At 66.4% G+C, this 109,477-nt stretch carries 112 protein-coding genes, 4 tRNA genes and 1 other RNA gene (2 of these 117 running past the window's edge); 70 read left to right on the plus strand and 47 right to left on the minus strand.

From position 1 onward, the window contains the following. The 4 genes from AC4BCK_RS02930 to AC4BCK_RS02945 form a co-directional block, all read left to right on the plus strand. Positions 1-596, plus strand: the 3' portion of a protein-coding gene (locus AC4BCK_RS02930) for an IclR family transcriptional regulator (protein ID WP_400593855.1). 241 nt of this gene lie to the left of the window's left edge; 596 of the gene's 837 nt are visible here — the last part of the coding sequence; the start codon falls outside the window, past its left edge; the stop codon is at positions 594-596. A 198-nt stretch (positions 597-794) separates the two neighbouring features. After that, on the plus strand, positions 795-2,504 hold the full coding sequence (gene hutU / locus AC4BCK_RS02935) for a urocanate hydratase (RefSeq protein ID WP_174179385.1): 1,710 nt from the start codon (positions 795-797) through the stop codon (positions 2,502-2,504). 95 nt (positions 2,505-2,599) lie between these two features. Beyond that, complete coding sequence (hutH, locus tag AC4BCK_RS02940) at positions 2,600-4,192, plus strand: histidine ammonia-lyase (RefSeq protein WP_174179387.1); 1,593 nt, start codon at positions 2,600-2,602, stop codon at positions 4,190-4,192. 162 nt (positions 4,193-4,354) lie between these two features. Then, on the plus strand, positions 4,355-4,591 hold the full coding sequence (locus AC4BCK_RS02945) for a hypothetical protein (RefSeq protein ID WP_104188045.1): 237 nt from the start codon (positions 4,355-4,357) through the stop codon (positions 4,589-4,591). A gap of 97 nt (positions 4,592-4,688) precedes the next feature. Here AC4BCK_RS02945 and AC4BCK_RS02950 read toward each other — a convergent pair whose 3' ends face one another. Beyond that, the gene (locus AC4BCK_RS02950; protein ID WP_364320041.1) at positions 4,689-4,949 is read right to left on the minus strand and encodes a hypothetical protein; all 261 of its coding nucleotides are present in this window, start codon (positions 4,947-4,949) and stop codon (positions 4,689-4,691) included. A 206-nt stretch (positions 4,950-5,155) separates the two neighbouring features. On the opposite strand from AC4BCK_RS02950, the gene AC4BCK_RS02955 reads away from it, so the two are divergent. Next, complete coding sequence (locus tag AC4BCK_RS02955) at positions 5,156-6,019, plus strand: fumarylacetoacetate hydrolase family protein (protein ID WP_364320043.1); 864 nt, start codon at positions 5,156-5,158, stop codon at positions 6,017-6,019. Here AC4BCK_RS02955 and AC4BCK_RS02960 read toward each other — a convergent pair. Genes AC4BCK_RS02960 through AC4BCK_RS02975 form a run of 4 tightly spaced genes read right to left on the minus strand, consistent with a single transcriptional unit; the run spans position 6,016 to position 9,633 of the window. Beyond that, entirely contained in the window at positions 6,016-6,408 is a 393-nt protein-coding gene (locus AC4BCK_RS02960; protein ID WP_066273479.1) for a universal stress protein, read from the minus strand. The two genes, AC4BCK_RS02955 and AC4BCK_RS02960, sit on opposite strands and share 4 nt — an antisense overlap. Next, positions 6,405-8,123, minus strand: coding sequence for a tripartite tricarboxylate transporter permease (locus AC4BCK_RS02965; RefSeq protein ID WP_310111860.1), 1,719 nt, complete (start codon positions 8,121-8,123; stop codon positions 6,405-6,407). Before AC4BCK_RS02965 ends, AC4BCK_RS02960 begins: the two co-directional genes overlap by 4 nt. Further along, positions 8,123-8,626 (minus strand): tripartite tricarboxylate transporter TctB family protein, encoded by a 504-nt coding sequence (locus AC4BCK_RS02970; RefSeq protein WP_066273481.1) that lies wholly within the window; start codon positions 8,624-8,626, stop codon positions 8,123-8,125. Before AC4BCK_RS02970 ends, AC4BCK_RS02965 begins: the two co-directional genes overlap by 1 nt. Next, entirely contained in the window at positions 8,623-9,633 is a 1,011-nt protein-coding gene (locus AC4BCK_RS02975; protein WP_174179398.1) for a Bug family tripartite tricarboxylate transporter substrate binding protein, read from the minus strand. The genes AC4BCK_RS02970 and AC4BCK_RS02975 overlap by 4 nt, the downstream gene beginning before the upstream one ends. 228 nt (positions 9,634-9,861) lie before the next feature. On the opposite strand from AC4BCK_RS02975, the gene AC4BCK_RS02980 reads away from it, so the two are divergent. The 3 genes from AC4BCK_RS02980 (at position 9,862) to AC4BCK_RS02990 (ending at position 12,513) form a co-directional block, all read left to right on the plus strand. Continuing rightward, positions 9,862-10,131: a hypothetical protein gene (locus AC4BCK_RS02980; protein WP_363939079.1), complete on the plus strand. Its 270-nt coding sequence runs from the start codon at positions 9,862-9,864 to the stop codon at positions 10,129-10,131. Between the two features lie 139 nt (positions 10,132-10,270). Then, entirely contained in the window at positions 10,271-11,848 is a 1,578-nt protein-coding gene (locus AC4BCK_RS02985; protein WP_400576488.1) for a sensor histidine kinase, read from the plus strand. Then, the gene (locus tag AC4BCK_RS02990; RefSeq protein ID WP_174179401.1) at positions 11,845-12,513 is read left to right on the plus strand and encodes a response regulator; all 669 of its coding nucleotides are present in this window, start codon (positions 11,845-11,847) and stop codon (positions 12,511-12,513) included. Before AC4BCK_RS02985 ends, AC4BCK_RS02990 begins: the two co-directional genes overlap by 4 nt. 69 nt (positions 12,514-12,582) lie before the next feature. On the opposite strand, the gene hutG is transcribed toward AC4BCK_RS02990, so the two are convergent. Further along, the gene (gene hutG, locus AC4BCK_RS02995) at positions 12,583-13,605 is read right to left on the minus strand and encodes a formimidoylglutamase (protein ID WP_310111855.1); all 1,023 of its coding nucleotides are present in this window, start codon (positions 13,603-13,605) and stop codon (positions 12,583-12,585) included. Positions 13,606-13,786: 181 nt separating this feature from the next. Between hutG and AC4BCK_RS03000 the strand changes: the two genes are divergently transcribed. Next, positions 13,787-15,091, plus strand: coding sequence for a cation:proton antiporter (locus AC4BCK_RS03000; RefSeq protein WP_363956357.1), 1,305 nt, complete (start codon positions 13,787-13,789; stop codon positions 15,089-15,091). Between the two features lie 68 nt (positions 15,092-15,159). Here the strand turns inward: AC4BCK_RS03000 and AC4BCK_RS03005 are convergent, their stop codons facing one another. Then, entirely contained in the window at positions 15,160-16,599 is a 1,440-nt protein-coding gene (locus tag AC4BCK_RS03005; RefSeq protein ID WP_174179407.1) for an NCS2 family permease, read from the minus strand. 111 nt (positions 16,600-16,710) lie between these two features. Here AC4BCK_RS03005 and AC4BCK_RS03010 point away from each other — a divergent pair, with 111 nt between their 5' ends. Beyond that, positions 16,711-17,358 carry a copper resistance CopC family protein gene (locus AC4BCK_RS03010; protein WP_400619449.1) on the plus strand — a complete coding sequence of 216 codons (648 nt, stop codon included), beginning with the start codon at positions 16,711-16,713 and terminating at the stop codon, positions 17,356-17,358. 58 nt (positions 17,359-17,416) lie between these two features. Here the strand turns inward: AC4BCK_RS03010 and AC4BCK_RS03015 are convergent, their stop codons facing one another. Beyond that, positions 17,417-18,043 carry an FAD-dependent monooxygenase gene (locus AC4BCK_RS03015; RefSeq protein WP_490566891.1) on the minus strand — a complete coding sequence of 209 codons (627 nt, stop codon included), beginning with the start codon at positions 18,041-18,043 and terminating at the stop codon, positions 17,417-17,419. 423 nt (positions 18,044-18,466) lie between these two features. Here AC4BCK_RS03015 and AC4BCK_RS03020 point away from each other — a divergent pair, with 423 nt between their 5' ends. From AC4BCK_RS03020 to AC4BCK_RS03040, 5 genes are all read left to right on the plus strand, one after another. Beyond that, positions 18,467-19,498, plus strand: a complete 1,032-nt coding sequence (locus AC4BCK_RS03020) for a universal stress protein (protein WP_490566567.1) — start codon at positions 18,467-18,469, stop codon at positions 19,496-19,498. A 28-nt stretch (positions 19,499-19,526) separates the two neighbouring features. Continuing rightward, positions 19,527-22,295 (plus strand): PEP/pyruvate-binding domain-containing protein, encoded by a 2,769-nt coding sequence (locus AC4BCK_RS03025; RefSeq protein WP_490566568.1) that lies wholly within the window; start codon positions 19,527-19,529, stop codon positions 22,293-22,295. Between the two features lie 97 nt (positions 22,296-22,392). Continuing rightward, positions 22,393-23,646 (plus strand): LolA-like protein, encoded by a 1,254-nt coding sequence (locus tag AC4BCK_RS03030; protein ID WP_246256320.1) that lies wholly within the window; start codon positions 22,393-22,395, stop codon positions 23,644-23,646. Continuing rightward, a complete protein-coding gene (locus tag AC4BCK_RS03035) occupies positions 23,643-24,653 on the plus strand; it encodes an ABC transporter ATP-binding protein (RefSeq protein ID WP_251424613.1) in 1,011 nt (336 codons plus the stop codon). Before AC4BCK_RS03030 ends, AC4BCK_RS03035 begins: the two co-directional genes overlap by 4 nt. Beyond that, positions 24,643-25,515: an ABC transporter permease gene (locus AC4BCK_RS03040; protein ID WP_246256322.1), complete on the plus strand. Its 873-nt coding sequence runs from the start codon at positions 24,643-24,645 to the stop codon at positions 25,513-25,515. Before AC4BCK_RS03035 ends, AC4BCK_RS03040 begins: the two co-directional genes overlap by 11 nt. A 27-nt stretch (positions 25,516-25,542) precedes the next feature. Here AC4BCK_RS03040 and AC4BCK_RS03045 read toward each other — a convergent pair whose 3' ends face one another. From AC4BCK_RS03045 to AC4BCK_RS03060, 4 genes are all read right to left on the minus strand, one after another. Next, positions 25,543-26,463 carry a cation diffusion facilitator family transporter gene (locus tag AC4BCK_RS03045; protein ID WP_174179417.1) on the minus strand — a complete coding sequence of 307 codons (921 nt, stop codon included), beginning with the start codon at positions 26,461-26,463 and terminating at the stop codon, positions 25,543-25,545. A 10-nt stretch (positions 26,464-26,473) separates the two neighbouring features. Then, complete coding sequence (locus tag AC4BCK_RS03050; protein ID WP_400598554.1) at positions 26,474-26,902, minus strand: metallopeptidase family protein; 429 nt, start codon at positions 26,900-26,902, stop codon at positions 26,474-26,476. Between the two features lie 9 nt (positions 26,903-26,911). Then, positions 26,912-27,892: a DMT family transporter gene (locus tag AC4BCK_RS03055; protein WP_174179421.1), complete on the minus strand. Its 981-nt coding sequence runs from the start codon at positions 27,890-27,892 to the stop codon at positions 26,912-26,914. 89 nt (positions 27,893-27,981) lie between these two features. Then, a complete protein-coding gene (locus AC4BCK_RS03060) occupies positions 27,982-29,025 on the minus strand; it encodes a PHP domain-containing protein (RefSeq protein ID WP_310111823.1) in 1,044 nt (347 codons plus the stop codon). 165 nt (positions 29,026-29,190) lie between these two features. Between AC4BCK_RS03060 and AC4BCK_RS03065 the strand changes: the two genes are divergently transcribed. From AC4BCK_RS03065 to AC4BCK_RS03130, 14 genes are all read left to right on the plus strand, one after another. Beyond that, positions 29,191-29,263: transfer RNA gene (locus tag AC4BCK_RS03065), tRNA-Glu, on the plus strand. Between the two features lie 91 nt (positions 29,264-29,354). After that, positions 29,355-29,428 (plus strand) — tRNA-Asp (locus tag AC4BCK_RS03070). Between the two features lie 48 nt (positions 29,429-29,476). After that, positions 29,477-29,552 (plus strand) — tRNA-Phe (locus tag AC4BCK_RS03075). Between the two features lie 272 nt (positions 29,553-29,824). Continuing rightward, positions 29,825-31,687 (plus strand): BCCT family transporter, encoded by a 1,863-nt coding sequence (locus AC4BCK_RS03080; RefSeq protein WP_251424619.1) that lies wholly within the window; start codon positions 29,825-29,827, stop codon positions 31,685-31,687. A gap of 465 nt (positions 31,688-32,152) precedes the next feature. Further along, on the plus strand, positions 32,153-33,748 hold the full coding sequence (locus AC4BCK_RS03085) for a glycoside hydrolase family 68 protein (RefSeq protein WP_363956377.1): 1,596 nt from the start codon (positions 32,153-32,155) through the stop codon (positions 33,746-33,748). A gap of 124 nt (positions 33,749-33,872) precedes the next feature. After that, complete coding sequence (locus AC4BCK_RS03090) at positions 33,873-34,346, plus strand: Asp23/Gls24 family envelope stress response protein (protein ID WP_310111817.1); 474 nt, start codon at positions 33,873-33,875, stop codon at positions 34,344-34,346. Further along, positions 34,343-34,534 (plus strand): hypothetical protein, encoded by a 192-nt coding sequence (locus AC4BCK_RS03095; RefSeq protein WP_066273523.1) that lies wholly within the window; start codon positions 34,343-34,345, stop codon positions 34,532-34,534. The genes AC4BCK_RS03090 and AC4BCK_RS03095 overlap by 4 nt, the downstream gene beginning before the upstream one ends. Then, positions 34,531-34,911, plus strand: a complete 381-nt coding sequence (locus AC4BCK_RS03100) for a hypothetical protein (RefSeq protein ID WP_400593873.1) — start codon at positions 34,531-34,533, stop codon at positions 34,909-34,911. The genes AC4BCK_RS03095 and AC4BCK_RS03100 overlap by 4 nt, the downstream gene beginning before the upstream one ends. Beyond that, positions 34,908-35,516: a hypothetical protein gene (locus AC4BCK_RS03105; protein WP_400593876.1), complete on the plus strand. Its 609-nt coding sequence runs from the start codon at positions 34,908-34,910 to the stop codon at positions 35,514-35,516. Before AC4BCK_RS03100 ends, AC4BCK_RS03105 begins: the two co-directional genes overlap by 4 nt. Then, positions 35,513-36,124, plus strand: coding sequence for a hypothetical protein (locus tag AC4BCK_RS03110; protein WP_364320067.1), 612 nt, complete (start codon positions 35,513-35,515; stop codon positions 36,122-36,124). The genes AC4BCK_RS03105 and AC4BCK_RS03110 overlap by 4 nt, the downstream gene beginning before the upstream one ends. Before the next feature lie 135 nt (positions 36,125-36,259). Further along, entirely contained in the window at positions 36,260-37,600 is a 1,341-nt protein-coding gene (locus tag AC4BCK_RS03115) for an ABC transporter substrate-binding protein (RefSeq protein WP_363956492.1), read from the plus strand. An 89-nt stretch (positions 37,601-37,689) separates the two neighbouring features. Further along, positions 37,690-38,655, plus strand: coding sequence for a carbohydrate ABC transporter permease (locus AC4BCK_RS03120; RefSeq protein ID WP_363956386.1), 966 nt, complete (start codon positions 37,690-37,692; stop codon positions 38,653-38,655). Next, on the plus strand, positions 38,652-39,626 hold the full coding sequence (locus tag AC4BCK_RS03125; RefSeq protein ID WP_364320069.1) for a carbohydrate ABC transporter permease: 975 nt from the start codon (positions 38,652-38,654) through the stop codon (positions 39,624-39,626). The genes AC4BCK_RS03120 and AC4BCK_RS03125 overlap by 4 nt, the downstream gene beginning before the upstream one ends. Positions 39,627-39,742: 116 nt before the next feature. Further along, positions 39,743-40,795: a LacI family DNA-binding transcriptional regulator gene (locus tag AC4BCK_RS03130; protein ID WP_363956392.1), complete on the plus strand. Its 1,053-nt coding sequence runs from the start codon at positions 39,743-39,745 to the stop codon at positions 40,793-40,795. Between the two features lie 24 nt (positions 40,796-40,819). On the opposite strand, the gene AC4BCK_RS03135 is transcribed toward AC4BCK_RS03130, so the two are convergent. Continuing rightward, positions 40,820-41,716, minus strand: a complete 897-nt coding sequence (locus AC4BCK_RS03135; RefSeq protein ID WP_363956395.1) for a DUF8083 family protein — start codon at positions 41,714-41,716, stop codon at positions 40,820-40,822. A gap of 34 nt (positions 41,717-41,750) precedes the next feature. Next, positions 41,751-42,557 carry an exodeoxyribonuclease III gene (locus tag AC4BCK_RS03140; RefSeq protein WP_174179448.1) on the minus strand — a complete coding sequence of 269 codons (807 nt, stop codon included), beginning with the start codon at positions 42,555-42,557 and terminating at the stop codon, positions 41,751-41,753. Positions 42,558-42,814: 257 nt separating this feature from the next. Here AC4BCK_RS03140 and AC4BCK_RS03145 point away from each other — a divergent pair, with 257 nt between their 5' ends. From AC4BCK_RS03145 to AC4BCK_RS03160, 4 genes are read left to right on the plus strand one after another with little or no spacing between them, the layout of a single operon-like run. Beyond that, positions 42,815-44,314 (plus strand): CoA-acylating methylmalonate-semialdehyde dehydrogenase, encoded by a 1,500-nt coding sequence (locus AC4BCK_RS03145; RefSeq protein ID WP_363956398.1) that lies wholly within the window; start codon positions 42,815-42,817, stop codon positions 44,312-44,314. Beyond that, positions 44,314-45,438 carry an enoyl-CoA hydratase/isomerase family protein gene (locus tag AC4BCK_RS03150; RefSeq protein WP_363956401.1) on the plus strand — a complete coding sequence of 375 codons (1,125 nt, stop codon included), beginning with the start codon at positions 44,314-44,316 and terminating at the stop codon, positions 45,436-45,438. The genes AC4BCK_RS03145 and AC4BCK_RS03150 overlap by 1 nt, the downstream gene beginning before the upstream one ends. Then, on the plus strand, positions 45,431-46,420 hold the full coding sequence (gene mmsB / locus AC4BCK_RS03155) for a 3-hydroxyisobutyrate dehydrogenase (protein ID WP_363956404.1): 990 nt from the start codon (positions 45,431-45,433) through the stop codon (positions 46,418-46,420). The genes AC4BCK_RS03150 and mmsB overlap by 8 nt, the downstream gene beginning before the upstream one ends. Then, the gene (locus AC4BCK_RS03160; protein WP_363956407.1) at positions 46,417-47,193 is read left to right on the plus strand and encodes an enoyl-CoA hydratase; all 777 of its coding nucleotides are present in this window, start codon (positions 46,417-46,419) and stop codon (positions 47,191-47,193) included. Before mmsB ends, AC4BCK_RS03160 begins: the two co-directional genes overlap by 4 nt. Here AC4BCK_RS03160 and AC4BCK_RS03165 read toward each other — a convergent pair. Further along, positions 47,180-48,157 carry an NAD(P)/FAD-dependent oxidoreductase gene (locus AC4BCK_RS03165; RefSeq protein WP_363956410.1) on the minus strand — a complete coding sequence of 326 codons (978 nt, stop codon included), beginning with the start codon at positions 48,155-48,157 and terminating at the stop codon, positions 47,180-47,182. The two genes, AC4BCK_RS03160 and AC4BCK_RS03165, sit on opposite strands and share 14 nt — an antisense overlap. Positions 48,158-48,224: 67 nt before the next feature. On the opposite strand from AC4BCK_RS03165, the gene AC4BCK_RS03170 reads away from it, so the two are divergent. Next, positions 48,225-48,824: a helix-turn-helix domain-containing protein gene (locus tag AC4BCK_RS03170; RefSeq protein ID WP_364274070.1), complete on the plus strand. Its 600-nt coding sequence runs from the start codon at positions 48,225-48,227 to the stop codon at positions 48,822-48,824. A gap of 71 nt (positions 48,825-48,895) precedes the next feature. After that, positions 48,896-49,549, plus strand: coding sequence for a DedA family protein (locus AC4BCK_RS03175; protein WP_174179461.1), 654 nt, complete (start codon positions 48,896-48,898; stop codon positions 49,547-49,549). 43 nt (positions 49,550-49,592) lie between these two features. On the opposite strand, the gene AC4BCK_RS03180 is transcribed toward AC4BCK_RS03175, so the two are convergent. Then, positions 49,593-50,099: a MarR family winged helix-turn-helix transcriptional regulator gene (locus AC4BCK_RS03180; RefSeq protein ID WP_174179463.1), complete on the minus strand. Its 507-nt coding sequence runs from the start codon at positions 50,097-50,099 to the stop codon at positions 49,593-49,595. Between the two features lie 148 nt (positions 50,100-50,247). Here AC4BCK_RS03180 and AC4BCK_RS03185 point away from each other — a divergent pair, with 148 nt between their 5' ends. Next, positions 50,248-51,381: an acyl-CoA dehydrogenase family protein gene (locus AC4BCK_RS03185; RefSeq protein ID WP_472531745.1), complete on the plus strand. Its 1,134-nt coding sequence runs from the start codon at positions 50,248-50,250 to the stop codon at positions 51,379-51,381. On the opposite strand, the gene AC4BCK_RS03190 is transcribed toward AC4BCK_RS03185, so the two are convergent. The 5 genes from AC4BCK_RS03190 to AC4BCK_RS03210 all read right to left on the minus strand — a co-directional run bounded on the left by AC4BCK_RS03190 (position 51,378) and on the right by AC4BCK_RS03210 (position 54,896). Next, entirely contained in the window at positions 51,378-52,163 is a 786-nt protein-coding gene (locus AC4BCK_RS03190; protein ID WP_490566569.1) for a MerR family transcriptional regulator, read from the minus strand. The genes AC4BCK_RS03185 and AC4BCK_RS03190 overlap by 4 nt on opposite strands. A 33-nt stretch (positions 52,164-52,196) precedes the next feature. Beyond that, positions 52,197-52,550 (minus strand): hypothetical protein, encoded by a 354-nt coding sequence (locus AC4BCK_RS03195; protein ID WP_363956419.1) that lies wholly within the window; start codon positions 52,548-52,550, stop codon positions 52,197-52,199. A 150-nt stretch (positions 52,551-52,700) separates the two neighbouring features. Continuing rightward, a complete protein-coding gene (locus tag AC4BCK_RS03200; RefSeq protein ID WP_013599688.1) occupies positions 52,701-52,904 on the minus strand; it encodes a cold-shock protein in 204 nt (67 codons plus the stop codon). Between the two features lie 133 nt (positions 52,905-53,037). Next, the gene (locus AC4BCK_RS03205; protein ID WP_174179469.1) at positions 53,038-53,664 is read right to left on the minus strand and encodes a response regulator; all 627 of its coding nucleotides are present in this window, start codon (positions 53,662-53,664) and stop codon (positions 53,038-53,040) included. After that, the gene (locus tag AC4BCK_RS03210) at positions 53,661-54,896 is read right to left on the minus strand and encodes a sensor histidine kinase (RefSeq protein WP_490566570.1); all 1,236 of its coding nucleotides are present in this window, start codon (positions 54,894-54,896) and stop codon (positions 53,661-53,663) included. The genes AC4BCK_RS03205 and AC4BCK_RS03210 overlap by 4 nt, the downstream gene beginning before the upstream one ends. 191 nt (positions 54,897-55,087) lie before the next feature. Here AC4BCK_RS03210 and AC4BCK_RS03215 point away from each other — a divergent pair, with 191 nt between their 5' ends. Beyond that, a complete protein-coding gene (locus tag AC4BCK_RS03215) occupies positions 55,088-55,651 on the plus strand; it encodes a GlcG/HbpS family heme-binding protein (RefSeq protein WP_310111779.1) in 564 nt (187 codons plus the stop codon). 9 nt (positions 55,652-55,660) lie between these two features. After that, a complete protein-coding gene (locus AC4BCK_RS03220) occupies positions 55,661-56,350 on the plus strand; it encodes an ankyrin repeat domain-containing protein (RefSeq protein ID WP_310111777.1) in 690 nt (229 codons plus the stop codon). 11 nt (positions 56,351-56,361) lie between these two features. Here the strand turns inward: AC4BCK_RS03220 and AC4BCK_RS03225 are convergent, their stop codons facing one another. From AC4BCK_RS03225 to AC4BCK_RS03235, 3 genes are read right to left on the minus strand one after another with little or no spacing between them, the layout of a single operon-like run. After that, a complete protein-coding gene (locus AC4BCK_RS03225) occupies positions 56,362-57,552 on the minus strand; it encodes an acetyl-CoA acetyltransferase (protein WP_174180910.1) in 1,191 nt (396 codons plus the stop codon). Then, the gene (locus AC4BCK_RS03230) at positions 57,549-58,220 is read right to left on the minus strand and encodes a CoA transferase subunit B (RefSeq protein ID WP_174180912.1); all 672 of its coding nucleotides are present in this window, start codon (positions 58,218-58,220) and stop codon (positions 57,549-57,551) included. The genes AC4BCK_RS03225 and AC4BCK_RS03230 overlap by 4 nt, the downstream gene beginning before the upstream one ends. A gap of 33 nt (positions 58,221-58,253) precedes the next feature. Then, positions 58,254-58,985 (minus strand): CoA transferase subunit A, encoded by a 732-nt coding sequence (locus tag AC4BCK_RS03235; protein ID WP_174180914.1) that lies wholly within the window; start codon positions 58,983-58,985, stop codon positions 58,254-58,256. Positions 58,986-59,161: 176 nt separating this feature from the next. Here AC4BCK_RS03235 and AC4BCK_RS03240 point away from each other — a divergent pair, with 176 nt between their 5' ends. Continuing rightward, positions 59,162-59,959 carry an IclR family transcriptional regulator gene (locus AC4BCK_RS03240; protein ID WP_364320089.1) on the plus strand — a complete coding sequence of 266 codons (798 nt, stop codon included), beginning with the start codon at positions 59,162-59,164 and terminating at the stop codon, positions 59,957-59,959. 3 nt (positions 59,960-59,962) lie between these two features. On the opposite strand, the gene nadE is transcribed toward AC4BCK_RS03240, so the two are convergent. After that, positions 59,963-60,817 carry an NAD(+) synthase gene (gene nadE, locus AC4BCK_RS03245; RefSeq protein WP_174180925.1) on the minus strand — a complete coding sequence of 285 codons (855 nt, stop codon included), beginning with the start codon at positions 60,815-60,817 and terminating at the stop codon, positions 59,963-59,965. A gap of 74 nt (positions 60,818-60,891) precedes the next feature. Between nadE and pyrE the strand changes: the two genes are divergently transcribed. The 4 genes from pyrE (at position 60,892) to AC4BCK_RS03265 (ending at position 64,228) form a co-directional block, all read left to right on the plus strand. Further along, the gene (gene pyrE / locus AC4BCK_RS03250) at positions 60,892-61,476 is read left to right on the plus strand and encodes an orotate phosphoribosyltransferase (RefSeq protein ID WP_174180927.1); all 585 of its coding nucleotides are present in this window, start codon (positions 60,892-60,894) and stop codon (positions 61,474-61,476) included. A gap of 128 nt (positions 61,477-61,604) precedes the next feature. Further along, complete coding sequence (locus AC4BCK_RS03255) at positions 61,605-62,372, plus strand: GAF and ANTAR domain-containing protein (RefSeq protein WP_174180929.1); 768 nt, start codon at positions 61,605-61,607, stop codon at positions 62,370-62,372. 111 nt (positions 62,373-62,483) lie between these two features. Further along, positions 62,484-63,104, plus strand: coding sequence for a hypothetical protein (locus AC4BCK_RS03260; RefSeq protein WP_174180931.1), 621 nt, complete (start codon positions 62,484-62,486; stop codon positions 63,102-63,104). Between the two features lie 83 nt (positions 63,105-63,187). Beyond that, positions 63,188-64,228, plus strand: a complete 1,041-nt coding sequence (locus AC4BCK_RS03265; protein WP_174180933.1) for an alpha/beta fold hydrolase — start codon at positions 63,188-63,190, stop codon at positions 64,226-64,228. A gap of 8 nt (positions 64,229-64,236) precedes the next feature. On the opposite strand, the gene AC4BCK_RS03270 is transcribed toward AC4BCK_RS03265, so the two are convergent. After that, entirely contained in the window at positions 64,237-65,067 is an 831-nt protein-coding gene (locus AC4BCK_RS03270; protein ID WP_229666440.1) for an HAD-IIA family hydrolase, read from the minus strand. A gap of 70 nt (positions 65,068-65,137) precedes the next feature. Here AC4BCK_RS03270 and AC4BCK_RS03275 point away from each other — a divergent pair, with 70 nt between their 5' ends. From AC4BCK_RS03275 to AC4BCK_RS03285, 3 genes are all read left to right on the plus strand, one after another. After that, the gene (locus AC4BCK_RS03275; RefSeq protein WP_490566571.1) at positions 65,138-65,857 is read left to right on the plus strand and encodes a TrmH family RNA methyltransferase; all 720 of its coding nucleotides are present in this window, start codon (positions 65,138-65,140) and stop codon (positions 65,855-65,857) included. 69 nt (positions 65,858-65,926) lie between these two features. Continuing rightward, positions 65,927-66,946 carry a class II fructose-bisphosphate aldolase gene (fbaA, locus tag AC4BCK_RS03280; protein ID WP_028272257.1) on the plus strand — a complete coding sequence of 340 codons (1,020 nt, stop codon included), beginning with the start codon at positions 65,927-65,929 and terminating at the stop codon, positions 66,944-66,946. Continuing rightward, positions 66,947-67,369 carry a DUF3151 domain-containing protein gene (locus AC4BCK_RS03285; RefSeq protein WP_104188186.1) on the plus strand — a complete coding sequence of 141 codons (423 nt, stop codon included), beginning with the start codon at positions 66,947-66,949 and terminating at the stop codon, positions 67,367-67,369. A gap of 185 nt (positions 67,370-67,554) precedes the next feature. Here AC4BCK_RS03285 and AC4BCK_RS03290 read toward each other — a convergent pair whose 3' ends face one another. Next, a complete protein-coding gene (locus AC4BCK_RS03290) occupies positions 67,555-68,196 on the minus strand; it encodes a uracil-DNA glycosylase family protein (RefSeq protein ID WP_490566572.1) in 642 nt (213 codons plus the stop codon). 327 nt (positions 68,197-68,523) lie between these two features. Between AC4BCK_RS03290 and AC4BCK_RS03295 the strand changes: the two genes are divergently transcribed. From AC4BCK_RS03295 to AC4BCK_RS03320, 6 genes are all read left to right on the plus strand, one after another. Beyond that, a complete protein-coding gene (locus tag AC4BCK_RS03295) occupies positions 68,524-69,585 on the plus strand; it encodes a M14 family zinc carboxypeptidase (protein WP_400592480.1) in 1,062 nt (353 codons plus the stop codon). A gap of 257 nt (positions 69,586-69,842) precedes the next feature. Next, the gene (locus AC4BCK_RS03300) at positions 69,843-71,132 is read left to right on the plus strand and encodes an adenylosuccinate synthase (protein ID WP_174180943.1); all 1,290 of its coding nucleotides are present in this window, start codon (positions 69,843-69,845) and stop codon (positions 71,130-71,132) included. A gap of 197 nt (positions 71,133-71,329) precedes the next feature. Beyond that, the gene (locus AC4BCK_RS03305; RefSeq protein ID WP_174180945.1) at positions 71,330-71,695 is read left to right on the plus strand and encodes a YegP family protein; all 366 of its coding nucleotides are present in this window, start codon (positions 71,330-71,332) and stop codon (positions 71,693-71,695) included. Positions 71,696-71,981: 286 nt separating this feature from the next. Next, entirely contained in the window at positions 71,982-72,530 is a 549-nt protein-coding gene (locus tag AC4BCK_RS03310; protein ID WP_174180947.1) for an RNA polymerase sigma factor, read from the plus strand. After that, a complete protein-coding gene (locus AC4BCK_RS03315) occupies positions 72,527-73,384 on the plus strand; it encodes a hypothetical protein (RefSeq protein ID WP_251421938.1) in 858 nt (285 codons plus the stop codon). The genes AC4BCK_RS03310 and AC4BCK_RS03315 overlap by 4 nt, the downstream gene beginning before the upstream one ends. Positions 73,385-73,463: 79 nt before the next feature. After that, entirely contained in the window at positions 73,464-73,889 is a 426-nt protein-coding gene (locus AC4BCK_RS03320) for a CoA-binding protein (RefSeq protein ID WP_174180950.1), read from the plus strand. A gap of 13 nt (positions 73,890-73,902) precedes the next feature. Here AC4BCK_RS03320 and AC4BCK_RS03325 read toward each other — a convergent pair whose 3' ends face one another. After that, positions 73,903-74,931 (minus strand): isopenicillin N synthase family dioxygenase, encoded by a 1,029-nt coding sequence (locus AC4BCK_RS03325; protein WP_490566573.1) that lies wholly within the window; start codon positions 74,929-74,931, stop codon positions 73,903-73,905. Between the two features lie 45 nt (positions 74,932-74,976). Here AC4BCK_RS03325 and AC4BCK_RS03330 point away from each other — a divergent pair, with 45 nt between their 5' ends. The 6 genes from AC4BCK_RS03330 (at position 74,977) to AC4BCK_RS03355 (ending at position 77,618) form a co-directional block, all read left to right on the plus strand. After that, positions 74,977-75,393: an MmcQ/YjbR family DNA-binding protein gene (locus tag AC4BCK_RS03330; protein WP_174180954.1), complete on the plus strand. Its 417-nt coding sequence runs from the start codon at positions 74,977-74,979 to the stop codon at positions 75,391-75,393. Continuing rightward, a complete protein-coding gene (locus AC4BCK_RS03335; protein ID WP_400600759.1) occupies positions 75,386-75,940 on the plus strand; it encodes a DUF1990 domain-containing protein in 555 nt (184 codons plus the stop codon). The genes AC4BCK_RS03330 and AC4BCK_RS03335 overlap by 8 nt, the downstream gene beginning before the upstream one ends. After that, positions 75,937-76,254: a putative quinol monooxygenase gene (locus tag AC4BCK_RS03340; RefSeq protein ID WP_472530997.1), complete on the plus strand. Its 318-nt coding sequence runs from the start codon at positions 75,937-75,939 to the stop codon at positions 76,252-76,254. Before AC4BCK_RS03335 ends, AC4BCK_RS03340 begins: the two co-directional genes overlap by 4 nt. Positions 76,255-76,386: 132 nt before the next feature. Further along, on the plus strand, positions 76,387-76,680 hold the full coding sequence (locus AC4BCK_RS03345) for a DUF503 domain-containing protein (RefSeq protein WP_400585615.1): 294 nt from the start codon (positions 76,387-76,389) through the stop codon (positions 76,678-76,680). A 129-nt stretch (positions 76,681-76,809) separates the two neighbouring features. Further along, positions 76,810-77,322 (plus strand): type IV toxin-antitoxin system AbiEi family antitoxin, encoded by a 513-nt coding sequence (locus tag AC4BCK_RS03350; protein ID WP_363939134.1) that lies wholly within the window; start codon positions 76,810-76,812, stop codon positions 77,320-77,322. An 11-nt stretch (positions 77,323-77,333) separates the two neighbouring features. Further along, the gene (locus tag AC4BCK_RS03355; RefSeq protein ID WP_246256456.1) at positions 77,334-77,618 is read left to right on the plus strand and encodes a hypothetical protein; all 285 of its coding nucleotides are present in this window, start codon (positions 77,334-77,336) and stop codon (positions 77,616-77,618) included. Positions 77,619-77,748: 130 nt separating this feature from the next. Here the strand turns inward: AC4BCK_RS03355 and purL are convergent, their stop codons facing one another. The 3 genes from purL to purS are packed head-to-tail and all read right to left on the minus strand — an operon-like array spanning position 77,749 to position 81,096. Beyond that, a complete protein-coding gene (gene purL, locus AC4BCK_RS03360; protein WP_363939137.1) occupies positions 77,749-80,058 on the minus strand; it encodes a phosphoribosylformylglycinamidine synthase subunit PurL in 2,310 nt (769 codons plus the stop codon). Then, positions 80,055-80,843, minus strand: a complete 789-nt coding sequence (gene purQ / locus AC4BCK_RS03365) for a phosphoribosylformylglycinamidine synthase subunit PurQ (protein ID WP_400592459.1) — start codon at positions 80,841-80,843, stop codon at positions 80,055-80,057. The genes purL and purQ overlap by 4 nt, the downstream gene beginning before the upstream one ends. Before the next feature lies 1 nt (position 80,844). Further along, a complete protein-coding gene (gene purS / locus AC4BCK_RS03370; RefSeq protein WP_015935902.1) occupies positions 80,845-81,096 on the minus strand; it encodes a phosphoribosylformylglycinamidine synthase subunit PurS in 252 nt (83 codons plus the stop codon). Between the two features lie 295 nt (positions 81,097-81,391). On the opposite strand from purS, the gene AC4BCK_RS03375 reads away from it, so the two are divergent. Together AC4BCK_RS03375 and AC4BCK_RS03380 are read left to right on the plus strand one after the other, a co-directional pair. Continuing rightward, positions 81,392-81,577 (plus strand): hypothetical protein, encoded by a 186-nt coding sequence (locus AC4BCK_RS03375; RefSeq protein WP_174180966.1) that lies wholly within the window; start codon positions 81,392-81,394, stop codon positions 81,575-81,577. 289 nt (positions 81,578-81,866) lie between these two features. Further along, on the plus strand, positions 81,867-84,971 hold the full coding sequence (locus tag AC4BCK_RS03380; protein WP_490566892.1) for a S8 family serine peptidase: 3,105 nt from the start codon (positions 81,867-81,869) through the stop codon (positions 84,969-84,971). An 87-nt stretch (positions 84,972-85,058) separates the two neighbouring features. Here AC4BCK_RS03380 and AC4BCK_RS03385 read toward each other — a convergent pair whose 3' ends face one another. Genes AC4BCK_RS03385 through AC4BCK_RS03400 form a run of 4 tightly spaced genes read right to left on the minus strand, consistent with a single transcriptional unit; the run spans position 85,059 to position 87,372 of the window. Then, the gene (locus AC4BCK_RS03385; protein WP_490566574.1) at positions 85,059-85,394 is read right to left on the minus strand and encodes a serine protease inhibitor; all 336 of its coding nucleotides are present in this window, start codon (positions 85,392-85,394) and stop codon (positions 85,059-85,061) included. After that, complete coding sequence (locus AC4BCK_RS03390) at positions 85,391-86,329, minus strand: 3-methyladenine DNA glycosylase (RefSeq protein ID WP_310111712.1); 939 nt, start codon at positions 86,327-86,329, stop codon at positions 85,391-85,393. The genes AC4BCK_RS03385 and AC4BCK_RS03390 overlap by 4 nt, the downstream gene beginning before the upstream one ends. Continuing rightward, entirely contained in the window at positions 86,301-86,879 is a 579-nt protein-coding gene (locus tag AC4BCK_RS03395) for an SSI family serine proteinase inhibitor (RefSeq protein ID WP_310111708.1), read from the minus strand. The genes AC4BCK_RS03390 and AC4BCK_RS03395 overlap by 29 nt, the downstream gene beginning before the upstream one ends. Positions 86,880-86,883: 4 nt before the next feature. Beyond that, positions 86,884-87,372, minus strand: coding sequence for a MarR family winged helix-turn-helix transcriptional regulator (locus tag AC4BCK_RS03400; RefSeq protein ID WP_363956469.1), 489 nt, complete (start codon positions 87,370-87,372; stop codon positions 86,884-86,886). Positions 87,373-87,449: 77 nt separating this feature from the next. Between AC4BCK_RS03400 and AC4BCK_RS03405 the strand changes: the two genes are divergently transcribed. Then, positions 87,450-87,692 carry a hypothetical protein gene (locus AC4BCK_RS03405; protein WP_066273642.1) on the plus strand — a complete coding sequence of 81 codons (243 nt, stop codon included), beginning with the start codon at positions 87,450-87,452 and terminating at the stop codon, positions 87,690-87,692. A 122-nt stretch (positions 87,693-87,814) separates the two neighbouring features. Continuing rightward, positions 87,815-88,030, plus strand: a complete 216-nt coding sequence (locus AC4BCK_RS03410; protein ID WP_174180972.1) for a hypothetical protein — start codon at positions 87,815-87,817, stop codon at positions 88,028-88,030. A gap of 100 nt (positions 88,031-88,130) precedes the next feature. On the opposite strand, the gene AC4BCK_RS03415 is transcribed toward AC4BCK_RS03410, so the two are convergent. The 5 genes from AC4BCK_RS03415 to AC4BCK_RS03435 all read right to left on the minus strand — a co-directional run bounded on the left by AC4BCK_RS03415 (position 88,131) and on the right by AC4BCK_RS03435 (position 94,633). Beyond that, positions 88,131-89,489, minus strand: a complete 1,359-nt coding sequence (locus AC4BCK_RS03415) for an aspartate kinase (RefSeq protein WP_066273644.1) — start codon at positions 89,487-89,489, stop codon at positions 88,131-88,133. A 279-nt stretch (positions 89,490-89,768) separates the two neighbouring features. Further along, complete coding sequence (recR, locus tag AC4BCK_RS03420; RefSeq protein ID WP_066273645.1) at positions 89,769-90,368, minus strand: recombination mediator RecR; 600 nt, start codon at positions 90,366-90,368, stop codon at positions 89,769-89,771. Positions 90,369-90,446: 78 nt separating this feature from the next. Then, positions 90,447-94,145, minus strand: coding sequence for a DNA polymerase III subunit gamma and tau (locus tag AC4BCK_RS03425; RefSeq protein ID WP_400592454.1), 3,699 nt, complete (start codon positions 94,143-94,145; stop codon positions 90,447-90,449). A gap of 21 nt (positions 94,146-94,166) precedes the next feature. Continuing rightward, positions 94,167-94,263, minus strand: an RNA gene (ffs, locus tag AC4BCK_RS03430) — signal recognition particle sRNA small type. A gap of 7 nt (positions 94,264-94,270) precedes the next feature. Further along, positions 94,271-94,633 carry a YqfO family protein gene (locus tag AC4BCK_RS03435; RefSeq protein ID WP_400634842.1) on the minus strand — a complete coding sequence of 121 codons (363 nt, stop codon included), beginning with the start codon at positions 94,631-94,633 and terminating at the stop codon, positions 94,271-94,273. Between the two features lie 336 nt (positions 94,634-94,969). On the opposite strand from AC4BCK_RS03435, the gene AC4BCK_RS03440 reads away from it, so the two are divergent. Beyond that, positions 94,970-95,054: transfer RNA gene (locus AC4BCK_RS03440), tRNA-Ser, on the plus strand. Positions 95,055-95,124: 70 nt separating this feature from the next. Here the strand turns inward: AC4BCK_RS03440 and AC4BCK_RS03445 are convergent. Then, positions 95,125-96,045: an oxygenase MpaB family protein gene (locus AC4BCK_RS03445; RefSeq protein WP_366285494.1), complete on the minus strand. Its 921-nt coding sequence runs from the start codon at positions 96,043-96,045 to the stop codon at positions 95,125-95,127. Between the two features lie 223 nt (positions 96,046-96,268). Here AC4BCK_RS03445 and AC4BCK_RS03450 point away from each other — a divergent pair, with 223 nt between their 5' ends. The 3 genes from AC4BCK_RS03450 (at position 96,269) to AC4BCK_RS03460 (ending at position 99,609) form a co-directional block, all read left to right on the plus strand. Then, the gene (locus AC4BCK_RS03450; protein ID WP_490566575.1) at positions 96,269-97,927 is read left to right on the plus strand and encodes a M23 family metallopeptidase; all 1,659 of its coding nucleotides are present in this window, start codon (positions 96,269-96,271) and stop codon (positions 97,925-97,927) included. 102 nt (positions 97,928-98,029) lie between these two features. Then, positions 98,030-98,515: a glutathione peroxidase gene (locus AC4BCK_RS03455; RefSeq protein ID WP_490566576.1), complete on the plus strand. Its 486-nt coding sequence runs from the start codon at positions 98,030-98,032 to the stop codon at positions 98,513-98,515. Positions 98,516-98,679: 164 nt separating this feature from the next. Next, the gene (locus AC4BCK_RS03460; RefSeq protein WP_251421898.1) at positions 98,680-99,609 is read left to right on the plus strand and encodes a phosphodiesterase; all 930 of its coding nucleotides are present in this window, start codon (positions 98,680-98,682) and stop codon (positions 99,607-99,609) included. A 51-nt stretch (positions 99,610-99,660) separates the two neighbouring features. Here AC4BCK_RS03460 and AC4BCK_RS03465 read toward each other — a convergent pair whose 3' ends face one another. Continuing rightward, positions 99,661-101,298 (minus strand): stealth family protein, encoded by a 1,638-nt coding sequence (locus AC4BCK_RS03465; protein ID WP_174180989.1) that lies wholly within the window; start codon positions 101,296-101,298, stop codon positions 99,661-99,663. A 60-nt stretch (positions 101,299-101,358) separates the two neighbouring features. Beyond that, complete coding sequence (locus AC4BCK_RS03470) at positions 101,359-102,288, minus strand: Cof-type HAD-IIB family hydrolase (protein WP_174182274.1); 930 nt, start codon at positions 102,286-102,288, stop codon at positions 101,359-101,361. A 155-nt stretch (positions 102,289-102,443) separates the two neighbouring features. Here AC4BCK_RS03470 and AC4BCK_RS03475 point away from each other — a divergent pair, with 155 nt between their 5' ends. Both AC4BCK_RS03475 and AC4BCK_RS03480 read left to right on the plus strand, forming a co-directional pair. Then, the gene (locus tag AC4BCK_RS03475; RefSeq protein ID WP_102976783.1) at positions 102,444-102,743 is read left to right on the plus strand and encodes a type II toxin-antitoxin system VapB family antitoxin; all 300 of its coding nucleotides are present in this window, start codon (positions 102,444-102,446) and stop codon (positions 102,741-102,743) included. Then, the gene (locus AC4BCK_RS03480; RefSeq protein ID WP_310111676.1) at positions 102,736-103,407 is read left to right on the plus strand and encodes a LytR C-terminal domain-containing protein; all 672 of its coding nucleotides are present in this window, start codon (positions 102,736-102,738) and stop codon (positions 103,405-103,407) included. Before AC4BCK_RS03475 ends, AC4BCK_RS03480 begins: the two co-directional genes overlap by 8 nt. A 15-nt stretch (positions 103,408-103,422) precedes the next feature. Here the strand turns inward: AC4BCK_RS03480 and AC4BCK_RS03485 are convergent, their stop codons facing one another. Together AC4BCK_RS03485 and AC4BCK_RS03490 are read right to left on the minus strand one after the other, a co-directional pair. Continuing rightward, entirely contained in the window at positions 103,423-104,073 is a 651-nt protein-coding gene (locus tag AC4BCK_RS03485) for a TetR/AcrR family transcriptional regulator (protein ID WP_174182278.1), read from the minus strand. A gap of 56 nt (positions 104,074-104,129) precedes the next feature. Next, positions 104,130-104,828: a DsbA family oxidoreductase gene (locus AC4BCK_RS03490; protein ID WP_364408203.1), complete on the minus strand. Its 699-nt coding sequence runs from the start codon at positions 104,826-104,828 to the stop codon at positions 104,130-104,132. Positions 104,829-105,051: 223 nt separating this feature from the next. Here AC4BCK_RS03490 and AC4BCK_RS03495 point away from each other — a divergent pair, with 223 nt between their 5' ends. Beyond that, entirely contained in the window at positions 105,052-106,116 is a 1,065-nt protein-coding gene (locus AC4BCK_RS03495; RefSeq protein WP_490566577.1) for a glycosyltransferase family 4 protein, read from the plus strand. A 59-nt stretch (positions 106,117-106,175) separates the two neighbouring features. Next, positions 106,176-108,314 (plus strand): amylo-alpha-1,6-glucosidase, encoded by a 2,139-nt coding sequence (locus AC4BCK_RS03500; RefSeq protein WP_490566578.1) that lies wholly within the window; start codon positions 106,176-106,178, stop codon positions 108,312-108,314. Between the two features lie 39 nt (positions 108,315-108,353). Here the strand turns inward: AC4BCK_RS03500 and AC4BCK_RS03505 are convergent, their stop codons facing one another. Together AC4BCK_RS03505 and AC4BCK_RS03510 are read right to left on the minus strand one after the other, a co-directional pair. Continuing rightward, positions 108,354-108,884 (minus strand): GNAT family N-acetyltransferase, encoded by a 531-nt coding sequence (locus tag AC4BCK_RS03505; RefSeq protein ID WP_251421886.1) that lies wholly within the window; start codon positions 108,882-108,884, stop codon positions 108,354-108,356. A 34-nt stretch (positions 108,885-108,918) separates the two neighbouring features. Continuing rightward, positions 108,919-109,477, minus strand: the 3' portion of a protein-coding gene (locus AC4BCK_RS03510; RefSeq protein WP_174179977.1) for a sugar phosphate isomerase/epimerase family protein. It continues 437 nt past the right edge of the window; only the last 559 of its 996 coding nucleotides appear in the window; its start codon lies beyond the right edge, outside the window; its stop codon occupies positions 108,919-108,921.

Genomic DNA, 109,477 nt, shown 5'->3' on the forward strand with positions numbered 1-109,477 from the left:
AGCGCTACGGGCTCGGCATCAGCGCGTTCGAGCTCAGCTCCGCCTACTCCAGGCAGGAGCCGCTCTCCCGGCTCGGCCGCCCGTTGCTCGCCTCCCTGGTGGATGCGCTGGGTGAGAGTGCACACCTGGCGGTACTGCACGGGCGAGACGTGCTGTACATCGTTGAGGAGCGCGCCAAGAACCGCCCGTCCCTGGTGACCGACGTCGGAGTCCGGCTCCCCAGCCACCTCACCGCCAGCGGGCGTGCCATTCTTGCGGCCCTGCCCAAGTCCCAGGTCCGTGCGCTCTATCCGAACGCTGCTGCTTTCACCGCCCGGCACGAGGTGGAAGGCGCCATCATGAAGTACTCGGCGCTGTCCTCGCACCTGGACCGGGTAAGGCAGCGCGGTTACGCCACCGAACATGGCGAAGTCACGCCAGGCTTTGGCTCCATCGCCGCCGCCGTGACGGACCACCTGGGATGGCCGACGGCGGCCGTCGCCGTCACCTTCCTCGAGGACAAGCTGCCGGCTGAGCAATGGCCGGCGCTCGCCGCCCGCGTCCAGAAAGTGGCCGATGAGCTCTCGGTGCGGCTCCATGGCCGCCCCGCCAAGTAGGCCCCAGCCCCACCCGAGCCGCTCCGCACTCCCAGCCACCGACCCGTCCAGTTTGGTGCCTTAACTAAAAGGGCAGCGGGGTTCTAGGAGGGTCCGGTATCCCGGACAGCACCACTCAGCAGGCCCTGTTTCTGCCACCTCGGACGGGCTTTAGTAGATACAGAACTTCCAGCAAAACCACTACACGAAGGAGCCACCATGGCACCCGCCGATTTCACCACCGGTGCCCGCCCGGTCAAAGCAGCCCGCGGCACCGGGCTCACCGCCAAGTCCTGGCAGACCGAAGCGCCGCTGCGCATGCTCATGAACAACCTGGACCCCGAGGTCGCCGAGCGCCCGGATGACCTGGTGGTTTACGGCGGCACCGGCCGCGCTGTCCGGTCCTGGGCCGCTTTCGACGCGATCACCCGCACGCTGGAAACCATGGAGAAGGACGAAACCCTCCTGGTGCAGTCCGGCAAGCCCGTCGGCGTCTTCCGCACCAACGAATGGGCGCCCCGCGTGCTTCTGGCCAACTCAAACCTCGTCGGCGACTGGGCCACCTGGCCCGAATTCCGCCGGCTGGAGGCCGAGGGCCTGATGATGTACGGCCAGATGACCGCCGGGTCCTGGATTTACATCGGCACCCAGGGCATCCTCCAGGGCACCTTCGAGACCTTCGCCGCGATCGCCCGCAAGCTCACCGGCGATGAAAACGGCACCCTCGCCGGAACCCTGACGCTCACCGGCGGGTGCGGCGGCATGGGCGGTGCCCAGCCGCTTGCCGTCACCCTGAATGACGGAGCGTGCCTGATTGTCGACGTCGACGAAACGCGCCTGCGGCGCCGCGCCGGCAAGCGCTACCTCGATGAGGTGGAGACCGACCTCGACGCCGCGATCGCCAAGGTGCTCAAGGCCAAGGAAGAGCGCCGCGGCTGGTCCGTGGGCTATGTCGGCAACGCCGCCGAGGTCTTCCCGGAGATCCTGCGCCGCCATAAGGCCGGTGAGCTCACCGTGGACATCGTCACCGACCAGACGAGCGCGCACGATCCGCTGTCCTACCTGCCCGAGGGCATCTCGGTGGCGGAATGGCACCGTGAAGCAGAAGCTGACCCGGAAGGCTTCACCAAGAAGGCGCAGGCGTCGATGGCCAGGCACGTCCAGGCCATGGTGGAATTCCAGGACGCCGGCGCCGAGGTCTTCGACTACGGCAACTCCATCCGCGACGAAGCCCGCAAGGGCGGCTACGAACGTGCCTTCGAGTTCCCCGGCTTCGTCCCCGCTTACATCCGCCCGCTCTTCTGCGAGGGACTCGGCCCCTTCCGCTGGGTTGCCCTGTCGGGTGACCCGGAAGATATCCGCGTCACCGATGAGGCCATCAAGGAGCTGTTCCCGGAGAACAAGCACCTGCACCGCTGGATCGACGCCGCCCAGGAACGCGTCGAGTTCGAAGGCCTGCCGGCCCGCATCTGCTGGCTCGGCTACGGCGAACGCGCCAAGGCCGGCCTGCTGTTCAATCAGCTCGTGAAGGACGGCAAGGTCAAGGCGCCCATCGTGATCGGCCGCGACCACCTGGATTCAGGGTCTGTCGCCTCCCCGTACCGCGAAACCGAGGCGATGCAGGACGGTTCTGACGCGATCGCTGACTGGCCCATGCTCAACGCCCTGCTGAACACCGCCTCAGGCGCCACCTGGGTGTCCCTGCACCACGGTGGCGGGGTCGGCATCGGCCGCTCCATCCACGCCGGCCAGGTCTCCGTCGCGGACGGCACCGACCTCGCCGCCCAGAAACTCGAGCGCCTTCTCACCAACGACCCCGGCATGGGCGTCATTCGCCACGCCGACGCCGGGTACGACCGCGCCCTCGAGGTCGCCAGGGAACGCGGCGTCCGCATTCCCATGCAAGAGACAGCGTCCGAAGCCCGCTGACCAGCCCCACATCCACATCGGTTGCTTCGTAACTGTCGTTTTGAGCCCCGAAAACGACAGTTACGGAGCAATCGATCCACAGAAGCAGGAACACCATGAGCACCATCACCCACGAACCGCTGACCGTCACCCTCGGCACCAGCGGTATCACCCCGGAGGACGTCGTCGCCGTCGCGCGCCACAACGCCAGAGTGACCATTTCCCCGGAAGCCCTCGAAACCGTTGCAAAAGTGCGCGCGCACATCGACGACCTCGCGGCGAGCGACACCCCGGCGTACGGAATTTCCACCGGTTTCGGCGCCCTTGCCAACCGGCACATACCCAACGAATTGCGCACCCAGCTGCAAAAGAGCCTGATCCGCAGCCACGCCGCCGGCATGGGTCCGGCTGTGGAACGTGAAGTGGTCCGCGGCATCATGTTCCTCCGCGCCAAGACACTGGCCTCCGGCCGCACCGGCGTCCGTCCGGTGGTCCTGCAGACCATGGTGGACGTCCTCAACGCCGGCATCACCCCGGTGGTCCGCGAGTTCGGGTCGCTGGGCTGCTCCGGCGACCTGGCACCCTTGTCGCACTGCGCCCTGGTCCTGATGGGCGAGGGCGAAGCCGCCGGGCCGGACGGCCAGCTGTACGGCACCGCCGGCCGTCCCGCCGTCGCCGAACTCCTTGCCTTGCACGGCATCGAGCCGGTCACCCTCGCCGAAAAGGAAGGCCTTGCCCTGGTCAACGGTACCGAGGGCATGCTGGGCATGCTGTTGATGGCCATTGCGGACCTTCGGCAGCTGCTGACGACGGCGGACATCACCGCAGCGATGAGCGTCGAGGCGCTGCTGGGCACCGACCAGGTGTTCCTTCCGGAGCTGCACGCCGCGCTGCGACCCCATCCGGGGCAGGCCGCCAGCGCTGACAACATGCTGCGCGTGCTTTCCGGTTCGCCGATCGTCGCCTCCCACAAAGTCGGTGATTCCCGCGTGCAGGACGCCTATTCGCTCCGCTGCGCCCCGCAAGTCACCGGTGCGGTGAGGGATACGCTGGACCACGCGGACCTGGTGGCGTCCCGCGAACTCGCCGCGGCCATCGACAACCCGGTGGTGCTCCCTGACGGGCGGGTCAGCTCCAACGGCAACTTCCACGGCGCTCCTGTGGCCTACGTGCTGGACTTCCTGGCCATCGCCGTGGCGGACCTCAGTTCCATCGCGGAGCGCCGGACGGACAGGATGCTTGACCCCGCGCGGTCCCACGGCCTTCCTGCGTTCCTCGCAGCCGACCCCGGTGTCGATTCCGGGCTCATGATCGCCCAGTACACCCAGGCCGGGCTGGTCTCGGACAACAAGCGTCTCGCTGTACCCGCATCGGTGGACTCCATCCCGAGTTCGGCCATGCAGGAAGACCACGTCTCCATGGGGTGGCACGCGGCCCGTAAACTCCGGAAGGCAGTGGAGAACCTGCGGCGCGTCCTGGCGATCGAGCTGGTGACCTCAGCCCGGGCATTGGATATCCGCACCCAGCTTTCCGGTGGCGGGCTGACGCCGGGACCGGCGGGCGCCGCCGTCGTCACTGCACTTCGGAGCGTGGTGGACGGGCCGGGGACGGACCGCTTCCTTTCCCCGGAGCTGGAGGCTGCGGACAGGCTGGTCGCCGCAGGGGAGGTGCGCCGGGCCGTCGAATCGGCCGTGGGTCCACTGGCATAAAAGCGAACAATCTTCAGCCAATAGGCACAAAGCGTCCGCCTGATGAAATTTCCAGCGACACGGACATCGGGCGGACGCGGAGTGTAGTAGAACTGAAGGTGTAGTGAAAGTCACATCAAAGAGGCTGTGGCGCGGAACATATACAAAGGGGTAGAAGTTCAAATGAAAGCACGTGGGGCAGTCCTGTCGAGGCGCAATGCCCATTCCGCCGTTATTTCCGACTGGAGGGGACTCCAGGCCGGGGAACGCGTCGAGATCATCAAGCAGGCGCATGTGGTGGCCACCGGTGAGGTGGAAGAAGTGTCCCAGAGTGGAAACGTTCTGTGGCTTGTGCCGGCTGGTCCGTCCGAAAAGCAGCTCTTTTTGAAGTCCGACGGCGTACAGGTCCGCCGGGCCTGACAACCCGGCCAACTGCCGATAGAAAAAGTCCCCGCCGCTGCGTATGCAGCGGCGGGGACTTTTGTCTGTGCGCGAAAGGGGCGTCCCTCGCAATCTGTCAGGCTGCGATGGCCTCGTAGGTCTCGCCGAAGGGGACCGATTCGTCCAACGCCACGGTGTAGCGGCCGGGGTGCAGCCTGGTCACCAGGATGCCGCAGGCCGCGTCCTGGGCTGCAACCTCGATGAGTTCGGCAACTGCTTCTTCCAGGCCCATGTGGACATCGCCCGCGGTGGAGAACTCCAGGTCGATCGACCGGACTGCCGGTGCGTCAGTGGCTGAGGAAACGGCGGGGACGCGTTCCATTGTTGCTGTAGTCATGTGTGAACTTTCTGTGTTTCATGCCTGAGGGCCTTTCCACCGTACCCGCTGGTCCCCGCAAATGTAAGATGACTACTGTTTGGAGTGTCGAACTCCCGGCCCGAAAACCGTCAGGACCTCCAGTCACAATAGGGCGCGTTGGCGGCGCGTCAGCGCGTCGGCAACGATGGGTACAAACGTGCAACGTCAGCTCGAAGGGGATCTGGATGAAAATCATGCGCCTGGGTGATAAGGGCAAGGAGCAGCCGGCAGTCATGGTGCCGTCCGGCCGGTACTACAGCCTCCTGCCGCTGACGCCGGACGTGGACGGTGAGTTCCTGGCATCCGGGGGAGTGGACAAGGTCCGGCACGCGCTGGAAGCCGGATCCCTGCCGGAACTGGAAGGTGCGGAGGCGCTCAGGGTTGGCCCCCCGATTGCCAGGCCCGGCTCGGTGGTGGGAATCGGGATGAATTACGCCGCGCACGCCGCCGAGTCAGGTTCCGCGCCCCCGGAAATTCCGGTGGTGTTCCTCAAACCGGGCAATACTGTTGCGGGACCGTTCGATGCCGCTCCCATTCCGCCGAACTCCAGCAGGTACGACTGGGAAGTGGAGCTGGGAATCGTCATCGGCAGGGAGGCCTCCTACCTGAAGTCCCCCAGCCAGGCGAAGGACTGCATCGCGGGATACGTCACCGCCAACGACCTCTCCGAGCGTGAGTACCAGCTCCCCGGGGCGGCCGGCCAGTGGACCAAAGGGAAGTCCCTCCCCGGCTCCACGCCGCTGGGCCCCTGGCTGGTTCCGGCAGGCGAGATCGACGGCGGGAACCTGCCGTTGCGGAGCTGGGTCAACGGGGAGCCGCGGCAGGACTCCTGCACCTCGGAGCTCATCTTCGATGCCGCCACCCTTGTCCACCACTGCAGCCAGTACATGCGCCTGGAGCCCGGGGACGTCATCCTGACCGGAACGCCGGAAGGCGTGGCGCTCAGCGGCCGCTTCCCCTACCTCCAGCCGGGTGACGTGGTGGAGGTAGAGGTTGTGGGGCTGGGGCGCCAACGCCTTGGGCTGTTCCGTGCTGGAGAGTCCGGCTAGCCTGCCTTTACTGCCAGGACCGGGCAGTCGGCTTCCAGCAGGATCCGTTGGGAAACGCTGCCCATGATGAGCTTGCCCACCGGTGTCCGACGGCGCAGGCCGATCACAATCAGTTCAGCGTTGTGCTCCTCCGCGGCATCGAGCACCTCTGCGGCGGCATCGTGGCCACGGACCGGCTGCTTGATCACGTGGTCGATGCCCTGGGTGGCCAGGCGGTCCTCAATGCTCTGGATCTCCGGCTCCTGGGCGTAGCGGTTGTCCACCAGCGCGTCCCCCTTGGACGAGTTGATGACCAACAGTTTGGTGTTGCTCTTCCGGGCTTCGTGGATGGCCTGGGTCAGGGCTGCTTCGCCCTCGGGGGTCGGGACGTATCCCACCACGATGGTCATGGTGTCTCCTTCTTGTCTGCGTGGGCCGGGCTGTCTGGGCGGGCAGTGCTGTCCGGGTGGCTATGGCTGCCTGGGCGGGCTGTGCTGTCTGCGTGGACACCGCTGCCTGAATGAACTGTGCTGCCCGGGTGGGCGGCACTCTCCGGGTGGACGGGCAGGTCTGCATGCGCGGAGCTGCCGGACGGAGCCGCCGGCCCCGTTTCCGTGGCCGGCACGGGTCCGGCCGCAGCCGGGCGGTTGCGCCGGACCAGCTTGAAGATCAGCGGCCACAGTAGGATGAGTCCCACGATGATGTAGATGACGACGGCGATCGGCTCGCTCCAGAGCCCTGCCGGGTCACCGGCGCTGAGCTGCAGGCTCTTCCGCAACTGGCCCTCGATGCGTGGCCCAAGGATGACGCCAAGGATCAGGGGCAGCACAGGCAGCCCGAACCGGCGCATCATGAATCCCAAAGCCCCCAGCGCAAGCAGGAGGACCAGGTCGAAGGCCTGCAGGTTCACCGAGTAGGCGCCCAGCGTGGCGAAGAACAGGATGCCCGCGTACAGGTACGGCCGGGGGAGCTGCAGGAGCTTGGCCCACAGGGGAGCCAGCGGCAGGTTGATCAGCAGGAGCAGCAGGTTGCCGATGAAAAGGCTTGCAATCAGCGCCCACACCAGGGGGCCCTGGCTGGAGAACAGCTGCGGACCCGGCTGGATGCCGTAGGAGGTGAACGCAGCCAGCATGACGGCGGCAGTGGCGTTGGTGGGCAGGCCCAGCGCAAGCATGGGGGTCAGGGTCCCGGCGGCGGCTGCGTTGTTGGCAGCTTCCGGACCGGCCACGCCCTCGATGGCACCCTTGCCGAACTCCTCGGGGTGCTTGCTGAGGCGCTTCTCCGTCACATAGGAGAGGAACGTGGGGATTTCCGCGCCGCCGGCGGGAAGGGCGCCGAAGGGGAATCCGAAGGCGGTCCCCCGGAGCCAGGGCTTCCAGGAACGGCTCCAGTCCTTCTTGCCCATCCAGGGACGTCCAACCGGAATGACGTGCAACGGGGTGCGGCGCAGGTGGGCGGCAACCCACAAGGCTTCACCCACTGCGAAGATGGCCACGGCCACCACAACGATGTCCAGGCCGTCCGCGAGCAGCGGCTGGCCGAAGGTCAGGCGGCGCTGGCCGGTCACGGAGTCGATGCCCACCAGGCCGATGGCCAGGCCCAGGGCCAGCGAGGAGAAGCCGCGGAGCCGGGATGAGCCGAGCACGGCCGTGACGGCCAGCAGGGCCAGGACCATGATGGCAAAGTAGCTGGGCGCACCCAGGCTGACGGCGAACTTAACAACAATGGGGGCGCAGACGGCCAGGAGCGCGGTGCCGATGGTGCCGGCGATGAACGAGCCGATGGCCGCCGTCGCAAGCGCCTGCGAAGCCCGCCCCGCTTTGGCCATTTTGTTGCCTTCGATCGCCGTCACCACCGAGGACGATTCACCGGGTGTGTTCAGCAGGATCGAGGTGGTGGAACCGCCGTACATGCCGCCGTAGTAGATGCCGGCGAACATGATAAAGGCGCTGGTGGGTTCCAGGGCGTAGGTGACGGGCAGCAGCAGGGCCACGGTCATGGCCGGGCCGAGGCCGGGCAGGACGCCGACGGCGGTGCCCAGGATGACGCCGATGACGGCGTAGAGGAAATTCATGGGGGTGAGGGCGGTGGCGAAACCGTCCATCAGTGAGGACCAGACGTCCATCAGAGGATTCCTTCCAGGAGTCCGGCGGGCAGTGCGATGCCCAGGCCGAGGTAGAAGCCGTAGAAGGTCAGCAGGGACAGGGCCACGGAGATGAGCCCGTCACGGATGTAGCGGCGGCTGCCCAGTGCCAGGACGCTGCCCCAGAACAGGACGGTGCCGGAGATGACCCAGCCGGCCCAGTCGATGAGCAGGATGTTCAGGATGAAAGCGCCCGCCAGGGGCAGGATGGTCTTCCAGTCGGCAGGGTGGGTGAGGTCGATGTCCTCGCCGCCCTCCGCTTCGCCCTGGCCGCCCCGGATGACGTTGACGGCCAGCAGGACTGCGCAGGCCACCAGCAAACCGGCCACGATGAACGGAACCGTTTTGGGACCAACCGGGTCCGACTGGGAATACGGGGTTACCAGGCCGTTGGCGTCCAGGAAGACAAGGACGCCAACCGCGCCGAGCAGGAGTGCAACTCCCAGCTCGGCGCGGCCTTTAAGGCCTGTGGTCAGCGAGCTCACGCCAACCCAAGCTTGGTGAGGACGTCCGCCACCCGCTTGTCCTGCTCGGTGAGGAAGGTCTCGAACTCGTCGCCGGTGATGAAGGCGTCAGTCCAGCTGTGGGTCTTCAGCGCTTCCTTCCAGCCTTCGGTTGCGTGCATCTTCTCAAGGGCGGCGATCAGGGAAGCCTTGTCCTCGTCGCTGATGCCCGGAGGGGCCACGATGCCGCGCCAGTTGGTGAACACCAGGTCGATGTTGGATTCCTTCAGTGTGGGGGCGTCCACGCCTTCCAGGCGCTCCTCGCCGCTGGTTGCCAGCACGCGGACTTCGCCGGATTCGATCTGCTGCAGGTACTCACCGGCGCCGGAAGCGGCAAAGCCAAGCTTGTTGCCGAGGATCGCGGGCAGGAGGTCTCCGCCGCCGTCGTAGGACACGAAGTTCACCTTGGTGGCGTCGATGCCCACCGCGCCGGCCAGCTGCATGGGCAGCAGGTGGTCGGGGCCGCCGGGGGAGGAGCCGCCGCCTACGGAAATAGACGCCGGGTCAGCCTTCCAGGCCGCCACCAGGTCGTCGATGGTCTTGTAGGGGGAGTCCTTGCTGACCATGATCGCGCCGGGTTCCTCGATGAGCCGGGCCAGGGGGGTGGTCTCGGTCAGCTTGGATTCGGACTTGTTGGTGTAGCTGGCGCCCACGACGCCCAGCCCCATGAGCATGGTGAGGTCGCCGTTGCCCTTTTCGTTGACCACGCGGGCCAGGCCCACGGTGCCCCCGGCGCCGGCGAGGTTGAAGACCTCGGTGTTGTTGGAGATCTTCTCGTCGTCGAGGACCTTCGCTGCGGCGCGTGCGGTGGTGTCGTAGCCGCCGCCCGGGGTGTTGGGGACCATGATCTGCAGGCCGGTGATGGGTCCGGCGGCGGCGCCGGAGCTTTCCGGGCCGGTGGAGCTCTTGCCGGTGGCACCGCAGCCGGTGGCCATCAGGGCGATGCCGGCGGCGACGGCGGCGACTCGCAATGCGCGGATCTGGCGCATGGTGTTCCTCTTCTCAGTAATGCAATTCTCTACAGGATGATCAGCGGACCTGATCTGTGCTTTCGATGCTAGGCCCGGCAGTGACGGCGATCACTCTTGTGTACGCAGAGAAAGTTAAGTTCATTGCGTTCACGTTTCCGGCACCCCACCACGCCCGGGTCCGCACCGCCCTTCGCCTCGTCGTGCATCGCCCTTTAGGCTGGAAGTTGGCCAGGGAACGGGGCGGACATGGCGGAGCGAAGCGGGCGTTACGGAACCAGGCCGGCAGCATGGATCGGCATCGCGGTGGTCCTGCTCGCGCTGGTCCCGGCAGTCATGCGGGTTGTTGATGGACGGGCGGGCTGGTGGGAGGCGCTGTACATCCTGGCCGGGGCCGGGTTGATCGCGTTCCACGCAACCCGGCTGGTGCTGCTGCACCGCGCAGGCCGGATCCCGGGTGCCGGCGCCGGCACCGCCCGGAGTGCCGGCGGGGAAGGGCACGACGGCGGTCCCCGCTGACTGTGCCGCAGGCTGCGGTATAGTTCCGGTACGCCGGGAGGGGGCGGGCGGCGCGCCCCTGTGCCTGCGCGACGTGTGCCTGCGCCCAGGCACCTGAACCACCATTAAAGGAATCCACGCAGTGACGCGACGAAGAGGAATGTCCCTCGCCGGGCAGTACCTTGTGCTCCAGTTGCTGATTGTCCTGGCAGTGCTCGTGGCCGTGGTGGCCATTTCCCTGGCCCAGTCCGCTGCCGCCTTTGAGCGCACCGAGGGCAGGAGGGCGCTCTCCGCCGCGGAGGCGCTCGGCAACAACCCCGCGGTCCGGGCTTTGCTGCCGGAGGCTGAGCCGCGTGTTGGTTCAGCGCTCCCTGCGGTGGCCGAGTCCGTCCGGACCGTCTCCGGATCGTCCCACGTCACGCTCGCAAAACTGGACCGGACGGTGGTTGCCGCCTCCGATCCGGGCCTGCTGGGCAAGCCCATGGAACTCGGAGCCAGCAGGGTCATGGAAGGCCGGGCGTGGACCGGCGTCCTGAACCAGGGCGGAACCGCCGTCCTCTCCGCCCACGTCCCGGTGCTCAACGATTCGGGAAAGATGATCGGCATCGCAGCCATCAGCCGCAACTACCCGTCCACCCTTGAACGGCTCGGCGATGCCGTCCCCAACCTCCTGACCTACCTCGGCGTGGCCAGCGTCCTGGGCGTGGCGGGATCCCTGCTGTTGTCCCGCCGGGTCAAACGCCAGACCCTCGGGATGGAGCCCAGCGAGATCACCGGGCTGGTGGAAAACCGCGAGGCGATGCTGCACGGGCTGAAGGAAGGCGTGGTGGCGCTGGACCCCCATGAGCGCGTCACCGTAGCGAACGACAGTGCCAGGGAGCTGTTGGGGCTGCCGCCGGACTGCGTGGGCAGGAAACTCGCGTCCCTTCCCGTGGACCCGGCGCTCAAGGTGGTCCTGACCCGCGACCAGCCGGACCCGGACCAGCTGGTGCTTGTGGGGGAGCGGCTGGTGGTACTGAACCGCGTGCCCATCCGCTCCCGCGGCCGCAACATCGGCTCGGTCACAACCCTGAGGGACCGGACAGAGCTGTCATCCCTGGAGCGTGAGCTGGGGGCCACCCGGACCGCCACGGACACGCTGCGCGCGCAGGCCCACGAGTTCGCCAACCAGTTGCACGTCATTTCCGGCCTGATCCAGATCGGCGAGTACGATTCCGTGGTCCAGTTCGTTAACGGCGCTACGGTGGACCGGACCAGGCTCAATGATGAAGTGACCAGCCGGATCCAGGATCCCGCGCTCGCCGCATTGCTGATTGCCAAGTCCAGCCTCGCAACCGAGCGCGGCGTGGCACTGCAGCTTGACCCGGAGTCCGCCCTGGGCCCGGTCAGCGACGATTTGTCCCGGGACCTCACCACCGTTGTGGGGAACCTGGTGGACAACGCGTTCGACGCCGTCACCGGGCTTCCGGGGGCAGCCGTCCGGGTGCTTGTGGAGGACACTGAGGACCATGTCACCGTCACGGTCCGGGACACCGGCCCGGGCGTCCCGGACGAGGCCGTGGAGGACATCTTCCGCCAGGGGTTCTCCACCAAGGAAGCCGGCCCGGCGGACGGACGCGGCTTCGGCCTGGCGCTTTCACGGGTGGTCTGCCGGCGGTCCGGCGGGGACCTCACGGTGGCCAATGACAACGGAGCAGTCTTCACCGCACGATTCAAAAGGGGTGCAACGCAGCCATGATCAAGGTGCTGATCGTCGACGACGACTTCATGGTGGCCAAGGTCCACGCCGGGTTCATCCAGCGGACGCCCGGCTTCGCCGTGGTGGGCGTGGCCCACACCGGCGCCCAGGCCGTGATCGAGACGGAACGGCTGCGGCCCGACCTGGTGCTGCTGGACATCCACCTTCCGGACATCAACGGGCTGGACCTCATGCACCGGCTGCGGGACGTCGCCCCGGAGCTGGACGTGCTGGTGATCAGTGCCGCCCGGGAAGTGGAGACCGTGCGCAAGGCCCTCCGCGGCGGAATCGTGCACTACCTGATCAAGCCGTTTTCCCAATCGGACCTGCAGGAGCGCCTGGAGCATTACCGGAGTGCGTACCAAGGGCTGGATTCAGCCAAGGACGTGGCCGAGCAGTCGGACGTCAACCGGGTGTTCGGCCTGGACCGGACCGAGCGGCCGCTTCCCAAAGGCTGCAGCATCGAGACCCTGAAGCTCGTGGAGGCCACCCTGAATGCCGCCGACGGCGATCTTTCCGCGGCTGAGGTGGCCGAGCAGCTGGGAACGTCCCGGGTCAGCGCGCGGCGTTACCTGGAGTACCTGCACGACGAAGGGACCCTCGACGTGAGGCTCAAGTACGGCGTGGGGCGTCCGGAGCGGCGCTACGTCCTCAAGGGCCAGTAGCGCGCTTACCTGCAGGCAGCGCCTTACGGGCGGGCAGCGCCGCCCGATGCGCGCCCGCAGCCTGCCGGATCAGCGCAGCAGCGTGTCCAGCAGCCGCGCGGCAACGCGTGCAGTCCGGCTGTCCACGTCCAGCGCCGGGTTCAGCTCGGCGATGTCCAGGTGCAGGAGCTTCCCGCTCCAGGCCACCTGCCGGCACACCGCGGCGATCACGGGGAGGGGCACGCCATACGCCGCCGGGGCACTCACCCCCGGCGCCACCGCAGCCGGCAGCACGTCAAGGTCGATGGTCAGGTACAGCACGTCGATCCCGGCAAGGAATTCTGCCACGAAGGTGCGGACACGTTCGGCCTCGCAGTCCTCGTCCAGCAGGTAGCGCACCCCCAGCGTCCGCGCCGTGTCGAAGAGTGCATGCGTGTTGTTGGGTTCGGATATCCCGACGACGGCGTAGCGGAAGTCGCGACCCGCGGCCGCTTCCGCGCGGGCCATCTGCAGGAACGGCGTCCCGGACGTTGCCAGCGGCTCGTCCCGCAGGTCGAAATGGGCGTCAAGGTTCAGGATGCCCAGCCGCTTCCCGCCCCGGACCGCCGCAGAGGCGGCCACCCCCAGGTAGCTCGCGAAGGCGGTTTCATGTCCTCCGCCCAGCACTGCCGTCACCTGCCCGGCGTCGAGCAGTGCCGTGACGGCCCGGCCGGCGCGTTCCTGTCCGGCCTCAAGGTCACCGCCTGACACCACAACGTCCCCGGCGTCGTAGACGGCCCGGTCAAGATGGAACGCCAGCGGCGCCAGGACCTTGCGGATGGCCGCCGGAGCGGCTGCCGCGCCGGTGCGGCCCTTGTTCCGGCGCACGCCCTCGTCGCTGGCGAAGCCCAGCAATGTTGCGGGCCTGGCATCCTCCCCGCCTGGCGCACCTGTCACGCCTGCAGCACCCGCAGGGCCCGCCGTCCCCGCGGCGCCCTCCGTGCGGGTAGCTGCTGCCCCGCCGTCGTACGCCGTAACTGCCTGCCACCAGCGCCGGTGGGCGGCATCATCGCCGTCGAACCTCCCTTCCCAGGGCCGGGGCGGGAGGTCAATGTCAGGTATCAGGGGGGCCATGCTCCAAGCTCACCGCATGAGGACGGCGAAAACCAGCAGCGCCGCCGTCGCCATGTCCGGTATCCAAGATCGTCAGCGTCCGCCGGCAGCAGGGGCTATTGTGGAGCAATCCCTTCCCCCGGGGACCCCATCACCTTGTGTGCCGCACCGGCGCATCATATCCAGGCCGGAGAACAGCCCCGTGTTTGAAGCCCCCAGCATCCTCTTTGCTGCCGCAGGCGCGGCCGTTTTTACCGCAGCTGTCCTCCCCAAACTCCTGCGGAACATGCCGTTCTCCATGCCCATGGTCTTCCTGGGCGCCGGCATGGCGGCTTTCGCCCTGATTCCCACGCTTCCGGACCCGGACCCCATGGCGCACAGCGACTTCGTTGTGCACCTGACGGAGATCTGCGTCATCATCTCGCTGATGGGCGCCGGGCTTGCTTTGGACCGCCCCGTGGGCCGCAAGCGCTGGGCCACCACCTGGCGGCTGCTGGGAATCGCCATGCCGTTGTGCATCATCGCGCTGACCCTGCTGGGCCTGTGGTTCCTGGGCCTCGGCCTCGGCGCTGCCCTGCTGGTGGCCTCCAGCCTGGCGCCTACGGACCCGGTCCTGGCCTCCGAAGTGCAGGTGGGTGAACCCGCGGACCACGACGAGGAGGCCAACAAGGAGGACGAGGTCCGCTTCGGCCTCACCTCCGAAGCCGGCCTCAACGACGGGCTTGCGTTCCCCTTTGTGTACCTCGCCATCGCCATCAGCATCGTGGGCTCATCCCCGCTGGCCTGGTTCCCCGAATGGTTTGCGGTGGATGTCCTGTGGCGGCTGGCCATCGGCGTGCTGCTGGGATTCCTCACCGGCAAGCTCCTGGCATGGCTGTTTTTCTCGGCCGGCGCTGAAAGCCTCCGGCTGTCCAACCACTCGGAGGGCTTCGTAGCCCTGGCCGCAACCTTCCTCGCCTACGGTGTCACCGAGATGATCGAGGGCTACGGCTTCATTGCCGTGTTTGTCTGCGCGGTGACCATCCGCTCCGCCGAGCACACGCACGGTTACCACCGGGTGCTGCACTCCTACGTGGAGCAGCTGGAGCGGCTCCTGACCGTGGTGATCCTGGTCCTGCTGGGCGGTGCGATTGCCCGCGGGCTGCTTGCCGGGATCGGTTGGGCCGAGGTGCTGGTGGCGCTGGCATTCCTGCTCCTGGTCAGGCCACTGGCAGGCTGGATCGGCCTGCTCGGCGGCAAGACCGGACCGCGCGAGCGGATCGCCCTCTCGTTCTTCGGGATCCGGGGGATCGGCTCGCTCTACTACCTCTCCTATGCGCTGGGCAAGGGCGAGTTCGCCGGCCAGGCCGAATGGCTGTGGGCCTTCGTGGGGCTGGTGGTGGCACTGTCCATCGTGATCCATGGCGCCACCACCTCGCCGCTCATGAACCGGCTGGACAAGCTTCGGGAAAAGAAGGCCCGGGCGTTGACAGGCGACGAAGGCCTGGTGCCCAACACTCCCGTGTAGGGCACCAGGCCTTGGTTCGGCGCTGGCCGCGCCGGAGCCCTGCCGCCGCGCAGGTCGTCGGGCCGGGGCTACATGCCCAGTGCGGCCTCGATGGGACCCACCGCGAAGAACAGCAGGAACGCGCCGGCCACGGCCCACATGAGCGGGTGGATCTCCTTGACCCTGCCCTGGACGGTGCGGATCAGGACAAAGGCGATGAAGCCGGCGCCCAGTCCGTTGGCGATGGAGTACGTGAACGGCATCAGGGTGAAGGTCAGGAATGCGGGGATGGCAATGCCCCAGTCCTGCCAGTCGATCCGGCCCACCTGGGACACCATCATGAAGCCCACCACCACCAGGGCGGGGGCAACCGCTTCGAAGGGCACCAGGTTGATGAGCGGGGTGAAGAACATGGCCACCAGGAACAGCAGCCCGGTGACGATTGAGGCCACGCCCGTGCGCGCGCCTTCGCCGATTCCGGCCCCGGCTTCCACATAGATCTGGTTGGAGGATACCGAGGCCCCGCCGCCCACGATCGCGCCGAGGGCGTCCACCTGGAGCACACGGTCGACGTCCGGGATGTTGCCGTGTTCGTCAACTGTCCCGGCCTCGTTGGCCAGGCCCACCATGGTCCCCATGGCATCGAAGAAGATGCTGAGGAGGATGACGAACGCGAGCAGGGTTGCGGCGACGAAGCCCAGGTGCTCGAAAGCGCCGAACGGGTTTGCCTTGCCGATCAGGGACAGATCCGGGGCGGCCCAGCCGGTGAAAGTGGGCGCCACCAGGGACCAGCCCTGCGGGTTGGAGGTCTCGCCGTCGAAGCTCGGCCCGATGTGCAGGGTCATCTCCAGAAGCACCGAAATGATGGTGGAGGTGATGATGCCGATCAGGATGGCGCCCTTGACCTTGCGCACCACCAGCGCGATGGTCAGGACCAGGCCGAAGATGAACACGGCGGTGGGCCAGCCGAGGAGCTTGCCGTCGTAGCCAAGGCCAACGGGCACGGTGGTGCCGGCGACATCGGGGATGCGGCGGACGAAGCCAGCGTTGACCAGGCCGATCAGCGCGATGAACAGGCCGATGCCCACCACGATGGCCGTCTTGAGCCCGTCCGGGACGGCTTTGAAGACGGCGGTGCGGAAGCCGGTCAGGACAAGGATCAGCATGGTAACGCCGGAGAGCACCACCAGGCCCATCATGTCCGGCCACGTCAGCCCCGGGTTGGTGGCCACAGTGACGGCCACGAAGGCGTTGACGCCCAGGCCGGTGGCAAGCGCGAAGGGGTGCTTTGCCCAGGCGCCCATAAGGATGGTCAGGATGCCCGCCACGAAAGCCGTTACGGCGGCTACGGCGGTGAACCCCAGCGTGGTGCCGCTGGAGTCGGGGCCCGAGAGGATCAGGGGGTTCAGCACCACGATGTAGCTCATGGCAAAGAACGTGGCGAAGCCGCCTCGGATCTCGCGGGAAAGGTTAGAACCGCGCTCGGTGATCTTGAAGTACCGGTCCAGGGCAGAGCCTTGCTTAAGCATTAGTCCTCCGGGGAAGTCTGTGGGGATACCTGCATCCTATGGTGGCGGCGGCAGGGCGGCAGGCATTTTCGCCTAGTCTGTAAGGAAGCCAACACAAGGAGCCGCCGCCGCATGCGTCCCATCCGCCAGATCCTGACCCTGGGGCTCGTGCTCCTTGTTTTCGCCGCCGGTGTGCTGGGCCTCGCCGGGCCCGCCTCCGCGCATGATGCCGCCGAGTCCAGCACCCCGTCGGACGGCGCGTCGCTGCCGGCGCCGCCCGAACAGGTCTCGGTGGCCTTCAACAACAAGCCGCTGGGCATTGGCGCGGCGTTCTCCGTCAAAGACGCCTCCGGTACCGAGTGGGCGGAGGGGCCGGTGGACATCGTGGACAACGTGGCATCCCAGAAGCTGAGGGCCGGAGGCCCGGCGGGGGAGTACACCGTGGCCTGGCGGGTGGTCAGCTCGGATTCGCATCCCATCGAGGGGACGTTCTCCTTTACGGCCGCCTCTGCCGGGCAGGGCGCCGCACCGGCAGCAAGTCCAACTGAGGGAGGAAGTCCGACGGCGGCGGCTACAGTCCCAGCCACCGGCGCCGGGGCAAGTACTGCCCCCGCCATGGGGACGGCCCGGCCGGGGACGACGGGCGAGCCTGAACAGGTGGGCTCAGGGGAGCCGTTCCAGTGGAGCATCGTCATCTTTGCCCTCGTCGCAGTGGGGCTGCTGGCCACGCTTGCCATCCTGGCCCGGCGCCGGCTCACAGCAGGCACGGACGACGAATGATGGCGGGTTGGGGGCCCGCCGCGGGCAGGGGCGCCGGGCGGCCTTAGCAGGTCAGGGCCTAGCCGGTTAGGGCCGCAAAGTTCCCGGTGGCCGGGTAGGCCATAGTGTCCGGGTGCACTCTGGCGGAGATTGCCTGGCCCACCGTCTTGGCCTGGCGCAGGACTTCCTTGGGGGAGGGCGTGATGAGCTCGCCAACTCCCACCAGGTAGATGCCAATGGCCCGCATGGCTGCGGTAAGGTTCCGGCCCACCGCCATGCCGAAATCATTGATCATGCGCCGGAGCTGGCTGTGGGCGCAACGGGTCAGGACAATGTGGTCCGCCACCAGGATTCCTGTAGGCGTATGCACCTCCCACTGCGGGGCTGAAGCAAGCGGCGACCCGCCGTCCACCATGGTCAGCTGGATGGCGCGGGTGGTGTTGCGCACGTCGACGTCGTGGCTGGCGGCGTAGTTCCGCAGGTGCCGCAGGATCTCGTTGCGTTCGCGAAGGCTCACGGAGTCCGCCGCGTCGCACCGCTGGAGGGAAGCTGTGTTGGCCGGTTGCGCGGCGCCTAGGAGGTCCAGTCCGTCCACCACGATCGAGTCCACGCCGCGGCGGCACAACTCGGCAGCCACGGCCAGGCCTGAAAGCCCCGTGCCAATGATCACAGTGGTGGTCTGTTCGGTCCCGGCACTCCCAGGCATGCTTGACACTACAGTTTCCCTCCTTCGAAAGTTTCGGCAGGTGCGGGCGTCCTCGCCCGCTCGCGTCCCGTTACCCCCAAAGCCCGGCCGCAGTGCGTTGCCGGGCAGCTCTGACGGAATGAGGCAGTAGGCGTCCCGGACCAACAATGTCCTGAAGACTACAGAAGATTCGCGGCCAGGGATAGCCCAATCCCGAAACAATTTCGTCCAGGTGAAGGCGCTTTCCCGAAGACTGCCCGCTACCTGTGGATAACCGCTGTTTCCAGCCCCGAAGAGGCTTGCTAAGGCAGGGCCTACGGAGAATAGTGAGAAGCGGAAGCGAGCCTTTCTTCCCAGCTCAGGCGGGGGTAGGGGTGCACGTGGAATGGCCTGCTTCTGGCAGAATAGCCGCAACATCAGGCAGTATCGCGAGGAGGCGGCCCCATGGGCGCACAAGAGTTGCATCCGGACCCGCAGGACGGCGGCAGTCCTGCCGCTCCCGAGGGGATCGTAGTCGGCGTCGACGGATCGGACCACGGCCAGTGCGCACTGGTGTGGGCAGCACGCGAGGCCCAGCGCCGGCGTCGTCCGCTGCACATCGTCACCGCCTATTCCGTCCCGATCTTCGCGGCTTCCGGCTTGGACGGCGGATACGCCACCGTAGACGACTCCGTCATTCGTGAAGGCGCGGAGTCGATCGTCAAGCAGGCCCTTGAGAAGGTGTCCACCTACGACATCGATGCCACCGCGTCCGTGGAGAACGGCGATGCCTCCGGCGTCCTGCTGGAGATGTCCGAAACTGCTGAGCTCCTGGTGTTCGGCACCCGCGGCCGCGGCGGCTTTGTGGGCAGGCTCCTCGGTTCGGTGAGCAGTGCACTCCCGGCCCACGCGAAATGCCCCACGGTGACGGTGCCCCTCATCTGTTCAGACCGGCTTGGCGAAACAACTGAGGACTGGCACATCAAGGCAGAGCAGGCCAAGGCCGGCCACCAGCGCGTGGAGAACGTGGTGGTGGTGGGCGTGGACGGTTCGGAGCAGGCACGGGTAGCCGTGTTGGAGGCAGCAGCCCAGGCTGAACGGCTCGGGGCCACCCTGCGCGTGGTCTGCGCGGTGCCGCAGTACAGCGGCTCCCTCGCGTGGGTTCCCGCCCCCATGGACCGCAAGGCGCTGTTCGCCGACATCCAGGTGACCCTGGACGCCGGAATGGCCTGGCTGCGGAGCCACTTCCCGAATCTGCCCACCGAGTCCGAGCTGAGGGACGGCTCTCCTGTGGACGTCCTGGTGGACGCCAGCCGCCACGTGGAGCTGGTGGTGGTGGGTACCCGTGGCCGTGGCGGGTTCACCGGGATGCTCCTCGGCTCAACCTCGGACGGGGTGCTCCACCACGCCAAGGGCCCCGTCATGGTGGTCCCGGACCGGGACGACCCGCGCCTGGCGGACCGTGCCCGGTTTGGGCCGGTACTCGGGGCAGCCTGACCGGATCCCGCCGCAGGGGAGCGCCACGATGGCAACTGACCGTCCAGGAAACGGTGGACGGGACTCCCGCCCTCGGGACGGAAACTCCGCCCCCGTCCTGGTCCTGCGCCTCAGCCAGGTGGACGGCAGCATGCTCCCGCTCGTGGGAGGCAAGGCCGCCAACCTCGGGGAGCTGATCGCAGCGGGACTGCCCGTGCCTGACGGGTTCTGCCTGACCACGGCGGCCTACCGGGAGGCTGCCAGTACTGTCCTGGACGGTGTGCTTGCGGAGCTCGGCCGCCTCCAGGCCGCACTGCAGCCTTCCGATCCGGGCAGGTCCGCCCAGCTCACCATGCTGGCCGGGAGGGCACGGGAGGCCATCCGCGCCCTCCCAGTTCCACCGCGGGCCGCAGCCGCCGTGGAGCAGGCGTATGCGGCCCTGGGCGGGAACACCCCCGTGGCCGTAAGATCCTCCGCCACGGCCGAAGACCTTCCTTCTGCGAGCTTCGCGGGCCAGCAGGACACGTACCTGAACGTGGTGGGCAGCACCGCCGTGCTGGACGCCGTGCGCAACTGCTGGGCCTCCCTCTGGACAGACCGTGCAGTGGCCTACCGGGCAGCGCTGGGCATCGCGCCGGACCAGGTTGCCCTCGCCGTCGTGGTCCAGCGGCTGGTGGACGCCGAGGCGGCCGGGGTGATGTTCACGGCGAATCCCCTGACCGGAAGGCGCAGCGAGGCGGTCATCGATGCAGCACCCGGGCTCGGCGAAGCTGTGGTTTCCGGCGCCGTCAACCCGGACCACTTCGTGGTGGATACGGAAAAGGCACGGGTTATTGAGCGCAAGACCGGTGACAAGCGCGTTATGGTCCGGCCCCTCCCGGGTGGTGGAACGGAGGTCCTGGAGATGCCTGGCCGGGCAGACTCCTCAAGCCTCACAGACGAACAGGCCGTAGGGCTTGCTGCCCTGGGCCTGCAGGCCGAGCGGCACTTCGGCTCGCCGCAGGATACCGAATGGGCCATCGACACGGGCGGTGCACTCTGGCTGACGCAGTCCAGGCCCATCACCACGCTGTACCCCGTACCGCAGAGCCGGTCTGCAGGTGCCGGAACCCGGCTGTACATGTGCTTCAGCCTGGCCCAGGGCCTCACCCGCCCGCTCACCCCCATGGGGCTGGCGTCACTGCGGCTCATTGCCTCTTCGGTGGCGAAGGCGGCCGGGTTTCCCGTTCCCGATCCCCGGCACGGCCCGCCGCCCTACGCAGAGGCAGCCCAGCGCATCTACGTCGACCTCACCACGCCGGTCCGGAGCAGCGTCGGCCGCCGCATCCTCCCCCGGGTCTTCGACATCATGGAGGCCAGGTCCGCCATGGTGGTCCGGGAGGTTTTCGACGACCCGGAGTTTTCGGTGATCCGCAGGACGCCATTTGGATTCCTCCGCCATGTCCTGCCGGCAGCGGCTCGTGGCCGCGTGCCGGAGACGGCGCTCCGTGCGCTGTTCCGGCCCAGGGCGGCGCTCCGCCGCCTGGACTCCTTCACCCGGCACTATGCCGAGGACCTGGAGCTTGGCGCAGGAGCAGGTCCCCTTGATCGGCTTGACCACGCGGAGCGGCTCCTGGAGGGCAGGCTCTTTGCCATCGTGCCCGCGGTCCTGCCCCTGCCCGCGGTGGGATTCGCCATGCTGTGGCTGGCGGGAAGGCTGATCGGAGGACAGGACCGCCGGAAGGACCTCGAAATGGTGCTCCGCGGCCTGCCTCGGAACGTGACAACCGAGATGGACCTCGAGCTGTGGCGCCTTGCCGCGGCTGCAAAGGACGACAGGGACTCACGGGCGGCCCTGGAGTCGCGGGAACCGTCCGCGCTCGCAGCGGACTTCAAGGCCGGCACCCTGCCCCCTGCCCTGCACGCAGGCCTGGTGCGGTTCCTCGACCGCTACGGGCACCGGGCCGTGGCCGAAATCGATGTTGGCATGCCCCGGTGGTCGGACGATCCCACGCACATCCTGGGCGTCCTGGCCAACTACCTGCGCCTCACGGATCCCGCCATGGCACCGGACGTCCAGTTCAGCAGGGCCCAGGCTGAGGCGGAGGCGGCCGTGCAGCAGCTTGTTGGGGAGGCACGCCGCCGAGGGCGGGCCCGTGCGCTGGTGGTGGGCGAGGCCCTTTCCCGGGCCAGGCTGTTCGCCGGGCTGCGGGAAATGCCCAAATACCAGCTTGTCCTGGGTTTGGCGGAGGTGCGGAAACAGGTGGCCCTGGTGGGAGCCGCGCTTGCATCCGAGGGCAGGCTGGAGAGCCCGGAAGACATCTTCTTCCTCGATTTCGGTGAGGCCAGGCAGGCCCTCCAGGGCCCGGACCCGCAAGGTTCCCGGACACTGCGCGGACTCGTGGTGGACCGGCGGGCCGCTTACGCCACCGAGCTTGGCAGGCGCCATATCCCCAGGGCCCTGCTCTCGGACGGCACCGAACCCGAGGTGCTGTACGCCGCCGCACGTGTCGCGGCGGGCAGCGCCACATTGTCCGGCAGTCCGGCATCGGCGGGATCGGTCACCGCCCGGGCCCGCGTCATCCTGGACCCTGTGGGCGCCCACCTGGAACCCGGGGAGATCCTGGTGGCTCCGTCCACCGATCCGGGGTGGACCCCCTTGTTCCTGACCGCCGGCGGCCTGGTGATGGAGATGGGCGGGCCCAACTCGCACGGCGCCGTGGTTGCCCGGGAGTACGGCATACCGGCGGTGGTGGGGGTGCCGGAGGCCACCGTCCGGCTTGCCACGGGACAGAGAATAACGGTCGACGGCGGCGCTGGAACCATCGTGCCCGGATAGGCCCCGCGTGCCCCGCACCTGCCTGCAGGCAGGTGTGGGGAGCCGTGCCGAGGCGTACCCTTGAGCTATGGACTCCCATCAAGGAGACGGCCGGACAATGAACCACCGGAATGTGGGCGCCCCGATCATAACCGGGGCCGCAAAACAGCGCCGGAACCGTGCATGGCTGCGCTGGGTTCCTGCCGTGGCCGCACCGGCAGTGATCGCGGCCGGAGTGCTGGTGGGATCCATCCCGGCACGCGCCGGCGACGCCCTGGCGGACAAGACCCCGGCTGAGGTGATTGCCCTGCTCGCCGGCAACAGGACACACACCTTCTCCGGCACGATTGAACAGGTTTCCGAACTCGGATTGCCGGAACTGCCTGCAACGGGTCCGGGTTCCGGTCCTGCATCGGATGACCCCGCCGCGTCCGCGATCGAGATGCTCACCGGTGAGCATACGGCCAGGGTCTTCATGGACGGCAAGGCCAAAGTCCGTCTCCAGGTGGTGGACCGGTTCGCCGAGCGGAACGTCATCCGGCGCGACGACGATGTGTGGTTCTACTCCTCCAGGGACAACTCAACAACGCACCTGACGCTGCCCGCCCATGCCCGCGACCTCCCGCTGGAAGACCAGGCCCTGCCCGGAACCAGCCCGGACAGCACCAGCCCGGACAGCACCGGCCCTGAAAACACCGTGGTCCCGCCGACGCCCCAGGAGCTCGCGGCGAAGTTCCTCGCCGCAGCCGACACCACGACTGCCGTGTCCGTGGGCCCGGAGGTCCAGGTTGCCGGGCGCGCTGCCTATATCCTGCTCCTCGAGCCACGCACCAGCGGCACCCTGGTGGGCATGATCGCCATCGCCGTCGATGGAGAAACCGGTATGCCGCTCTCCGTGGAGGTAACGGCCCGCGGGGGTGGGGAGCCTGCTTTCAGGACAGGTTTCACCAGCCTGTCGCTTGATGCACCGGATCCCGCCCTGTTCAACTTCGTGCCACCGCCGGGCAGTACCGTTGAAGAGCTTCAGATCCGGCATCCTGCACACCCGCCCGTTGGCCCAGGGTCCCCCGGCTACCCGGGCACCCACACCGAACCGGACCAGCTGGAGGCCGGCATCAAGGACAAGGCCGGCTCCTACCTGACCGGGACCGGCTGGGAAACGGTTGTGGAACTACCGGCGGACACCGGTGCCGGTGCAAAGCTCAGCACCGCGCTGGCGCAGAATCCGCTGCTCGCCCAGGCAGCCGCCGTCGTTCCCGGCGGGCGGCTCCTCTCCAGCGCACTCTTCAACGTCCTGCTGACCGATGACGGCCGCGTCTTTGCGGGCATGGTCCCGGCTGACAGGCTGCACGCCGCATCCTCCGCCCCGTGACGGGACCCGCAGGGGTTCCGGGACGGCGGACGTGCGGCCTGACCATCGAGACGCAGGGCCTGACCAAGCGCTTTGGGCAGCAGGTGGCCGTGGACAGCCTGGATCTCGCGGTGCCGTCAGGCGCGGTCTTCGGGTTCCTGGGCCCCAACGGCTCGGGAAAGACCACCACCATCCGGATGCTGCTGGGCCTCGCGGCGGCGTCCGCCGGGACCGTCAGGCTGCTGGGCAAGGAGATGCCCGGCAGCTTCCAGGATGTCCTGCCACGGGTGGGGGCCCTGGTGGAGGGGCCCGCCTTTTATCCGTTCCTTTCGGGGACCGCGAACCTCCACCGGCTGGACGCCGCCGGCCGGCACGCGGATCCCGCCACCCGCCGGGAACGGGTGGGTTTGGCCCTGGAACGGGTAGGGCTTGGCCACGCCGCCGGCAAGCGGGTCCACGCGTATTCGCTGGGCATGAAGCAACGGCTGGGCATCGCCAACGCCCTCCTGTCTCCCCGCGAGCTTCTGGTGCTGGATGAACCAACGAACGGACTGGACCCGCAGGGCACCCGTGAAGTGCGGAACCTGGTCCGGTCCCTGGCAGCCGACGGGACCACCGTTTTCGTCTCCAGCCACCTGCTCGCCGAAGTTGAACAGATCTGCACGCACGCGGCCGTCATGAGCGCGGGCCGCCTGGTGGCGCAGGGCCCGCTGGCCGAACTGCGCCGGTCCGGCAGTTCGCGCCTGCGCCTGGTGACCCCGGACGCGGGTCCGGCGTCGTCGGTCCTGGCCGCGCTGGGACTGTCACCGGAAACAGGGGCGGCCCAGCCGGACGGGGACGTGCTCCTGGCTGCCTTGGCAACGCCGGGATTCCAGTCGGAGGCCGGGGCGGGGCAACCCGCCGCGGAGGACATTGTTGCGGCACTCGTCAAGGCAGGCGTCCGCGTCCGCGGTTTCGCGGTGGAACGGGAGAGCCTTGAGGACCGGTTTGTTGAACTGACGGGGGAGGGGTTCGACGTTGCCCAGTAGTGTGCCGGCGGAGGCGGAGGTTGTGACGGCCGTGGCGGGGCCGCGGGGAGCCGGCCTGTCCCTCCTGTTGTCCGAAATCGCGGTCCTGTTCCGGCGGCGCCGAACCTGGGCCCTGCTGCTCGCGCTGGCCGCCATTCCGGTGCTGATTGCCGTGGCCGTGAGGGTCTCATCGGCGGTTCCTCCCGGGCGCGGCCCGGCCTTCCTGGACCGGATCACGCAGAACGGCCTGTTCGTTGCGTTCACCGCCATGCTGGTGTCCGTCCCGCTGTTCCTGCCGCTCACGGTGGGCGTGGTGGCGGGGGATACCATCGCGGGCGAGGCCAACCTGGGAACGCTGCGGTACCTGCTCGTGGCGCCGGCGGGCCGGGTCCGGCTGCTGCTGGTGAAATATGCCGGCGCCCTGGCGTTCTGCCTCGCAGCGCCCCTCACCGTTGCCCTCGCCGGCGCTGCCATCGGGGCCGCCCTTTTCCCCGTGGGCCCCGTGACCCTGCTGTCAGGTGATGTCATCGAACCGCCTGAGGCCGTGCTCCGGCTCCTCCTGATCTCGGCGTACCTGGCCGTTTCCCTGGCCGGGCTGTCCGCCATAGGACTGTTCCTGTCCACGCTGACGGTGGTTCCGGTGGGTGCCATGGCCGCCACTGTGGTGCTCTCGGTGGTGTCCCAGGTCCTTGACCAGCTGCCGCAGCTCGAGTGGCTCCATCCGTGGCTGTTCAGCCACTACTGGCTGGGCTTTGGGGACCTGCTCCGCCAGCCGGTGCTGTGGGACTCGTTCGCCAGCAATGCGCTGCTGCAGGCGGGATACGTGGCCGTGTTCGGCGCACTCGCCTACGGACGGTTCGTCACCAAGGACGTCCTGAGCTGAACGGAGCCGGGAAACCCGGCCGAATCCTCAGGCGTGCTGGTGCGCCTCGTGTTCTGAATGGCTGGCGGGCTCCAGCTGGAAGGTGCAGTGGTCGGTATCGAAGTGCGAGCCCAGGCAGGTGATCAGCTTGTCCAGCAACTGGTCGGCGCCGCGGGCGTTGAGCACACCGTCCTCCACCACCACGTGCGCCGAGAAGACCGGGACGCCGGACGTGATGGTCCAGATGTGGATGTCGTGCACGTCAGTAACGCCCTCCACGGAAAGGATATGCTCGCGGATCATCTGCACTTCCACGCCCTTGGGACTGGCCTCCAGCAGCACATCCACCACGTCGCGGAGCAGGCTCCAGGCCCTGGGCAGGATCATCAGGGCGATCACGACGGACGCGATGGTGTCCGCCGCCTGGAATCCGGTCACCATGATCACCACAGCCGCAGCGATGACGGCGAAGGAACCCAGCAGGTCACCCAGGACCTCCAGGTAGGCGCCCCGCACGTTGAGGCTCTCCCGGTGCGCTCCGCGCAGGATCATCAGGGACGCCACGTTTGCGGCAGCGCCCAGGATGGCGGCGAACAGCATGATGTCCGTCTGCACTTCCGGCGCAGCGCCGATCCTGCGGATCGCCTCGCTGAAGATGACCACCGAGATCACGATCAGGATCAGGGCATTTGCCAGCGCAGCCAGCACCTCGGCCCGCTGGTAGCCGTAGGTCCGCTGATCGCTGGCGGGCCGCCCCGCAATCCAGGCAGCCAGCAGGGCAATGGTCACCCCCGCCGCGTCGGAGAGCATGTGGCCGGCGTCGGCAAGCAGGGACAGCGAACCCGAGAGGACCGCGCCGATAACCTGGACCAGGACCACGGCGAGCGTGATGGCAAGGACGGCAATGAGCCGCTTCCGGTGCCGGCCTGTTGCGGTGATGCCGTGGGTGTGGCTGTGGTCGTGTCCCATGCCTACAAGGCTAGCCCCAGCCGAGCTCGTGCAGCCGGTCGTCGTCAATCCCAAAGTGGTGGGCAATTTCGTGCACCACCGTCACGGCCACCTCGTGGATGACGTCCTCCCGCGACACGCAAAGGTCCAGGATGGGCCCCCGGAAAATGGTGATCCTGTCCGGCAGGGACCCGGCGTCCCACCAGGAATCCCGCTCGGTCAAGGGGACGCCCTCATAGAGTCCCAGCAGGACGGTGTCCGGGTCCTCCCCGGGCTTCGGGACGTAGTCGTCCTCGATGAACACCGCAACGTTGTCCATGGCGCGGGCCAGCTTGTCCGGGATGCTGTCCAGGGCATCCTGGACAGCGGCCTCGAACTCGTCCTCGGACATGGTGAAGCGGAGGGGTTCGCTGGGGCCCTCATGGGCTGCGGGCAGGCCCGGCGGCAGGCTGGCTGGCATATTCCGACTCTAGCGGGAACCGGCCGCCCCGGTCCTCTGGTCCCGGCTCCTGCGCCGGGTCAGCGCCACGCCCACCAGGCAGACCAGGCCGCCCACCAGGCCCAGGAAGGCAGGAACCTCGCCCAGCAGGAGCCAGGAAATCAGGATGGTGGTGCCGGGCACCAGGTAGGTGGTGGCCGCCAGCTTGCCGGCGTCCACCAGCGAGAGCGCGTACGCCCATGTGGTGAAGGCAATCGCCGTGGGAAAGATTCCGAGGTAGGCCAGCCCCCACGTTGCCGCCGGCGGCGCCGCCTGCAGTTCGCTGACCAGCTGGCCCGCGAAGGGCAGGCAGCAGAGCGCACCCACCAGGATCCCGAACCACGTGGCCTGGGCGGCAGGAAACTTGCGCAGCACCGGCTTCTGGATGATGACGCTGACGGCGGCGAGCACGGCGGCAAGGAGGCACAGCAGCACACCTGCCACGTCCGTCGTCGCGCCTTCCCCGGGCGCGGAGGACTTGGCTGATCCGAAGGCGATCAAGGCCACGCCGGCGAACGCCACCAGGCTTCCGATGATGAGCCACCGCGGGAAGCCCTCCTTGAGGAAGATGCCGGCCATGATGGCCACCAGGATGGGGTTCACGTTGATCAGCAGGGCGCTGGTGCCCGCGTCAAGCACATGCTCGGCGGCGTTCAGCGCCACGTTGTACCCGCCGAACCACATCACCCCGTAGGCCAGGATCGGCCACCACTCCCGGCCCTTGGGAAGGAGCCGGGTCTTCACCAGTTGGGGCAGCACCAGCAGGGAGAGGACGACGGCGGCAATCGCCAGCCTGCCAAGCGTCAGGGAGCCGGGGGAGAAGTGGGGGCCGATCGCCCGGATGCCCACGAAGGCGGACGCCCAGAGGACCACGGTGACCACCATGGCAGCCACCCCAAGTGCCTTGACCGGGGTTGCTGCGGTGTGGGGCGGTGCGGTGGCAGTCCGGTTGGCGGGGCTGGTTGAAGGCATGCAGCAAATCTATCCGGCTGCAAGGGCAGCTGGCTGGCGGAAATCGGCCACGTCTGGGCAACTTCCTGCCAAAAGACTCCGCCCAGGGGCTATTGCGGCGCCGCCCATTCCAGCAGGCGTTCCACGGGCCACGTGGTGATGATCCGGTCCGCGGGGACGCCGTTCTTTTCCGCGCGCTCGGCACCGTACTGCAGGAAGTCGAGCTGGCCGGGTGCATGGGCATCGCTGTCGATCGAGAACAGGCAGCCGGCGTCCAGGGCGAGCTGGATCAGGGGATCCGGCGGGTCCTGGCGTTCCGGCCGAGAGTTGATCTCCACGGCGACGTTGTGTTCCGCGCACGCCGCGAACACTGCTTCTGCATCGAAGTCGGACGGCGGCCGCGTACCGCGCTGCCCCTCCACGAGGCGCCCGGTGCAGTGGCCCAGGACGTTGGTGTGCGGGTCCTGGATGCCGCCGAGCATGCGGCGGGTCATGGTCCTGCTGTCCGCGCGCAGCTTTGAATGGACGCTGGCAACCACAATGTCCAGGCGGTCAAGCAGTTCCGGGTCCTGGTCCAGTTCGCCCGATTCCAGGATGTCCACCTCGATTCCGGCGAGCAGCCGGACCGGCCTGCCCGGCTGGCCGCCGTCGCCTGGAACGGGGCCTGCATTGATTGCCTCCACCACGTCCAGCTGCCGGAGCAGGCGTTCGGCGGAAAGCCCGTTCGCAATGGTGAGGTTGGGGGAGTGGTCTGTGAGGGCGAGGTATTCCCTTCCCAGCACCCCGGCGGCAGCCACCATCAGCTCGATGGGGGAGCCGCCGTCGGACCATTCACTGTGGCTGTGCAGGTCTCCCCGCAGCATCCCGCGGAGTTCCGCCCCTCCGGACGCCAGCGGCGCGGCACCCTTCTCCCGGAGATCCGCCAGGTACTCCGGAACCTGGCCCTCCACCGCCTGGCGGATCACCTGGTAGGTCCGGTCGCCGATGCCCTTCATCGATTTCAGCCGGCCGTTTCCGGCGCGCGCGGCCACTTCCTCCGGCGGCAGCGCGCTGATGGCCGCCGCTGCCTTGCGGAATGCCTGGACCTTGAAGGTGGCAGCGCGTCCGCGCTCCAGCCAGAAGGCGATCTCATTGAGTGCTGCTACGGCATCCATTCGTCCATCTTCACCCGTCCCGCCCGCTCCGTGGCGGTGTTTTTCGCCGATTTTGGATAATTCCTGCCTAGGCCCTATAGTTTTAGAGTCCAGTTCGGAGAAACGCAAAGGACAAAGACGGAAAGCCCAGCTTGACGCCTTTTATTTTGTTCCGAACGGGTTCTGGCCCCCATCGTCTAGCGGCCTAGGACACCGCCCTTTCACGGCGGCGGCACGGGTTCGAATCCCGTTGGGGGTACGCAAGGAACTGGTCAAACAGGCAGAAAATGTCTGGTAGGCTGGAAGCCTTGAAAAAAGCGGTAGAGATACCGCGGAAGCAAGAAACGCAAGGCCCTGTAGCGCAGTTGGTTAGCGCGCCGCCCTGTCACGGCGGAGGTCGCGGGTTCAAGTCCCGTCAGGGTCGCTCTGATTGTTGGAAGAGATTCCGGCTGTCATGGTGACTAGTCACCTAGGCTCTGTAGCTCAGTTGGTAGAGCGTTCGACTGAAAATCGAAAGGTCACCGGATCGACGCCGGTCGGAGCCACCACTGGGAAGCATCAGTTCTTCGGAACTGGTGCTTTTCTTATTTTCCGGGCCTACAGTTATAGGGCCGCACGGAGCTACGTCTCGATCCGGCATCAAAACCCCACGGGCCCGGCCATCCTCCCGCCGATGGCTTTTCAGGTTCCGTAAACTTGCAGGCTGCACCGCCGCGGACACGCGGCACCAGCACAACAAAACACCCGAACAGACGAACGTACACGAGACGAATCTGCACAAGCAGTCTGAGCGCCTACAGCGCATAAGGAGAAACTGGGAATGTCCGCCTCATCCGGCACCAGGACCATCAGCCAACCACCCGGGGAAACACCTCCCGCCGTCAAGAAGGAGGAGGAACAGCCCCCCCAAACCGACGGCCCGCAGCTCGCGCGGTGGGTCTTCTGGCCGGCAGCCGCAGTCATCATCGTTTTTGTCCTCTTTGCCACGATCTTCCCGGCGGCTGCCACCGATCTGTTCACCGCCATCCAGGGCAACGTCATTCGGTGGTTCGGCTGGTACTACGTTGCAGCCGTTGCGCTCTTCGTGGTGTTTTCACTGTGGATCGGACTCAGCCGCTACGGCGATATCAAGCTGGGCCAGGACGATGACGAGCCCGAGTTCTCGGTGGTGTCCTGGTTTGCCCTGCTCTTCGCGGCGGGCATGGGCATCGGCCTTGTCTTCTTCGGTGTGGCCGAGCCCCTGAACCACTTTGCCGCGCCCCGGCCCGGCGTCGAAGGTTCCCCGTTGGAGCTTGCCCAGCAGGCGATGACGCAGACCTATCTCCACTGGGGCCTCCACGCCTGGGCCATCTACGTCGTGGTGGGTGTATCAATCGCCTACGCCGTGCACCGCAGGAACCGCCCCATCTCCATCCGCTGGACGCTGGAGCCGCTCCTGGGCCGCAAGCGCGTTTCCGGCGGCTGGGGCAACCTGATCGACATCGTGGCCCTGGTAGGCACCCTGTTCGGCGTTGCCACCTCACTGGGCCTCGGCGTCCTGCAGATCTCCGCAGGACTTGAGCAGGCCAACATCGTCCAGGCCACCACCATGACGCAGATCGGTCTGATCCTCTGCATCATCACGCTGACCATCATTTCGGTGGTATCGGGCGTGGGCAAGGGCATGAAGTGGCTCTCCAACACCAACCTGGTCCTGGCCGCGCTGCTCATGCTGGTGGTGCTGTTCACCGGCCCCACGCTGTTCCTGCTGCGCGAGTTCGTGCAGTCGATAGGCCACTACTTCCAGAACGTCGTAGGCCTGACGTTCAACACTCTCGCCTTCTCCGGCGCTGAGGGCGAGGCGTGGCAGGCCGCCTGGACCACCTTCTACTGGGGCTGGTGGATCTCCTGGGCGCCGTTCGTGGGCATCTTCATCGCCCGCATTTCCAAGGGCCGCACCGTCCGCCAGTTCGTGGCCGGCGTCCTCCTGGTACCCACCGCCATGGGCTTCCTGTGGTTCTCCGTCCTGGGCGGCGCCGCCATCCACCGCGAACTGTTCGGCAGCGGCGGGCTCATTGGCGACGACGGCACCGTGGACACCGAGGGCGCACTGTTCAACCTGCTGGGCAGCCTGCCCGGCGGGGTTGTCCTTACCGTGGGTGCAATCCTCCTGATCGCCATCTTCTTCATCACGTCGGCGGACTCCGGTGCGCTGGTGATGGGCATGATCTCCACCGGCGGCGACGTGGAACCCAGGAACTGGCTGCGCATCTTCTGGGCGCTGGCCGCCGCGGCCGTTGCCATCGCCCTGCTCCTGGCCAATGGACTGCAGGCGATCCAGACCGCCGCCATCCTCACCGCCGTGCCCTTCAGCGTGGTGATCATCCTGATGTGCATCTCCACGGCCAAGGCCTTCCACCGGGAACACGAGACCCTGATGCGCGCACAGCGCAAGCTGGCCCGCGACCAGATGGCGGCCCATGTCACGGAGCAGGTCCAGGACTCCATGCATGACTCCGTCCAGGAGCATTACCAGGAGCACGTGGCCGAACAGATCCACGACTCTGTCCAGGAGCACTACCAGGAGCACCTGGCGGACCAGGTGCAGGACCAGGTCAGCGAAGCCGTGGAGGCGCAGCTGAGCGAACGCCTGGCCGCAGGCGAGGCCGCGGACCCGGCGCCGGGAGGACAATCCAGGACGTAGTCAAAGCACCGGACGTAGCCGGTTCCGGCCCCTCAGGGAGGCACCAGTCCAGCCGGACGGGTGCCTCCCTTTTTGTGCCCGGGCACCGGACCGGAGCCCGGGCAAGAGGTGGCATTTCTCACCTTTGCACCCCCTCGAAGGCAACATTTGATCTCGGCGGAAGGTTGTGGCACGCGCGCGTCAGGGGTTAGGTGTAAGCGCTTGCGCAAATTCGGCTCCACCCGGAAAAAGGACGAAGAAACCTGGTTTGATCTCTTCCGTGGAGGCTGCCTACGGTGGAGGCGCGGCCAGGAAAGCACCACAGTTCCGGGCCACTTCTACGGGGACCACCCAACCCCGTTCCCCCCTTGATACAACGGCGTCCCCGATGACGCCTGCCGTGTCGCCGGAGGCCGCCGGAGTTCGAAGGGCATGGGCATCCGCCCGTCTTCCACGAATAGTTTCAACTCCGCGAGAAGAGCAACAATGCATAAGCACCCCCAATCACCCCGGATGCTGCGGTGGCGCCCCGCCGCCGCAGCACTGGCCACAGCCGTTGCTGCCTCGGCCTTCCTGGCCGTTCCCTCAGCCCAGGCCAACGAGCCGGCCGATCCGCCGGCCGCCGAGCAGATGCCGGCGCCCACCCCCGGTTTCCCCCTCCCCACGGAACACACGCAGGAAGCCTTCGACCCGGCGTCGGACTTCACCTCCAAGTGGACCCGCGCCGACGCCAAGCAGATCATGGCGCAGAGCGACCCCACTGTTGCCCCTGGCGAGAACTCCATGAGCCCGGACGTCACCATGCCGGAGATCCCCGAGGATTTCCCCACCATGAACGAGGACGTGTGGGTCTGGGACACTTGGTCCCTCACCGACGAAAACGCGAACCAGATCAGCTACAAGGGCTGGGACGTCATCTTCTCGCTCGTTGCTGACCGCCACGCCGGCTATGGCTTCGACCAGCGCCACTGGAACGCCCGCATCGGCTACTTCTTCCGCAAGACCAACGCCGACCCGGCCAAGGACAAATGGAACTACGGCGGCCACGTCTTCGCCGATGGTGCGTCCATCGGCAACACCGAATGGTCCGGCTCCACCCGCCTGATGCAGGGCAACCACGTGAACGTGTTCTACACGGCCACCACGTTCTACGACATTGCCGAACGGAACGCAGGCGGCGGCGGCATCGCCCCGGATGCGTCCATCGCCAAGGCCCTGGGCAAGATCCATGCAGACGAGAATGGCGTCACGTTCGACGGCTTCGAGCACACCAACCTGCTTGAGCCTGACGGAAAGATGTACCAGACCAAGGAACAGAACCCGGGCTTCGCCTTCCGCGACCCCTACACCTTTGCCGACCCTGCCCACCCCGGCAAGACCTTCATGGTCTTCGAAGGCAACACCGGCGGCACGCGCGGCGAGTACGAGTGCAAGCCCGAAGACCTCGGTTACCGCCCCGGCGATGCCAATGCCGAGTCCGTTGACGAGGTCAACAGCAGCGGAGCCTACTACCAGACAGCGAACGTGGGCCTGGCAGTTGCAGACAACAAGGACCTGACCAAGTGGTCCTTCCTGCCGCCGATCCTCTCAGCCAACTGCGTGAACGACCAGACCGAGCGTCCGCAGATCTTCATCCAGAATGAGGGCGGCAAGAACAAGTACTACCTGTTCACCATCAGCCACCAGTTCACGTACGCCGCCGGCATGCGCGGCCCGGACGGCGTCTACGGCTTCGTCGGCGACGGCGTCCGCTCGGACTACCAGCCGATGAACAACAGCGGCCTGGCCCTGGGCTCGCCCACGGACCTGAACCTGCCGTCGGAGTCCCCTGAGGCACCCACCCCGAACCAGAACGGCCGCCAGTTCCAGGCGTACTCCCACTACGTGCAGCCCGGCGGGCTGGTCCAGTCGTTCATCGACAACGTGAACGGCGTACGCGGCGGCTCGCTGTCACCCACCGTGAAGATCAACTTCCGGGACGGCATCTCGCAGGTGGACCGCAGCTTCGGCCAGGACGGCCTTGGCCCGTTCGGCTACCTGCCCACCAACCTCCGCGTTGGCGGCGAGGGCCACTACAAGTAAATCCGACTGCCCTTGAGTGCAGTCCAGCTACAGGCAGGGACGTCCGGATCACGGGCGCCCCTGCCTGCTGCCGTTAAGGCACCGCCGGGGATAGGGTGGGGATCAACAGAAGGGGGAGTGCCTGATGGAATACCAGAACCCACAACCCAGCCAGGGGCTACAGCAGCGTGCCGCGCCGGTTCCCGTACCCGGCCCCGGCCGGACCGTTATATCCGAGACAGCCGTCGCCAAGGTGGCGGGCATAGCAGCCCGTTCCGTCCCCGGTGTCTACTCCCTGGGCTCTGTCCCGTCACGCGCGCTCGGCGCCATCCGTGACGCCGTCGGCAGTTCCGACCATGCCGCCGGGGTACGGGCCGAAGTCGGCGAAACGCAGGTTGCCGTGGACATCAGCCTCGTGGCCAGCTACGGGACACCGCTCCACTCGCTCGCCAACCAGGTCCGCGCCGCTGTCTACCGGGCGGTGGAGGAACTCGTGGGGCTGCAGGTGATCGAGGTTAACGTTGAAATCACTGACGTCTACATTCCGCCTCCGGTCAAACCCGCCGTTTCCGGACCGGCTGACGTTTCCGGCAGTGCCGGAAGGGAGGCGCTGCTGTGAACCTCACCGTGGCCGGCGCAGCAATGGGCGCGTTCGTCGCCTTCATGTCCCTCCAGTTCGGGCTATGGGGCTTCCTGGTTTCCCTCCTCTTCATGGCCATCGGGGCACTGCTGGGCCGGGCCGCCGAAGGGAAGCTGGACCTTCGCGGGGTCCTGGACGCCATCATCGGCCGGCGCTCGTCCTCATGAGCTCCACAGCCCCGGCCGTCCGGGGCCAAGAGCTGAGCGGCCACAACCGCATCAGTACCCAGGCCCTGACAAGCCTCGCCAAAGCCGCAGCAGCCCAATTCCTCGGCGTGGAAGCCGAAGACGTCCGCGCTGACTGGTCGGACGACGACGGCATGCTGGCGCTGTCCCTCGTCGCGCCCATCAGCATGCCCCCGCTGAGCGCGGTGGTCCTGGATCCCTCGCGCGTCGCGGGAACAGGAGGTTCCATTTGGGACCGGACCGTCAGGGCAAAGGCGGGAATCCTGGCCACGGTGGCGGAGCTTAGCGGTTCCGGATTGAGCCGCGTGGACATCAGGATCACCGGGGCAAAGATCAGTGAAGGGGGGCGCGTGCGATGAGCCGCCGCGTTGAGGGCCAAGGCCCGGACATGGACCGGATACTGCGCCGTGAAACCCGGTCATCGCGTGCTGTGGTGGCTACCGCAGCCGCCGTCCTGGTCATCGTGCTTGCGGCCTACGGGCTCCTCGAAGCAGCAGTCCATGCCATAGGGCAACCGGCCTGGCTGATCGAGCCGCAGGTGGCAGCAGAGCGCCTGGTTGCGCTGCCGGCGGGAATCCCTCCCTTGCTGCTGGGCGCCATTGGAGCGGTACTGGCAATGGCCGGCCTGGTCTTCCTCCTTAATGGGATTCTGCCCGGACGCCGCGCCCGCCACCTTATGGGTGGCGGCAGGGACGCCGCAGGCCCGGCCGTTGTGGTGGACGATGAAGTCATTGCGTCCTCGCTGGCACGGCGTGCCCGGCTTGCTGCAAACGTCACGCCGGAACAGGTCATGGTGGTGGTCTCGAGGCGGCAGGTAGTGGTGAACGTCCGGCCCACCTCCGGCGTGCCCGTGAACCAGGACGCGGTCCTCGCGGCAGTCCGGAGCGAAGTGGATGCCATGGCGCTGGATCCCTTGCCCGAGGTGCGGGTGAACGTGGCAACCTCCGGAGTGATCGGCGCATGAACAGTACCCCCACTCTTCTCAACCGGATCCTGGTCGCGGCCCTGGGACTGCTGCTGCTTGGAACGGGCGGCCTGCTGATGTTGCTGGCCGCGGTGCCCGCGGTGGGCTCCTGGTGGCGGTCCTGGTCCGCGGACGCGTGGAGCGGAATCAACGCGGCATTTAACGCCACCCGGTTTCCGGGACGGCCCGAAAGCTGGCTGTGGATCCTGGTGGCGCTGGGCCTGCTGGTGGTGATCGGCCTCATGGTGGCCTGGGTTGCCCAGCAGGGCAAAGGGCGGGACGATGTGCTGGCCGTCGAGTACGATCCCGGTGAGGTCCCGGGAGACGTGCGGATCGGCGGGGGAGTGGCTGAGCAGGCGCTGAAACATGCCCTCGCGCACCGTCCGGACCTTGCCGGCGCCACAGTGACCACCTACGACGTCAAAGGCGCACCCGCGTTGAAGGTCCGGCTCCTTCCGCGGCAGGGCGTGGCCCCGCACCTGCTCGCAGACGAGGTGTCGGTGCTGGTATCAGCCCTGGAACAGGCCGTGGGAAAGGACATTCCCGTGCTGATCCATATCGGAGCCGGAGCGCGGACGCGCTTCCGCAGGGCAGAGCGCGTCCGCTGAGGCAATTTTTAGGTTACCGTTCAGAAACAAATCGGTGTAAACGCTTGCATGAGCGCCCCCGGCCAAATTACCGTGATGGTCACCACAAAGTTTCTGGCGGATGTCATTTCTGCAACTCATAGAGGAGTTCTTTGCATGAAAAATCGCAAGTACCTGCTACCGGTAGCGGTGACCGGAATTGTGGCGCTGTCCCTCAGCGCATGCAGTTCGGAAGAAGGGGCGTCTGATCCGGCCGCCACCGCAGACTGTTCCAAGTACGAAAGCTACGGCAAGCACGACGGGAAGACGGTCTCCGTGTACTCGACCATCGTGGATACGGAGGCCACCAACCTTGAGAAGACGTGGGCTGCTTTCGAAAAGTGCACCGGAGCCACGGTCAAGTACGAGGGCAGCAAGGAGTTCGAGACCCAGATTGGTGTTCGCGCGAAGGCCGGCAACGCACCCGACATCGCAATTTTCCCGCAGCCCGGTCTGATGGCAGACCAGGCCCGAGCCGGAAACCTGAAGCCCGCGCCGCCGGCCGTATCGGACGCAGTTGATAAGAACTGGTCGGCGGACTGGAAAAAGTACGGCACTGTAGATGGCGTGTTCTACACCGCCCCGATGCTGGCCAACGTTAAGGGATACGTCTGGTATGCGCCCAAGACTTTCGAAGACAAGGGCTGGGAAGTTCCCAAGACCTGGGACGAAATGCTGGAGCTTTCCAAGAAGATCGCGGATGAGGGAAGCATGAAGCCCTGGTGTGCCGGTTTCGAATCCGGTGAAGCAACGGGTTGGCCGGGAACGGACTGGGTGGAAGACGTGGTGCTCCGCTCGCAGGGCCCTGAGGTTTACGATCAGTGGGTCAATCACGAGATTCCCTTCAACGACCCCCGCATCGTGGAGGCGATGGATAAGACCGGGGAGATCCTGCTTGACGACAAGATGGTGAACGGCGGATTCGGTGACGTACGCTCCATTCTCACCACGGGCTTCGCACAAGCGGGTCAGCCGGTGCTTGATGGACAGTGCGCCATGCACCACCAGGCGAACTTCCAGGCTTCCAACTGGCCCGAAGGCACCATCGTTGCCGAGGACGGCGACGTCTGGGCCTTCATGACCCCGCCGATCGACGAGTCCAAGGGCCTCACCATCACAGGCGGTGGCGAAATGGTTGGCGCCTACAAGGACACCCCCGAGGCTCAGGCGTTCCAGGCTTACCTCGCCAGTGCTGAATTTGCCAACGACCGCGTCAAGCTGGGAGGCGTCGTCAGCGCAAACAAGGGCCTCGACCCGGCCAATGCGCAGACCGAGCTGGACAAGCTGAGCATTGAGTTGCTCCAGGACGAAGAAACAGTGTTCCGTTTTGACGGTTCCGACCTGATGCCCGGCGCTGTTGGTTCCAACTCCTTCTGGAAGGGCATCGTTGCATGGATCAACGGAACGCCGTCCAAGGATGTCGCGGACAGCATCGAAAGCAGCTGGCCTAAGGGCTAACCCTCCCTGGTTCTGTGCCTCCGGCTTCAAAGCCGGGGGCACAGTTTCATCCTGCATATTCGATCAACGGACAACCACGGAGACAGGCAATGGAATTCATCGGAGGAAAGTTCCTTCAAGTCGTGATCGCGCTGGCGGTCTTCGCTGCGCTTATTGGACTCATCATGCTGTTGGTGGACAGGGCACCAAAATCCGCCAAAGACAAACTCACGGTTGCAGGCTTCCTCGCCCCTGCAGCAATCCTCCTGCTCGTTGGGTTGGTATACCCCGCCGCGCAGACCTCGTTCCTGGCGTTCACCGATGCCAATGGCAAATTGAACGGGGTTGATAACTTCGTCTGGATGTTCACGCAGCCGGAAGCCTTGGTAACGCTCCGGAACACCATCATCTGGACCGTTCTTGTACCGTTGCTTTCTACCGTTTTTGGCTTGGCTTATGCAGTCTTTATCGATAAAGCGCACGGTGAGCGGATTCTGAAAGCCCTCGTGTTCATGCCCATGGCCATTTCGTTTGTCGGCGCAGGCATCATCTGGAAACTCGTTTACGACTATCGCGGTCCCGAGATTGAGCAAACCGGCGTACTGAACGCACTGCGGGTCACTTTTGGAATGGAGCCCAAGCAGTTCCTGCTGGACGCCCCTGAGAACACCATCTTCCTGATCATTGTGATGGTCTGGATCCAGACGGGCTTCGCCATGGTAATACTTTCGGCCGCGATCAAAGGCGTGCCTGCAGAACTGGTGGAGGCTGCCAGGCTGGACGGTGCCAACCCTTGGCAGCAGTTCCGCAACGTCACCATCCCGGGCATACGCGGGTCCCTCGTCGTTGTGCTCACCACAATTACCATCGCTACGCTGAAAGTGTTCGACATCGTCCGCACCATGACCGCCGGCAATTATGAAACCTCGGTGGTTGCCAACGAGATGTACACCCAGGCGTTCCGTGCCGGCGAGCCGGGCAGGGGTGCCGCGCTGGCATTGATCCTCTTCCTGCTGGTCCTGCCAATCGTCGTTTACAACGCCCGCGTTCTTCGTCAGCAAAAGGAAATCCGATGACCGTCATGCCAGCGCCGGATGAGGCGGCAAAAACACGAACTGCGGCCAAGCATGGCAACGGCGCCACTCCAGTGGGTGAAAGTTCCGCTCCGATCATGCGCCGGGTCAAGAGCAGACTCACGTCCCGCTGGGCGACAGCCGCTGCCCTGATCATTGCTGTGGTTTGGACCATTCCCACATTTGGCCTGCTGGTGTCTTCATTCCGGCCAGCCACAAAACAGGTGGGACCCCGTTCGGACGGCTGGTGGAATTTCTTTGGCGACTGGCAGTTCACGTTCAAGAACTATGTGGACGTTACTGCTCCTGGCGGTTCCCAAGCGGCTAACCTGACGCAGTACTTTGCCAACTCACTGGCCATTGTCATTCCGGTTACCGTCTTTGTCCTGGTTCTGGCGTCCATGGCCGCCTACATTTTTGCATGGGGTAACTTCAAGGGCCGGGAAGCCGCTTTTATTTTCGTCTTCGCGCTGCAGATCATCCCCTTGCAAATGGCCCTGATTCCACTCCTCCAGCTCTTCACCCAGGTCCTGCAGATTCCGCCGGGGTCATATACCCAACTATGGATCGCCCACACCATCTTCGGCTTGCCGCTCGGCATCTTCCTGTTGCACAACTTCATTTCTGAAATTCCAGGTGAGGTTATTGAAGCTGCCAAGATGGATGGCGCCGGTCACACGACCATCTTCTGGCGGGTCATCCTGCCTTTGTCGGTCCCAGCTCTTGCATCGCTGGCGATCTTCCAGTTCCTTTGGGTATGGAATGACCTGCTCGTGGCTCTGGTATTCTCCGGCGGAACCGCGGACGTGGCCCCCATCACCCAACGCTTGGCGGAGATCTCTGGAACCCGCGGTGCACGGGACTACCTGAATCCAGCGGCAGCCTTTGTTTCCATCATCGTTCCGCTTGCCGTCTTCTTCAGTCTGCAGCGGTACTTCGTCCGCGGGCTCCTTGCAGGAGGCCTCAAGGGCTGACAGACCGCGGCGGCCCGCAGACTTACCGGCTGGCCGCAGCCCTGCCGGCACTGGATGGCCCCTTATCAAGTGATGAGGGGCCGGAAAGGCTCAAGATGAGTACCAGAGGGGACATCGTGGCACGCACAACTGAAAGGTCTCAACGGGGCGGCCACAGCGGCGTCAGCATTGAAGACGTGGCGGCCGCCGCTGGTGTATCCACGGCCACAGTCTCGCGGGCGGTCCGGGGACTGCCCAGGGTCTCACCGGCAACGCGGAAAAAAATCCTCCAGGTAGCGGAGAACCTGGGCTATGTGGCCTCAAGCTCGGCCTCGGGCCTTGCCACCGGCCGGACCAAGACCATCGGGGTGTTGGCGCCTTTTGTGAGCCGGTGGTTCTTTTCCAAGGCCATCGAGGGTGCGGACAGGGAACTGCATGCCCGCAACTACAACCTTTCCCTGTTCAACCTGGGCGGGCACGGCAGCAACCGGGAAAGGCTCTTCAGCAAGACCATGGTCTACAAGCAGATCGATGCGCTGCTGGTCCTGTGTATGGCGCTGACCCATGAGGAACTCGAGCACCTGCAGAAAATCGACATTCCCCTGGTGGTGGTCGGCGGCCATGTCGAGGAATGCGCCTACATCGGGATAGACGACTACGCGGCAGCCTCCACGGCCGTCCGCCACCTGATCGACCTGGGCCACCGGGACATTGCGCTGCTGCACGGCGACGACGAGACGGACCTGAACTTCGACGTTCCCCGCGTCCGCATCCTGGCGTTCAAGGACGTGATGACGGCGGCCGGGCTTCCCACCCGGTCCGAGTGGGACGAATGGGGCGACTTCACGGTCCGCAGCGGACAGGCGGCCTTCCGCAGGCTCTGGTCCAAGCCCGGGGCCAAGCCCACCGCCATCTTCTGTGCCTCGGACGAGATGGCGATGGGCGTGATCTTCGAAGCCTCCCGCCTCGGCGTCAGGGTCCCGGAAGATTTGTCCGTCGTGGGAATCGACAACCATGACTTTGCTGAGGCCGTGGGCCTGACAACGGTGGGCCAGCGGCCCGACGAACAGGCCGAGCTGGCCACCAAGATGCTCCTTGATGAACTGGACGGGCAGGTTGGGGCGGTCCAGTCCGCCGTCGCGCCCCATGAACTGATTGTCAGAAGGACGACGGCGCCGCCACAGTCCTAGGGGCATCCATCCGCGGTTGCAGCTTCAGGAGGCGCGCGCCAGCTGCCGGATGGGAATCCAGCGGGACGCCAGGCGGCGGTAGGCTGCAGCAGCGCCGGTCATGTCGCCCTCCGCGAGGCACTCGATGCCCAGCCTGATGTCCATGGGGGATTCGTCCGGGTACACCTTGTCCGCCACAGCACCGTAATCGAGCTCCACCATCGAGTCCACGTGGAACATCTCAAGCCACTCGGTGAGCTGGGCAAGATCGTCCAGCATGTCCAGGTCCGGCGCCGCCAGGGCCAGGTTGGCCACCGCGTAGCGGGCACGCTCCAGGGCCTCGGTGATGGTCGCCCACACCCGTACTGTGACGATCCGCCCCCCGGACTCCACAACGTCCTTGTGGTCCGACTCCATGAACAGCGAGAACCAGCTGAACGGGATTCCCCACGTGGATGCCCGGGTGTGCACGCGGGTTGAGCCGTCGCGGGCCTTTACCTGGTCAATCCGTTCCTGGTGCTTGTCCCGCTGTTCCTCGGGGATCAGCAGTTCCGCCAGCGGGCCGTGGATGCCCTCCATCAGTGCGTTGGCGGCCAGGCCGGCGCGCAGCACCAGCTGGCTGGGGCAGTACAGCAGCACAGGCTCGGCACCGGCTCCGTCAGCGGATGGTTCGCTGTCACTCCCTGCGACAGGTGCCGGGGCGGTGGTGACGCGCACCAGGTCTGTGCGTCCGGTGGGGAAGGGGTCGCCTCCGGAGCGCGTGATGCGCCCCAGGGAGGCAAGCAGTTCGGCGTTTTCGACGGCGGCGCGGGAGGCGGCACGTGCCCCTGCCTCCCGGATCGCCTGGCGTTGCTCTTCGGGGAAGGCCTCCAGCGGTTCGTAGACGCGCAGGGTTGACGAGAACGGCAAGCCGGCCTGGCCCCGGTAGAGGTTTCCGGTCACGACGGCCTCCTTGCGTGGGTCCAGGTCGCAGTCATCAGTCCGCCAGTTCCACCAGCACGGGCGCGTGGTCCGAAGCGCCCTTGCCTTTACGCTCCTCGCGGTCGATCGAAGCGCCGGTGACGCGCGCTGCCAATGCCTGTGAGGCCAGCACGAAGTCGATCCGCATGCCTTCCTTCTTGGGGAAGCGCAGCTGGGTGTAGTCCCAGTAGGTGTAGACGCCCGGTCCCGGTGTGTAGGGACGCACCACGTCGGTGAAGCCTGCCGACTCGAAGGCGTGGAAGGCGGCGCGCTCCGGCGGGCTGACGTGCGTGTACCGGTTGTTGACGAAGAGGTCGATGTCCCACACGTCCTCGTCGAAGGGCGCTATGTTCCAGTCACCCATTAGGGCCACCTGGGCACCCGGGTCCTGCGTGACGAGCTCCTGGGCGTGGGTCTTCAGGCTCTCCAGCCACTTGAGTTTGTAGGGCATGTGTTCGTCGTCCAGGGAACGGCCGTTGGGGACGTAGAGGCTCCAGATGCGGATTCCGGCGCAGGTTGCTGCCATGGCGCGGGCTTCCTGGACCGGGTCCTTGCCCGCCTTGCCGAAGGAGGGCTGGTCCAGGAACGTCCGCTCAACGTCCTCCAGCCCCACGCGGGAGGCGATGGCAACCCCGTTCCACTGGTTTACCCCGAAGTGGGCCACCTCGTAGCCCATGCGCTCAAAGAGTTCCCACGGGAAGTTGTCGTCCTTGCATTTGGTCTCCTGGATGGCCAGGACGTCGCAGTCGCTGCGCTGAAGCCAGGCTTCAACGCGGTCGGCGCGGGCACGGAGCGAGTTCACATTCCAGGTAGCTATCTTCACAGTTCCTAACCTACCTTGAGCGCCGGAAATGCGGACCCGGAAGTGCCGCCGAAACGGGGCACAACGGCGCGGACACACCGCCGCACGCAGCTCCCTTCGGCCGGGCCAGGCCCCAATGTGCCCCGGCACGGCGGAGCCTGCCATGTGGCTGGGACTGCGGAACAGGGACGGAGCGGGGCCTGGTGGAAGTTAGTAGGAAGTCCGAGTATATTCGCAACCAGAAATGACCTGGATCACATGCGAAGGAGCGTGCAGTCATGGTCCGTGAACTCTCCCACTACATCAACGGCCAGCATGCGGCAGGCCTGTCGGGCCGCTTTGGCGACGTCTTCGACCCGTGCGCCGGCCAGGTCCAGGCGCGCGTGCCGCTTGCCGGCCGGGATGAGGTGCAGAACGCTGTTGCCGTCGCGGAGAAGGCGCAGGTGGAGTGGGCGGCCATGAACCCCCAGCGCCGGGGGAGGATCCTGCTTAGGTTTGTAGACCTGGTCAACCGGGACTTGGACGCGCTCGCCCGGCTGCTGTCCTCCGAACACGGGAAGACACTCGCCGACTCGAAAGGCGACATCCAGCGGGGCCTGGAGGTGGTGGAGTTCGCCGCCGGGGCGCCGCACCTGCTTAAGGGAGAGTTCTCCAGCGACGCCGGACCGGGGATAGACATCCACTCGCTGCGCCAGCCGCTGGGTGTCGTCGCCGGCATCACCCCGTTCAACTTTCCGGCCATGATCCCGTTGTGGAAGTCCGGCCCTGCCCTGGCCGCAGGCAACGCCTTCATCCTGAAACCCTCCGAACGGGACCCCTCGGTACCGCTGCGCCTGGCCGGGCTGTATACCGAAGCGGGCGTTCCGGACGGGGTGTTCAACGTGGTCAATGGCGACAAGGAGGCCGTGGACGCGTTGCTGGAGGATCCTCGCGTCAAAGCGGTGGGCTTTGTGGGTTCCACCCCGATTGCCCAGTACATCTATGCCACGGCCGCCGCCCACGGAAAGCGGGCCCAGTGCTTCGGCGGGGCCAAGAACCACATGGTGATTATGCCCGACGCCGACCTGGACCAGGCGGCGGACGCCCTCATCGGCGCCGGCTACGGCTCCGCCGGGGAGCGCTGCATGGCCATCTCCGTTGCCGTGCCCGTGGGGCAGGAAACGGCGGACCGGCTGGTGGCCAAACTCCTGGACCGCGTCGCAGCCCTCAAGGTGGGCCACAGCCTTGACCAGGCGTCCGACTTTGGCCCGGTGGTGTCGGCCGATGCCAGGGAACGCATCGAGGGCTACATCCAGGCGGGGGCTGACTCCGGGGCCACGCTCCTGGCGGACGGCCGGGGACTCAGTGTGCCGGGACATGAGGACGGCTTCTGGGTAGGGCCCACCCTTTTCGACCACGTCACCACGGACATGGCGATCTACCGCAACGAGATCTTCGGTCCTGTCCTGTGCGTGGTCCGGGCGGCAGACTACGACGAAGCGCTCGAGCTCTGCACCAGGAACGAGTTCGGCAACGGCGTGGCCATCTTCACCCGGGACGGTGACGCCGCCCGCGATTTCGCCACCCGCGTGGACGTGGGCATGGTGGGGATCAACGTCCCCATCCCCGTGCCCATCGCCTACTACACGTTCGGCGGCTGGAAGGCGTCGGGATTCGGCGATTTGAACCAGCACGGTGCGGACGCTTTCCGCTTCTATACCAAGACCAAAACGGTGACCACGCGGTGGCCCTCGGGAATAAGGCACGGAGCCAGCTTCGTGATGCCGGAAGGAAGTTGATGACGCACAGCGCACCGCAGGGCACGGCTGATACAGGGGTTTCAGTGGACAGCCGGGAGGTGCTGTTCGAGCGCCGCGGCCGGCTGGGCGTCATTACCCTCAACAGGCCCAGGGCGGTTAACGCGCTCACGGCCGGCATGGTGGGGCAACTTTTGGAGCAGCTCACCGCCTGGGCGGACGACGACGGCGTTGCCACGGTGCTGGTGCAGGGCGCCGGAGACCGGGGCCTTTGCGCCGGCGGCGACATTGTGGCCATCTACCGGGACATGCTGGAGGGCGGGGAACGGACCGCGCGTTTCTGGGCAACCGAGTACCGGGTCAACTCCCTGATCGCCCGTTATCCCAAACCTTACGTGGCACTGATGGACGGGCTGGTGCTGGGCGGCGGCGTCGGAATATCCGCCCACGGGTCCGTGCGGGTGGTTACCGAACGCACCCGCACGGGGATGCCGGAAACCACTATCGGCTTCGCGCCCGACGTCGGCGGGACGTTCCTGCTGTCCCGCGCCCCCGGTGAGACCGGAACCCACGCAGGCCTGACCGGCGCACACCTGGACGGAGCGGATGCGCTGTACCTCGGCCTGGCCAGCCACTTCGTCCCGTCGGAAAAGCTGCCCGCCCTGGTGGCGGCGCTGGAACACGAACCAGCGGAAGCCGCCGTCGGGCGTTACAGCACGGAAGCTCCGCCCTCGGCGCTGCAGGAACAGCGGGACTGGATTGACGCCTGCTACTCCGCTGATGACGCCGGTGACATCGTCCGGCGCCTGCGGGGCTACGAGGGCGGGGGCAGGGACAAGGCCTCGCAGGCGGCAGACGCCATCGAGGCGAAATCGCCCACGTCGGTGAAGGTCACGCTGGCCGCCCTGCGCCGCGTGAAGGGCCGGACCCTGGATGAGGCGCTGGCGCAGGAGTACAGAACGGGCCTGCGGTTCCTGGAAGCGCCGGATTTCCGGGAGGGCATCCGGGCGCAAGTGGTGGACAAGGACCGGAACCCCCGCTGGAACCCGGCCACCCTGGCGGACGTGGCGCCGGAGCAGGTGGAGCGCTTTTTTGAGCCCCTGGGGAGCCGGGAACTGGACCTTCGGGGCGTGGACCCGCAGCTAAAGGAGCCTGACCATGACTGAGAAATACACTGTCGCCTTCCTGGGCCTCGGCCACATGGGTGGTCCGATGGCCGTGAACCTGGTCAAGGCGGGCTATGCCGTGGCGGGCTTCGATGTGGTGCCGGCGGCCCTCGACGCCGCCAAGGCCAGCGGCGTCCCGGTTGCAGCTGGTGCTGTTGAAGCCGCCTCCGGGGCTGATGTTGTCCTCACCATGTTCCCCAGCGGCCGGCACGTCCTGGAGGCCTATCGTGGCTGGGAGGGGCAGTCCGGGCTGCTGGCGGCGGCGAAGCCCGGGACCATGTTCCTGGACTGCTCCACGATCAACGTGGACGAGGCCAGGGAAGCAGCATCCCTCGCCATCGAGGCCGGCCACCGCTCCGTGGATGCGCCGGTTTCCGGCGGGGTGGTGGGAGCCGAGGCAGGCACCCTCACCTTCATGGTGGGCGGGGACGCTGCGGACTTCGAGGCGGTGCAGCCGCTGCTGGACGTGATGGGCAAGCGCGTAGTCCACTGCGGCGGCCATGGCGCGGGCCAGGCCGCAAAGATCTGCAACAACCTGATCCTTGGGGTCTCCATGATCGCGGTCAGCGAGGCGTTTGTCCTGGGGGAGAAGCTGGGCCTGAGCCACCAGGCGCTCTTCGATGTGGCCTCCGCGGCTTCTGGACAATGCTGGGCCCTCACCACCAACTGCCCGGTGCCCGGCCCCGTCCCCACCAGCCCGGCCAACCGTGACTACCAGCCGGGTTTCGCCGGGGCCCTGATGGCCAAGGACCTCTCATTGGCCGTCAACGCCCTCAACAGCACCGGGGTGGCTGCCCGGATGGGCCCGCTCGCCGCGGAAATCTACGGTACGTTTGCAGCAGGGGAGGGCGCGGGAAGGGACTTTTCCGGCATCATCACCGACATCCGCGACATGTCCGGCCGCCCGGCGGGCGGCGGACCAGAGAACTCAGCAGGCAGTGCGCCACAGAGCGCAGCGCAGGACGACGGGAGCCCGGAGTGACGGAATACGCGAACATCCTTGTGGAGCAGCGGGGCCGGGTGGGCCTGGTGACACTGAACCGCCCGCAGGCACTGAACGCCCTGAACAAAGCCACCATGGAGGAACTGGTGGCCGCGGTAAAGGCGATGGATGCCGACCCCGGGGTGGGGGCAGTTGTTATTACCGGCTCCGGCAAGGCCTTCGCGGCCGGCGCCGACATCAAGGAGATGGCGGCGCAGGGCTACATGGACATGTACGCCGCCGACTGGTTCCGCGGCTGGGAAGACTTCACCAGGCTGCGCATCCCCACCATCGCGGCCGTCACGGGATTTGCCCTGGGCGGGGGCTGTGAACTTGCCATGATGTGCGATCTGGTCATCGCCGGAGACAACGCGAAGTTCGGACAGCCGGAAATCAACCTTGGCGTCCTGCCCGGCATGGGCGGCTCACAGCGGCTGACCCGCGCCGTGGGCAAGGCCAAGGCCATGGACCTGATCCTTACGGGGCGGTTCATCGGGGCGGAGGAGGCCGACCGCTGCGGCCTGGTGTCCCGGGTGGTACCCGCCGAGGACGTGGTGGACGAGGCCCTGAAGGCCGCCGACGTGATCGCCTCCAAGTCCAGGCCAGTGGCCATGGTTGCCAAGGAAGCCGTGAACGCCGCCTTCGAGACCGGGCTCGCCCAGGGGGTGCTGTTCGAACGCCGGCTGTTCCACTCCCTCTTCGCCACCGAGGACCAGAAGGAAGGCATGGCGGCGTTCACGGAGAAGCGCCAGCCCGAGTTCAGGCACCGGTAGGGGCCAGCGCCCTCCGGTAGGCGTCGACGTCCGCTGCCAGCTCCTCCGCCATGAGGTGGTTGTTAATGACGACGGCAGTCCAGGCGGCAGCGGCCGCCGAGGCCAGCACCTGCGCCTTCAGGTCCGTGACATTGCCTGCCGCCCAGACACCGGGGACGGGCGTGCCGCCGTCGGCATCCGTTTCAAGGAAGGTTCCCGCTCCGGACGGATGTTCGGACGGGGCCAGGCCAAGGCCGGCAAAGGCTTCCAGCCGGGCATGGGCGCGCGGGCCAACCACCAGCGCCTCCACGGCAATCTCCGGGCCTCCGGCCAGGGCGACTCCGCGCAGCCGGTCACGTTCAACCCGGACGGCTTCGGCAGCCCCGTCCACCACCCGGATCCCGCGGGCCGCCAGTTGCTCGGATTCGGCTTCAGACGGGGCAACCCTGTTGTTCAGGAACAGCGTAATGTTGCTGCTCCACTGCCGGAAGAGCAGGGCCTGGTGCACCGACCACGGGCCGTTCCCCAGGATGCCGATGGCCTGGTCCCGCACTTCCCAGCCGTGGCAGAACGGGCAGTGCAGCACGTCCCTGCCCCAGCGCTCACGCAGCCCATCGACCGCGGGCAGCTCGTCCGTGAGCCCGGTGGCAATCAGCAGGCGCCGGCCGCGCAGCTGCGTGCCGTCGTCGAGCGATATTTCGAAGCCCTGCGCCAGGCCGCCGGCGGCAGCCACGACCCTGCCGTTGACCACGGCAGCCCCGTAGCTCTCAGCCTCCGTGCGGGCGACAGCAAGGAGCTCACCAGGGCTGATCCCGTCGCGGGACAGGAAGCCGTGGACACCTGCGGCAGGGGCATTGCGCGGTTCCCCGCCGTCCACCACGGCCACGGAACGGCGGCTGCGGCCCAGCATCTGGGCCGCACTCAGTCCGGCAGCGCCGCCGCCAACAATCAGGACGTCATGGAGTGTTTCGAAGTTTTCAGTCATGGCTCCAATGCTGCTGCGTTCCCGTCAGGACTGGCAAAGTATTTTGCCGGAATGGCAATATGGTGCCATGGATACAGGAGCAGAAAGCGGCAGGGAGTCGGGAACGGACGCTGTGCTTGCGGCGGTGGGGCCGCGCCTCAGGGCGCTCCGCCTGGCCCGGGACATCACCCTGTCAGCAGTGGCAGACGCCACCGGTATCTCGATGAGTACCCTCTCCAGGCTGGAGTCCGGCCATCGCCGCCCCAACCTCGAGCTGCTGCTGCCCCTGGCGAGGGCCTATCACGTCCCGCTTGATGAACTGGTGGGTGCGCCCGCAACGGGAGATCCCCGGGTCCACCTGCGGCCCATCATGGCGCGGGGGATGACCATCATTCCGCTCACCCGGAAGCCGGGCGGCATCCAGGCCTACAAGCACATCCTGCCGGCCGGGCCGCTGGACCAGCCCAACCCGCAGGTACACGAAGGCTACGAATGGCTGTATGTCCTCAACGGAAAGCTCCGTATGGTGCTGGGCAGCCAGGACCTCGTTTTGGGCGCGGGGGAGGCCGCCGAGTTCGATACCCGCGTCCCGCACTGGTTCGGCCGGGCGGATGGAAAACCGGTTGAGTTCCTCAGCCTTTTCGGCACCCAGGGGGAGCGGATGCATGTCCGTTCCCGCCCGTCCTGAACCTGGTCCAGCTTTTTCCCAGCTGCGTAAGGTAGACAGGACGGGACGGCCGGAAGCAGATGGGGAGTTCTATGTGGGGAATGGCGGCAGGCGCTGGCGGCTCAACTGACAATTTGACCGGCCTGGTGGGCGTTGCTGCCCGGACCATAGAGCACATGGGTGAGTGGGGCGTCGGTGCTTTTACCCTCGCCGAAACGGTGGTTCCGCCTATCCCCAGCGAGGTGATCCTTCCCCTGGCCGGCTACCTCGCCAAACAGGGTTCCCTGCAGCTGATCCTCGTCTTTGTGACCAGTACCCTCGGGGCCTACCTCGGTGCCCTGTTGCTCTACTGGCTGGGCGCGAAGCTGGGCCTTCAACGTTCCATCCGCGGGCTGTCCAGGCTCCCCCTGGTGGACCAGGAGGACTTCGAGAAAGCGGCGGGATGGTTCCGCCGCCACGGCAGGTCCTCCATCTTTTTCGGCCGGCTGCTCCCCGGTGTCCGCAGCCTGATCTCCCTCCCGGCCGGAGCATCCGGGATGCCCCTGGCCACCTTCAGCGTGTACACCCTGGCGGGCAGCGGACTCTGGAACGGGGCCCTGATCGGCCTCGGGTACCTGCTGGGCACCCAATACCAGTTGATCGAGCAGTACTCCAGGTTCCTGAACTACGCGGTCTACGCCGCGCTGGGCGTGACGGTAGTCCTGCTCGTGGTGCGGCGGCTCAAGCGGGAAAAAGTCCGCCGCTGACGGGCCTATCCCGCAGGCCGCCCGTCATGCCCCTGGCCAGGCGTTACTCCTCGAAGTCGCCGGCGTTCCGGCGGAAGGATCCCAGGATGCGGATCAGGTGGTCCACGTCGCCGGGATCAAACCCCGGGGCGCTGAACACCTCGGCGTTGAGAGCCGCCGTCGAGCTCTTCGCCAGGGTGCGCCCCGCGGTGGTGAGCTCAATCAGCGTGGTCCTGCCGTCGGTGGGATGCGGGGACCGGTCCACCAGGCCTGCGCGTTCAAGCCGGTCCACGGCATTGGTGATGGACGTGGGGTGGACCTGGAGCAGTGCGCTCGCCTTGTTCATGGGCAAGGAGCCTTTCCTGGCGAAGCTCAGGAGTGCCAGGAGTTCATAGCGGGCAAACGTCAGCCCGAACGGTTTGAGCGTGGACTCGATCCTGGCCAGCAGGATCTGCTGCGTCCGCATGATGGCGGTGATGGCAGCCATGGGGGCCGCGACGTCCGCCCAGCCATGGTCCTCCCAGTTCCGCCGGGCTTCGGCAATGGGATCGCGGGACAGTGGGGTACCCATCGAACACCTTTCGTCCGAGTGATGCGCATCACTCTTTTATGAGCGATGTGAATATACTAGGACATCCAATGGTTGGGCGAAGCGGAGGTGGGTGCCGGTGGGTCCCGAAGGACGCGGCGAATCGCCCCCCTTTCCCGACGCCGACCTCATGTACGTCGTGGACCTCCTGGCAGGGCCTGAGCGGGAGCGGTACCTCCGCGTCCGTGAATTCCTGCAGGACCATGTGCGGGGGCAATCCATACCGTACTGGAACCGCGAAGAGTTCCCCTTCGGCCTTCTGGCGGAGATGGGCGTATACGGACTGGGTGCCCTCCAGGTGGATGGCAGTTCCGTCCTCCTCAAGGGCCTGATGTACGTGGAGCTGGCCAGGGCGGACGTGTCCCTCTCCGCCCTCACGGGCATCCACAATGAGCTGATCGTGGGAACCATCAAGGAGCTGGGATCCGAGGAACAGAAGCTCCGCTGGCTGCCGGGCCTTGAGGCGTTCACCAGCCTTGGCGCGTTCGCGCTGACTGAACCGGACCATGGGTCCGATATCTCCGGCGGACTCGAAACGTCAGCCAGGCTGGACGGCGCCGAATGGGTCCTCAACGGTGCCAAGCGCTGGATCGGGGCAGGCACCATCGCCGACTTCGCCCTGGTCTGGGCACGCGACGTGGAGGACCTGCAGGTCAAGGCCTTCCTGGTGGAGGCGGAACGGCCCGGCTACACGGCTGCAAAAATCTGCAACAAGATCGGCCTGCGGATCATGCAGAACGCGGACATCACGCTGAAGGACGTGCGGATTCCGGCGGCCAACCTGCTGCCCGGGGCCACATCCTTCGCCAAGGCCAACGACTTACTGCGGGACTCCCGGGCCTGGGTGGGCTGGCAGGCCGCCGGAATCCAGCTCGCCGCGTTCGACATAGCCCGCTCCTACTCACTGGCGCGCCGGCAGTTCGGCAAGGAGCTGGCACAGTTCCAGCTGGTCCAGCAGCAGCTTGCGGACATCCTGGGGAACGCCACGGCCTCACTCGCGCTGATGGTACAGCTGGCACGTATCCAGGAGGAGGGAAAGCTGGAGATGGCACAGGCAGCCCTGGCCAAAGCCACCACCACCAGGCTTGCCCGCGCGTCGGTGGCCATGGGCCGTTCCCTGCTGGGCGGCAACGGCATCAGTGCCGACTTCGAAATGGGCAAGCTGTTCGGCGATGCAGAAATCCTGTACACCTACGAAGGCAGCTACGAGATCAACTCCCTCATCGTGGGGAGGGCCGTAACCGGAAAGTCGGCGTTCGCCTAGAGGCGCTTCTCCGCATAAGCCAGCAGTGCATCCCGCACAAAGCCTGCTCCTTGCATGCCGCCATAATTGGCCGCGAACCGGGCATCGGCAACGTACATCTCCGCCAGGCCCACAACATACCCCTTGATGTCTCCGCCGTCCTCAGCGGCAGGGGTGCCGGGAATGGACGTCAGCCACTCAATGTGCCGCCGCGCCAGGTCCTGCGCTTCGGGACCGGCAGGGGAAAGCCCTGAACCTGCAGCGGCGATCCAGTCGCTGCCCAGCTTCTCAGCGCGGGACTTCCACTCCCGCTGTTCCGCCGCACCCATTCCACGCCACCAGGCGTCGCTTTTCGCATAGGAGTCCTTGCCCCAGCGCTCTTCCACCTCGTCCTTGTACTGCGTGTGGTCGAAACCGTCGAACATCTTTTCCGCCACCATGTCTCCTCCGCCTTTCACTGTTTCGATTGTTTGCCGGACGGATGCCATCTGCCGCGCGAGCCGCTCCTGTTCCTGCGCTAGCCATTCCAGGTGCCGGCCCAGGGCCTGGACGGGATCCGCCTGCTGCTGGAAGACTTCGGCAATAGCCGGCAGGCCAAGGCCAAGCTCCCGCAGCAGGAGGATCCGTTGCAGCTGCAGGAGGGCGTCGCCGTCGTAGTAGCGGTAGCCGTTGCTGCCCACCCGGCTGGGCTTCAGCAGGCCAATCTCGTGGTAGTGCCGCAGTGTACGGCTTGTGGTGCCCGCCAGCCGTGCCACGTCCTGGATGGACCAGTCAGGGCCGGTCTTGGCATCCGTTGCTTCCATGGTTTGAGCGTAGGGGTTGACGCTGCGTCAAGGTCAAGCAGGCTTTTCCGGGAAACCGTGACCGCGCGGACGGCGGCGGCCGGACCGGTTCCTGGCCTGCGCAACGAGGCGGCTGAAGGCGAAAACAAAGACGGCCTCGATGGCCAGCATCAGACCCACGAGCACCCATTGCCCCCGGGCGGCGAAGACAATGCAGCCGGTCAGCGCCAGGACAGTTCCCAGCGCAAGGGTGTAAATGGCGAACCCCACCGCGACGCGCGCGCTGCGGACACCGGTCCGGAACCCGAAGCCCAGAGGTTCACCGCCAGGGTGCCCGGGAACGCGGTCGGGCACGGCCGGCCCCAGTTTGTCGAACTCTTCCCAAGGGTCCTGGTCCTGTCCCGTCACTCTCCGATTGTCCCAAATTTCAGAATCCGAAGGGTGGTGCAGCGGCGGGCAGCAGCCGGGGAAGCAAAACAGCGGCCCCTCCAGCAAAATGCTGAAGAAGCCGCTGCAGGATACCGCGTTCCGCCGGCACTGCCGGCGGTCACCTAAACCTTAGAGCGGGCGGATGTTCTCCGCCTGCGGGCCCTTGGGGCCCTGGGTCACATCGAATTCAACCTTCTGGTTCTCATCGAGTGAGCGGTATCCGCTGCTGGCGATTGCCGAGTAGTGGGCGAAAACGTCAGCGGACCCGTCATCGGGGGCAATGAAGCCAAAACCCTTTTCGGCGTTGAACCATTTAACTGTGCCTGTTGCCATGGCTGCATTCCTTCGTGTGACTCTGATTCTCTCCCCGTGCCATCGGCCCGGAGTGCGAGGAGAACGTCCCCCGCAGTCCCCAACGTACGGGGCGCAGGCCGCGCTTGCAAGGGTTGTGCAACATTTGGCGAGGTCAGCGCATCCCTTCGCGGCGGATGGCGGTGGCAATCGCGGCCGCCCGGGTGTCCACCCCAAGCTTGGCGTAGATGTGGGCAAGATGCGTTTTCACCGTGGCTTCGGAGATAAAGAGGCGCCGGCCCAGTTCACGGTTGCCCAGCCCTTCCGTCAGGAGGCTCAGCAGTTCGGCTTCGCGCGGAGTGAGGATTTCTTCAGGGTTGCGCAGCTGCTGGAACAGCCGCGATGCCACCGGCGGGCTCATGACGCTCTTGCCTTCGGCAGCACCACGGATGGCAGTAAAAATTTCTTCCGGCGTGGCATCCTTCAACAAATACCCCATGGCGCCGGCGTCCACGGCCCGCACAATATCGGCATCGGAGTCGTAGGTGGTGAAGACGAGGACCGCCTGGCCGCTGTTGCGCTCGCGGATTTTCCGGATTGCTTCGATCCCGTCCATTCCGCTGCCCATGGCGAGGTCCATGACCACCACGCCAGGGGAGTGCTCCCGCACCCGCTCGAGCGCTTCTTCCCCGGATGCTGCCTCTCCGATGACCTCCAGGTCGGGCTGTGTGCCCAGGAGGGCCCGCAGCCCGCTCCTCACTACGAGGTGGTCGTCCACCAGCAGGACGGTGATTGAGCTCATGCCGGTTCCCCCGAAGTGAACTGTATGGCGGAGGGCAGGGGCAACTGGGCGGCAACGATGGTCCCTTCCCCGGGCGAGCTTTCCACGGACAGGGTGCCGCCCAGCTGTTCCACCCGCTGGCGCATGGCCCTCAGCCCGTACCCTCCCGCGTCCGACGGCGGTGCTGCCGCCGCCGGATCGAAGCCGGTGCCGTCGTCGTAAACGTCCAGGGTGACCCCCTCTGGAAGAAACCCCAGGGTCACGGTGGCGGCAGTGGCTGACGCATGAAGCTTGATGTTGGAGGCGGCGCTTTGCACGACACGGAGCAGGGCATGGCGGAGCTCCGGGGGCACGGGGCGCGGGTCCCCGGTGACCAGGAGCCTGGCCTCCGGGACATACTGCCTGGCCGCGAGGAGCAGGGCCTCGGACAGCGGAGACCCGTCCAGCCCCGGGGAGGCGAGCTCGTGCACCAGGCTGCGGGTCTCGGACAGATTGCCCCGCAGCAGTGCAGTGGCACGGCGGAGATCAGCCCGCGCCGCATCTCGTGGCCAGGCCCGCCCCGCGGCCTCGAGCAGGAGCAGGCTGCTGGCCAGTCCCTGGGTGACGGTGTCGTGGATTTCCCGGGAGACCCGTTCCCGCTCGGCAATGGTGCCCGCGCGGCGTTCGCTGGCTGCCAGCTGTTCCTGCGCCGCGGACACCTCGGCGTGCAGGCGGCGCTGCTCCTCGGCGTCGTGCTGGATCCGGTCATAGATGAGAGTCAGCATGGCGCCCACGGCCAGCGGGCCAAGAAGCATGGCGAGGTCCGTGCCGTTGCTCATCCGGAACAGTCCGGCCGCCGTGGCAGCGGCGGTGATTCCAGCGGCCGCGTACGAGGCGGCACCGGCCAGGGCGCTGCGGCTGAGGAAGAAGAGCGCAAACGAGCACCAGGCAAAGCTCGGAGCTGCAATCACCAGCACTGCCCAGACCGCCACCAGGGCGAACATCCAGGGCGCGCCTGGGCCTCCGCGCCAGCCGAGCACGGCCACGGCGGCATAGAGCAGGCTCGCTGCGGCTGCCAGGCCCAGGATCATCAGGTTGTCGGCCGGGCTGTGCCGCATCACGTAGCGGACCAGCGAGGCCACCAGCAGCACGGCGAAGCCCAGGTGCACCGCGGTTTCGATGCTGCCCAGGCCGGTGCGGGGTGCACTCCGCCGGGGTGTGGTTTCCGGGGCGGCAGCGGTGGCCGGGGCAGGGCCGGCGGCTCGGGTAGGCATGGGATGTCCCGTTCTGGCTGGTGGGAAACGCTGCCTTCCATGCTATTGCCCCCGCCAATGCTGGTCTCTCAGCCATTTGGCTGATACGGCTGGCCATTGGGGGGAGGCCACTGCAGACGAAGGCCCGATGCCGGGTGCCGCCGCCCCCGGAAGGATTGGTGCGTACCCACCATCACCTCCAAGGAGACACTGTGAAGAAGTCGCACAAAGCCTTTGCCGCCGCCGCTGCCGGCGCCCTCGTCCTGACCGCAGGAGCGACGGTGGCAGCCAACGCCGGGACCAGCCCCGCTCCGGCAGCCGTCCCCGCCGTCGATGTCCAGCCTGCGCCCGAAACCGTGGTGCAGCAGAACCGCATCAGCGTTGGGGCATCGGACACAGCAGTCAGCGCCGCCCTGGCCAAATGCCAGGCTGACAAGCTGCCCTTCGTCACCGTCGCTCTGGTGGACCGCTTCGGCACCGTCCAGGCGCTGCTCCGCGGTGACAACGCAGCCGAACACACCATCGAAGCGGCCAAGCAAAAGGCGTATACCGCTGCCGCTTTTGGCGCCCCCACCAGTGAACTGGCCAAGCGCATCAACGGCACCGGCCCTTCCATCGCCGACCTCCCCGGCACCCTGTTCCTGGCCGGCGGCGTCCCGCTGAAGGTTAACGGCGTCTCGGTGGCAGGCATCGGCGTCGGCGGTGCTCCGGACGGTGCGCTGGATGAAGCCTGCGCCACGGCAGGGGCGGATGCCGTCGCCGGAACTGCCAAGTAGGCTCCGCGTATGAGGCGATTCAGGACTGCCGTGATGCTTGCCGCCGCGGGGTTGTTGCTCAGCGCCTGCGGCTCCGGTGCACCGGAGCCGCAGGCGGTTGAATCCTCGCCCGCCACGGCATCCAACAGCCCCCGGCCCGCTCCCGAACAGCCCCCGGTGGAGGTGCCCGCCCCGGCACCTCCACCGGCACTGTCCGCCACGGAACAGGAGCAGCTTGACCGGGAACTCATTGCCGCCGCCAAGGCAAACAACGCGCCACTGGTTGCCGGGCTGATCGGGCGGGGCGGCAACGTCAACGCCAGGGACGCCATCCAGGACTCCGCGTATCTCTTTGCCGGAGCCGAAGGCTTCAATGAGGTACTCCGGCTGACATTGGCGGCGGGTGCGGATGTTGCCAGCACCAACCGCTACGGCGGGACGGCCCTGATTCCCGCCAGCGAGCACGGTCACGTGGAGACGGTGCAGATCCTGATCGCGGCCGGGGTGCCCGTGAACCACGTCAACAACCTGGGCTGGACGGCAATGCAGGAGGCCATCCTGCTCAACAACGGCGGCCCGCGGCAGCTGGAGGTGGTGCGCCTGCTCCTGGAGGCCGGTGCCGACCCGGACATCCGCGATCCGGAGGGCCGAACCGCCCTCCAGAATTCGGAGCGGCTGGGTTTCGCGGAGATCGCGGCCCTGATCCGGTCCCGCAGCTAAAACTGCCCGGTCTAGACGGCCTCGAGGATGCTCACGTAGTTGGCGATGCCCACTCCGCCCATGTTCTGGACTGCGGCCCGGCGGGGGGTGGCAAGCTGCATGCCGCCGGCGGTTCCGGTGAGCTGCATCGCCGAGATGACGTGCTGTGACACTCCTGTAGCGCCCACCGGGTGGCCCTTGGCCTTCAGCCCGCCCGAGACATTGATGGGCAGCTTGCCGTCCTTGAAGACCCAGCCTTCGTCGATGGCCCGGGCTCCCTGGCCCGGCGCGGTCAGGCCCATGGCCTCGTACATGAGCAGTTCGGCGATGGTGAAGCAGTCGTGCACTTCGGCGAAGTCCAGGTCCGCCAGTTCGACGCCGGCCATCCCCAGCGCGCGCTGCCAGGACACGCGGGTGGCGGCGAAAGCGGTGGGGTCCCGGCGGGCCGCCGGAAAGAAGTCGTTGGCCTGGCCGAACCCGGCGAGGCGGACCGGGGCAGTGGCGCCTCCCGTAGGGGACACGGACAGCACGACGGCGGCGGCGCCGTCGGACACGGGGGAGCAGTCGGTGCGGCGCAGGGGATCGGCAACCATGGGGTTCTTGTCCGACACGGTGCGGCAGAACTCCTCGCCGAGGTCCTTGCGGAGCTGGGCATAGGGGTTGTCCACGCCGTTACGGTGGTTCTTCGCGGCGATGGAGCCCAGGACGTCACCCAGGTTCCCGTCGCCGTACCGCTTCCCGTAGTGCTTGGCCACCTCGGCGAAGAGCCCGGTGAAGCCGGTGGTGGATGCTTTGCCGGCCATGTCGTAGTCCGCACCCAGCAGCCCGGCCCCTACGACGTCGGCCCCGGCATGCGTCATCTTCTCGGCGCCGATCACCAGCACCGTCCTCGCCGTGCCCGCGAGCAGCGATTTCGTGCCCTGCTGGAACGCGGCGGACCCTGAGGCGCAGGCATTCTCCACCCGCGTGGCGGGAACGTTGGCCAGGTCCGGCGAGACCTGCAGCGCCAGCGAGGACGGGAAGGCGAGGGGCATCATGCCGGAGTTGAACTGGCCCACGTAGATTTCATCGATCTGCCCGGGCTCAATACCCGCGCCGGCAATGGCCTCGGTGGCCACCTGGACGATCAGTGACTCCAGGGTCTCGTCCGCCAGCTTGCCGAAGCGGCTGTGCCCCCAGCCGGTGAGCAGGACGTCCTTTCCGAACTGTTCCTGCAGGCTCATGCCGCCACTTCCTTGTTGTCCAGTTCCACGGTGAACCCTGTTCCGGTCTTCTCCCGGATCTCCTCCACGGTGACCCCGGGTGCCAGGCGGGTGAGGGTGAGTTGCCGCCTGCCGTCGTCGTCCTTGACCAGGTCAAACACCGCGAGGTCGCTGATGATCCGGTCCACGCAGTTCAGCCCGGTGAGCGGCAGGGTGCACTCCGTCACGATCTTGGCCGTGCCGTCCTTGGCATTGTGCTCGGTAAGGACCACCACGCGCGGGGTTCCGGCCACCAGGTCCATGGCCCCGCCCATGCCCTTGACCATCTTGCCGGGGATGGTCCAGTTGGCCAGGTCGCCCGCTCCGGACACCTGCATGGCGCCCAGGATGGCAACCTTCACGTGGCCGCCGCGGATCATGCCGAACGAGGTGGCGGAGTCGAAGATGCTGCCGCCCGGGAGTACGGTGACCGTCTGCTTGCCGGCGTTGATCAGGTCCGCGTCCTCCTCGCCCTCGTAAGGGAAGGGGCCCATACCCAGCAGCCCGTTCTCGCTTTGCAGGACCACGCGGACGCCGTCCGGCAGGTTGTTGGCCACCAGCGTTGGGATGCCGATGCCCAGGTTCACGTAGTCGCCGTCGTTCAGTTCCTCGGCCGCAATCGCGGCCATTTCATCCCTGGTCCAGGCCATGGGGTTCTCCTTTGTCGGTAAGTAGGGGGAGGGTCAGGCCGGCACGGCTTCAGCCGCTGTACGGCGTGAAGCCGGACGCACCGTACGCTGCTCAATGTCCTTGACCCGGTCCCGGGCCTGCACCAGTCGCTGCACATACACGCCGGGGGTGACGATGTGGTTGGGATCCAGGTTGCCCGGTTCCACAATCACTTCGGCTTCGGCGATGGTCAGGAGACCGGCGGTGGCAACGACGGGATTGAAGTTCCGGGCGGTGTAGCGGTAGATAAGGTTTCCGTCCGTGTCTGCGGTGTGCGCATGGACAAGCGCGACGTCGGCGCGGATGGCGCGCTCGCGGACGTACGTTTCGCCGTCGAACACCTCGTGCGGCTTGCCTTCGGCAACGAGGGTGCCCACTCCGGTCCTGGTGTAGAAAGCGGGGATGCCGGCTCCGCCGGCGCGGAGCCGTTCTGCCAGGGTGCCCTGCGGGGTGAACTCCACCTCCAGCCGGCCGGCCAGGTACTGTTCGGCAAACAGTTTGTTCTCCCCAACATAGCTGGCGATGACCTTGCGCACCTGGCCCGCATCGATGAGGATGCCCAGGCCTTTGCCGTCCACGCCCATGTTGTTCGAGACCACCGTCAGGTCCTTCGCTCCGGAGTCCCGGACGGCCTCTATCAGATCCGCGGGGATCCCGCTGAGGCCGAACCCGCCCACAGCGAGTGTCATGCCGTCCCGCAGGACGTCCTCCAAGGCAGTAGCGGCAGTGGACTGAAGCTTTGTCATGACTCTCCTCATCGAGCATCCGGCCTTATCCACTTTGTGGACAAGGAGTCTGGAAGTGGACACTATGAGGGATTGAACGGGGTGTCAAGACGCATCAAATGACCCAAATAGGGGCCCTTTCACACTGTGGACGGTACGATAGGGCCCATCCATATTGTGGACATTAAAGGGGAAAAATGAACTCTATGCCAGTGCAGGGAGCCCAGGTGGTGAGCCGGATTGCAGCGTTGTTACGGCTCGTGGGCCGGAGCGCGGAAGGCATGGCGCTCGCCGGCCTGGTCAAGGAATCCGGCCTCACCCGGCCCACCGTGCACCGCCTCCTCTCCTCGCTAGCCTCGGAGGGGCTCCTGGACCACGACGCCGTCTCCGGCAACTGGGTGCTGGGTCCGGAGATCCTTTTGATGGGATCGGTGGCATCAGCGCGGTTTCCCCTCGAGGACATCGCCCGGCCCAGCCTCCGCCGGCTTGCCGAAGCCACCGGCGAGAGCGCCTTCTTTTCCATCCGCCGCGGCTCCGAAACCGTGTGCCTGCTGCGGGAGGAGGGCAGTTTCCCGGTGCGGTCCTTCGTCCTGCACGAGGGGGTGCGCTTCCCGCTCGGCATTGCCTCGGCGGGCGCGGCGATCATGGCCTTCCTACCGGAAGCCGAGCAGGAAGAGCTGCTCGCCCGCTGGGCGGAGCATGCCGGTTCCTTCGCCGTCTCCCACACTGTGGAGCGGGTCCGGGCCAACCTTGCCCAGGCCCGGCTGGCGGGCTACTCGGTTAATCCGGGCCTCGTCCTGGAAGGGAGCTGGGGAATGGGCGCAGCGGTGTTCGATACCTCCGGCAGGCCCGCCTGGGCGCTCTCGCTGACAGGCATCGAGCCGCGCTTCAAGCCCGAGCGGCAGGCGGAACTGGGCAGCCTCCTGATGGCCGAGGCGCACCGCATCACCCAGCAGCTGGGCGGAGCGGGGGAGAAGCGGCGCCCGGCCCGCTGAACCCTACAGCCCGGCGCGGGGCTCCGTGGAACCCTGGTGCTTCCACCAGGTATCAAAGATGGTGACCGGAACAGTGCGCTTGTGCCGCGTGCGCAGGTACTTTTCCTCGATGGACGCAGCCGCGGATTCAGGCACGTCCCGGCCTTCGAGGTAGTCGTCGATCTGGTCGTAGCTCAGGCCGAGTTCGTCCTCGTCGGTGCGGCCCGGCCTGTCGTCCAGCAGGTCCGCCGTGGGCACCTTTTCCCAGACCCGGGCGGGGGCGCCGAGCTCGGCCAGCAGGGCACGGTTCTGCCGCTTGTTAAGGCCGAACAGGGGAAGGATGTCCGCGCCGCCGTCGCCGTACTTGGTGAAGAAGCCTGTCACGGACTCTGCGCCGTGGTCCGTGCCGATGACCAGGTAGTTATGCTCTCCCGCCAGGGCATACTGGGCGATCATGCGGGTGCGTGCCTTGGTGTTCCCCTTGTGGAAGTCGGAGATTTCCGAGCCCACGGTCTTCTCGAACTCATCCTCGAACCCGTCCACGGCAGCCGAGATGTTGAACGTCCACTGGGTCTTGGGCTGGATGAAATCCAGGGCGGCCTGGGCATCCTCCTCGTCGTGCTGGACGCCATATGGCAGCCGTACCGCCACGAAGTTTGCCTCCACCCCTTCGGCCTCGAGTTCTTCCACCGCCAGCTGGGCCAGCTTCCCGGCCAAGGATGAGTCAAGTCCGCCGGAAATGCCCAGGACGAAGCCCCTGGTGTGGGTGGCCTTAAGGTAGTCCTTCAGGAATGTGACGCGTTTGCGCACCTCCCCGGCGGGGTCGATCCGGGGCTGGACGCCCATTTCCTCAATGATCTTTGCCTGGAGTTCGCGCATATGGTCCAGACTAGCCAGCAGCGGCGACGGGCCTCAAGCATCCACACCGGCTTGCCCGCACTAAACTGGAGACCATGACTTCCCCCAGTGACACTGCAGTGGATACTGCAGCCGCCCGCGCCCGACTGCTGGAACTGATCAAGGAACTCGCCGTGGTCCGCGGCAAGGTAATCCTGTCCAGCGGAGCCGAGGCTGACTACTACATCGACCTCCGCCGGATCACGCTGCACCACGAGGCCTCCAGGCTGGTGGGCCGCGTGATGCTTGCCCTGGCGGACGACGCCGGCATCGACTTTGAGTGCGCCGGCGGGCTCACCATGGGCGCGGACCCGGTTGGTACCGCGGTGATGCATGCCGCCGTGGACGCCGGGCGGACTGTCGATGCGTTTGTGGTCCGCAAGGCCCAGAAGTCCTACGGCATGGGCCGCCAGGTGGAGGGCCCGTCCGTGGAGGGCCGCAACGTCCTGGTGCTGGAGGACACGTCCACCACAGGCGGCTCCGCGCTGACGGCGGTGGAAGGCGTCCGGAAGGCCGGAGGCAACGTGGTGGCCGTGGCCGTCATTGTGGACCGGGACACCGGAGCCAAGGAAAAGATCGAGGCCGAGGCCGGCGTGCCCTACCTGTTCGCGTTCGGCAAGGACGAGCTCGGCCTGTCCTGAGCCGCGTTCGTCACCACGGTGCTTAGGTCCGACGGGCCGGCTGCGGCGGCCGCCGGCCCGTTGGACCGCAACGCGGGGCTGTTCTATCATTTGCGATAACCCCTCTTCCCGTACGGAGAACGTGCACCATGCTCCCCCCTGAACAGCCCCTGAGCACCACCGACCAGGTCCAGAACCTCATTTTGGAAAGTGCCGACTTCGAGGACTTCCTCAACGAACTGGCGCGTTTTTCCGCCCACCAGATGGCCGGCGACGGCGACGACGCACTGTGCGGCATCACGCTCCTTCGCGACCGGAAGGCCGCCACCATCGGCTGGAGCAGCGATTCGGCCAGGGAAGTGGATGAGATCCAGTACTCCCTCGCTCAGGGCCCCTGCCTCACGGCGGCCAAGGAGGAACGCGAAGTCAACGTTCCGGACCTGTTTGAAGAGAACCGCTGGGGCCCCGACTACGCTGCAGCCGTTGCCTCCCACGGGCTGCGCTCCGTGCTGTCCCTCCCTTTCAACCTCCACGGGGAGGCGAAGGCGGCGCTCAACCTGTACTCGGACGCCCCGCACAAATTCGATGAACGTGCCGTTAAGAGGGCGCGCGAGTTCACCCGCGAGATCTCCCAGGCGCTCCGCCTGGCTGTGCGGTTCTCCCTTCACACCGACAGCGCCGCCAACCTCCGCGCCACCCTGGAGTCCCGGACCATCATCGACCTCGCCATTGGCATCGTGATGGCCCAGAACAGGTGCAGCCAGGAAGCCGCAGTGGCCATCCTCACCGAAGCCTCCAGCAACACCAACACCAAACTCAGGGACATTGCCAAGTCCCTGGTTGACTCGGTGGGAGGCGTTGGAAGCCGCACCCACTTCCAGGAGCCCGGAAAGCGGCAGGCCGACCAAAGCGCATAGCCGGCAACCAGCCCACTTCCTTGTTACTGACGGGTTGTGCCGGGCTTCTGCGGGGGGTTACGCTTACCGAGGTTGAGCCGTCGGCCATAGACACCCTCTTTTGGAGTACCTATGGACCGCGCATTAAATGCATTCGTTAACCTTGATGTCCCCGCCGACGTCGTCCGTATCGATATCAGGGGCAGCCTGAACCAAAGCTCCCGCCCTGAACTCGTGCACATCATCCGTCGCGTCCGCCGGATGGGAATCCGCTCCCACGTCCGCGTTGACCTCTCCGCGGCCGAGAAGGTTGAGTCCTCCGCCCTTGCCGGCCTCCGGAGCGACCTGAACGCCATCGATAGCGATACGCTGCCGGGGATATACGGCAGCGGGGTTTCATTGGCTTTTTCCCCGGGCCCGGAAGAATGGGCCGCCCAGCCGGACCCGCAGCAGCCGCTGGCACTCATCGACATCCTCACCGACATAACGGAGGACGGAGAGGACTTCGCCGACGGGTATCCACTGGTGCCCACCGGCCGCCTGGAAGAGTTGTGCGGCCGGCCGCTGGAGGAGTACTCGGATGCGGAACTGCTGACTGCCAGCGACTGGATTTTCGCCCTGTTGGACACTCCCGGAGCCTTTGCCGGGCCGGACCTGCTGGGCCGGTATAACGACATCGGCCTGGAGTTCCGGCGGCGCCGGCAGGAGGACTCGGTTCCCCTGACTGCCTCGGAGGGCCAGGCGGCCAGTTGAGGGGTGCCGGCTGACCGGGCGTCACTCAATGGTTACACCCGGATTCTTGCGGCAGCGTCTTCGGGTATGCCTACGGTAGAGGCGTGCCGTATGAGGGGGAGGTAAGTCCGCAGGGCCGGCCCGGGATCCCTGGGGCCAGGCTGCTGGCAGAAGGTGCTGCCCTTAAACAGTTCTCACGGCGCGGATTCCTGGCGGGCACGGGTGCTGCCGGACTGCTCGCGGCAGACATGCTGCTGACCCGGCAGGTGCAGGCACAGCGCCGCACGGACCGGATCCTCACTGTTGCTGACGACTTCGCCGACACCTACTACCCGGACGCCAGCTGGTTCCTGTTCCCCGGATACAAGACCAGCTGGGAGGAATCGCAGTGGATCCTCAACTCGCTCCGCGGGGCCCTGAACAAGCGGGCACAGCTGGCTGCGGTGGGTTACTCCAACCAGGGCCTGGATATTGACGACATCGTCATTGCCGTCATCGAGCATGTCCGGGCGCGGAAACTCACGAAGCTGTTCTTCTACGGCCACAGTTTCGGCGGGATGGTGGCCACCCAGGTTGCTGCACGGCTCCTGGAAATCCACGGTGTGGAGGTTCAGTTCATCGTGCTGGACTCAAGTCCCTACAGCAAGCACGATGTCCTGGACCAGAGCTGGTTCGACGGCGTGGTGTTCCTGTACGAGCGGGGCTTCCGGTTCCCGTCGACCCTTCGTGGAGGGTATGAGCTTGGGGAGCGGGTCATCCACAAGGACGAGCGGAGCTGGCGGCAGATCCTGGACCAGACCCTCGAACAGCTGTCCCCGATTGCCCCCTCAAGCCTGCTGATCCAGTCCGAATCGGCCTACATCTACCACTTCGACGGCAGCAGGTTCGCCGGCAAGCTGGGCAGTGCCAAGATGGCGTACATCGGCAACCCCCGGGACCGCACAGTCCGCTACCAGACAGCGGTGGAGGCCTGGGCCGTGGCGTTCAAGGCGAACATGGTCTCGAGCAGCCTTCATACCGAAGGCGCCAGGCCGGCCCACGCAAGCCCCGGATGGAACCCCAACGTGTACCGGCCGGTCCTTGAACAGCTGCTGGACGAGCACTTCCCGCTGCCCCGCGGCGGATCCCGGGTGACAGTCTTCTAGCGCCCCTGCTAGATCTGGTTCTTCAGGTCGGCCACGGAGTTCAGGACCTGGTTGGGCCGGAACGGGTATGAACCGATGTCGTCGCGCTGGGTGATGCCGGTCAGGACCAGGACGGTGTGCAGGCCGGCTTCCATGCCCGCGATGATGTCCGTGTCCATCCGGTCCCCGATCATCGCCGTGGTCTCAGAGTGGGCATCGATCTGGTTCATGGCCGAGCGGAACATCATCGGGTTGGGCTTTCCCACAATGTAAGGCTCGCGTCCGGTTGCCTTGGTGATCAGCGCCGCGATGGCTCCGGTGGCCGGCATGGGGCCGTCCTTGGACGGCCCGGTGGCGTCCGGGTTGGTGGCAATGAAGCGGGCCCCGGCCAGGATGAGGCGGATGGCCATGGTGATTGCCTCAAAGGAATACGTGCGGGTTTCCCCGAGCACGACGAAGTCCGGGTCCTGGTCGGTGAGGATGAAGCCTGCCTCGTGCAGCGCCGTCGTAAGTCCTGCCTCACCGATGGTGTAGGCGCGGTTCCCTGATCCGGAACCCTCCACCTGGTTCTTCAGGAACTGGGCGGTGGCCAGGGCCGAGGTCCAGATGTTCTCTTCCGGGACCTCCAGGCCGGACGCGCGCAGCCTGGCGGCCAGGTCGCGGGGGGTGAAAATGGAGTTGTTGGTGAGTACCAGGAAGCGCTTGGACGTGTCCACCCAGCGCTGGATGAGCTCGGCGGCGCCGGGAACTGCCTGGTTCTCGTGGACCAGGACACCGTCCATGTCCGTGAGCCAGCACTCGATTTCCTGGCCGCTGCGGTATACCGCCGGGTTTCCTGCTACCTGGTCTGCTTCTGCCACGTCTACCTCCACGGGTGATGAATGCTCCAGTGGTCCAGTCTAGTGTTGAGGGGTGAACCAGACGCCCGGCATGACATCCGAACCGCAGGCAGAACCCGGGGAGACTCCCGGGGAGCCCGGGCCCGCGGAGACGCACGCTGAAAAGGCGGAGGTCGGCGTCGGGCCCTGGGAGGGTGAATTGCCGGAAGGGGACCACTGGGATCCCGATCTCCTTGCCGACGGCGACCGCCGCAACGTGCTGGACAAGTACCGGTACTGGAAGCACGAGGCGATCGTGGCGGAACTGGACTCGCGGCGCCACAACTTCCACGTCGCCATCGAGAACTGGCAGCACGACCTGAACATCGGCACGGTGGTGCGCACCGCCAACGCGTTCCTCGCGAAGGAAGTGCACATCATCGGACGACGGCGGTGGAACCGGCGGGGCGCCATGGTCACCGACCGCTACCAGCACGTCCGCCACCACCCCACGGTGGAGGACTTTGTGGCCTGGGCGCATGGGGAAGGGCTGGCGATCATCGGGATCGACATTTTCCCCGATTCGGTTCCGCTCGAGACCTACGAACTGCCCCGGGACTGCGTCCTGGTGTTCGGCCAGGAAGGACCCGGGCTGACGCCGGAAGTCCACGAGGCCGCCGAAGCCACCCTGTCCATCGAGCAGTTCGGCTCCACCCGGTCCATCAACGCTGCCTCCGCCGCGGCCATCGCCATGCACGCCTGGGTGCGCCGGCACGTGTTCAACCAGCACGTGGGGCGTAATCCGGAACACTCTTTGGGCGTAAATGACTAGGATGGTGCTAGCCGTAAGCGGTACTCCAGGGTTACCAGCCCACAGACGAACCTCAGCATAGGAGTCAGCATGCCCATTGCAACCCCAGAGATCTACTCCGAGATGATCGACCGCGCAAAGGCGGGCGGCTTCGCATTCCCGGCCGTGAACGTGACGTCCTCGCAGACGCTGAACGCGGCCCTGCGCGGCTTCGCCGAAGCCGAGTCCGACGGCATCGTCCAGGTCTCCACCGGCGGTGCTGCCTACTGGTCCGGCGCCTCCACCAAGGACATGGTTGCCGGTTCCCTGGGCTTCGCGGCGTTCGCCCGCGAAGTCGCCAAGAACTACGGCGTCAACATCGCCCTGCACACGGACCACTGCCCCAAGGACAAGCTGGACGGCTTTGTCCTGCCCCTGCTCGCTGCCTCCGAGGCTGAGGTCAAGGCCGGCCGCAACCCGATCTTCAACTCGCACATGTGGGACGGCTCCGCCGAGACCCTGCAGGAAAACCTGCGCATCGCCCGTGAACTGCTGGAGCGCACCGCTGCCGCCAAGATGATCCTCGAGGTCGAAATCGGCACCGTGGGCGGCGAGGAAGACGGCGTTGAGAACGAGATCAACGAGAAGCTCTACACCACGGTGGAAGACGCCCTGGCCACCATCGAGGCACTGGGCGCCGGCGAGAACGGCCGCTACATCACGGCCCTCACCTTCGGCAACGTCCACGGCGTCTACAAGCCCGGCGGCGTCAAGCTCCGTCCGGAGATCCTGAAGGACATCCAGGCCCAGGTGGGTGCCAAGATCGGCAAGGACAGCCCGTTCGACCTCGTCTTCCACGGCGGCTCCGGCTCTTCGGACCAGGAGATCGCCGACGCAGTCTCCTACGGCACCATCAAGATGAACATCGACACCGACACCCAGTACGCCTACACGCGTCCGGTGGCCGACCACATGTTCAAGAACTACGACGGCGTCCTGAAGGTCGACGGCGAGGTCGGCAACAAGAAGACCTACGACCCGCGCGTCTGGGGCGCCTCCGCCGAAGCCGGCCTGGCAGCCCGCGTGGTGGAAGCCACCAAGCAGCTCGGTTCGGCCGGAAAGACCTTCTAGATGTCGGACGAGTTCCGCCGGAACCTGATGGGCCCGGAACCTACGCTCCTGCCTGCCGAGACCGAGGTCTACGAGCAGCTTGACGCGGGCCAGGAGGCCCTGGACCTCGTGGCCAAGCACCCCACATCCTCGCTGTTGTGGGCCGTGCTGGCCGAGGAGGCCTGGGCGGAGGGGCGCACCATCGATTCCTACGCTTACTCCCGGGTGGGCTACCACCGGGGACTGGACTCGCTGCGCCGCAACGGCTGGCGGGGCGTGGGGCCCATCCCGTGGGAGCACGAGCCCAACCGGGGGTTCCTGCGGGCCCTGTACTCGCTGGGCCGGGCCTCCGCCGCCATCGGCGAGGCGGAGGAGCCTGAGCGGATCGAGAAGTTCCTGAACGACTCCGACCCGTCGGCGAAGGCTGCCATCGAGGCGAAATAGCAAGCACTGAATAAAGTACGACGGCGGCAGGTTACCTTTTGGAGAAGAGGTGACCTGCCGCCGTCGTAAGCGGTGATTCTGGCGGCATCGGCCCACGTCCGCGGGGTTCCCTGGCCGGGGAGCCGCCCCGGCGAGGGCCCCGGCCGGAGCCTGCGAGGGCAGGGAGCCGGCGCGGACTTGCGGGGTTAGGGCGCGGATGGGGATTTCTGCAGGCCCGTACGTGCCATGGCGTCGGTGTAGGCGACGCGCATGTCCTCGAGGTACTCCTCCTGGCGGACCGGCGAACCGGCGAACGCGCGGCCGCTGAGGGAACGCACCTTGTAGGTCTTCAGTCCGCGGCGCCACAGCAGCGGAACTTCGGTCTTCAGCAGCAGGTTGGCGAGGCGGTTGGCCTCGGTGCCGTGCGCCACGATCACCGATGCGCGGGGAACCAGCGCCAGGAACTTCAGGAGCGGTTTGAGGCCGGCGGAGATCTGGTCCGGGGTGAACTTTCCGTTGGGCTCTCCCGGGAGGTGCCACGGGTGGACGTTCCACGGCATCACGAATTCGGGACGCAGGCCCAGCTTCCACTGGATGCCGAGCATCCGGGTCACGGCATCGTGGTCCCCGGGGGTGATGAACCCGGACTTGTCAGCCTCGCCGATGTTCGAGTACAGGCTGATGATGCGGCACTCGTCCACATCGTGCATGGGGTCGACGTAGGGCACTACGGTGCCGGGCTTGGCGTCCTGCAGGGAATCGCACAGTTCATTGACGGCCGCGACGTTGGGTTCGTAGCGGCGGCTCAGGAGTTGCTCATGGAAAGATTCGGGTGCCAGGGCTGTCATGTAGTGCTTGATCTCCTGCGGGGATTGTTGTTGCTTCCGCCGGTGAAAATGGGCGCACGACGGCACAGCTCATCAACGGCGGTTAGTTGGGGTGGGCCGATTCCTGGTCGGCCTTTCCCAGTTTAGCAAGCCCCGCGAAACGAAACGCCGGTCCAGGACAACCAATAAACGCGGTCGGCAGGGTTTCGCAACGTAATAACTGACTGCAGATTCCTGTCACGTCCATTGACAGCATTCGTTCAGGTTGGTTGGCTTTTGTCACAGCCGGCATATGGGGGATCACCGCTGGCTGGACACACCCTATGCACTCGAAAGAGGTACCGCACCGTGAGAAAAACCCTGGCAACCTTCAGGACCCTGGCACTAACCGGAGCGCTGGCTTTGGCGGCAGTGACCGTCCCGGCGCCGGCCCTTGCCGTCGGCGAAGGCCCCAATTACGACGGCAACGGCCAGATCACCACATCGAAGCTTGCCACCTACGACCAGATGGTTGCGTTCCTCAAAGACCAGGACGCCCGCCAGCCCGCCATGGAGCTGGAAGTCATTGGCCAAACGGTCAAGGGCCGGGACATCCACCTGGTCAAGTACATTTCGGACCCCGCCAACCCCACCATCCTCTACCTGACTCAGCAGCACGGCAACGAACAGCTCACCACCGAGGGCGCCCTGGAATTCGTCAAGCACCTGGGCGCCGGCAAGTCAGGGGACATCCTTGACGGCGTGAACATCCTCGTTGTTCCCATGCTTAACGCCGACGGTGCGATGGGGGACGTGAATTTCTCCCTGGACGACTACCTGGCCAAGGGCGACCGCAACATGACCCGCTACAACGCCGAGGAAGTGGACCTCAACAGGGACCACGTGGCCAAGGTCCAGCCTGAAACGCAGGCGCTGCACAACAACGTGATGCGCAAGTACCAGGTGGACTACATGATCGACCTCCACCACCAGGGCACGCGCAGTGAACGTGACGGAAAGCTGGTGTCCGGCTCGATCCTGTACCCCACCACGCCCAACGCCGATCCGGCAGTGGTGCAGAAGTCCAAGCAGCTGGGCGCGGTGGTCTTCGACAATGTCGACTCCACCGGCTGGGGCCACCTGGGCAAGTACGTGGGCGGCAGCGCCGAGACCATCAGCCGCAACGGCATCGCCGTGGAGTACGGCATTGCGACGCTGCTCTTCGAGATGCGCGGCATGTCCGACCACTACCTGGACGGCTACGCCCTGGGGCTGCGCAGTAACGGCTACCTGATCAAGCAGACCGTCACCACGCTGACGGCCACCGCCGCCGCCATCGCTGACGGTTCAATCGCCGACGCCGACACCTCCTTCTGGGACAGCCTCGCCACCCAGACCTCCCGCCCGGGTGAGGAAGCCGACGACGAGTAGCGGCCCACGCTGACGCTCCGCCGCGGTCCCTTCCTGCAGCAGCCCGCGCTGCGGGAAGGGCCGCGGCGGACCAACGAGTGGACAAAGTCGCCCATCGGCTAAACTTGGGTGGTAAGGGCCCCGGAACTCTTGCGTCGCTGTGCCGCCATCGGACCAGTGACAGCCGGTACATTCGGGGCATTCTCATGAACGGCGCTGCGCAGGACCGCCACAGTGTGGCCGGAACCTGGCAGCCCGAACGAATGGGGGAGGATCCCATGCCAGCAATTGTGATCGTAGGAGCCCAGTGGGGCGACGAAGGAAAAGGCAAGGCCACCGACCTGCTCGGCGGCCGTGTTGACTACGTCGTCAAGCCGAACGGCGGCAACAACGCCGGGCACACCGTCGTCGTAGGCGGTGAAAAGTACGAACTCAAACTGCTGCCGGCAGGCATTCTCAGCCCCAACGCGGTCCCCATCATCGGCAACGGCTGCGTGGTCAACCTCGAGGCCCTCTTCCAGGAAATCGACGGCCTGCAGGCACGCGGCGCCGACACTTCAAAGCTCCGCGTTTCCGCCAACGCCCACCTGGTGGCCCCCTACCACCAGGTCCTGGACAAGGTCACCGAGCGCTTCCTCGGCAGCCGCGCCATCGGCACCACCGGCCGCGGCATCGGTCCGGCCTACATGGACAAAGTGGCCAGGCTGGGCATCCGCGTGCAGGACGTCTTTGACGAATCCATCCTCCGGCAGAAGGTGGAAGGCTCCCTCCGCCAAAAGAACGAACTCCTGGTCAAGGTCTACAACCGCCGCAGCGTCGTGGTGGATGAGATCGTGGAGTACTTCCTGTCCTTCGCCGAACGGCTCCGCCCGCTGGTCATCGACAGCACGCTGGTCCTGAACACCGCCCTGGACGAGGGCAAGGTGGTCCTGATGGAGGGCGGCCAGGCAACGTTCCTGGACGTGGACCACGGCACCTACCCGTTCGTGACCTCTTCCAACCCCACCGCCGGCGGCGCGTCCGTTGGGTCGGGCATCGGGCCCACCCGCATTTCACGCTCCATCGGCATCATCAAGGCCTACACCACCCGCGTTGGTGCCGGGCCGTTCCCCACGGAACTCTTTGACGAGATGGGCATGTACCTCCAGAAGACCGGCGGTGAGTTCGGCGTCAACACCGGACGCCCCCGCCGCTGCGGCTGGTATGACGCCGTCCTGGCCCGCCACGCATCGCGGGTCAACGGCTTCACGGACTACTTCGTCACCAAGCTGGACGTGCTCACCGGCATCGAGCAGATCCCTGTCTGCGTGGCCTACGACGTCGACGGCGTCCGGCACGATGAAATGCCCATGACGCAGACCGAGTTCCACCACGCCGTACCGATTTTCGAGTACTTCGAGGGCTGGACCGAGGACATCACCGGCGCCCGCACCCTCGCGGACCTCCCGGAAAACGCGCGCAACTACGTCCTGGCGCTCGAGAAGCTGTCCGGGACGCGCTTCTCCGCCATCGGCGTGGGCCCAGACCGGGACCAGACCATCGTGGTGAACGACCTCATCAACGACTGACCGGTCCGTGATCGGGTAGAAGCAGGAAATTACGACGGCGGCGGGGCACCTTTGCAAGGGTGTCCCGCCGCTTGCGTCCGCCCGGCGGGAGGGTCCTGCGGCAATTTACACAGGGTTAACGTGGTTGGTCTTGTGAGGCTGCCGGGAAGCCCGCGAGACTCGTTTGTACACCCTGTGACTGCGAGGAAGGACTTGCCATGGCCGGGAAATTCGAGGCATTTGTGGACTCTGATTCGTCTTTCAGGTTCCGGCTCCTGGCCCCTGACGGCGCAGTCATGGCCGTATCCGGCCCGTACCAGGACAAGGCCGCCCTCGCTGCCGGCATCGCCGCCGTCCGGGAGTGCGCCGGTACAGGTCTGGTCACCGATCTTTGTTCCACCCCCGGGGCCGCAACCCGCCAGGCACCCGCCCGCGTCCCTGCTCCGGCGGAGGAACCGGCCACGGCTGCACCACGGACCGAGTGCGACGACCAGCGCGTCCCCGCCGGAGGGCACACCTTTGTTCTCGCCAAGGGCCCGCGGCGGCAGGGCACCCGGCCCCGCTGGACCGCCTCGGTCCGCTGACCCGCAAAAGTTTTCAAAGTTTTTTCGGTGGCGCGTAACCCTTTACGTGCCTGCGGCGATTACCCCTATGTAGCGCCGGCCTGGAACTTGTCCCCCATCACGTTCCAGGCCGGCTCTTTCACTTTCCGACGGCAGGGGCAGCTGCCTTGTCGGACCGGCAGCATACGCGTGGCGGTCCTCGGCGGTGGTTACTCGGCGGTAAAGTGGGGCGGGGAAAAGGCGTTCCGCATGCCGGACGGCCTCTCCGCGCAATCACACCCCATCTTTGACCGAAAGCTCCGCGTCCGTGACTGATGCCCTGACAGACGAGGCCCTGGACGGCCCCGCCGGGACAGCGGTGTTCAGCGTTGTCTACCGGACGTATGCATCACAGGTCCTGGGCTATCTGACGGCCCGGGGAGTCGAGGATCCGGAGGCGGCCATGCAGGAAGTGTTCCTCTCCGTCCTGCCGCGCCTTGGCTCGGTGCACGGGGGAGCCGCCGGGCTGCGCACATTCATCTTTTCGGTGGCCCATGCCCGCATGGTGGACGACTACCGGCGCCAGAGCCGTACTCCCGCCAAGCTCCCGTTCGAACCTGAGCTGGACAGGCGCGAGGATTCGTCGGCGGAAACGGAAGCGCTGGAGCGGATAGCACCGCAGGAGGTCCTTGGCCTGCTGGATGCGCTGCCGCAGGACCAGCGCGAGGTACTGGCCCTCCGCCTCGTGGCTGGACTTACCGTGGAGCAGTCCGCGGAAGCCATGGGCAAGAGCGAGGGCGCCGTCAAACAGCTACAGCGCCGGGCGCTCCTCAAGCTCCGGGAACTTGCGGATGTGAAGGAATACCTTAAGCCATGACACCACAGGCGCCCCACACAGCGGACACTGTGGAGGAACTGCTCCTTGAGGCGGGCTTTGGGCAGGACGCAGGCCTGCGCCGGACCCTCCTGGCAGTCGGTTCCCTGGCGGACCTTCCCGTGCCGGCTCCCACGGGACAGCTGGCTGCCCTGCTGGCCGCCGGTCTCTGCGCACCCGGGACGGACGCGCAAGGCAGCGATACGGCGGAAGGCACCCCGAACGACGAACCCGGGCGGCGCCGCCGGCTGCGCGCGCACCGGCCCACCGTCGTCGGGCTGGCACTGGTGGCGGGCATGGGGATGGGAGTTGGCACCGTGGCAGCCAGCTCCGCCAATCCTGCCCATACCGGCAGCCCCTCAGTCCAGCAGCTGCTTGAGGACTGGTCCCCCTCCTGGACCATCCGGACACCCCAGGCCGCCGCGCCCGGACCGCTCCAGGATGGCAGCAACGACGCTGCGCAGGATAACGGCGGGCCGGCGGGCGGCACCGCCCCTGGCAGTGAACCGCCGGTGGAGACGCAGCCTGCGGAGGAGTCCGGGCAGGCCACAGCTGTCCCTTTGCCCGGCCAGGGCGGGCAGGAACCCGGCGAAGGTCCCGCGGCCGACGGACAGGACGGGACCACGGAACGGAAAGAGGCCGCAGAAGCCGACGCGGCATTAGCGCCGGAACACACCCGTGGGCCTGATGCCGGGAACCGCAACGGGAGCCATCCGGACAACCCAGGACAACCGCCAGTGGATGCTCCCGGTGTGCCGGGAACAGCCGGACAGGGACCATCAGGCCAGGGAGCCGGCGCAGCCGCCGCAGATAACCCTGTCCCCGGGGCCAAGTGGCGGGACAAGTTCGTCCGCTAGCTTTACTGACGTGAGAGGTTGGGGACGCTGCGCAGCGGGGTGCACGCTTGCCGCCGCTGCCTCCGCGTAGGCTGAACCCATGGGCCACACGAACGATCCTGCAGTCATAGAACGCCTGATGCGCACCAAAGGACGCTGGGCCATTGTCGGCCTGAGCACCAACGAATGGCGGGCCGCGTTCGATACTTCGCTGTTCATCCGCGACCGGCTGGGCATGGAAATCATCCCCGTCAACCTGCCCGGCAACCCTGTCCACGGCGAACCCGGGTACCGCAGCCTCCTGGACATCCCGGCCGCCAAGCTGCCCATCGACGTCGTGGACTGCTTTGTGAATTCCCAGAAAGTTGGGGCCGTCGTGGACCAGGCGATCGCGGTAGGCGCGAAGGCGGTATGGATGCAGCTGGGGGTCGTCGATGAGGCGGCAGCCAAACGGGCCAAGGACGCGGGGCTGGACGTTGTGATGGACAGCTGTCCGGCGCAGCAGGCATGGAAGTTCAATCTCTGACAGGCTTTCAGCCTTAGCTCTTCAGCAGCTCCGGATAGTGCCGCTCCGTGACATCCGGGTGCGCCCGCATCCTGCCTTTCAACATGTTCATTCCAAACGAGGCCAGCAGGGGGTTCGCCGGATCATCCGTGATTCCCCTCGCTGCCGCCTTCAGCTCCGGCGGCAGCGGCACAGGGTGGATTACCGCGTCGAGCCGCGGAGACCAGAAAAACGGAACGGAGTACCGGTCCACCCCCGGCGGCGGTGCCTGTACCCGGTGGATGGTGGCCGCCAGGTAGCCTTCCGTGGCCACCTCAAGCATTTCGCCGAGGTTCACCACCAGCGCCCCCGGGAGGGGTTCCACCGGAACCCATGCTGCCGCACCTGGCGGCAGGACTTCCAGCCCGCCCACGTCGTCCTGGAGCAGCAGCGTGACGAATCCGTAGTCTGCGTGCGATCCCACGCCCTGGTCTCCAGCGGCCTCCACCACGCCGCCCACATAGTGCACCAGCTTGCCCATCCACGCCGGCGACCCCTGGAACGGTTCGTCGAAGTAGTCCTCAGGAAGCTGCAGGGAAACGGCGATCCCCCTGAGCAGCTCCATCCCCACCAATGACATCAGTTCAGCCCAGGCCATGGCCACGGGGCGAAGCTCGGGGAACGATTCATCGGGCCAGAGGTTGGGGCCCTGCAGCAGCCAGAACGGCTGGTCCTCCGGATAGTCCCTAACGGGCTGCCGCTCGGGCGAGTAGTCGATCTGCTCCCGCGCGTCTGCCTTTCCCTGGGTGACCTCGGTGCCCATGCGGGTGTAGCCGCGGAAGTGTGGTGAAAGCCGGTTGTCCAGCTTCAGGCGCTCCTCGAGCGGAAGGCTGAAGAAGCGCCTGATGGTGTCCAGAAGCTGTTCCGGTTGGCCGGGGGCCGCGCCGTAGCCCGTGATCTGGAAGAAGCCCACATTGTGGGTGGCGTACCGCAACTGCTCGATGAAATCCGGGCGGAAGGACCCGTCGGCCTGCCGCGCCGTGCCCAGGTCCAGAACAGGTATCAGCCCCTGATCGCGTGCCATCCTCGCAGACTAGCACCGGACGCGTTGGCTTTATAGGCTTCCTGGATGGACCCCGACGCACTCCGGAAAGTTTGCCTCTCATTCCCGGGCGCCTACGAGGATTACCCCTTCGGGCCGGAGACCGCTGTCTTCAAGGTGCGCGCCTCCAGTGCCGGCGGTTCCCCGACCCAGGGAAAGGTCTTTGCCTTGTCGTCGATGAGCCCGGACGGCTACGTGAACCTCAAGTGCGAGCCGGGCCTTGCGGTACAGCTCCGTGCCGCGCATCCTGAAATCACGGGGGCCTGGCACATGAACAAAACCCACTGGAACGGTGTGCGGCTGGATGGGGCGCTGCCTGACGACATGGTCAGGGACATGGTGGAGGACTCCTACGACCTTGTGGTGGCAGGCCTGAGCCGGAGGCAGCAGGAGCAGCTGGGATGGGCCCGGCTGAGCGGAGCGGCTGGTACGGAACGTGGCTGAGAAAAGGCCAGCCCGGGGCGGGCTCAACTATCCCGGGATCGGCAGCACCCAGCGCGGCACCGCCCCTGCGGGCTACCCGGAGGTCCTGGAGGAAGCCTTCCTGGGTTGCGGGATGGCGGTGTACCAGCGGGTAGCCGCCGGCATCCTGGGCTGGGAACTGCAGCGTCGGGCGGGGCTCCGCGTCCGTGCCGATTCACCCGTTGCGGCACCGGGGGTGCGGGTGGTCAGCGGCTTCGGTGCCGGGCCTTTCCGGCTGAACGCACCATGCCAGGTGGTGTGGGTTAGGAAACCTGCGCAGGAGCGGATTCCGCAGTCAGCCGGATTTGGCTACGGAACGTTGCCCGGGCATCCCGCCCGGGGCGAGGAATCCTTCGAAGTGGAGATCAACGGGCGCGGGGAGGTGTTCCTGCGGATCCGGGCCTTCAGCAAACCAGCCAACTGGTTCTACGCTGCCGGCGGACTGGTCACCCGTGCTGCACAGCGCCACGTGACGTCCCGGTACATTGAAGGGGCACGCACTCTCGCCTCGGAAGGAATGCCCCCGTGATCTTCATTGTCGTCAAGTTCAAGGTCAAGCCCGACTGGTCGGAGCGCTGGCTCGACCTGGTGGCCGGCTTTACCCAGGCCACGCGGCAGGAACCGGGAAACCTGTGGTTCGACTGGTCCCGCAGCGTGGACGACCCCAACGAGTTCGTCCTGGTGGAAGCTTTCAAGGACGACGCCGCCGGCGACCACGTCCACAGCCCCCACTTCAAGCAGGCCATGGCAGACATGCCGCAGGCCCTGGCAGAAACCCCCAGGATCATCAGCCGCCAGCTCGACGGCGAAGGCTGGGACCGGATGGGCGAACTCACCATCTGAGCCCATCGACTGCTCCCCACCGGCTCCCGGCCTTCGCAAGCTCAGGCCGGGGCCCTCGCCGGCGTGGGCCCACGTACCTGGCGTTTTGGCCCTCCTAAACGGCATTTAGGGAGCAGTCGATAGCATGAGGGCATGTGGATCGGCTGGATCGAATTCGACATCCTCCTGGGCGACGTCCAAAGCCTCAAGGAAAAGCGCTCCGTCATCAGGCCGCTGCTCGCAGAGATCAGGCGGCGCTTCGATGTCTCCGTCGCCGAGGTGGGGGACCACGACCAGTACCGGCGTTCGCAGGTGGGCGCCGGGCTGGTGGCGGCCGACCGCGCCCACCTCATTGAGGTGCTGGACGCCGTCGAACGCTTTGTGGCAGCCCGGCCGGAGTTCGAACTGCTCAGTGCGCGGCAGCGTGACCACCACAGCGAGGACTGATACCACGGCCACACCCATCGATTGCTGGGTAATTGTCGTTTTCAGGCGCCAAAACGGCACCTGCTCAGCAATCGATGGGGGATGTGGATAACTTCTGCGTGTTCCGGTCCATTCTGGTGTCATGGACCGATGAAGACCCCTCGCCCCCTGCCGGAGGAGCTCCGCGGCCGCCCTTTCACCCTCGTGGATGCCTCGCTGGCCGGAGTGTCCTCACGCCGCTGGCGGCACAGTTCGATGGAGCGTTTCGGCCGGGGCATCCGGATGGAAAGCGCGACGGCGGCACTCCCCTTGAGCGTCCGGGTGCGGCCTTTCATCGAAGTCAACGGGCGATGCGCCGCATCGCATGCCACCGCCGCGGAGCTCCATGGCCTGCCGCAGCGGCGGCAGAACGAAGGGCTCGAGGCCTACCACCTCATCCGCCCCGAAGGCGCGGCGCATCTGGCGCGCCCGCACGTCATTGTCCACCGGATGAAGCTCTTTGAGGACGAGGTGATGATGGTGGACGGACTCCCCGTCACCACCCCTGCGCGCACCTGGCTGGACATGGTGGAGATGTTGGACTCCGCAAGGCCAAAGAAGCCATTGAGCTCATCCGGGCGGGCTCGGATTCGCCCCAGGAAACCCTGCTTCGGCTGGCGCTGATCCGGGCAGGCATGCCCGAACCTGAGCTGAACGTCGCCATCACCGACAACACCGGCCAACGGCACCATGAACCGGATCTGAGCTACCGCACATACCGGATCGGGATCGAATACGAGGGTGAACACCACGGCGAGGAAGGACAGATCGTGCGGGACATTGCCCGCTCGGAGCGCTACACAGCCCTGGGATGGACTGAAATCAGGATCTCCAAGCGCCACATGATGGACGACGGGAAACAGGCCGTCTCCAAGGTCCGCACAGCGCTGGTGCAGGCCGGCTGGCGACCGGGTCGTTAAGCATCGATTGCTCCCCACCGGCTCCCGGCCTTCGCAAGCTCAGGCCGGGTCCCTCGCCGGTGTGGGCCCCCGTACCTGCCGTTCTGAGGGTTCAAAACGACAGGTACGGAGCAATCGATGGGTGGGGTGCCTAGCCGAAGTACTTTGGCAGGGTCCCTTCGTGGGCTTCGCGGAGGGCGTCCAGGGACAGGGACTCCACGCCGTTGATCTCCAGGGTGCCGCTGGCCGCATCCACCACACCGATACGCGTGTGGGCGAAGCCGCGGGCGGTGCACATGTCCGTGAAGCGGACTTCCTCCGAACGGGGAACCCCAACAACGGCGCGGCCCTGGGATTCAGAGAACAGCGCCGTGAACAGGTCCACACCGTCGCGGTCCAGGACGTCCTGCAGGGCAATCCGGGCGCCGACGCCGTAGCGCAGCGAGGACTCCACCAGGGCTGCCGCAAGGCCGCCTTCGGACAGGTCGTGGGCCGAGTCGATCATGCCGTCGCGTGATGCGTTGATCAGGATCTCGCCCAGCGCGCGTTCGGCCTCAAGGTCAACCTTGGGCGGCTGCCCGCCCAGGTGGCCGCGCATGTTCGCCCACTCGGAGCCGTCCAGCTCGGCGCCCGTGGTGCCCAGCAGGTAAATGGCCTGGCCGTCTTCACGCCAGCCCGACGGCGTACGGCGGGCAACGTCGTCGAGCTTGCCCAGGACCGCCACCACGGGGGAGGGGTGGATGGGCGTGGTGCCCGTCTGGTTGTACAGGGAGACGTTGCCGCCGGTGACCGGGATGCCCAGCACCATGCAGGCGTCGGACAGGCCGCGGATGGCCTCGGCGAGCTGCCACATGACGTCCGGGTCCTCGGGGGAACCGAAGTTCAGGCAGTCGCTGACGGCCATGGGTACGGCACCCGCGGTGGCGACGTTGCGGTACGCCTCGGCGAGGGCCAGCTGCGCGCCGTGGTACGGGTCGAGGTAGGTGTAGCGGCCGTTGGCGTCGGTGGCCAGGGCCACGCCCAGGCCGGTTTCCTCGTCGACGCGGACCACGCCGGCGTCATCGGGGAAGGCCATGGCGGTGTTGCCGCCCACGTAACGGTCGTACTGGTTGGTGATCCAGTCCTTGGAGCACATGTTCGGCGATGCCACGAGCTCGGTGACGGCCTTGGCCAGTTCTGCGGGGGCAGCGGGCCGGCCGGCGTCCTGGACAGAGCCGGTGAAGGTGTCAGCCTGCACGCGGTCCTGCCACTCGGGGCGGGCGTACGGGCGGTCGTAGACCGGTCCGTCGTGTGCCACGGTGCGGGGGTCGACGTCGACGATCACCTCGCCTTCCCAGGTGATGATGAGGCGGCCGGTATCGGTCACTTCGCCGAGCCAGGAGTACTCCACGGCCCACTTGTCCATGACAGCCTCGAACGCTTCCACGTTCTCCGGGGTCACCACGGCCATCATGCGTTCCTGCGACTCGGACATCAGGATCTCGCCCGGGGTCAGGGTGGGGTCGCGGAGCAGGACGGAGGTCAGCTCAACCTGCATGCCGCCGTCGCCGTTGGAGGCCAGCTCGGACGTGGCGCAGGAGATACCTGCAGCGCCGAGGTCCTGGATGCCTTCAACGAGGGAACCCTTGAACAGTTCAAGGCAGCATTCGATGAGGACCTTCTCGGCGAAGGGGTCGCCCACCTGTACCGCGGGGCGCTTGGACGGCTTGGTGTCGTCGAAGGACTCGGAGGCCAGCACGGAGGCGCCGCCGATCCCGTCGCCGCCGGTGCGGGCACCGAACAGGACCACCTTGTTGCCCTTGCCGGAGGCGTTGGCCAGGCGGATGTCCTCGTGCCGCATGACGCCGACTGCCAGTGCGTTCACCAGCGGGTTGCCCTGGTAGACGGAGTCGAAGACCATTTCGCCGCCGATGTTGGGCAGGCCCAGGGAGTTGCCGTACCCGCCGATGCCTGCGACGGCGCCGTGCATGACGCGTGCAGTGTCCGGGTGGTCGATGGCGCCGAAGCGCAGCGGGTCCATCACGGCAACGGGGCGGGCGCCCATGGAGATGATGTCGCGGACAATGCCGCCGATGCCGGTGGCCGCGCCCTGGTAGGGCTCAACGAACGACGGCGAGTTGTGCGACTCGATCTTGAAGGTCACGGCCCAGCCGTCCCCAAGGTTGGTCACGCCGGCGTTTTCGCCGATGCCCACCAGCATGTCCTTCTTCATTTCCTCCGTGACCTTCTGGCCGAACTGGCGCAGGTGGTTCTTGGAGGACTTGTAGGAGCAGTGCTCGCTCCACATCACGGAGTACATTGCCAGCTCGGCGCCGGTGGGGCGGCGGCCCAGGACCTTGACGACCTCGTCGAACTCATTCTGCTTCAGGCCCAGTTCGGCCCAGGGGAGCTCGACGTCCGGGGTCTTGGCCGCGTTTTCGACCGTGTCGATGTTGAACTTCTTGGTGGTTTCCGTGGTCATTTGGCGCCTCCCACAATCTTGTTCAGGACGGAGGTGAAGAAACCGAGGCCGTCGGTGTCGGACCCGCCGATACCCGTCTCACGGGACACAACAGTCTCGGGGCCGAAGCCAACTTCCACCGCGTGCTCGGGGTGCGGCATGAGGCCCACCACGTTGCCGGCGGAGTTGGAAATGCCGGCGATGTCCCGGCGGGAGCCGTTCGGGTTGAAGCCAACGTAGCGGAACACCACGCGGCCCTCGGCCTCAAGGGCGTCCAGGGTCTTGTCGTCGGCGATGTACTGGCCGTCCTGGTTCTTCAGCGGGATGGTGATCTCCTGGCCCGCTTCGTAGTCCAGGGTCCAGGCGGTGTTGCTGTTCTCGACGCGCAGGACCTGGTCGCGGCACATGAACTTCAGGTGGTCGTTCTTGATCATCGAGCCGGGCAGCAGGTGCGACTCGGTGAGGATCTGGAAGCCGTTGCAGATACCGAGCACCGGCAGCTTGGCGTCGGAGTTGGCGGCGTCGATGATCCTGGACATCAGCGGCGCGAAGCGGGCGATGGCGCCGGCGCGGAGGTAGTCACCGTAAGAGAAACCGCCGGGAATAACGACGGCGTCCACGTCACCGAGTTCGGTGTCGGCGTGCCAGAGTTCGACGGCGGTGCCGCCGGCGAGGCGGACGGCGCGGGCGGCGTCGCGGTCATCAAGGGTGCCGGGGAACGTGACGACGCCGATCCGGGCGCCGGCGAGCCTGCTGGCCACTGCAGCGTCGCCGGGGGCGTCTCCGATCAGGGGGAGTTCAGTCATGTCAGGCCTCGACGACCTCGACGTTGACGACGTCCTCGATCACGGGGTTGGACAGGAGGGTTTCAGCGGCGTCGCGGGCCTGGGCCAGGATTTCCTCGGTCACCTCGCCGTCGACCGTCAGTTCGAAACGCTTGCCCTGGCGGACAGAGCTGAAGCTGGTGAAGCCCAGGCGGGGGAGAGCGCCGACGATCGCCTTCCCCTGCGGGTCCAGAATCTCGGGCTTGGGCATGACGTCAACAACGATCCGGGGCATCCGGTAACTCCTGTGCGTGAGCTTGGGTAAGGGCGCAGCGGAGTGGTGCCGTCTCACGCCGTTCCGGGTCCGGGGCACGTTGTGTTAGACAGTGACGTCAGGCCGTGAGTTCAGACAATGAGGACGGGCGCTCCGCGAGCTTGCTCGTCCATTCTACCGGCCGAAGGGCCACAGCCTGTATTCGGCCGGTTGCGGCAGGAAGACGGCGGACAGCCTGCCTGCCGGACGGGTGGCGGCGGCGGTTTCCGGCCCCCGTGCTGTGGAGTTGGACGGGCGGCATCACTAGGATTGTTGGATGGCTGAAAATTCGAAATCCGTGCTGTTGCCCGTGGTCGCCGCAGCAGTGTTTGCAGGGCTGGGCCGGATGGTGTTCCAGAAGATTAAGGCCGACCGTTTTGCCCGGGAGAACCGGGTGGCGGGGCCGGTGGATGAGAAGACCCGGCAGTGGATCAGCGACGTGGTCCGTACGCCGCGCCAGTAGCGGCGGAGCGTATTCCGCTGGGTTCAAGGGCGACCTTCAGGGCGCCCTTTTTTCGTGCCCTTTCCCCCTGCGGCAGGAATCCGGCGGGCGGGCGTATGACTGGCGGAAATTTCAGTTTTGTGTCCTATGTCATATTCAGCTATCAGTCTGTACTCTGTGATCGGCTGGTCTCACGAAATGACAAGATCTGTAACTTCGCGTGCCATGCCGTGTCGTTTCGGGCCCCCAACCATGGCTGGGCCGGTACATCGTGAAAGGTTTGCACGTGAGATCTACTGGAAAGAGCCCCATGCGGGGCGGGGGATTCCGGAAGGCAGCGGCGCTTGCCGTGGGCTTGCCGCTACTCCTCACCTCGATGGCCATCACTCCCGCCACCGCGGCGCCGGCCGGGCAGGACAACGCAGTAACAGCCAAGGAGAATGCACCCGCCGACTTCAAGGACGGACGCTACATCGTTGTCCTGGCAGGCGCCGCAGCGGCCGCGTATGAGGGGGAGACGCCCGGACTTGGTGCAACCAAGCCCGAGAAGGGGCGGAAGCTGGACGCAGGCGGACCCAACTACCGGGCCTACGACGCACACCTCCGGAAGCAGCAGCGGGAGGTCGCTGCCAGCCAGGGGGTAACCCCGGGAAAGCAGTTCACCGCTGCCCTCAATGGTTTCACGGCAGAACTGACCGCCGCCCAGGCCATGGAGCTGTCCAAAGACGACCGCGTGCTGGTTGTGGCCCCGGACGTGGAGAACGCCCCGGACTACACCACCACCGACTTCCTCAAGCTGACCGGCCCCGATGGGGCCTGGGCAACCCAGTTCGGCGGCGAAGCGAACGCCGGCAAGGGAGTGGTTGTGGGCGTCATCGACTCCGGCTACGCCCCGGACAACCCCTTCCTGCAGGGGGAACCGGTCCAGCCGCTGACCGGACCTGCCCAGGTGGGCGTGCCCTACCGCACTGCTGAGGGCCGGATCGCCATGCTCAAGGCTGACGGCACCACCTTCGAAGGAGAATGCCAGAAAGGCGAGGGGACGGGAGCCTCCTTCGACGGCTCCCTGTGCAACTCCAAGGTCGTCGGGGCCAGGTACTTCGCCGACACCTTCATGCAGTACGTAGCCCCGGAGAACCGGGCGCCCGAGGAACTCATCTCGCCGGTCGACGTCGGAAGCCACGGAACCCATACCGCCACCACGGCCGCCGGCAACGCCAACGTGGAACAGGTGATCGACGGCGCAAGCTTCGGCAAGAGCTCCGGCGTTGCCCCCGCAGCCAAGGTCTCGGTGTACAAAGTCTGCTGGGAAGACACCAACCCTGACACCGGCGGCTGCTACTCCTCCGCCTCCGTCGAGGCAGTGGAAGCCGCCATCAAGGACGGCGTGGACGTCCTGAACTACTCCATCTCGGGCAATAACAACAACACCACCGACCCCGTGGCCCTGGCGTTCCTCAACGCCGCCGCCGCAGGCGTCTTCGTCTCCGCTTCAGCCGGCAACTCCGGTCCCACGGCGTCCACCGTCAACCACGCCTCGCCGTGGCTGACCACGGTCGCCGCGTCGACGTTCCCCAGCGACCTGCTGGGCACCGTCAAGGTCTCGGACGGATCGCTGTACCGCGGAGCCTCCATCATGAAGTCGGAAGTGGCTGATAAGCCCGTGATTGTTGCGGCGTCAGCGGCAGCGGCCGGGGTGGCCAACGCCAACCTTTGCGGCCCCGGCAGCCTGGATGCGGCCAAGGTGGCAGGCAAGGTTGTTGTCTGCGACCGCGGCGTGGTGGACAGGACTGCCAAGAGCCAGGAGGTGCAGGACAAGGGGGGCGTGGGCATGATCCTGGTGAACCTCACCAGCAGCTCCGAAGATGCCGATAACCACGTGCTGCCCACCGTCCACGTCAACGCGCCCAAGAGCCTTGAACTGAAATCAAAGCTGGAGGCAAACCCCGCGTTGACAGTCAGCCTGGTCAAGGGCGACCCCACGGGCCTGCCGCCGGCGCCTGCGCCCCAGATCGCCGGTTTCTCCTCCCGCGGACCCACCCTCGCCGCCGGCGGCGACCTGCTGAAGCCGGACATTGCGGCTCCGGGCGTGAACGTCCTGGCGGGCGTCTCCACCATCGGTAACGACGGCGACCAGTTCGGCTTCATGTCAGGCACCTCCATGGCTGCCCCGCACATCGCAGGGTTTGGCGCTCTGGTGCTCAGCAAGCAGCCCACCTGGTCTCCCGCCACGGTCAAGTCGGCCATGATGACCACCGCCTACCCGCTGGTCAACGCCGATGGTTCGCCGAACGCTGATCCCTTCCAGGGCGGCGCAGGCCACATCGACTCAACCCGCGTCCTGGATCCGGGCCTTGTCTACAACTCGGGCATCAAGGATTGGCTCGGCTACCTCAATGGGCAGGGCGTGGACACCGGCGCACCGCAGGCCGGCACCATCGCCGCCCGGGACCTGAACCTGCCGTCCGTTGCGCTCGGCAGCCTGGTGGGGGAAGTGCAGGTCAAGCGCCAGCTGACCGCGCTCGTTCCGGGTATGTACCGGCCGGAGGTCAACATGCCCGGCTTCGACATCCAGGTGGAGCCGAAATCGCTGAACTTCGCCAAGGCAGGACAGACCCGCGAGGTCACCCTGACCATCAGGAACGCCAGCGCTCCGGTGGGCAAGTTCAGCACGGGCACCCTTACCTGGAAAGGCCCCCGCACGGTCAGCTCGCCCATCGCCATCCGGCCCGTTGATGCACAGATCGCTCCGTCCTTCTCCTTCAGCTCGGCCACGGGCAGCGGGAGCGGCACGATGGAACTGGTGTCAGGTTCGGACAACCCCATCAACGTGGGCGTGGAGGGCCTGGCACCCCTGAGCCAGACCGCCATCACCAAGACACCCGGTGAATACGCTCCCCGAAACGACGACCACAACGCGCTCCTCCGGGTGACGGTACCGCAAGGAGCATCCTTCGCCCGGCTCGGTGTCCAGGCGCAATCGGACGACGTCGACTGGGACATGGTGGTCTACGCACCCAATGGCTCGGGTGGACTGACAGCCACCCAGGTGGCGACGGCTTCCGCCAGTGAGTTCCTGGACCTGGAGTCTCCGCGCGCGGGAACGTACTACCTCGCAGTCAACCTGTACTCCACTCCGGACAACGGACCGGCCAGCGCCTCCGTCCAGGCCGTTACCTTCGCGGGTGACGCCGGCAACCTCACTGTGGAACCGAACCCGATCGTGGCTCCCAACGGAACTGCCACCTCGGCCACTGTGTCCTGGACGGGCCTCTCCGAAGGTGCCTACCTGTCCCGGCTCAGCCTGGGCGGCAACGGCATCAGGACCTGGGTCAACGTCCAGGTGGGCGCTGCGCCTGTTGCCCCTGCCGGGGCTCCGCAGGTGGCGTTCGCAGACGCCGTACCAGCGGTGTAGCGGCCCGACGCTAGAGAAGAAGACAGGATCCCGGGCGTTCAACCGCCCGGGATCCTGTCTTTTGTTTATCCGGCTTTAGCAGGGCCCTTAGGCTCCGCCCGCGCTCCCAAGCAACGCCGCCATGGCATTCCAGCGCGAGATTTCGCAGCCATCCGTGCGCGTGAACACAGAATCAACGGTGCGCCCATGAAAGATGCCCGTGACCACGGCTACCTGGGGCCCGCCGTACTGCTGGGTGCACAGCAGGGGTGGGCCGGGCTTGGGAAAGAAGATGCCCTCGCCGTACTTTTCCACCGCTGCCAGGGCCGCATCAGGGTCCGGCAGGGTGGTGGCCGGCTGGGCGCGGCCGCCGTCGGCCACCAGCCGGAAGACATGTTCGACGGCGGCAGGATCTTCCCGGAGCCTGACGGTCAGGTCGATCACGCCGGAACCGTCCTGGACAGTGCCTCCAGTTCCACGGCCAGCTTCTCCCGGAGCGCAGCCGCTTCCGCAGCGAAGGAGCGCTGGTGCTCCACATACTCGGCCTTGCCCTGCGGCGTCTCGATGGGAATTGCGGGGTAGCCCCACTCCGCAAGATCGTAAGGGGAAGCCTGCATGTCCATGGCGCGGATCCGCCAGGACAACTCAAAACAGTCCATCACCAGCTCGCTGGGCAGGGCCGGCAGCAGCTTGTACGCCCACTTGTACAGATCCATGTTGGCGTGGAGGCAGCCGGGCTGTTCGAGGTGGCGCTGGGTCTCGCGGCTCGGCGCCAACTCATTCAGCGGGACGGCGTCCGGAGTGTAGAAGCGGAACGCGTCGAAGTGGGTGCAGCGGATCCGGTTGTCCTCCACCACCTTGTCCGTGCCGGCCGGCCCCAACCGCAGCTGCAGGTACTCGTGGCGCAGGTCGAACCTGTCCTGGTGGTACACCATGGCCCATTCGTGCAGCCCGAAGCAGCCGAACTGGGCGGGGCGTGCTGCGGTTCCGCGCAGGATGACGCCCGCAAAGGCGATTGCCTCGCTGCGGTCGGCAAGAAAGGCGTCCCGGTCAAAGGTGACCGCGGTACTGCCTTCCGGCAGCCCCAGGAAGGCAAGCTCGCCGTCGTCGAGCCGGCGGTAGTGCTTCCAGCCAAGGTGCCCAGCCGCTTCCCGGCCCAGCAGGACGTGCCCTGCGCCGGGGTGCCAGCGGCGCAGCTGGCCGGGTTTCTGGGTGTAGTAGGTGAAGAGGAAGTCTTCCACCGGGTGCTTTTTGCCTGCCGACCTGCGGGCCAGGTAGGGGTCCGCGTAGCGGCTGACGCGCAGTTGGTGTGCCTTCTCCAGCGCCTGCCATTCGTCCGCCGCGAGGAGCCTAGGCTCCACCGGCAACACCAAGGACATCCCTTGCAGCATCCCAGCTGCCGATCTCACAGCCATTGGTGCGCGAGAAGGCAGTGTCTACGGGGACACCGTCCACAACTCCCGTCACGGTGGCTTTCTGGGGGCCGCCCCACTGCTGCGTGCAGGCCTGCGCGGTTCCCGGGACGCTGGGGCTCAGCAGCCCCGCGTTTTCTTTCAAGGCGGAGCAGGCTGCATCCGCGGCGGGATGCACGCTCTCGGCAGCGGGGACTCCGTCTGTGCACACCAGGGTGTAGCTGGTCTCGGGTTCTCCCTCTGCGGTGGTCACGATGATGGACAGTTCGGCATTGCCCCGCCCGGGTCCGGAAGGCGCCGCTGAAGGTACCGGGGCGGGGGCGGGGACGGAGGTCTCAGTGTCGGCGGACGGGCTGGCGGATGGGCTCTCCGACGCGGTGGCGGAGGCCGTGGGAGTTGCGGAAGGTTCGCCGGAAGGGCTGCCGCCCCCCTGGTCCGGGGAGCACGCCGGGAGCAGCGTTGCTGCCAGCAGCAGGGCGAGCGCCGTTTTCCTCATGGACCGTGGCCTGTCCGTCATCCCCTTATTCTACTGCCGGTTCTGGTTCTGTCTCCTGGCCGGAGGTAGCCGCAATCAGCCCCATCATGGAGGTGTGCAGTTCCGTGACCTGGGCTCGGGTCAATCCCAGGCGTTCCATCATTGTTCCCGGGACCTTGAGGGCCTCCTGGCGCAGCGCGGCGCCCTTCGTGGTCAGTTCGACGGCGAGGGCGCGCTCGTTGCCGTCCACCCGCCGTCGCGTGATCAGTCCCGCAGCCTCAAGCCGGCGGAGCAGGGGTGAGATGGTGGCCGGTTCCTGGGCAAGGGCGTCGCTGATGTTCCGGACAGTGCGCGGACTCGCCTCCCACAGGCAGAGCATCACCAGGTACTGCGGGTGGGTCAGGTTCAGCCTTTCGAGGACGGGCTTGTAGGCGCCCACAACGCTGCGCGCAGCCACCGTCAGGGCGAAGCACAACTGGTGCTCCAGGAGCAGGTCCTCGTCCTGCCCCGGTTCGGTGCCGGTCACCGTCTCCATAGCTCCTCCAATTGTTAGTGCACTAACTGTTAGCGTACACTTCCAGTAGCAATCATGTCAGGTAAGGAGCCGGGTTCATGGGCAAGGGCAACTCTGAAGGCAAGGAAAACGCGTCGCAGCGTTTCATGCGGGCCACAGGAAGGCTGCGGGCCATCTTTGGTCCGGCCAACCGTTCATCCCTTGTCCACGACATGACGGAGGAAAACCGGAGGCTGCTGGCCCAGCGTGAGGCGGAGACCCAGCAGTGGGAGACCGTCACCAGGCCCGATGGCAGCACCTACGTTGTACCCAGGAACCCGGAAGACAAGTCACTCCGCTGAGCGTGCCAATTTGGGGTCCGGGCGGGAGCCTTTTCCGGTCCGCAGGCATAAAATATGGGCACTGGCTCCAGCATGGAGGCATGGACTCTTTCCCCCGGATAGTCGGGAAGGGGGTGGAAACAGTGGCACATGTAGTCAACAGGTTCATGGGCCTGACCGACAGGCTCCGGTTCTTCTTTGGGCCGGCCGCGCGGCTGGACCCCGATACGCCGGTGGTGCACAGGCACGATGCCTTCGAACAGGCCTCGGAAGAGGAACTCTCGCACTTTGTTGTGGAGACCGATGCTGCCGGCCATCACTACGCCGTACGCCGCGAAGACCTCGAGAAGCAGGGCTGAACCGGTCCCGGTCGCTCCGGCCACCCCCGACAGCAGGACATAAAAAAGCCGGGCCCCTTTCCGAATCGACGGAAAAAGGGGCCCGGCTTTTCGTTGCCGGCTAGCGGCCGGTGCCGCCGTACACGGTGGCTTCGCTTTCGCTGTCCAGGTCAAAGGCCTTGTGGATGACACGGACAGCCTCATCCAGCAGGTCCGCGTGCGTCACCACGGAGATGCGGATCTCGGAGGTGGAGATCATGTTGATGTTGATGCCGGCGTCGGACAGCGCTTTGAAGAACGTTGCTGACACGCCCGGGTGGGAGCGCATGCCCGCCCCGATCAGGGACAGCTTGCCGATCTGCTCGTTGTACTCGATGCTCTCGAACCCGATCTGGTCCTGCGCGGCATGAAGGGCTGCCAGCGCGTCGGCGCCCTCCACGATGGGAAGCGTGAAGGAAATGTCCGTCCGCCCCGTGCCATGGGTGGAGACGTTCTGCACGATCATGTCGATGTTCGAGTGGGCGTCGGCGATGACCTGGAAGATCGCTGCGGCCTTGCCGGGGATGTCCGGAACGCCAACAACGGTGACCTTGGCTTCGGAACGGTCGTGCGCAACGCCGGAGATGATTGGCTGCTCCAAGGCAACTCCCTCTTGTGTGGTGATCTTGTCTTCGGCGCTGGGGATGACCCACGTGCCTTCGTGCTGGCTGAATGAGGAACGGACGTGCAGGGGGACGCCGAACCTGCGGGCGTACTCCACGCAGCGCAGGTGCAGGATCTTGGCTCCGGACGCCGCGAGCTCGAGCATTTCCTCGCTGGAAATCCGCTCGATCTTCTGGGCGGAGGGAACAACGCGGGGATCAGCCGTGTAAATGCCGTCCACGTCCGTGTAGATCTCGCAGACGTCCGCTTCCAGTGCGGCAGCCAGGGCCACGGCAGTGGTGTCTGAACCGCCCCGGCCCAGGGTGGTGATCTCGTTGGTGGCCCGGCTCATGCCCTGGAAGCCGGCCACGATTGCGATGTTGCCCTTGTCCAGGGCGGTGCGGATCCGGTGGGGGTCGACGTCGATGATCCGGGCCTTGCCGTGGATGCCATCGGTGATCATGCCGGCCTGGGAACCGGTGAAGGACTGGGCGGAGGCACCCAGTTTGTTGATGGCCATGGCCAGAAGTGCCATGGAGATGCGCTCACCCGCGGACAGCAGCATGTCCATCTCGCGGGCCGGCGCGGAATCCGTCACCTGCCCGGCAAGGTCGAGGAGCTCGTCAGTGGTATCACCCATGGCCGAGACGACCACCACAACTTCGTTGCCGGCAATCTGTGCGTCCACCACGCGTTTGGCTACCCGCTTGATGCCGTCCGCGTCCGCTACGGAGGATCCGCCGAACTTCTGCACGATGAGCTGCTTTGTCACCGCACGGCCGGCGGGCGGCTCCTGCTGCTGCGTTGCGTTGTGCACTTCGGTAGTGGGCGTACTCATGCGCGTACCTTCACTGAATCAATTGGAGTCCGGCCAGACAGCCGTAACGCTGTGCTGGCCCTGACGCTGGGAACTAACGCCATCCATGGCGCGACTTCTTTTCCCAGTTTATCGCCGCCCGCAGCCCGGGGTTGAATTGTGACCATTTTCAGGCCCGCGATGCGCCGTTGCGGGGCGTGTTTGCTTGCGACAGGTGCAGCCAGGAGTCCCCTGGCAGGGCGCCGGAACCTGTTGTGTTGTGGTGTGCCGGTTTGTTGCGCCGTGCCAGGTGGCGCCCGGTCAGGTCAGGGCGTTGCGGCGGCCCTCGAAGGCGCGTCCCAGGGTGACCTCGTCCGCGTATTCCAGGTCTCCGCCCACCGGAAGCCCGGAGGCGAGGCGGGTCACCGTGATCCCGATCGTCTTCAGCATGCGTGCCAGGTACGTGGCGGTGGCCTCACCCTCAAGATTGGGGTCCGTGGCGATGATGACTTCCTGGATGGCGCCGTCGTTAAGCCGGGTCAGCAGCTCGCGGATCCGGAGCTGTTCTGGTCCCACGCCCGCGATGGGATTGATGGCGCCGCCCAGCACGTGGTAGCGGCCCCGGAACGACCGTGTCCGCTCCACGGCCAGAACATCCTTCGATTCCTCGACCACGCAGATCACGGCCGGATCCCGGCGGGGATCCCGGCAAATATTGCAGAGTTCCTGCTCGGTGACGTTGCCGCAGACCGAGCAGAATTTGACCCGTTCCTTGACAGTGGTGATCGCCTCAACCAGCCGCTTCATGTCCTGCGGATCCGCCTCGAGAATGTGGAACGCGAGCCGTTGGGCGGACTTGGGGCCCACCCCCGGAAGGCGTCCGAGCTCGTCGATCAGCTCCTGGACAGCACCTTCGTACACGTTTCCCTCTTCAGCTTGGTGTGGTTTGCGGGTAAAGCCATGACTTGCAGGTGCGCCCCCGGCATGCCGGGACCGCGGTCAGTACCGCGGCGCGATGGGGCTTCCGTCCGGGGAACGCTCCTCAATCAGCTTCCCGCCCAGAATACGCTCCACGGCGGCACGTCCGAACACTCCCGACTCTTCGATCGTCTCATCGTCGGCGCTGGGGATGTCCTGGACGTAGGTGGCGGCGGCTGCCACCGCCCTGGCCGGAGCCTTGGCCCGCCCGGCCTCTGCTTCGGGGCTGTTGGACAGGCGCTGGTACAGGCTCTGCCGTGCTTCTGCTGCGGCAGCAGACGACGCCTGCGGAGACTTTGCCGGGGCCGCCTTCGCCGGAGCGGCAGGCGCAGCAGCAGCCGTCACCGAAGCCGCCGGGGCAACCGGCGCCGGGGACGATACTGCCGGCGACGGTGCTGCTGGAGATGCTGCTGCCGGGGCATGAGTGGCGTGTGCCGGCGTGGCAGCAGCGGGGGAAGCTGATGCCATGGCGTACTCGGGCGCGCGCACGTCCTCCGGTGATGAAGGCGCCTGTCCGTAACGGCCGGCTCCGGGTTGTCCGCTGCCGGCAGACGGGGCAGGTGCCAGGCCCCAGTCGGGTTCAGGACTGGAGCCGGCCTGAGTGACCGGGATGGAGGGCGGCACCTGGGCGGCAGCTGGTTCGTAGTGCGGCGTCGGAGCAGGCGGGTTTGCTGCCTCTTCGGGCCCATCCGCTGAGGCACTCCTGCCCACGTTGCTTTCCTCGCCGACCACCCAGACACCGGGTGCCTGTTCGACTGCGCGGGTCCAGGGATCGTGGGGACTTCCGGAGGCCGACGCCGGATCAGCGCCAGGCCGGCCATTGCCCTGGGCGGTGGTGCCGGAAGCGGAACCCGCCGGAGCGGAACCGACCACTGAGGAACCGGACCTGCTTGGAACACCACCCGTACCCGTACTGCCTGGTACCGCACTGCCTGATGCTGCACTGCCTGATACCGCACTGCCTGAACCGGTGCTGTTCGAAGTGGTGCCGGCCGTTGCCGGCGGCCGGGAGTGGGCAGAAGGGTCCCAGTCCATGGGAGGTTCTTCGTCCAGCGGGGGAGCGTCCTCGTCCCTGGCCGGTCCCCAGTCGTCATCAGAATATGAGTAGTCGCCTGCCGGGGCAGCCGCAACGGGAGCCGGGGAGGCATGTGCAGGGGTGGGGACGCGTCCGGGCGCCTGCCCGGGGGCGGACCCGGCACCGCCCTCCGCAAACGGGCTGGCAGGGTTGGCCGAGACGGCCGCCTGATCCGCAGCGGGCTCCGGTGTGGCGGCCCCGGTACGGCCGGCGTTGTCCCTTGCAGCCGCGCCTTCCGTGCGCTGTTGTGCGTCCCGCCCAGGGGTGTGCAGGGCCGCACTGTCCGCGCCGTCCCGACCCGGCAATCCGCCCTGCTGGTTCCCACCACTGGCGCGGCCAGGGGTGCCGGGCTGCTGGACTGAGTCGTCGGGTGACGATGACGGCGCGGGGGCCAGGCCCCACGCGACGTCAGCCGACGTTGCCTGGGCCACCCGGGTGGCGGGCACTTTTGGGTTTGGGTCAGAGCTCGCCTGCGCGCCGCCACCGGCCGACGCAGTGATCTGGCAGTCGATGCCCACGGTTTTGTGGATGGCCTGCCGCAAATTGTCTGAATGGTCTGCCCGGCCGAAGGCGCCGGCAAGCCCGGGCGTGGTGAAGGCGAGGGTCAGGAGGTGGCCGTCGAACGCGGCAACCTGCGCGTTGGGTTCGACGAGCGCCCATGTGCTGCGCTTGATTTTGGACAGCGTTTGCAGGACATCCGGCCAGGCACGGCGCAGGACCTCAACATCGCCCATGGATCCAGCCGCCGCGGCAGCCGCCGGGGCAGGCCTATCCTGCTGGGCAGGGGAGGGCTGTGGCGTGGAAACCGGCGCCGGCCGGTCCGCCGGCTCCTGCCTTGTACCCTGTACCGGGCCCGGGGCTGCCCCGGAAGGGCCACCCTGTGCCTGGCCGGGAGCAGCGGACGCCGGCTCCGCCGTGGCGGGGCGGGGCACGTCGCCGCCGCGGCCGGCGGGAGGGGTGGATGAGGACCTGTTCGCCGCCGGATCCTCTACGGGCCAGTCATCGGTGCTGACGCGCGGTGCGGTCAGCGGGCCGCGGGGTGCACCAGCAGGGGAGGAAACATCCTCTGCCCGGCTGGCAGCATGCGTTGCCGGAGCGGCTGGTGCTGCCGACGCCGGCGGTGCTGCCGACGCCGAATCAGGAGCCGGCGCGGAAGGCGAAGCCGCCGGCGCGGCCGCAGGCGTGCTCGAAGCCCCCGATACTGCAGGCGATTGCGGGGCGCCAGGAGCCGCAGCAGCAGGAACAGCTTGGCCGCCGCCAGAAACCGCCGGCGCCGCCGGGGCGGCAGGAACAGCTTGCCCGCCGCCAGAAACCGCCGGCGCTGCCGGAGCCGCAGGAACTGCAGCCCGGGCGGGGGCCGGAAGCGCCCCCGCTTGAGGCGCAGGGGAAACATCCGCCGCGGTGCGGGGCGCACCTGGGGCGGCGGGAGCGCCGACGTCGTTCCCGGCGTAGTTCAGCCGGCGTTCCACACGGTCTATCCGGGCGGCCATGCCGCGCTCGTTCTGCTCGGAGCTGGGCAGCAGGATCCTGGCGCACAGCAGCTCAAGGTGCAGCCGCGGGGAGGTGGCGCCGGTCATCTCGGTCAGCGCCGTGTTGGTGACATCTGCTGCCCGCGACAGCTCGGCCGCGCCCAGGTTGTGGGCCTGGTTCTTCAGCCGGGCAATCTGGTCCGCGGGCATGCCGCGAAGTATGGTCTGGGCGCTTTCGGGCATGGCCTGGACAATGATGAGGTCGCGGAAGCGCTCCAGGAGGTCCTCCACGAACCGGCGGGGATCGTGGCCGGTTTGGATGACCCGGTCTACGGCCCGGAAAACGGTGGCGGCGTCGGAAGCGGCCACGGCTTCAACCACGTCATCGAGCAGCGAAGCGTGGGTGTAGCCCAGGAGGGCGACCGCGAGTTCGTAGTCCAGGCCGTTCGGGCCTGCACCCGCCATCAGCTGGTCCAGGACGGAAAGTGAGTCGCGGACGGAACCGCCGCCGGCGCGGATCACCAGTGACAGGACGCCCGGGGCCACCGGAACGTTCTCCTGGTTACACAGCAGCTCAAGGTAGGCCATCAGCGGCTCCGGCGGCACAAGCCGGAAGGGGTAGTGGTGCGTGCGGGAGCGGATGGTCCCGATGACCTTGTCCGGTTCCGTGGTGGCGAAGATGAACTTGATGTGTTCCGGTGGTTCTTCAACGATCTTCAGCAGGGCGTTGAAGCCGGCTGACGTGACCATGTGGGCCTCGTCGATGATGAAGATCTTGTAGCGGTCACGCACCGGGGCGTAGGTGGCGCGCTCGCGGAGGTCCCGGGCATCGTCCACACCACCGTGGCTTGCGGCGTCGATCTCGATGACGTCCAGGGAGCCTGAGCCGCCGCGGGCCAGCTCAACGCAGCTGGGGCACGTGCCGCAGGGGGTGTCCGTGGGGCCCTGGGCGCAGTTGAGGCAGCGCGCCAGGATCCGTGCGGACGTGGTTTTGCCGCAGCCCCTTGGCCCCGAGAAAAGGTAGGCGTGGTTGACCCGGTTTTTCCGCAAAGCGGTCATCAACGGCTCGGTGACATGTTCCTGCCCGATAACGTCTGCAAAGGAGTCCGGACGGTACCTGCGGTAGAGGGCGGTAGTAACTGTCACAGAGAAAACCCTACCAATCCGGGCCGACATCCTGCCGCCCTGTGGGGGAATAGTAAAGACCCCCCATGCACCCGCCAGAGCCCATTTACCCTTGCTACCTTCCGGTCCTGGGGGAGTTCAACAGGATGACGCCACATGAGGGGCCGTCAGACACTTTACCCGAACTTGCTGCCCGACTCGAATCGGCCGTCCGTCCGGCGCCAGCCTTCCACCGGCCAGCTCATGAAGGCAGGCTCCTCATACGGATGCGTTGCCCGCACGGCGGCGATGACCCCTTCCAACAGAGGCACTTCAACCACGCATTCGATCCTGTCCTCGGCGGCTTCTTCCGGCATGCCAACCCGTCCCAGGTACGGCTCCGCGCCGTCCAGGGGAGTAAAGCGGCCTGTCCCTGCCGTGACGAAGGAACAGTGCGAGTACTTGCCGATCCTGCCTGCTCCGGCATCGCCGATGGCCGCGAGGAGCGCCTCAGTGTGAGTACGGGGGACGTAAACCACCAGTGCATGCAGCTCGTTCATGGCTTTATCCTGCCGGAACCGGGCGGGGGTGGTGGACGAAAATCGTTGCTTATCCCGCCGGTGCCCTTGATCATGGGTATATACACCGATTGGGGCAATCTCAAGGTTGTGAGCTGCGTGGCCTGGCTGAACGGGGCCGGACCCGGCAGCTCAACGGTGTCCGGGGAATGGACGCGTTGGGGGCGTCCATTTCGTGGTTAAAATCGTCCGGGCCGGCGTGAGCACGGCCGGTCGGGAGTCCTCCGTCCAGACCTTACGGCCGTGCAGCCGGGGGTCAATTGGGCGATGCGGAAAAGATCAGGTAATCTAGTATCTGCTTTTGATTCAGAAGCAGCTGGAGAATTCGCCTAGCGGCCTATGGCGCACGCCTGGAACGCGTGTTGGGTTAACGCCCTCGGGGGTTCAAATCCCCCATTCTCCGCCGGTTAAGAACCCGGCTCCGGCATCTGCCGGGGCCGGGTTCTTTCGTTTGTCAGAGTTGCGGACGCCGGTCACGCGTCTGCGCCCGGCACGCCCAGCTTGCTAAGTCGTTCCCTGGCGGCGAGTTCGCTGGGGCCCATGCGTCCCAACGCCAGGCGTACGACGCCGAGAACCAGCTTGGTAGCGAGCCTCACCGGCAGCGTCACAGGACCCAGCCGTGGTACAGCCAGTCCGAGCATCTGGCGGTACCTTGGCTCCAGGCTGTACACCGCACCGGCAAACAGGATCCGATAGCCCGGCCGGAGCACCCGGTTCAACGGCGGGTTCCGGATGAACTCCACCGTCTCCGCCACCCGGGCGTCGACGCGAAGCTCACCGCTCTGGTACCAGCGGTCCAGTTGCCTGTGCATGTCCGCTTCGCTCAGCGGCGGGTCCTCCACTCCCATCAGCCGCCCCGCCTGTGCCCACTCCCGGACATAGGCGTCGGGGCCGCCGGGTATGGCGCCGCCCCAGATTTTGTGGGCTGTCAGGAACGCGTCCGTGAACGCAAGGTGGATCCAGCCGGCCAGTTCCGGGTCGTTCGCACTGTAGCCGCGCTGCGTTCCGAGGTTGTCGCTGTAACTGCCCTGGACGGCCTCGTGCAGCCGGCGCACCCGGCGTGAGGCATTCTCCGCGGCTTCGGTGGAACCGTAGGTCACGGTGAAAATCCAGCGTATCGTGTTGGCCAGCCTGCCCAGCGGATCCTCGCGGAAGTTTGAATGTTCGTGGACGCCCGCAAGCGCGCCGGGGTGAAGGGCCTGCATTAACAGTGTGCGGATCCCGGCCACAATGGGCGACATGGAACCATGCACCGCCCACACCGCCGAACCGGGCAGGTGGTAGCCAGGGTCGTCCCCATTCGCGAGATCGAGCTGCCACTGCGGAACTCCGTCGGAGCCGTTACTGAACGTGTGGACAAGGCGTTTCTTGATAGGACTCAGGATGTTCTTCATTGTGCACGCCCTCCTGCGGCATACCCCGCTTTGGGCTAATCGTAAGCACAACCCGGGCTCTCGAGGTGCCTGCCCGGACAACCTGGTTTCAGCCACCGGACAGCGGGCAACCACAAAAAAACCGCAGTGTCCCGCTGCAGGGTTCCCAGGGTCCCCGCCCGTATGTTCCCATGGGAGATACCGTCATGACAGGGGCGGCCAGCCACGTCCTGGAGTCAGTCTCATGGGCAATCACGCGGTATCCGGGAAGGACGCCACAGGCCCCAAAAGTTTGTGCCTGCCCGCTGTGCGTGCCGTGGCGGCCAGCGGGGTGCTGGCCATGGCCGTCTGGGCGGTGAACCCCTCCGGCAGTGCACCTGAAGCGGGGACCTTGACGGCCTCCGTTATCCGTCCCGGCGCAGGCATGGGTGCCGTGGGGATTCCGGCTGGTTCCAGTACCGGCACCAGTTCAGACCGGCACGGCAGCAGGGAGTCGGGCGCACCGACGCTGGACGGCCTCGTTGCCGGGCCCCTGACCGCGGCCATCCTGAGCGACCCCCAGGTGGAGATCGCCTTTCCCCGTCCGCTGGTGAGTGGCCACGGGGAGGAGACCCCGTCTGCCCTCGCCGTGGAGCTGACAGCGGTGGGCAGGCCGCCGGCGGGGTATCTGATGGCTCCCCTCAAGCAGCTGGCTCCGTCGTCGCCCTTCGGTTTCCGAGTCAGTCCGTTGTCCGGAGCAGCAGGCGATTTCCACCTCGGCCAGGACTATGCGGCTCCCTGCGGCACCCAGGTCCATGCGGCTGACGCGGGAGAGGTCCGCGCGGCGGGCTGGCATCCCTGGGGCGGCGGCAACCGGGTCGAGATTGACCACGGCAACGGGCTGATCACCACGTACAACCACCTGGAGTCCATCGTCGTCCGCAGCGGGGATTCCGTCAGCGCCGGGCAGGCCATTGCGCGGGTGGGCTCCACCGGATGGTCGACGGGATGCCACCTGCACTTCGAAACGATCCTCGACGGGCACCACGTGAGCCCACAGAAGTGGCGCCTGATCGCGCTCAGGCCCTTCGGCGGTGGACCTGCTGACCTGCGGTCCTACCTGCCGGGCACTGACGCTCCGTCCACCGGGCCCATACGCTGGACCATCCCGGTGGGCCAGGGCAGCGAGCCTCCGCCGGCTCCCCGCTGGGTCAAAGCGACGACGACGACGGCCGGGTCTCCGTCTTCGCCAGCGTCCTGGCTGTCGACTCTGAGGCCCGCGGACTCCCGAACGCCGTCACCGACTGCATGGGCCGGGTATGGCACGCCGACGCCATCCGCGACGGAGACTGGGACTGGTACGCCGTCGCCGTCCCCGACGGAGACCGGGACTGGTACGCCGTCGCCGTCCCCGACGGAGACTGGGTCAGGTACGCCGTCGCCGACGGAGACTGGGTCAGGTACGCCGTCGCCGTCGCCGACGGAGACTGGGACTGGCACGCCGTCGCCGTCGCCGACGGAGACTGGGACTGGCACGCCGACACCGACGCCGACGGATCCGGGAACGGGAACACCGACACCGGTTGAGCCCGTGCCGGTTGAGCCCGCGCCGGTCGAGCCGGCACCCGTCGAGCCTGCACCCGTGCCCATTGAGCCGGCACCCATCGAGCCTGCACCCGTGCCCATTGAGCCGGCACCCGTCGAGCCGGCACCCGTGCCGGTTGAGCCTGTACCGGTCGAGCCCGCACCCACGCCGGTTCAGCCCGCACCGGTCGAGCCCGCACCCACGCCGGTTGAGCCCGTACCGGTCGAACCCGCGCCGGCACCCACAGCGACTTTTTCCGTCGAACCGGTTCCGGCACCGAGTGAGACCACCGAACCGGTGCCGCTGCCAACCGGCACGACCGCGACCCCGGAGCCCTAGGATCCACGCGGAGGTTCACCCAGGAAACTCCAAGCCCGGACCAGTACACTGGTTCGCCGGTAACGAATTCCAGGCATGAACAACTCTCCGAGGACGCAACCTGTGACATCCCTGTACCCGATCCCCCTGACCCTGAACGACGGCACCACCACTGACTTCGGCATGTTCAAGGGAAAAGTGGTGATGGTGGTGAACGTCGCCTCCAACTGCGGGTTCACGCCCCAGTACGCCGGCCTGGAGACGCTCTACGAAAAGTTCAGGGACCGCGGGTTCGAGATCCTTGGCGTCCCGTGCAACCAGTTCGCCGGGCAGGAACCTGGCAGTGACAGCGAGATCGCCGAGTTCTGCCAGCGGAACTTCGGGGTGACATTCCCGTTGACCGTTAAGGCGGATGTCCGCGGCAGGAGCCAGCACCCGCTGTATGCGGAGCTCTCCAAGTTCAAGACAGGATTTCTGCCCGGACTGGTGAAGTGGAACTTCGAGAAGTTCCTCGTCAACCGGGAAGGGGAAGTGGTGGGACGCTTTGCGCCCACAGTGGAACCCGACTCGGCAGAGGTGATCGACGCCATCGAGGGCGCCCTTGGTTAAAAAACCGCCGCTGCGCCGAACGCAGCCACGCAAAAGCGCAGTTCTTTCATCTTTTTCCACATCAGCCACGGCGATTTACCCAAAGTTTGCCAAATGTCTGATTGGATAAACCTTACTGAAGGGTACAAGGGAAGCGCCGTTTCCCACCGACCACAGAGGCAGCAATGGAGCACATCGAGGCCGAACATCCCCGGCCACGCCACTTCCTTCTCCACCTGAGCGATCCCCACTTGATGGGAGGTCCGGACCCCCTTTACGGCGTCGTTGACAGCGAAGCCAGGCTCATTCAGCTCTTTGAAGAGGTCAAGGCCTCCGGTGCACGGCCCGAGGCCGTCATCTTCACGGGAGACCTCGCCGACAAAGGCGATCCTGAGGCCTACGTCAAACTCCGGGCGATCGTCGACCCCGCCTGCGAAGAGCTTGGCGCCAAGGTCATCTGGGCGATGGGCAACCACGACAACCGCGCCAACTTCAGGACGGGCCTGCTGGACGAACCCGCCCATGACGGGCCCGTGGACAAGAGCTACTTCATCAACGGGCTCCGCGTCATCACCATGGATACCACCGTGCCCGGATACCACCATGGTGAACTGAGCGCCTCCCAGCTTGAGTGGCTCACACGGCAACTGGACACTCCGGCCCCCGACGGCACGATCCTGGCGCTGCACCACCCGCCTGTTCCATCAGTCCTGGATCTCTCCGTCCTGGTGGAGCTGCGGGACCAGGCCTCGCTGGAGGCTGTGGTCCGGAACTCGGACGTCCGCACCATCCTTGCCGGGCACCTGCACTATTCGACCACGGCAAGCTTTGCCGGCATCCCCGTGTCCGTGGCCTCAGCCAGCTGCTACACCCAGGACCTGAACGTCCCCGCTGGGGGCACCAGGGGCCAGGACAGCGGCCAGTCCTTCAACCTGGTCCACGTCTACGAGCACACGATCGTTCACTCCGTGGTTCCCATGGGACGTTCGACGACGGTAGGCGAGTACGTCTCCCCGGAAGAGACAAAGCGGCGCCTGGACGCCGCCGGGGTCCGGATTCCGGAAAGCGCCAAGCAACGGAGCAGCCCAAAGCTCGGGCTGCCCAGCAGCCGCTAGGAGTAAAGACAAAGGTCCGTGCCGCCAGCGGCACGGACCTTTGTCTTCCGGCTATTTTTCCCAGGGCGCCTTGATAGGGAAGTACTTGTCCAGGAAATCGGTGACCTGTGCAGCGCGCTCGTCGGCAGGCACTTCCGGGAAACTGCCGTCGTTCAGGCAGAAGAAGTCCATGTTCCGCTTGGCCAGGAGCTTGGGCAGGTACTTCAGTCCCGACTTCATGGTGGTATCAACGTAGCGGACCTTCGCCGCCGTCTGGGTTACTGCCCGGCCGGTGAGCAGTGCGTAGTAGTGGTAGAACGAGTTGGTGACGGAAATGTTGTCCGCTGCCCGGAAACGGCTGGCAGCCGTTTTCCGGAACTCCTCCGGGAACTCCCGCTCCATCTTCGACACAACGCTGCGGCGCAACGGTGCAGCACAGTGCTCCAGGTGGCGGGTGGTGATCCGCCCGAACCGGTTCCACAGCAGCTTCCGGTTGACGCGGGCTGCGTTCTCGAACCCGCTCCGCTCAACGGCGTTCTCACCCAGGCCGATCCGGGTTTCCGCCTCGACAAACTTCGTGATGCCGCCGGGCGTGAAAAACAGGTCCGGGCTGACCGGCCGGCCGAAGAACATGTCGTCGTTCGAGTACAGGAAGTGCTCCGAGAGGCCTTCGATGTTGTGGAGCTGGCACTCCACCGCCTGCGAATTATGCGTGGGAAGCACCGAGGGGTCCGAGAAGAACTCTTCACTGCGGACAATGGTCACCGAGGGATGGTCCGCCAGCCACTCAGGGGCCGGTGAGTCCGTGGCGATGAAGATGCGGCGGATCCACGGGGCGAACATGTACACGGACCGGAGTGCGTATTTGAGTTCGTTGATCTGCCGGAAACGGGCCTCGTGGTCGTCGCCCTCGCCCAGGACAACGTCCTTCTGCTGGGCGCGCCGGGCGGCAATGTACTCGGGGGAGCTTCCGTCCACCCAGGAGAACACCAGATCGATGTCGAAGCTGATGTCGCTGGCGTGGTCGGCGAACATGTTCTCGATGGTGGGCCAGGTGTGGCCGTAACGCTCCACGGTGCCGCGGACGGCATCCTGGCGGAGCAGGGTCCTGCGCGTGAGGGAGTTCTCGATCGGCAGGGTGATTTCATTGGCCTTGAAGGACCACAGCTCAATCTGCACACCTGCTGACGAGCCGAACTCGAAGCCGCCGTTGGGTTCCACGCGGGGCCGGTACAGGCGGAAGATGCGCGCCTGGCGGTTGGTGGAAAGCTCGCCGTCCGCAACCAGCAGCGAGGTCTTCTTCTTGGCATCCACCGTCATGGAGTAGAAAGGCTCGTCCCGGCAGGCTTCCACCAGGGCCGCCCGCAGTTTCTTCCGGTCTTTCCAGTCCAGGGCAATGACCGGCCGGTCGTTGTTGCCCCTGACCAGCAGGTACGCCAGGTCCGCGTTGGCCAGCACGTTGCGCACGAACAGGAGGTCCTCCACCATGGCCTGGTAAGGGGTCCTGGTCTGGTTGATCAGCGCGATGCGGCCCTTATGCGTGATGACATCAGGGCGGGGGTTAAGCCGCTGCTCAGCTTCGGGGGAAGTGATCTCCGCGTGGAATTGTTCCTCTACGGAGGCCTGGCCTCCGTAGTAGACCTCGTCTTGAACCGGTGCTTCTGTAATGGTCGTCTCCGTGCTCGTCAAAGTATGCGTTCCTACCTGCATGATAGCCGGGCGGCCTAAACAGCAGGTTTCGGGCAGGATGCCCGGAGCCGGGGAACCGGCCTAGGCGCCCAGCGCCTCCCGCCAGCTGCGCAGGAAAGCCCCGCCGGCGTCGTCGTGGATAACGGACGCCCCAAGCCCCAGGTCCCCGGCCGTCAGGACCGGGTACGGTTTCTCCGGGATGCCGTCGGCCGGACGGACGTCCACGTGCTTGACTGCGTGGTCGTTGTGGTGGAGCCAGTCGGCCATGGCGTAGTCGGTGCGCGAATCGCCCACAGTCCGCCACGCCGCCGGCGTGATGCCCTGCGCGGCCAGCAGTTCCACTGCCCGGCTGGCGCCCAGGTCCTTCCCGAGCCGTACCGACTCGATGTCCGTGGAGATGATGGTGGGATCCACGCGGTAGTCCACCTCGTCGTCGGAATTGGGGGCGTGGTGGTCCAGCCGGACCACACCCAGCCCGTGCCGGGCCATCAGGTCCATCGCGTCGGCGTCAAAGAGTTTCTGCTCTGCAAGGTAGTCGGCACTGGGTACGTCGATGTGCTGCTCCACGGACACCATGGCGCGCTTGGTCTCGTCAAAGAACATGTGCTCGGCATAGTCCTCCGCCACCATGCGCCGGATGTCGTCCCCGTAAGCTGTGGGCACGGCGAGCTCCCGGTCCACGTGGATGGGGCCGGGTCCGGCCGCGGTGTAGCTGAACCAGACGGCGCCCTTTTCGCAGATGGCGTGGATGATGGTCCCGGCCGGGATTCCGGCGGCGATCATGGGTTCCATTACCTGTTCCCGGATGAAAGCGTCGGAGCGCCCCGTGTTGAAGACAACGGGGATTCCCGCCGCCGCGAGGGCAACCAGGTCATCGATGATCTCCCGCTTCACGTCCCGCGTCACCGGGCTGGCCACCGGCCCGTCCACATCGAGCAGCAGGGCCAGCGGCGGAATGGCAGGCGCGTGGATTCCGGGTGCGGACACGGCGGGGGACTCGGATGCTGTCATGCCTCTATTCTGTCAGCTGAACCTTCCGCAGCGCCCACGACGGCCTGGACCGGCAACCGCAGGTGCTGGCGGGCCATGGTCACTGTTTGGCCACAACCTGCGGGAGGAACCGCCGGGTACTTTCGCTGGGCCCGCAGGATGCCTAGTGTGGCAAGGTGATATTTAAAGCTGTGGGCGAGGGCCGCCCTTACCCCGACCATGGTTATACGACGCCCAAGGAATGGGCGTCGCTCCCGCCGCGTCCGGTCCGGCTGGACGAACTGGTGACCACCAAGCGCACCCTTGACCTGGAAGCACTGCTGGCTGAAGATTCCACCTTTTTCGGCGACCTGTTCCCGCATGTGGTGCAGTACCAGGGAACCCTCTACCTGGAGGACGGGCTGCACCGGGCCGTCCGCACCGCCCTGCACCAGCGCACCGCAATCCATGCCCGTGTCCTGGTGATAGATGGCTAGGAAGAAGGAGCAGGACGTCAGCGTCCTCCACGGCCACCACGTCGTCAGCGGCCCGGAACTGCGTGCCACGTTTGGGGCAGCCCAGGCCGACGAAACAGCCCGTGTGCGCCGGCGTGTGCTGCACGGGGTTGTCCTGGTGCTCCTTGTGGGGCTCATCGCGGCGGCCATCATCACGGCGTTGGCGATCATCAACGGGCAGCTGAAGATCCCCTCGGCGGCGCCCGCGGAAGAAGCAGTGTCCACCTGCCCGGCCGCAACATTCGACTACACCCCGAACGACCAGATCAACCTGAACGTGTACAACTCCACCAGCAGGCCCGGACTGGCACGTTCAGTGGCGGATGAGTTCCTGGCCCGGAAGTTCGTGGTGGGCGCCGTGTCCAACGTTGACGCGGGCTACCGCGGCGCCGCCGCCGTGATTTCGGGAGCGGCGGGGCAGTCCGCCGCGTTCAGCGTCCAGCGGAACCTGCCGGGCTCGGACTATTTCCAGGACAGCCGGACTGACGGGAGCGTGGACGTGATCCTCGCCCAGGACTACAAGGCGCTCACGCCGCCGGAACTCGTTGACCAGACCCCGGGAACCCTCAGCTGTCCGCGGGAAAGCCGCCGCATCGCGGATGACGACAAATGGCCCGTCCTTCCGTCGGCGGCACCCTCCCCGTGAACTTCGGCGGGTGGATCAGCCCGCCACAGCCGGAAGGGGACTCACCCTCACGGGGCGGCCGTCGTCGTCGAACCTGGCTCCGGCACCCAGCTGGATGAAGCGGACGGTCCTGGCCACGCGTGCTTCCAGTTCGGCGGGCTCGTCGCTGCCCCTGGCTGCGCTGGAGGACAAGGTCCCCAGGATGAGCTGCGCCTGCTGGTTGATATCGGCCGCCGGCAGGTAGCCCTGCTCCATTCCGTCCCGCAGGATGCCCTGCAGCAGGACGCTCAGCTCGCCAACATGGTCGGCGAGCTTGGCGAAGGACGACGGCGACAGCACGGCTCCCATGGCGGGTCCCGGCGGCAGGTGCCGGCGGCTGAGGTCGACCACCTGGGCGCGCACATACAGGGCGAGCCTGTCCACGGGGTTGTCCAGCCGGCCCAGGGAGTCCCGCAGCTCGGAGAGGAACTTCTCGGTCTCATCGAGGGCATAGGAGATCAGCAGCTCCTCAATGTCCGCGTAGTAGTTGTACACGGCGGTCCGGCCCACGCCCGCGTGCCGGGCCACGTCCGTCATGGTGAGGCCGGGCAGGCCATGGGAAAAGAGGAGTTCGCCGAAGGCGGTAAGGATGCGGCGCTGGGTGTCCGCTCGCTGCTCGGCGTTGCTGGCCGCTGAAATCCTGGGCATACAGACACTTTACCGCGATGTGTCAGTAAAGGCCTTGGCCATTTCCGGGCGCCCTCCTAGGCGGGGCAGCCGTCCGGCCCGCAGGCCCCGCCCTCCGCGGAATTGACCAGTACCAGCGGGTTGGCGTCCTGCCATGCCTGGTCCAGGGCAGCCGAGAACGTCTCGGTAGGCTGGGCACCCGAGAGGCCGAACTTCCGGTCGATGACGAAGAACGGCACGCCGCTGATGCCCAGGGACCGGCCCTCCTCGACGTCGAAGCGGACGTCATCCGCGTACTTGTCGGTGGTGAACAGCTCGTCCACCTCGGCCCGGCCGATGCCCAGTTCCACCGCCAGGGACGTCAGGTATTCGCGGCTGCCGATGTCCTTGCCATGCTCGAAGTGGTCACTGAGCAGGCGCTCCTTGGCGGCGTCCTGCCTGCCGTGCGCGGCAGCGAGATGGATCAGGCGGTGTGCGGTGAAGCTGTTGGCCACGACCACGGAATCGAAGCGGTAGTTCAGCCCTTCACCGCTGGCTTCCCGGGCCACATGGTCGAACATCTGTGAAACCTGTTCCCGCGGCATGCCCTTGCGGGTGCTGAGGTAGTCCAGTTCGGTTCCGTCGTAGTGCTCAGGAAGGGCGGGGTCCAGCTGATAGCTCCGCCAGGTCACCTTCACCGCATCCCGGTGCGGAAACGCCGCCAGGGCGGCTTCAAAGCGGCGCTTGCCGATGTAGCACCACGGGCACGCGACGTCGGACCAGATCTCAATCTTCATACCTGGGACAACCCGGTGGCGCGCGGCGTCATTCCGGCGGCCGTTGTTAGGTACCCCACAGTAGGGCTTGTGCTGCGGCCCCTGTTAGGGCGATAGTCGGAGCAAGGTTAAGCAAACGCCCTCGGAGAGCTGTTCCGAATCGCCATGCGGACCGTCGAACGGATCCGATGGAAATGCCAGGACAACTGGGGATCCCGGCCTGTCAAAATCCTGGAGGCCAGGAATGCGGATAGGACTTGTTGCGGGACCGTGGATCCCGATTCCACCTGTGACCTACGGGGGCATTGAACGGGTAGTGGACAACCTGGCCCGGGGGTTCGTGGCAGCAGGCCATGAGGTTCTGCTGGCAGCGCCCTCGGACAGCACCTGCCCTGTCCCGCTCGTGGCGGGCATGCAGGACTCGGCGCCGCATGAACTGGGTTCCACCACCTCGGAACTCAGCCACGTCGTCAGGGCTTACAAAAGCCTTGGGAGCGTGGACATCATCCATGACCACACAATGGCGGGGCCCCTTTACGTGAATTCTCCCCAGGGGACGCCAGTGGTGACCACTATCCACGGCCCACTCAATGCGCATGCTGTGGACATCTACGGGGCCATCGCGCGCCGCCGGGCCGCCATCATCGCAATCTCCCGGGACCAGGCCTCGCATGCCCCCGAGGTGCCGATCACCCGCGTCATCCATCACGGCATGGACGTTTCCTCGGTGCCGGTGGGTGCCGGCGATGGCGGCTACTTGTGCTTTGTAGGGCGGTCCTGCCCGGACAAAGGGCTGCTGGAAGCCATCGTGATCGCCCGCGAGGCCGGTATGCCGCTGCGGATCGCCGTGAAGATGCGCGAACCCGCTGAACTCCGGTACTTCCACGAGGTCATTGAGCCGCTGCTTGGGCCAAACGAGGATTTCGTGGGGGAGGTGGATGACGCGACCAAGTACCGGCTGATGGGCGGGGCGCTGGCCTTCCTGAACCCCATCCAGTGGTCCGAGCCGTTCGGGCTGGTGATGATCGAGGCGCTGGCCACCGGCACGCCGGTCATCGGGACAAAGATTGGTTCTGCCCCGGAGATTGTCGACCACGGACGTACGGGCTTTCTCGGCAAAACCGGGGACCTGGCCCGTTTCGCCGGGGCTGCTGCCGGGCTGGACAGGGCTGCCTGCCGCAGGGTTGTGGCGGAGCGCTTCAGCGTGGAGCGCATGGTGGCCCAGCACCTCCGGCTGTTCACGGAACTGATCGAAAGCAGAATGCCTGGAGGGGTTCCGGATACCGCACACGTGCACCAGAATCTTTAAGGGGCCGGCGGTCCTCGCAGCCCCGGCAGCGTCCACTCCCTGAAGGAAGGAGTCCTTCCATGACCGCGTGGAACGAAGACACCGAGGCAGGTCCGGCCGAGTCCGGTTCCGTGACAGTGCTGGAGGGGTCCTCATTCTGCATCTCGTCCGGGACCGGGGACATCAGTGCCGACGGCGGCACGAACGGTGTTTTCTTCCAGGACACCCGCATCATTTCCCACTGGGTGCTGCGGGTCAACGGCGTGCTGCGGGAGCCGCTCTCGGCCCAGCGGCCAAAGCCTTTCGAGGCCACGTTCGTTGGCCGTGCGAAGTGGCCGGACGGCCGGTTCGACAGCCCCCTGGTGGTCCGGCAGGTCCGCCACATCGGGCCGGGCCTGCAGGATGACATCACGCTGGAGAACTACTCGGCGGAGCCCGTTGAATGTGACATTGAGCTTCTTGTGGCCGCTGACCAGGCTGATCTCTTCGACGTCAAGGGCGGACGGATTCCCGGTACCCACGAAACCACCCGGTCTGTCCGGGACGGCCAGCTGGTCATCGAAAGCGTCCGTGACGGGCAGCAGCGGGGAACGGCGGTGCGTGCCCGGGGAGCCGATGTCAGCCTGGATGGTCTTCGGTTCCGGGCAACGGTCCCTGCCCGCGGCAAATGGTCCACCAGCATCATTGTGGTACCCCTGATCAACGGCCAGGGGCCCGCCGAAGCCTTTACCGAGACCGGGCTTCCGCATCATCGGGAAGGCGTCCGGCGGCACCACCGGTGGGAGCAGAACGTTCCCGTGATTACCGTGGCGGACGCCAACCTGCAGGCTGTCCTCAACCGCAGCCAAAGTGACCTGGGTTCACTCCGGATTTTTGACCCCCATCACCCCGAACGGGCAGCCGTGGCGGCGGGTGCGCCATGGTTCATGGCTCTGTTCGGACGGGACTCCATCCTGTCCTCCTACATGAGCCTTATGGTTGATCCACAACTGGCTGCCGGAACGCTGCAGACACTGGCAGGCCTCCAGGGGACGAAAGTTGACAAGGACTCGGAGGAAGAGCCCGGGCGCATCCCGCATGAAGTGCGGCTTGGCGTCACCGCGGGCCTGGCAGTTGGCGGAACCGCCTATTACGGAACCGCCGACGCCACGCCGCTGTTCGCTGCCCTCGTTGGCGAACTCAGCAGGTGGGGGCTGTCGAAGGACGTCGTGGAACCTTTGCTGCCCCACGTGGACCGCGCACTGGAGTGGATCGAGCATTACGGTGACCGCGACGGAGACGGGTTTGTGGAGTACCTCCGTCCCAATGACCATGGACTCATCAACCAAGGGTGGAAGGACTCCTGGGACGGCATCAACTTCGCGGACGGAACCATGGCAGAGGCGCCCATCGCCCTCTGCGAAGTCCAGGCATACGTCTACAGCGCCTACGTGGGCCGGTCCCTGCTGGCCCGCTGGACCGGCGACCACGCCCTGGAACAGCACTGGGAGGGCCGCGCGGAGCAGTTGAAGGCTGCTTTCAACGAAAAGTTCTGGCTGCCGGACAAGGGCTATTTCGCTGTTGCGCTGGACAAGGACAAGCGGCCCGTGGATGCCTGTACGTCAAACATGGGGCACTGCCTGTGGATGGGCATCGTGGACGAGGACAAGGCGCCGTCCGTCGTGGAGCACCTGATGTCGCCCCAGATGTTTACCGGCTGGGGTATCCGCACCCTGGCCTCTGACATGGGCGCGTACAACCCGGTCAGCTACCACAACGGTTCTGTCTGGCCCCACGATTCGGCCCTGGTTGCCACCGGGCTGATGCGCTACGGGTTCGTTGAGGAAGCCCGGCGGCTCGCCACCGGCATCATTGACGCCGCTGAGCACTTCGACGGCAGGCTGCCCGAACTTTTTTGCGGGTTTGACCGCGGCGAATTCCCCGGCCCCGTCCCCTATCCGACGGCATGCTCACCTCAGGCGTGGGCTGCTGCGGCACCGATACAGCTGATCCGCGCCCTGCTCCGGTTCGACCCCGTGTTCACGCGCGGAGTGGTCCACCTGGCGCCGATCCTGCCCGAGGATATGGGCGACTTCCAGGCCGCGAACGTCCTGCTGGACACCTCCCGGGTCACCATCAGGGCCCACGGTACCGGCGGCAGCATCGACGGCCTGCCGCCGGGCCTCAAGCTCATCGCCGAACCGCGCCCGCACCTGGCCTACCCGCCCCGGGACGCCTGAAGTCGGGCAAGCCGAGCCGAGGCCGGGCCGGGCAGTTCTTCAGGGAACCTCCCGCTCAAGCACGAAGTCGTGTTCAACCGCGCTGCCCAGCCGGAACGACTTGGTACCCACTTTCCGGAACCCGGACTTCTCATAAAACCGGATGGCCCGGGCGTTCTGGCTGTTGACTCCCAGCCAGACGCCCCGGCCGCCGGCTTCCGCCGCTGCCCGGAGGCTGGCGTGCATCAGCTCGGAGGCCGCCCCGAGCCCGTGGTGTTCAGGGTGGACGTAGCATTTGCTCAGCTCCACCGACGGCATGATTCCCAGTGCCGAAACGACGTCCGGGTCCTCGGCCGGCCGGTTCACCAGCAGGCTGTAGCCGCGCAGCCCGCTGCCGTCGATCACCAGGATGGTGGTGTCCGGATCGGCCAGGTAGTCCTGGAAGTGCCGTTCGCTGAGCGTGTTCGCAAGGTGCGCTGCGATGTCATCAGGTGACGCCGACGGCGGGCACGCCAGCGGAAAGGTGACGGCCGCCAGCGCAGCCAGCGCGCCGGCGTCGTCCGCTGTTGCCTTTCGGATGGAAGAGGTCATGCAGGGATTTTACGTCCCTGCCGACTCTTCGCGGTTACTGCTTGAAGGCGGCGTCGAAGGAGGTGTTCGACGCCGGGAAGTCGAACTTTTTGAGGGCGGCGAGGGCTTCGGGGGCGCCATGGAGGCGGTCCATGCCGGCGTCTTCCCACTCGACCGAGATGGGGCCGTCGTAGCCGATCGCGGACAGCGCGCGGAAGGACGCTTCCCAGGGGACGTCGCCGCGTCCGGCGGAGACGAAGTCCCAGCCGCGGCGGGGATCGCCCCAGGGGAGGTGGGAGCCCATGACGGTGTTGCGGCCTGTCTGGCGGACCTTGGTGTCCTTGCAGTCCACGTGGTAGATCCGGTCCTTGAAGTCCCAGATGAAGGAGACCGGGTCGATGCCCTGCCACATCATGTGCGAGGGGTCCCAGTTCAGGCCGAACGCTTCCCGGTGCCCGATCGCTTCGAGGGTCCGGACGGTGGTCCAGTAGTCGTAGGCGATTTCGGAGGGGTGGACCTCGTGGGCGAACCGGACGCCGCATTCGTCGAAGACGTCCAGGATGGGGTTCCAGCGGTCGGCGAAGTCCTGGTAGCCGGCGTCGATGACCTTCTCC

The organism is Pseudarthrobacter sp. As-47 (assembly GCF_058215595.1).

Excerpts from the sequence above, each read along its gene's own strand:
- AC4BCK_RS03350 (WP_363939134.1), top strand. The coding sequence starts at position 76,810 with ATGAAGACCCCTCGCCCCCTGCCGGAGGAGCTCCGCGGCCGCCCTTTC.
- AC4BCK_RS03470 (WP_174182274.1), bottom strand. The coding sequence starts at position 102,288 with ATGACAGCATCCGAGTCCCCCGCCGTGTCCGCACCCGGAATCCACGCG.
- AC4BCK_RS03165 (WP_363956410.1), bottom strand. The coding sequence starts at position 48,157 with ATGACTGAAAACTTCGAAACACTCCATGACGTCCTGATTGTTGGCGGC.
- AC4BCK_RS03290 (WP_490566572.1), bottom strand. The coding sequence starts at position 68,196 with ATGACAGCCCTGGCACCCGAATCTTTCCATGAGCAACTCCTGAGCCGC.
- AC4BCK_RS03235 (WP_174180914.1), bottom strand. The coding sequence starts at position 58,985 with ATGACAAAGCTTCAGTCCACTGCCGCTACTGCCTTGGAGGACGTCCTG.
- AC4BCK_RS03125 (WP_364320069.1), top strand. The coding sequence starts at position 38,652 with ATGACCGTCATGCCAGCGCCGGATGAGGCGGCAAAAACACGAACTGCG.
- AC4BCK_RS03450 (WP_490566575.1), top strand. The coding sequence starts at position 96,269 with ATGGGCAATCACGCGGTATCCGGGAAGGACGCCACAGGCCCCAAAAGT.
- AC4BCK_RS03105 (WP_400593876.1), top strand. The coding sequence starts at position 34,908 with ATGAGCCGCCGCGTTGAGGGCCAAGGCCCGGACATGGACCGGATACTG.
- AC4BCK_RS02950 (WP_364320041.1), bottom strand. The coding sequence starts at position 4,949 with ATGACTACAGCAACAATGGAACGCGTCCCCGCCGTTTCCTCAGCCACT.
- AC4BCK_RS03260 (WP_174180931.1), top strand. The coding sequence starts at position 62,484 with ATGGACCGCGCATTAAATGCATTCGTTAACCTTGATGTCCCCGCCGAC.
- AC4BCK_RS03345 (WP_400585615.1), top strand. The coding sequence starts at position 76,387 with ATGTGGATCGGCTGGATCGAATTCGACATCCTCCTGGGCGACGTCCAA.
- purQ (WP_400592459.1), bottom strand. The coding sequence starts at position 80,843 with ATGACTGAACTCCCCCTGATCGGAGACGCCCCCGGCGACGCTGCAGTG.
- AC4BCK_RS03460 (WP_251421898.1), top strand. The coding sequence starts at position 98,680 with ATGGAGCACATCGAGGCCGAACATCCCCGGCCACGCCACTTCCTTCTC.
- AC4BCK_RS02980 (WP_363939079.1), top strand. The coding sequence starts at position 9,862 with ATGGCGGAGCGAAGCGGGCGTTACGGAACCAGGCCGGCAGCATGGATC.
- AC4BCK_RS03400 (WP_363956469.1), bottom strand. The coding sequence starts at position 87,372 with ATGGAGACGGTGACCGGCACCGAACCGGGGCAGGACGAGGACCTGCTC.
- AC4BCK_RS03200 (WP_013599688.1), bottom strand. The coding sequence starts at position 52,904 with ATGGCAACAGGCACAGTTAAATGGTTCAACGCCGAAAAGGGTTTTGGC.
- AC4BCK_RS03185 (WP_472531745.1), top strand. The coding sequence starts at position 50,248 with ATGTACGTCGTGGACCTCCTGGCAGGGCCTGAGCGGGAGCGGTACCTC.
- AC4BCK_RS03315 (WP_251421938.1), top strand. The coding sequence starts at position 72,527 with ATGACACCACAGGCGCCCCACACAGCGGACACTGTGGAGGAACTGCTC.
- AC4BCK_RS03305 (WP_174180945.1), top strand. The coding sequence starts at position 71,330 with ATGGCCGGGAAATTCGAGGCATTTGTGGACTCTGATTCGTCTTTCAGG.
- AC4BCK_RS03145 (WP_363956398.1), top strand. The coding sequence starts at position 42,815 with ATGGTCCGTGAACTCTCCCACTACATCAACGGCCAGCATGCGGCAGGC.
- AC4BCK_RS03490 (WP_364408203.1), bottom strand. The coding sequence starts at position 104,828 with ATGAAGATTGAGATCTGGTCCGACGTCGCGTGCCCGTGGTGCTACATC.
- AC4BCK_RS02960 (WP_066273479.1), bottom strand. The coding sequence starts at position 6,408 with ATGACCATCGTGGTGGGATACGTCCCGACCCCCGAGGGCGAAGCAGCC.
- hutH (WP_174179387.1), top strand. The coding sequence starts at position 2,600 with ATGAGCACCATCACCCACGAACCGCTGACCGTCACCCTCGGCACCAGC.
- AC4BCK_RS03020 (WP_490566567.1), top strand. The coding sequence starts at position 18,467 with ATGGGCGCACAAGAGTTGCATCCGGACCCGCAGGACGGCGGCAGTCCT.
- AC4BCK_RS03010 (WP_400619449.1), top strand. The coding sequence starts at position 16,711 with ATGCGTCCCATCCGCCAGATCCTGACCCTGGGGCTCGTGCTCCTTGTT.
- AC4BCK_RS02985 (WP_400576488.1), top strand. The coding sequence starts at position 10,271 with ATGTCCCTCGCCGGGCAGTACCTTGTGCTCCAGTTGCTGATTGTCCTG.
- AC4BCK_RS03240 (WP_364320089.1), top strand. The coding sequence starts at position 59,162 with ATGAACTCTATGCCAGTGCAGGGAGCCCAGGTGGTGAGCCGGATTGCA.
- fbaA (WP_028272257.1), top strand. The coding sequence starts at position 65,927 with ATGCCCATTGCAACCCCAGAGATCTACTCCGAGATGATCGACCGCGCA.
- AC4BCK_RS02955 (WP_364320043.1), top strand. The coding sequence starts at position 5,156 with ATGAAAATCATGCGCCTGGGTGATAAGGGCAAGGAGCAGCCGGCAGTC.
- AC4BCK_RS03090 (WP_310111817.1), top strand. The coding sequence starts at position 33,873 with ATGGAATACCAGAACCCACAACCCAGCCAGGGGCTACAGCAGCGTGCC.
- AC4BCK_RS03205 (WP_174179469.1), bottom strand. The coding sequence starts at position 53,664 with ATGAGCTCAATCACCGTCCTGCTGGTGGACGACCACCTCGTAGTGAGG.
- AC4BCK_RS03015 (WP_490566891.1), bottom strand. The coding sequence starts at position 18,043 with ATGCCTGGGAGTGCCGGGACCGAACAGACCACCACTGTGATCATTGGC.
- hutG (WP_310111855.1), bottom strand. The coding sequence starts at position 13,605 with ATGGCCCCCCTGATACCTGACATTGACCTCCCGCCCCGGCCCTGGGAA.
- AC4BCK_RS03500 (WP_490566578.1), top strand. The coding sequence starts at position 106,176 with ATGACCGCGTGGAACGAAGACACCGAGGCAGGTCCGGCCGAGTCCGGT.
- AC4BCK_RS02975 (WP_174179398.1), bottom strand. The coding sequence starts at position 9,633 with ATGCGCCAGATCCGCGCATTGCGAGTCGCCGCCGTCGCCGCCGGCATC.
- AC4BCK_RS03230 (WP_174180912.1), bottom strand. The coding sequence starts at position 58,220 with ATGGCCTGGACCAGGGATGAAATGGCCGCGATTGCGGCCGAGGAACTG.
- AC4BCK_RS03495 (WP_490566577.1), top strand. The coding sequence starts at position 105,052 with ATGCGGATAGGACTTGTTGCGGGACCGTGGATCCCGATTCCACCTGTG.
- nadE (WP_174180925.1), bottom strand. The coding sequence starts at position 60,817 with ATGCGCGAACTCCAGGCAAAGATCATTGAGGAAATGGGCGTCCAGCCC.
- AC4BCK_RS03210 (WP_490566570.1), bottom strand. The coding sequence starts at position 54,896 with ATGCCTACCCGAGCCGCCGGCCCTGCCCCGGCCACCGCTGCCGCCCCG.
- AC4BCK_RS03355 (WP_246256456.1), top strand. The coding sequence starts at position 77,334 with ATGCCCGAACCTGAGCTGAACGTCGCCATCACCGACAACACCGGCCAA.
- AC4BCK_RS03300 (WP_174180943.1), top strand. The coding sequence starts at position 69,843 with ATGCCAGCAATTGTGATCGTAGGAGCCCAGTGGGGCGACGAAGGAAAA.
- mmsB (WP_363956404.1), top strand. The coding sequence starts at position 45,431 with ATGACTGAGAAATACACTGTCGCCTTCCTGGGCCTCGGCCACATGGGT.
- AC4BCK_RS03085 (WP_363956377.1), top strand. The coding sequence starts at position 32,153 with ATGCATAAGCACCCCCAATCACCCCGGATGCTGCGGTGGCGCCCCGCC.
- AC4BCK_RS03415 (WP_066273644.1), bottom strand. The coding sequence starts at position 89,489 with ATGAGTACGCCCACTACCGAAGTGCACAACGCAACGCAGCAGCAGGAG.
- AC4BCK_RS03330 (WP_174180954.1), top strand. The coding sequence starts at position 74,977 with ATGGACCCCGACGCACTCCGGAAAGTTTGCCTCTCATTCCCGGGCGCC.
- purS (WP_015935902.1), bottom strand. The coding sequence starts at position 81,096 with ATGCCCCGGATCGTTGTTGACGTCATGCCCAAGCCCGAGATTCTGGAC.
- AC4BCK_RS03050 (WP_400598554.1), bottom strand. The coding sequence starts at position 26,902 with ATGCCAGCCAGCCTGCCGCCGGGCCTGCCCGCAGCCCATGAGGGCCCC.
- AC4BCK_RS03285 (WP_104188186.1), top strand. The coding sequence starts at position 66,947 with ATGTCGGACGAGTTCCGCCGGAACCTGATGGGCCCGGAACCTACGCTC.
- AC4BCK_RS03045 (WP_174179417.1), bottom strand. The coding sequence starts at position 26,463 with ATGGGACACGACCACAGCCACACCCACGGCATCACCGCAACAGGCCGG.
- AC4BCK_RS03220 (WP_310111777.1), top strand. The coding sequence starts at position 55,661 with ATGAGGCGATTCAGGACTGCCGTGATGCTTGCCGCCGCGGGGTTGTTG.
- AC4BCK_RS03030 (WP_246256320.1), top strand. The coding sequence starts at position 22,393 with ATGAACCACCGGAATGTGGGCGCCCCGATCATAACCGGGGCCGCAAAA.
- AC4BCK_RS03380 (WP_490566892.1), top strand. The coding sequence starts at position 81,867 with ATGCGGGGCGGGGGATTCCGGAAGGCAGCGGCGCTTGCCGTGGGCTTG.
- AC4BCK_RS03405 (WP_066273642.1), top strand. The coding sequence starts at position 87,450 with ATGGGCAAGGGCAACTCTGAAGGCAAGGAAAACGCGTCGCAGCGTTTC.
- AC4BCK_RS03485 (WP_174182278.1), bottom strand. The coding sequence starts at position 104,073 with ATGCCCAGGATTTCAGCGGCCAGCAACGCCGAGCAGCGAGCGGACACC.
- AC4BCK_RS03225 (WP_174180910.1), bottom strand. The coding sequence starts at position 57,552 with ATGAGCCTGCAGGAACAGTTCGGAAAGGACGTCCTGCTCACCGGCTGG.
- AC4BCK_RS03505 (WP_251421886.1), bottom strand. The coding sequence starts at position 108,884 with ATGACCTCTTCCATCCGAAAGGCAACAGCGGACGACGCCGGCGCGCTG.
- AC4BCK_RS03100 (WP_400593873.1), top strand. The coding sequence starts at position 34,531 with ATGAGCTCCACAGCCCCGGCCGTCCGGGGCCAAGAGCTGAGCGGCCAC.
- AC4BCK_RS03275 (WP_490566571.1), top strand. The coding sequence starts at position 65,138 with ATGACATCCGAACCGCAGGCAGAACCCGGGGAGACTCCCGGGGAGCCC.
- AC4BCK_RS03060 (WP_310111823.1), bottom strand. The coding sequence starts at position 29,025 with ATGGATGCCGTAGCAGCACTCAATGAGATCGCCTTCTGGCTGGAGCGC.
- AC4BCK_RS03175 (WP_174179461.1), top strand. The coding sequence starts at position 48,896 with ATGTGGGGAATGGCGGCAGGCGCTGGCGGCTCAACTGACAATTTGACC.
- AC4BCK_RS03325 (WP_490566573.1), bottom strand. The coding sequence starts at position 74,931 with ATGGCACGCGATCAGGGGCTGATACCTGTTCTGGACCTGGGCACGGCG.
- AC4BCK_RS03320 (WP_174180950.1), top strand. The coding sequence starts at position 73,464 with ATGGGCCACACGAACGATCCTGCAGTCATAGAACGCCTGATGCGCACC.
- AC4BCK_RS03435 (WP_400634842.1), bottom strand. The coding sequence starts at position 94,633 with ATGAACGAGCTGCATGCACTGGTGGTTTACGTCCCCCGTACTCACACT.
- AC4BCK_RS03375 (WP_174180966.1), top strand. The coding sequence starts at position 81,392 with ATGGCTGAAAATTCGAAATCCGTGCTGTTGCCCGTGGTCGCCGCAGCA.
- hutU (WP_174179385.1), top strand. The coding sequence starts at position 795 with ATGGCACCCGCCGATTTCACCACCGGTGCCCGCCCGGTCAAAGCAGCC.
- AC4BCK_RS03465 (WP_174180989.1), bottom strand. The coding sequence starts at position 101,298 with ATGCAGGTAGGAACGCATACTTTGACGAGCACGGAGACGACCATTACA.
- pyrE (WP_174180927.1), top strand. The coding sequence starts at position 60,892 with ATGACTTCCCCCAGTGACACTGCAGTGGATACTGCAGCCGCCCGCGCC.
- AC4BCK_RS02965 (WP_310111860.1), bottom strand. The coding sequence starts at position 8,123 with ATGGACGTCTGGTCCTCACTGATGGACGGTTTCGCCACCGCCCTCACC.
- AC4BCK_RS03025 (WP_490566568.1), top strand. The coding sequence starts at position 19,527 with ATGGCAACTGACCGTCCAGGAAACGGTGGACGGGACTCCCGCCCTCGG.
- AC4BCK_RS03055 (WP_174179421.1), bottom strand. The coding sequence starts at position 27,892 with ATGCCTTCAACCAGCCCCGCCAACCGGACTGCCACCGCACCGCCCCAC.
- AC4BCK_RS03110 (WP_364320067.1), top strand. The coding sequence starts at position 35,513 with ATGAACAGTACCCCCACTCTTCTCAACCGGATCCTGGTCGCGGCCCTG.
- AC4BCK_RS03480 (WP_310111676.1), top strand. The coding sequence starts at position 102,736 with ATGGCTAGGAAGAAGGAGCAGGACGTCAGCGTCCTCCACGGCCACCAC.
- AC4BCK_RS02945 (WP_104188045.1), top strand. The coding sequence starts at position 4,355 with ATGAAAGCACGTGGGGCAGTCCTGTCGAGGCGCAATGCCCATTCCGCC.
- AC4BCK_RS03425 (WP_400592454.1), bottom strand. The coding sequence starts at position 94,145 with ATGTCGGCCCGGATTGGTAGGGTTTTCTCTGTGACAGTTACTACCGCC.
- AC4BCK_RS03395 (WP_310111708.1), bottom strand. The coding sequence starts at position 86,879 with ATGACGGACAGGCCACGGTCCATGAGGAAAACGGCGCTCGCCCTGCTG.
- AC4BCK_RS03150 (WP_363956401.1), top strand. The coding sequence starts at position 44,314 with ATGACGCACAGCGCACCGCAGGGCACGGCTGATACAGGGGTTTCAGTG.
- AC4BCK_RS03080 (WP_251424619.1), top strand. The coding sequence starts at position 29,825 with ATGTCCGCCTCATCCGGCACCAGGACCATCAGCCAACCACCCGGGGAA.
- AC4BCK_RS03120 (WP_363956386.1), top strand. The coding sequence starts at position 37,690 with ATGGAATTCATCGGAGGAAAGTTCCTTCAAGTCGTGATCGCGCTGGCG.
- AC4BCK_RS03180 (WP_174179463.1), bottom strand. The coding sequence starts at position 50,099 with ATGGGTACCCCACTGTCCCGCGATCCCATTGCCGAAGCCCGGCGGAAC.
- AC4BCK_RS03005 (WP_174179407.1), bottom strand. The coding sequence starts at position 16,599 with ATGCTTAAGCAAGGCTCTGCCCTGGACCGGTACTTCAAGATCACCGAG.
- AC4BCK_RS03390 (WP_310111712.1), bottom strand. The coding sequence starts at position 86,329 with ATGTCCTTGGTGTTGCCGGTGGAGCCTAGGCTCCTCGCGGCGGACGAA.
- purL (WP_363939137.1), bottom strand. The coding sequence starts at position 80,058 with ATGACCACGGAAACCACCAAGAAGTTCAACATCGACACGGTCGAAAAC.
- AC4BCK_RS03255 (WP_174180929.1), top strand. The coding sequence starts at position 61,605 with ATGCTCCCCCCTGAACAGCCCCTGAGCACCACCGACCAGGTCCAGAAC.
- AC4BCK_RS03170 (WP_364274070.1), top strand. The coding sequence starts at position 48,225 with ATGGATACAGGAGCAGAAAGCGGCAGGGAGTCGGGAACGGACGCTGTG.
- AC4BCK_RS03190 (WP_490566569.1), bottom strand. The coding sequence starts at position 52,163 with ATGGAAGCAACGGATGCCAAGACCGGCCCTGACTGGTCCATCCAGGAC.
- AC4BCK_RS02990 (WP_174179401.1), top strand. The coding sequence starts at position 11,845 with ATGATCAAGGTGCTGATCGTCGACGACGACTTCATGGTGGCCAAGGTC.
- AC4BCK_RS03445 (WP_366285494.1), bottom strand. The coding sequence starts at position 96,045 with ATGAAGAACATCCTGAGTCCTATCAAGAAACGCCTTGTCCACACGTTC.
- AC4BCK_RS03115 (WP_363956492.1), top strand. The coding sequence starts at position 36,260 with ATGAAAAATCGCAAGTACCTGCTACCGGTAGCGGTGACCGGAATTGTG.